The sequence below is a fragment of the Yokenella regensburgei genome (assembly GCF_051486985.1).
Taxonomy (GTDB): Bacteria; Pseudomonadota; Gammaproteobacteria; order Enterobacterales; family Enterobacteriaceae; genus CBFFRJ01.
Genome location: NZ_JAHVDV010000003.1, coordinates 1 through 113601 on the forward strand (window position 1 = coordinate 1; position 113601 = coordinate 113601).

107 protein-coding genes, 7 tRNA genes and 1 pseudogene (1 of these 115 only partly in view) are annotated in these 113601 nt (G+C 53.6%); 49 read left to right on the forward strand and 66 right to left on the reverse strand.

Annotated features, from left to right (window positions below; all coding sequences use genetic code 11):
• The 3 genes from KXR87_RS03150 to KXR87_RS03160 all read right to left on the reverse strand — a co-directional run.
• Nucleotides 1-204, reverse strand: a 204-nt coding sequence (locus KXR87_RS03150) for a hypothetical protein (RefSeq protein ID WP_437430822.1), incomplete at its 3' end; no start/stop codon positions are given.
• Between the two features lie 245 nt (nucleotides 205-449).
• Nucleotides 450-1301, reverse strand: a complete 852-nt coding sequence (locus tag KXR87_RS03155; RefSeq protein ID WP_437430823.1) for a Vmh family MBL fold metallo-hydrolase — start codon at nucleotides 1299-1301, stop codon at nucleotides 450-452.
• A gap of 8 nt (nucleotides 1302-1309) precedes the next feature.
• Nucleotides 1310-1960, reverse strand: a complete 651-nt coding sequence (locus KXR87_RS03160; RefSeq protein WP_437430824.1) for a DsbA family protein — start codon at nucleotides 1958-1960, stop codon at nucleotides 1310-1312.
• Nucleotides 1961-2070: 110 nt separating this feature from the next.
• On the opposite strand from KXR87_RS03160, the gene KXR87_RS03165 reads away from it, so the two are divergent.
• On the forward strand, nucleotides 2071-2955 hold the full coding sequence (locus KXR87_RS03165; RefSeq protein WP_437430825.1) for a LysR family transcriptional regulator: 885 nt from the start codon (nucleotides 2071-2073) through the stop codon (nucleotides 2953-2955).
• Here the strand turns inward: KXR87_RS03165 and KXR87_RS03170 are convergent.
• The gene (locus KXR87_RS03170; RefSeq protein WP_437430826.1) at nucleotides 2946-3875 is read right to left on the reverse strand and encodes a LysR family transcriptional regulator; all 930 of its coding nucleotides are present in this window, start codon (nucleotides 3873-3875) and stop codon (nucleotides 2946-2948) included. The genes KXR87_RS03165 and KXR87_RS03170 overlap by 10 nt on opposite strands.
• 288 nt (nucleotides 3876-4163) lie before the next feature.
• Between KXR87_RS03170 and KXR87_RS03175 the strand changes: the two genes are divergently transcribed.
• A complete protein-coding gene (locus KXR87_RS03175) occupies nucleotides 4164-5588 on the forward strand; it encodes a M20 family metallopeptidase (protein ID WP_437430827.1) in 1425 nt (474 codons plus the stop codon).
• Nucleotides 5585-6859 carry an MFS transporter gene (locus KXR87_RS03180; protein WP_437430828.1) on the forward strand — a complete coding sequence of 425 codons (1275 nt, stop codon included), beginning with the start codon at nucleotides 5585-5587 and terminating at the stop codon, nucleotides 6857-6859. Before KXR87_RS03175 ends, KXR87_RS03180 begins: the two co-directional genes overlap by 4 nt.
• A 32-nt stretch (nucleotides 6860-6891) precedes the next feature.
• On the opposite strand, the gene KXR87_RS03185 is transcribed toward KXR87_RS03180, so the two are convergent.
• Nucleotides 6892-7350, reverse strand: a complete 459-nt coding sequence (locus KXR87_RS03185) for a hypothetical protein (RefSeq protein ID WP_437430829.1) — start codon at nucleotides 7348-7350, stop codon at nucleotides 6892-6894.
• A 143-nt stretch (nucleotides 7351-7493) separates the two neighbouring features.
• Between KXR87_RS03185 and KXR87_RS03190 the strand changes: the two are divergent.
• The 4 genes and pseudogenes from KXR87_RS03190 to KXR87_RS03205 form a co-directional block, all read left to right on the forward strand.
• Nucleotides 7494-7796: pseudogene (locus KXR87_RS03190) on the forward strand (type II toxin-antitoxin system HipA family toxin); the annotation flags it as partial.
• A 39-nt stretch (nucleotides 7797-7835) separates the two neighbouring features.
• A complete protein-coding gene (locus tag KXR87_RS03195; RefSeq protein WP_437431024.1) occupies nucleotides 7836-8162 on the forward strand; it encodes an SdpI family protein in 327 nt (108 codons plus the stop codon).
• Between the two features lie 136 nt (nucleotides 8163-8298).
• Nucleotides 8299-8532, forward strand: coding sequence for a type II toxin-antitoxin system Phd/YefM family antitoxin (locus KXR87_RS03200; protein WP_437430830.1), 234 nt, complete (start codon nucleotides 8299-8301; stop codon nucleotides 8530-8532).
• A gap of 30 nt (nucleotides 8533-8562) precedes the next feature.
• On the forward strand, nucleotides 8563-8898 hold the full coding sequence (locus KXR87_RS03205; RefSeq protein WP_437430831.1) for a type II toxin-antitoxin system RelE/ParE family toxin: 336 nt from the start codon (nucleotides 8563-8565) through the stop codon (nucleotides 8896-8898).
• Between the two features lie 73 nt (nucleotides 8899-8971).
• On the opposite strand, the gene KXR87_RS03210 is transcribed toward KXR87_RS03205, so the two are convergent.
• The 4 genes from KXR87_RS03210 to KXR87_RS03225 form a co-directional block, all read right to left on the reverse strand.
• Nucleotides 8972-9535 carry a hypothetical protein gene (locus KXR87_RS03210; protein WP_437430832.1) on the reverse strand — a complete coding sequence of 188 codons (564 nt, stop codon included), beginning with the start codon at nucleotides 9533-9535 and terminating at the stop codon, nucleotides 8972-8974.
• Nucleotides 9536-9671: 136 nt separating this feature from the next.
• Nucleotides 9672-10214 carry a 1,2-dihydroxy-3-keto-5-methylthiopentene dioxygenase gene (locus KXR87_RS03215; protein ID WP_437430833.1) on the reverse strand — a complete coding sequence of 181 codons (543 nt, stop codon included), beginning with the start codon at nucleotides 10212-10214 and terminating at the stop codon, nucleotides 9672-9674.
• Complete coding sequence (gene mtnC / locus KXR87_RS03220) at nucleotides 10211-10900, reverse strand: acireductone synthase (protein ID WP_437431025.1); 690 nt, start codon at nucleotides 10898-10900, stop codon at nucleotides 10211-10213. The genes KXR87_RS03215 and mtnC overlap by 4 nt, the downstream gene beginning before the upstream one ends.
• Nucleotides 10900-11511 (reverse strand): methylthioribulose 1-phosphate dehydratase, encoded by a 612-nt coding sequence (locus tag KXR87_RS03225; RefSeq protein ID WP_437430834.1) that lies wholly within the window; start codon nucleotides 11509-11511, stop codon nucleotides 10900-10902. Before KXR87_RS03225 ends, mtnC begins: the two co-directional genes overlap by 1 nt.
• Nucleotides 11512-11649: 138 nt before the next feature.
• On the opposite strand from KXR87_RS03225, the gene KXR87_RS03230 reads away from it, so the two are divergent.
• A complete protein-coding gene (locus KXR87_RS03230; protein ID WP_437430835.1) occupies nucleotides 11650-12810 on the forward strand; it encodes a pyridoxal phosphate-dependent aminotransferase in 1161 nt (386 codons plus the stop codon).
• Here KXR87_RS03230 and KXR87_RS03235 read toward each other — a convergent pair whose 3' ends face one another.
• Together KXR87_RS03235 and KXR87_RS03240 are read right to left on the reverse strand one after the other, a co-directional pair.
• A complete protein-coding gene (locus KXR87_RS03235) occupies nucleotides 12811-13437 on the reverse strand; it encodes an IbrB-like domain-containing protein (protein WP_437430836.1) in 627 nt (208 codons plus the stop codon). It lies immediately after the preceding gene.
• Nucleotides 13422-14645, reverse strand: coding sequence for a phosphoadenosine phosphosulfate reductase (locus KXR87_RS03240; RefSeq protein WP_437431026.1), 1224 nt, complete (start codon nucleotides 14643-14645; stop codon nucleotides 13422-13424). Before KXR87_RS03240 ends, KXR87_RS03235 begins: the two co-directional genes overlap by 16 nt.
• 886 nt (nucleotides 14646-15531) lie before the next feature.
• On the opposite strand from KXR87_RS03240, the gene ahpC reads away from it, so the two are divergent.
• Nucleotides 15532-16095, forward strand: coding sequence for an alkyl hydroperoxide reductase subunit C (gene ahpC, locus KXR87_RS03245; protein WP_437430837.1), 564 nt, complete (start codon nucleotides 15532-15534; stop codon nucleotides 16093-16095).
• A gap of 246 nt (nucleotides 16096-16341) precedes the next feature.
• Entirely contained in the window at nucleotides 16342-17907 is a 1566-nt protein-coding gene (ahpF, locus tag KXR87_RS03250; protein ID WP_437430838.1) for an alkyl hydroperoxide reductase subunit F, read from the forward strand.
• A 60-nt stretch (nucleotides 17908-17967) separates the two neighbouring features.
• On the opposite strand, the gene uspG is transcribed toward ahpF, so the two are convergent.
• From uspG to dcuC, 4 genes are all read right to left on the reverse strand, one after another.
• A complete protein-coding gene (uspG, locus tag KXR87_RS03255; RefSeq protein WP_437430839.1) occupies nucleotides 17968-18396 on the reverse strand; it encodes a universal stress protein UspG in 429 nt (142 codons plus the stop codon).
• Between the two features lie 301 nt (nucleotides 18397-18697).
• The gene (gene rnk / locus KXR87_RS03260) at nucleotides 18698-19108 is read right to left on the reverse strand and encodes a nucleoside diphosphate kinase regulator (protein WP_437430840.1); all 411 of its coding nucleotides are present in this window, start codon (nucleotides 19106-19108) and stop codon (nucleotides 18698-18700) included.
• Between the two features lie 169 nt (nucleotides 19109-19277).
• Complete coding sequence (gene rna / locus KXR87_RS03265; RefSeq protein ID WP_437430841.1) at nucleotides 19278-20087, reverse strand: ribonuclease I; 810 nt, start codon at nucleotides 20085-20087, stop codon at nucleotides 19278-19280.
• 97 nt (nucleotides 20088-20184) lie between these two features.
• On the reverse strand, nucleotides 20185-21558 hold the full coding sequence (dcuC, locus tag KXR87_RS03270; protein ID WP_437430842.1) for an anaerobic C4-dicarboxylate transporter DcuC: 1374 nt from the start codon (nucleotides 21556-21558) through the stop codon (nucleotides 20185-20187).
• A 396-nt stretch (nucleotides 21559-21954) separates the two neighbouring features.
• Here dcuC and KXR87_RS03275 point away from each other — a divergent pair, with 396 nt between their 5' ends.
• The 6 genes from KXR87_RS03275 to cspE all read left to right on the forward strand — a co-directional run bounded on the left by KXR87_RS03275 (nucleotide 21955) and on the right by cspE (nucleotide 28970).
• On the forward strand, nucleotides 21955-22317 hold the full coding sequence (locus KXR87_RS03275) for a DUF2946 domain-containing protein (RefSeq protein ID WP_437430843.1): 363 nt from the start codon (nucleotides 21955-21957) through the stop codon (nucleotides 22315-22317).
• Nucleotides 22318-22371: 54 nt separating this feature from the next.
• A complete protein-coding gene (locus KXR87_RS03280; protein WP_437430844.1) occupies nucleotides 22372-22725 on the forward strand; it encodes a copper-binding protein in 354 nt (117 codons plus the stop codon).
• Between the two features lie 11 nt (nucleotides 22726-22736).
• Nucleotides 22737-23993, forward strand: coding sequence for a TolC family protein (locus KXR87_RS03285; RefSeq protein WP_437430845.1), 1257 nt, complete (start codon nucleotides 22737-22739; stop codon nucleotides 23991-23993).
• Nucleotides 23990-25438: an efflux RND transporter periplasmic adaptor subunit gene (locus KXR87_RS03290; protein ID WP_437430846.1), complete on the forward strand. Its 1449-nt coding sequence runs from the start codon at nucleotides 23990-23992 to the stop codon at nucleotides 25436-25438. Before KXR87_RS03285 ends, KXR87_RS03290 begins: the two co-directional genes overlap by 4 nt.
• The gene (locus KXR87_RS03295) at nucleotides 25435-28554 is read left to right on the forward strand and encodes an efflux RND transporter permease subunit (protein ID WP_437430847.1); all 3120 of its coding nucleotides are present in this window, start codon (nucleotides 25435-25437) and stop codon (nucleotides 28552-28554) included. The genes KXR87_RS03290 and KXR87_RS03295 overlap by 4 nt, the downstream gene beginning before the upstream one ends.
• Before the next feature lie 206 nt (nucleotides 28555-28760).
• A complete protein-coding gene (gene cspE, locus KXR87_RS03300) occupies nucleotides 28761-28970 on the forward strand; it encodes a transcription antiterminator/RNA stability regulator CspE (RefSeq protein WP_004100146.1) in 210 nt (69 codons plus the stop codon).
• 54 nt (nucleotides 28971-29024) lie between these two features.
• On the opposite strand, the gene crcB is transcribed toward cspE, so the two are convergent.
• The gene (crcB, locus tag KXR87_RS03305; protein WP_437430848.1) at nucleotides 29025-29408 is read right to left on the reverse strand and encodes a fluoride efflux transporter CrcB; all 384 of its coding nucleotides are present in this window, start codon (nucleotides 29406-29408) and stop codon (nucleotides 29025-29027) included.
• A gap of 90 nt (nucleotides 29409-29498) precedes the next feature.
• Between crcB and KXR87_RS03310 the strand changes: the two genes are divergently transcribed.
• Together KXR87_RS03310 and tatE are read left to right on the forward strand one after the other, a co-directional pair.
• On the forward strand, nucleotides 29499-30287 hold the full coding sequence (locus KXR87_RS03310; protein WP_437430849.1) for a deaminated glutathione amidase: 789 nt from the start codon (nucleotides 29499-29501) through the stop codon (nucleotides 30285-30287).
• Between the two features lie 125 nt (nucleotides 30288-30412).
• Complete coding sequence (tatE, locus tag KXR87_RS03315; RefSeq protein ID WP_437430850.1) at nucleotides 30413-30613, forward strand: twin-arginine translocase subunit TatE; 201 nt, start codon at nucleotides 30413-30415, stop codon at nucleotides 30611-30613.
• A gap of 73 nt (nucleotides 30614-30686) precedes the next feature.
• Here tatE and lipA read toward each other — a convergent pair whose 3' ends face one another.
• The 11 genes from lipA to KXR87_RS03370 all read right to left on the reverse strand — a co-directional run bounded on the left by lipA (nucleotide 30687) and on the right by KXR87_RS03370 (nucleotide 41454).
• Nucleotides 30687-31652 (reverse strand): lipoyl synthase, encoded by a 966-nt coding sequence (gene lipA / locus KXR87_RS03320; protein WP_437430851.1) that lies wholly within the window; start codon nucleotides 31650-31652, stop codon nucleotides 30687-30689.
• Between the two features lie 209 nt (nucleotides 31653-31861).
• Nucleotides 31862-32815, reverse strand: a complete 954-nt coding sequence (locus tag KXR87_RS03325) for a YbeF family transcriptional regulator (protein WP_437430852.1) — start codon at nucleotides 32813-32815, stop codon at nucleotides 31862-31864.
• 302 nt (nucleotides 32816-33117) lie between these two features.
• On the reverse strand, nucleotides 33118-33759 hold the full coding sequence (gene lipB / locus KXR87_RS03330) for a lipoyl(octanoyl) transferase LipB (protein WP_437430853.1): 642 nt from the start codon (nucleotides 33757-33759) through the stop codon (nucleotides 33118-33120).
• Between the two features lie 87 nt (nucleotides 33760-33846).
• Nucleotides 33847-34110: a DUF493 family protein YbeD gene (gene ybeD, locus KXR87_RS03335; protein WP_017455881.1), complete on the reverse strand. Its 264-nt coding sequence runs from the start codon at nucleotides 34108-34110 to the stop codon at nucleotides 33847-33849.
• Between the two features lie 102 nt (nucleotides 34111-34212).
• Nucleotides 34213-35424, reverse strand: coding sequence for a D-alanyl-D-alanine carboxypeptidase DacA (gene dacA, locus KXR87_RS03340; RefSeq protein ID WP_437431027.1), 1212 nt, complete (start codon nucleotides 35422-35424; stop codon nucleotides 34213-34215).
• A gap of 147 nt (nucleotides 35425-35571) precedes the next feature.
• Nucleotides 35572-36741 carry an endolytic peptidoglycan transglycosylase RlpA gene (rlpA, locus tag KXR87_RS03345; protein ID WP_437430854.1) on the reverse strand — a complete coding sequence of 390 codons (1170 nt, stop codon included), beginning with the start codon at nucleotides 36739-36741 and terminating at the stop codon, nucleotides 35572-35574.
• Nucleotides 36742-36751: 10 nt separating this feature from the next.
• The gene (gene mrdB / locus KXR87_RS03350) at nucleotides 36752-37864 is read right to left on the reverse strand and encodes a peptidoglycan glycosyltransferase MrdB (protein WP_437430855.1); all 1113 of its coding nucleotides are present in this window, start codon (nucleotides 37862-37864) and stop codon (nucleotides 36752-36754) included.
• A 2-nt stretch (nucleotides 37865-37866) separates the two neighbouring features.
• On the reverse strand, nucleotides 37867-39768 hold the full coding sequence (mrdA, locus tag KXR87_RS03355; protein ID WP_437430856.1) for a peptidoglycan DD-transpeptidase MrdA: 1902 nt from the start codon (nucleotides 39766-39768) through the stop codon (nucleotides 37867-37869).
• Between the two features lie 26 nt (nucleotides 39769-39794).
• Nucleotides 39795-40262, reverse strand: coding sequence for a 23S rRNA (pseudouridine(1915)-N(3))-methyltransferase RlmH (rlmH, locus tag KXR87_RS03360; protein WP_041852135.1), 468 nt, complete (start codon nucleotides 40260-40262; stop codon nucleotides 39795-39797).
• A 3-nt stretch (nucleotides 40263-40265) separates the two neighbouring features.
• Nucleotides 40266-40583: a ribosome silencing factor gene (gene rsfS, locus KXR87_RS03365; RefSeq protein ID WP_437430857.1), complete on the reverse strand. Its 318-nt coding sequence runs from the start codon at nucleotides 40581-40583 to the stop codon at nucleotides 40266-40268.
• A 259-nt stretch (nucleotides 40584-40842) separates the two neighbouring features.
• Nucleotides 40843-41454 carry an adenosylcobalamin/alpha-ribazole phosphatase gene (locus tag KXR87_RS03370; RefSeq protein ID WP_437430858.1) on the reverse strand — a complete coding sequence of 204 codons (612 nt, stop codon included), beginning with the start codon at nucleotides 41452-41454 and terminating at the stop codon, nucleotides 40843-40845.
• Nucleotides 41455-41557: 103 nt separating this feature from the next.
• On the opposite strand from KXR87_RS03370, the gene cobD reads away from it, so the two are divergent.
• Entirely contained in the window at nucleotides 41558-42652 is a 1095-nt protein-coding gene (cobD, locus tag KXR87_RS03375; RefSeq protein WP_437430859.1) for a threonine-phosphate decarboxylase CobD, read from the forward strand.
• On the opposite strand, the gene nadD is transcribed toward cobD, so the two are convergent.
• From nadD to leuS, 4 genes are read right to left on the reverse strand one after another with little or no spacing between them, the layout of a single operon-like run.
• Complete coding sequence (gene nadD, locus KXR87_RS03380; RefSeq protein ID WP_437431028.1) at nucleotides 42627-43268, reverse strand: nicotinate-nucleotide adenylyltransferase; 642 nt, start codon at nucleotides 43266-43268, stop codon at nucleotides 42627-42629. The two genes, cobD and nadD, sit on opposite strands and share 26 nt — an antisense overlap.
• A gap of 1 nt (nucleotide 43269) precedes the next feature.
• Entirely contained in the window at nucleotides 43270-44301 is a 1032-nt protein-coding gene (gene holA / locus KXR87_RS03385; RefSeq protein ID WP_437430860.1) for a DNA polymerase III subunit delta, read from the reverse strand.
• On the reverse strand, nucleotides 44301-44849 hold the full coding sequence (gene lptE / locus KXR87_RS03390; RefSeq protein ID WP_437430861.1) for an LPS assembly lipoprotein LptE: 549 nt from the start codon (nucleotides 44847-44849) through the stop codon (nucleotides 44301-44303). The genes holA and lptE overlap by 1 nt, the downstream gene beginning before the upstream one ends.
• 14 nt (nucleotides 44850-44863) lie before the next feature.
• On the reverse strand, nucleotides 44864-47446 hold the full coding sequence (gene leuS, locus KXR87_RS03395) for a leucine--tRNA ligase (protein ID WP_437430862.1): 2583 nt from the start codon (nucleotides 47444-47446) through the stop codon (nucleotides 44864-44866).
• 224 nt (nucleotides 47447-47670) lie between these two features.
• Between leuS and KXR87_RS03400 the strand changes: the two genes are divergently transcribed.
• A complete protein-coding gene (locus tag KXR87_RS03400; protein ID WP_437430863.1) occupies nucleotides 47671-48153 on the forward strand; it encodes a zinc ribbon-containing protein in 483 nt (160 codons plus the stop codon).
• Nucleotides 48154-48669: 516 nt separating this feature from the next.
• Here the strand turns inward: KXR87_RS03400 and rihA are convergent.
• The 10 genes from rihA to miaB form a co-directional block, all read right to left on the reverse strand.
• Complete coding sequence (gene rihA, locus KXR87_RS03405; RefSeq protein ID WP_437430864.1) at nucleotides 48670-49611, reverse strand: pyrimidine-specific ribonucleoside hydrolase RihA; 942 nt, start codon at nucleotides 49609-49611, stop codon at nucleotides 48670-48672.
• Between the two features lie 118 nt (nucleotides 49612-49729).
• Nucleotides 49730-50455: an amino acid ABC transporter ATP-binding protein gene (locus KXR87_RS03410; RefSeq protein WP_437430865.1), complete on the reverse strand. Its 726-nt coding sequence runs from the start codon at nucleotides 50453-50455 to the stop codon at nucleotides 49730-49732.
• The gene (gene gltK, locus KXR87_RS03415) at nucleotides 50452-51129 is read right to left on the reverse strand and encodes a glutamate/aspartate ABC transporter permease GltK (RefSeq protein WP_437430866.1); all 678 of its coding nucleotides are present in this window, start codon (nucleotides 51127-51129) and stop codon (nucleotides 50452-50454) included. The genes KXR87_RS03410 and gltK overlap by 4 nt, the downstream gene beginning before the upstream one ends.
• Complete coding sequence (gene gltJ, locus KXR87_RS03420) at nucleotides 51129-51869, reverse strand: glutamate/aspartate ABC transporter permease GltJ (protein WP_437430867.1); 741 nt, start codon at nucleotides 51867-51869, stop codon at nucleotides 51129-51131. Before gltJ ends, gltK begins: the two co-directional genes overlap by 1 nt.
• A 158-nt stretch (nucleotides 51870-52027) precedes the next feature.
• A complete protein-coding gene (locus tag KXR87_RS03425; protein WP_437430868.1) occupies nucleotides 52028-52963 on the reverse strand; it encodes an amino acid ABC transporter substrate-binding protein in 936 nt (311 codons plus the stop codon).
• 360 nt (nucleotides 52964-53323) lie between these two features.
• A complete protein-coding gene (gene lnt, locus KXR87_RS03430) occupies nucleotides 53324-54865 on the reverse strand; it encodes an apolipoprotein N-acyltransferase (protein WP_437430869.1) in 1542 nt (513 codons plus the stop codon).
• 5 nt (nucleotides 54866-54870) lie between these two features.
• On the reverse strand, nucleotides 54871-55749 hold the full coding sequence (gene corC, locus KXR87_RS03435; protein ID WP_437430870.1) for a CNNM family magnesium/cobalt transport protein CorC: 879 nt from the start codon (nucleotides 55747-55749) through the stop codon (nucleotides 54871-54873).
• Between the two features lie 102 nt (nucleotides 55750-55851).
• Entirely contained in the window at nucleotides 55852-56319 is a 468-nt protein-coding gene (gene ybeY, locus KXR87_RS03440) for an rRNA maturation RNase YbeY (protein ID WP_437430871.1), read from the reverse strand.
• The gene (locus tag KXR87_RS03445; RefSeq protein ID WP_437430872.1) at nucleotides 56316-57362 is read right to left on the reverse strand and encodes a PhoH family protein; all 1047 of its coding nucleotides are present in this window, start codon (nucleotides 57360-57362) and stop codon (nucleotides 56316-56318) included. Before KXR87_RS03445 ends, ybeY begins: the two co-directional genes overlap by 4 nt.
• A gap of 168 nt (nucleotides 57363-57530) precedes the next feature.
• On the reverse strand, nucleotides 57531-58955 hold the full coding sequence (miaB, locus tag KXR87_RS03450; protein WP_437430873.1) for a tRNA (N6-isopentenyl adenosine(37)-C2)-methylthiotransferase MiaB: 1425 nt from the start codon (nucleotides 58953-58955) through the stop codon (nucleotides 57531-57533).
• A gap of 207 nt (nucleotides 58956-59162) precedes the next feature.
• Here miaB and ubiF point away from each other — a divergent pair, with 207 nt between their 5' ends.
• Nucleotides 59163-60338 carry a 3-demethoxyubiquinol 3-hydroxylase gene (gene ubiF, locus KXR87_RS03455; protein ID WP_437430874.1) on the forward strand — a complete coding sequence of 392 codons (1176 nt, stop codon included), beginning with the start codon at nucleotides 59163-59165 and terminating at the stop codon, nucleotides 60336-60338.
• Between the two features lie 89 nt (nucleotides 60339-60427).
• Here the strand turns inward: ubiF and KXR87_RS03460 are convergent.
• From KXR87_RS03460 to asnB, 8 genes are all read right to left on the reverse strand, one after another.
• Nucleotides 60428-60501 (reverse strand) — tRNA-Gln (locus KXR87_RS03460).
• Between the two features lie 77 nt (nucleotides 60502-60578).
• A tRNA-Gln gene (locus KXR87_RS03465) sits at nucleotides 60579-60652 on the reverse strand.
• A 50-nt stretch (nucleotides 60653-60702) separates the two neighbouring features.
• Nucleotides 60703-60779: transfer RNA gene (locus KXR87_RS03470), tRNA-Met, on the reverse strand.
• Nucleotides 60780-60795: 16 nt separating this feature from the next.
• Nucleotides 60796-60870: transfer RNA gene (locus KXR87_RS03475), tRNA-Gln, on the reverse strand.
• Nucleotides 60871-60903: 33 nt separating this feature from the next.
• A tRNA-Gln gene (locus KXR87_RS03480) sits at nucleotides 60904-60978 on the reverse strand.
• A gap of 23 nt (nucleotides 60979-61001) precedes the next feature.
• Nucleotides 61002-61086: transfer RNA gene (locus KXR87_RS03485), tRNA-Leu, on the reverse strand.
• 8 nt (nucleotides 61087-61094) lie between these two features.
• Nucleotides 61095-61171, reverse strand: a tRNA-Met gene (locus KXR87_RS03490).
• Nucleotides 61172-61398: 227 nt separating this feature from the next.
• Complete coding sequence (gene asnB, locus KXR87_RS03495; RefSeq protein ID WP_437430875.1) at nucleotides 61399-63063, reverse strand: asparagine synthase B; 1665 nt, start codon at nucleotides 63061-63063, stop codon at nucleotides 61399-61401.
• A 39-nt stretch (nucleotides 63064-63102) separates the two neighbouring features.
• On the opposite strand from asnB, the gene KXR87_RS03500 reads away from it, so the two are divergent.
• Nucleotides 63103-63288, forward strand: coding sequence for a peroxiredoxin (locus tag KXR87_RS03500; protein ID WP_437430876.1), 186 nt, complete (start codon nucleotides 63103-63105; stop codon nucleotides 63286-63288).
• Nucleotides 63289-63346: 58 nt separating this feature from the next.
• Here KXR87_RS03500 and KXR87_RS03505 read toward each other — a convergent pair whose 3' ends face one another.
• The 4 genes from KXR87_RS03505 to nagB form a co-directional block, all read right to left on the reverse strand.
• Nucleotides 63347-64099 carry an HAD-IIA family hydrolase gene (locus tag KXR87_RS03505; protein WP_437430877.1) on the reverse strand — a complete coding sequence of 251 codons (753 nt, stop codon included), beginning with the start codon at nucleotides 64097-64099 and terminating at the stop codon, nucleotides 63347-63349.
• Between the two features lie 43 nt (nucleotides 64100-64142).
• A complete protein-coding gene (gene nagC, locus KXR87_RS03510; RefSeq protein ID WP_437430878.1) occupies nucleotides 64143-65363 on the reverse strand; it encodes a DNA-binding transcriptional regulator NagC in 1221 nt (406 codons plus the stop codon).
• A gap of 8 nt (nucleotides 65364-65371) precedes the next feature.
• Nucleotides 65372-66520: an N-acetylglucosamine-6-phosphate deacetylase gene (nagA, locus tag KXR87_RS03515; RefSeq protein ID WP_437430879.1), complete on the reverse strand. Its 1149-nt coding sequence runs from the start codon at nucleotides 66518-66520 to the stop codon at nucleotides 65372-65374.
• 64 nt (nucleotides 66521-66584) lie between these two features.
• Nucleotides 66585-67385 (reverse strand): glucosamine-6-phosphate deaminase, encoded by an 801-nt coding sequence (gene nagB / locus KXR87_RS03520; RefSeq protein WP_437430880.1) that lies wholly within the window; start codon nucleotides 67383-67385, stop codon nucleotides 66585-66587.
• Between the two features lie 320 nt (nucleotides 67386-67705).
• Here nagB and nagE point away from each other — a divergent pair, with 320 nt between their 5' ends.
• The 4 genes from nagE (at nucleotide 67706) to chiQ (ending at nucleotide 73708) form a co-directional block, all read left to right on the forward strand.
• Entirely contained in the window at nucleotides 67706-69721 is a 2016-nt protein-coding gene (gene nagE, locus KXR87_RS03525) for an N-acetylglucosamine-specific PTS transporter subunit IIBC (protein WP_437430881.1), read from the forward strand.
• A 176-nt stretch (nucleotides 69722-69897) separates the two neighbouring features.
• Complete coding sequence (gene glnS, locus KXR87_RS03530) at nucleotides 69898-71565, forward strand: glutamine--tRNA ligase (RefSeq protein WP_437430882.1); 1668 nt, start codon at nucleotides 69898-69900, stop codon at nucleotides 71563-71565.
• A 392-nt stretch (nucleotides 71566-71957) separates the two neighbouring features.
• Nucleotides 71958-73358 carry a chitoporin ChiP gene (gene chiP, locus KXR87_RS03535; RefSeq protein WP_437430883.1) on the forward strand — a complete coding sequence of 467 codons (1401 nt, stop codon included), beginning with the start codon at nucleotides 71958-71960 and terminating at the stop codon, nucleotides 73356-73358.
• Nucleotides 73359-73375: 17 nt separating this feature from the next.
• Nucleotides 73376-73708 carry a ChiQ/YbfN family lipoprotein gene (gene chiQ / locus KXR87_RS03540; RefSeq protein WP_437430884.1) on the forward strand — a complete coding sequence of 111 codons (333 nt, stop codon included), beginning with the start codon at nucleotides 73376-73378 and terminating at the stop codon, nucleotides 73706-73708.
• A 62-nt stretch (nucleotides 73709-73770) separates the two neighbouring features.
• On the opposite strand, the gene fur is transcribed toward chiQ, so the two are convergent.
• The 4 genes from fur to ybfF all read right to left on the reverse strand — a co-directional run bounded on the left by fur (nucleotide 73771) and on the right by ybfF (nucleotide 76385).
• Complete coding sequence (fur, locus tag KXR87_RS03545; RefSeq protein WP_437430885.1) at nucleotides 73771-74220, reverse strand: ferric iron uptake transcriptional regulator; 450 nt, start codon at nucleotides 74218-74220, stop codon at nucleotides 73771-73773.
• A gap of 286 nt (nucleotides 74221-74506) precedes the next feature.
• On the reverse strand, nucleotides 74507-75037 hold the full coding sequence (fldA, locus tag KXR87_RS03550; protein WP_437430886.1) for a flavodoxin FldA: 531 nt from the start codon (nucleotides 75035-75037) through the stop codon (nucleotides 74507-74509).
• Nucleotides 75038-75171: 134 nt separating this feature from the next.
• The gene (gene ybfE, locus KXR87_RS03555; protein WP_437430887.1) at nucleotides 75172-75480 is read right to left on the reverse strand and encodes a LexA regulated protein; all 309 of its coding nucleotides are present in this window, start codon (nucleotides 75478-75480) and stop codon (nucleotides 75172-75174) included.
• Nucleotides 75481-75611: 131 nt separating this feature from the next.
• A complete protein-coding gene (ybfF, locus tag KXR87_RS03560) occupies nucleotides 75612-76385 on the reverse strand; it encodes an esterase (protein WP_437430888.1) in 774 nt (257 codons plus the stop codon).
• Nucleotides 76386-76567: 182 nt separating this feature from the next.
• Between ybfF and seqA the strand changes: the two genes are divergently transcribed.
• Complete coding sequence (gene seqA / locus KXR87_RS03565) at nucleotides 76568-77119, forward strand: replication initiation negative regulator SeqA (RefSeq protein WP_437430889.1); 552 nt, start codon at nucleotides 76568-76570, stop codon at nucleotides 77117-77119.
• Between the two features lie 24 nt (nucleotides 77120-77143).
• Complete coding sequence (gene pgm, locus KXR87_RS03570; protein WP_437430890.1) at nucleotides 77144-78784, forward strand: phosphoglucomutase (alpha-D-glucose-1,6-bisphosphate-dependent); 1641 nt, start codon at nucleotides 77144-77146, stop codon at nucleotides 78782-78784.
• Nucleotides 78785-78841: 57 nt separating this feature from the next.
• Here pgm and kdpE read toward each other — a convergent pair whose 3' ends face one another.
• The 6 genes from kdpE to kdpF are packed head-to-tail and all read right to left on the reverse strand — an operon-like array spanning nucleotide 78842 to nucleotide 86630.
• Nucleotides 78842-79519, reverse strand: a complete 678-nt coding sequence (kdpE, locus tag KXR87_RS03575) for a two-component system response regulator KdpE (RefSeq protein ID WP_437430891.1) — start codon at nucleotides 79517-79519, stop codon at nucleotides 78842-78844.
• A complete protein-coding gene (gene kdpD, locus KXR87_RS03580) occupies nucleotides 79516-82203 on the reverse strand; it encodes a two-component system sensor histidine kinase KdpD (protein ID WP_437430892.1) in 2688 nt (895 codons plus the stop codon). Before kdpD ends, kdpE begins: the two co-directional genes overlap by 4 nt.
• Nucleotides 82204-82206: 3 nt before the next feature.
• The gene (kdpC, locus tag KXR87_RS03585) at nucleotides 82207-82782 is read right to left on the reverse strand and encodes a potassium-transporting ATPase subunit KdpC (RefSeq protein WP_437430893.1); all 576 of its coding nucleotides are present in this window, start codon (nucleotides 82780-82782) and stop codon (nucleotides 82207-82209) included.
• 12 nt (nucleotides 82783-82794) lie between these two features.
• On the reverse strand, nucleotides 82795-84843 hold the full coding sequence (kdpB, locus tag KXR87_RS03590; RefSeq protein ID WP_437430894.1) for a potassium-transporting ATPase subunit KdpB: 2049 nt from the start codon (nucleotides 84841-84843) through the stop codon (nucleotides 82795-82797).
• Nucleotides 84844-84861: 18 nt separating this feature from the next.
• Nucleotides 84862-86541: a potassium-transporting ATPase subunit KdpA gene (kdpA, locus tag KXR87_RS03595; protein WP_437430895.1), complete on the reverse strand. Its 1680-nt coding sequence runs from the start codon at nucleotides 86539-86541 to the stop codon at nucleotides 84862-84864.
• Entirely contained in the window at nucleotides 86541-86630 is a 90-nt protein-coding gene (gene kdpF / locus KXR87_RS03600) for a K(+)-transporting ATPase subunit F (protein ID WP_041852093.1), read from the reverse strand. Before kdpF ends, kdpA begins: the two co-directional genes overlap by 1 nt.
• 337 nt (nucleotides 86631-86967) lie before the next feature.
• Here kdpF and KXR87_RS03605 point away from each other — a divergent pair, with 337 nt between their 5' ends.
• The 9 genes from KXR87_RS03605 (at nucleotide 86968) to nei (ending at nucleotide 95331) form a co-directional block, all read left to right on the forward strand.
• Nucleotides 86968-87174, forward strand: a complete 207-nt coding sequence (locus KXR87_RS03605; protein WP_437430896.1) for a YbfA family protein — start codon at nucleotides 86968-86970, stop codon at nucleotides 87172-87174.
• Between the two features lie 621 nt (nucleotides 87175-87795).
• The gene (phrB, locus tag KXR87_RS03610) at nucleotides 87796-89214 is read left to right on the forward strand and encodes a deoxyribodipyrimidine photo-lyase (protein ID WP_437430897.1); all 1419 of its coding nucleotides are present in this window, start codon (nucleotides 87796-87798) and stop codon (nucleotides 89212-89214) included.
• 10 nt (nucleotides 89215-89224) lie between these two features.
• Nucleotides 89225-89974 (forward strand): type 2 GTP cyclohydrolase I, encoded by a 750-nt coding sequence (locus KXR87_RS03615; protein WP_437430898.1) that lies wholly within the window; start codon nucleotides 89225-89227, stop codon nucleotides 89972-89974.
• 243 nt (nucleotides 89975-90217) lie between these two features.
• Entirely contained in the window at nucleotides 90218-90931 is a 714-nt protein-coding gene (locus KXR87_RS03620) for a fimbrial biogenesis chaperone (protein ID WP_437430899.1), read from the forward strand.
• A gap of 29 nt (nucleotides 90932-90960) precedes the next feature.
• Entirely contained in the window at nucleotides 90961-92091 is a 1131-nt protein-coding gene (locus tag KXR87_RS03625; protein ID WP_437430900.1) for a fimbrial protein, read from the forward strand.
• Between the two features lie 124 nt (nucleotides 92092-92215).
• Nucleotides 92216-92872 (forward strand): 5-oxoprolinase subunit PxpB, encoded by a 657-nt coding sequence (gene pxpB / locus KXR87_RS03630; RefSeq protein WP_437430901.1) that lies wholly within the window; start codon nucleotides 92216-92218, stop codon nucleotides 92870-92872.
• Nucleotides 92866-93798 (forward strand): 5-oxoprolinase subunit PxpC, encoded by a 933-nt coding sequence (pxpC, locus tag KXR87_RS03635; RefSeq protein WP_437430902.1) that lies wholly within the window; start codon nucleotides 92866-92868, stop codon nucleotides 93796-93798. Before pxpB ends, pxpC begins: the two co-directional genes overlap by 7 nt.
• Entirely contained in the window at nucleotides 93788-94528 is a 741-nt protein-coding gene (gene pxpA / locus KXR87_RS03640; protein ID WP_437430903.1) for a 5-oxoprolinase subunit PxpA, read from the forward strand. Before pxpC ends, pxpA begins: the two co-directional genes overlap by 11 nt.
• 11 nt (nucleotides 94529-94539) lie before the next feature.
• Complete coding sequence (gene nei, locus KXR87_RS03645) at nucleotides 94540-95331, forward strand: endonuclease VIII (protein ID WP_437430904.1); 792 nt, start codon at nucleotides 94540-94542, stop codon at nucleotides 95329-95331.
• Nucleotides 95332-95373: 42 nt separating this feature from the next.
• On the opposite strand, the gene KXR87_RS03650 is transcribed toward nei, so the two are convergent.
• Nucleotides 95374-96657 (reverse strand): citrate synthase, encoded by a 1284-nt coding sequence (locus KXR87_RS03650; protein ID WP_437430905.1) that lies wholly within the window; start codon nucleotides 96655-96657, stop codon nucleotides 95374-95376.
• Between the two features lie 657 nt (nucleotides 96658-97314).
• On the opposite strand from KXR87_RS03650, the gene sdhC reads away from it, so the two are divergent.
• The 8 genes from sdhC (at nucleotide 97315) to sucD (ending at nucleotide 107066) form a co-directional block, all read left to right on the forward strand.
• A complete protein-coding gene (sdhC, locus tag KXR87_RS03655; RefSeq protein ID WP_437430906.1) occupies nucleotides 97315-97719 on the forward strand; it encodes a succinate dehydrogenase cytochrome b556 subunit in 405 nt (134 codons plus the stop codon).
• Entirely contained in the window at nucleotides 97713-98060 is a 348-nt protein-coding gene (gene sdhD, locus KXR87_RS03660; RefSeq protein ID WP_437430907.1) for a succinate dehydrogenase membrane anchor subunit, read from the forward strand. The genes sdhC and sdhD overlap by 7 nt, the downstream gene beginning before the upstream one ends.
• The gene (gene sdhA / locus KXR87_RS03665) at nucleotides 98060-99826 is read left to right on the forward strand and encodes a succinate dehydrogenase flavoprotein subunit (RefSeq protein WP_437430908.1); all 1767 of its coding nucleotides are present in this window, start codon (nucleotides 98060-98062) and stop codon (nucleotides 99824-99826) included. The genes sdhD and sdhA overlap by 1 nt, the downstream gene beginning before the upstream one ends.
• A 15-nt stretch (nucleotides 99827-99841) precedes the next feature.
• The gene (locus tag KXR87_RS03670) at nucleotides 99842-100558 is read left to right on the forward strand and encodes a succinate dehydrogenase iron-sulfur subunit (RefSeq protein WP_437430909.1); all 717 of its coding nucleotides are present in this window, start codon (nucleotides 99842-99844) and stop codon (nucleotides 100556-100558) included.
• A 276-nt stretch (nucleotides 100559-100834) separates the two neighbouring features.
• The gene (gene sucA / locus KXR87_RS03675) at nucleotides 100835-103642 is read left to right on the forward strand and encodes a 2-oxoglutarate dehydrogenase E1 component (protein ID WP_437430910.1); all 2808 of its coding nucleotides are present in this window, start codon (nucleotides 100835-100837) and stop codon (nucleotides 103640-103642) included.
• Between the two features lie 14 nt (nucleotides 103643-103656).
• Entirely contained in the window at nucleotides 103657-104883 is a 1227-nt protein-coding gene (odhB, locus tag KXR87_RS03680) for a 2-oxoglutarate dehydrogenase complex dihydrolipoyllysine-residue succinyltransferase (protein WP_437430911.1), read from the forward strand.
• A gap of 147 nt (nucleotides 104884-105030) precedes the next feature.
• Nucleotides 105031-106197, forward strand: a complete 1167-nt coding sequence (gene sucC / locus KXR87_RS03685) for an ADP-forming succinate--CoA ligase subunit beta (RefSeq protein WP_437430912.1) — start codon at nucleotides 105031-105033, stop codon at nucleotides 106195-106197.
• Complete coding sequence (sucD, locus tag KXR87_RS03690; protein WP_437430913.1) at nucleotides 106197-107066, forward strand: succinate--CoA ligase subunit alpha; 870 nt, start codon at nucleotides 106197-106199, stop codon at nucleotides 107064-107066. Before sucC ends, sucD begins: the two co-directional genes overlap by 1 nt.
• Before the next feature lie 72 nt (nucleotides 107067-107138).
• Here sucD and KXR87_RS03695 read toward each other — a convergent pair whose 3' ends face one another.
• On the reverse strand, nucleotides 107139-107600 hold the full coding sequence (locus tag KXR87_RS03695) for a winged helix-turn-helix transcriptional regulator (RefSeq protein ID WP_437430914.1): 462 nt from the start codon (nucleotides 107598-107600) through the stop codon (nucleotides 107139-107141).
• A gap of 90 nt (nucleotides 107601-107690) precedes the next feature.
• Here KXR87_RS03695 and KXR87_RS03700 point away from each other — a divergent pair, with 90 nt between their 5' ends.
• Both KXR87_RS03700 and KXR87_RS03705 read left to right on the forward strand, forming a co-directional pair.
• Nucleotides 107691-108902 carry an MFS transporter gene (locus KXR87_RS03700; protein ID WP_437430915.1) on the forward strand — a complete coding sequence of 404 codons (1212 nt, stop codon included), beginning with the start codon at nucleotides 107691-107693 and terminating at the stop codon, nucleotides 108900-108902.
• Between the two features lie 17 nt (nucleotides 108903-108919).
• Nucleotides 108920-110263 carry a pyridoxal phosphate-dependent decarboxylase family protein gene (locus tag KXR87_RS03705; protein WP_437430916.1) on the forward strand — a complete coding sequence of 448 codons (1344 nt, stop codon included), beginning with the start codon at nucleotides 108920-108922 and terminating at the stop codon, nucleotides 110261-110263.
• A 106-nt stretch (nucleotides 110264-110369) separates the two neighbouring features.
• Here the strand turns inward: KXR87_RS03705 and KXR87_RS03710 are convergent, their stop codons facing one another.
• Nucleotides 110370-110558 (reverse strand): hypothetical protein, encoded by a 189-nt coding sequence (locus KXR87_RS03710; protein ID WP_437430917.1) that lies wholly within the window; start codon nucleotides 110556-110558, stop codon nucleotides 110370-110372.
• 409 nt (nucleotides 110559-110967) lie between these two features.
• Between KXR87_RS03710 and cydA the strand changes: the two genes are divergently transcribed.
• Together cydA and cydB are read left to right on the forward strand one after the other, a co-directional pair.
• Nucleotides 110968-112536: a cytochrome ubiquinol oxidase subunit I gene (cydA, locus tag KXR87_RS03715; RefSeq protein ID WP_437430918.1), complete on the forward strand. Its 1569-nt coding sequence runs from the start codon at nucleotides 110968-110970 to the stop codon at nucleotides 112534-112536.
• A 15-nt stretch (nucleotides 112537-112551) separates the two neighbouring features.
• Nucleotides 112552-113601: the 5' portion of a cytochrome d ubiquinol oxidase subunit II gene (gene cydB / locus KXR87_RS03720; protein ID WP_437430919.1), read on the forward strand. It continues 90 nt past the right edge of the window; the window shows 1050 of its 1140 coding nt (coding positions 1-1050); it begins with the start codon at nucleotides 112552-112554; its stop codon lies beyond the right edge, outside the window.

Consider the following 113601-nt stretch of genomic DNA (forward strand, 5'->3'; position numbering starts at 1 on the left):
AGCGATTTTGAATAGCGCCTGCGCTAGCCCTGAAAGGGTGAGCCCCAGGGATGGGGCGAATAATGCCGCGAAGCGGCGATTTTCCTTGCCGGGAGCCCGGGTCGCCAGGGTGGTGGCGGTGAACCACCCTGGCACGTTCACGGGTTCTGACGCTAAAGAGAAGCAAGGAACATAAGGTGAACGGAATGACCACAGGAGCCGCATGTTTCCCCTCACCCTGACCCTCTCCCCAAAGGGGCGAGGGGACTGACCGAGCGGCCTGAGGTCTGTGTGCTTCCACCAAAGCGGCGAGGGAGTCGATCGAGCGGCCTGAAACCGTTGTGTCTCTCCCAAAGAGGTGTGGGAGCTGATGCAGCGTGCGGTGGCCTGCCTTTCTCCCTCTCCCTCAGGGAGAGGGCAGGGGTGAGGGTGGGGCAGACGGCGCTAAAGCGACAGCGCCCTCAACGGTCTTACCACTTCATCTCGCCGGTGTTCACTTTGGCACTCAGCTCCAGTGAACTCTCATCCGCCAGTTGTGGGTACGCCGCTTTCATGGTTTCAATGACCGCCGCCGAACTTTTCTTTTCAGCCAGCGCCTGCTCAAAGGTTTTCAGATAATCATAGGTAAAGGTAATCGCTGCGTCGCCTGCCAGGCGTTCACCCAGGTAGTGTCCCGGAATCACCTGCTGCGGTTTTAACGCCTGCATCTCACGCAGTACGTTCATCCAGCCCTGGCGGACTTCAGGCGTCTGCGTGTCAGCCGTCCAGACATGCATTCCCGACGCAATGGCCGTCCCGCCCAGAATCGCTTTGTTCGCCGGGATCCAGACATAAGCGGCATAATCACCCGCGTGTTTCAGCTCCAGCGCTTCGCCGTCGACGGTAAAGTGCGTCGTGGTGGCCACCTGTGGAACGATGATTTTGGACGGCGCACCCTCTTTCATCTGCGGACTCCAGAAAGCCAGTTTGGCCTCTTTAGTCGCCTTGATATGGTCGACAACGGCTGATGAGGCCACCACTTTTGCCTGCGGGAAGGCTTTGACCAGCGGCTCCAGGCCGAAATAGAAATCCGGGTCGCCGGAGGTAATCACAATCTCTTTGAGCGTCCTGCCACGCTTTTTGATGAGCTTCACCAGTTCCTCGCCATCTTTCACGCTGAACTGCGCATCAAACAACACGGCTTCTTTTGGCCCGGAAACCAGCGTAGAGGAGACCGGGAAAATCCCTTTATCTTGTGGGTTGTATACATCCAGTTGCAGCGGTGCGGCAAACGCCGGGGCAGCGGCCAGTGAGAGTATCAGGGCTGCGGATTTTACGTTCATGGTGTTCCTTAACGGCTAAGTGAAGAGAGAAGCGGTTTAACCAGGCCAAAGAAAGCCGCCGGTTGCCCGTAGTAGCGTGAAACAGGCAGGAGTCTGTGCTGCCCGTCATTATCAATAAATACGGCGGTGGGGAAGCCCTGTCCGCCCGTTTGCGCCATCAACATGCGGGCATGCTGAATGGCAGCCAGCGCTTCATTTTCCGGGATTTGCCCGAGTGCTGCCCCTGACGCAATAACCTGACTCATCACCCTATTAACCACATCAATGCGGGTGACATCCCGCCCATGTTCATACCACGCATGCTGGATGGCGTTCAGAAACACGAGGTCGCTACCGTCAGGCGCAAAACGCTGCACGGCGAGAAGCCCACGGGATGATGGCAGGGAATCCAGCACAATCTCGCTGTTTGCCAGCAATTGGGTGCGGTAATCGCTGCCAAAAGGCATGCCGGTGAGTGAGGCAATGCGCGCATCATGTTCATGAACGTGCGCGAGCCAGTTGTCATCGAGCTTTCTGCGCTGGCTGCCGACAAACAGTCCGCCTGGTAAGATGTGCTGTTGCGTGAAGTCCTGCGCCACCCGGTTGAGCAAAGGCAGTGCGCCGTAGCTCCAGCCGCAAAGCGGGTCGATTATCCAGTAAAGGCCGGGTTGCAATGCCATGATGAAACTCGTTGGGTTGTCAGGAATAACCATTCTACGGATTGATGCGTCTGCTACTATTCCTGAAACAATTCATGCTGTGTTTCATGAAACGATCAAATGGAGTAACAATGGACAGGGTCATGGCGGCACTCACCTACAATCGCATCTGCGAGCTGGGTAGCCTGAGTGCGGCGGCGCACTCGCTGGGTATCTCGCGTCCGATGGTCAGCCGCTATCTGGATGAAATGGAAAAGTGGGCGGGGGCACGGTTACTTCACCGCTCGACGCGCCGACTTACCCTCACCCCTGCCGGGGAGAAAATCCTTGAGAAAACGCGGCAGCTGGCCGTTCTGTCGCAGGATATCGAAGGCGATGCGACAAGCCAGACACCGTCAGGTACGCTGCGCATCGCCTGCGCGCATTTTACTGCGACGCATCTTCTGGGACCGCTTATCCCGCCTTTTTTGACGCGCTACCCGGCACTGCGCATTGAAGTGGATATCAATAATCAGCCGGTCAGCCTGGTAGGGGAGCGCATCGATCTGGCGATTCGCATCACTAACTCACCTGAGCCTGGGGTGATTGCCCGTCTGCTCGGGGAGTGTCAGTCGGTGCTGTGCGCTTCACCGGCTTATCTTGCGCAGATGGGGACGCCCGTTACCCTTACGGATCTGGCGCAGCATAATTGTCTGCATTACAGCCGATTTTCAGGGCAATCCTGGTCATTCCGCGATCCGCAAAAGGGCGCGGTCGCGGTGGCGGTAAGCGGGAATTTCAGCGCCGGGATTTCATCACTGCTTTGCGATATGGCAATGGCAGGCGTGGGACTGGCGATGGTGCCGGAAACAGAAGCGCGGCCAGGGCTTGAGAGTGGGCGCCTCGTCAGGGTGCTTGCGCAGCTGGAGCCGCAGCCGCTGGGAATTTATGGCCTGTATCAGTCACGTGACCACCAGCATGCGGCGCTGGGCCTGTTTCTGGATGCCATCAGACAGCACCTTGCGACTCAAACCTGATTCAGGTGGGCCATCCACTGTCGGTGCTCTTTCTCCAGCGCCTGCGCGGTAAGGTCGAGAAACGTCCTCACCGCGGCCGGGCGATGTTTACTGCCCGGAACCTGGATTTGCAACGTGCGCTGGCTGAGTGATGAGTTATTAATCGCGCTGAGGGCCATGCCATCCTGCCTGGCACGCCACAGCACGCTGAAATGACTGCAGACGGTCATGGCATGCGGGGTATGCCGGGTAAAACCATAGAGGGCGGCAAAATTATTGCTGCTGAATACCGGCTCCAGGAATGTACCTGCCATACGACACGAGAGATCAAACAGCTGGCGCAGGGTGGTGCCCGCCTCCGGTAATATCAGCGGGTAATGATGTAAATCTTCCATCACCACGGCTGATTGCTGCAACAGGGGATGGCTCTCTGCCAGCAACAACAGCACCGGCGCAGGCCAGGCAGCGATGATTTCCACATCCCGCTCGGGAGCGAGACTGAACTGGAAGGCGACGTCGCAATCGTTGCGCCGAATCCACTCCGCGACCTGCATGGCGGAGCCCACCTGCAGATCAAAACTCACGCCCGGTTGCGCCAGCCGAAATTGCGCCAGCAGGCCGGGAAGCAGATCGAAGGCCATACCGTCGGTACAGGCGATTCGCACCAGCGCTTTGCGCACGGCCGTCAGCCCCTGAATTTCTGCCAGGGCAAACTCCATGTCGCGCATACTTTTACGCACATGGTTAGCCAGAATTTGTCCGGCATCGGTCAGCACCATACCGCGCGCATGGCGCTCAAACAGCGTGACGCCCAGCCGGGTTTCGAGCTTCTGTATCTGTCGGCTGATGGCAGAACCGGCCACATAAAGCTGTTCGCTGGCGGTGCTGAGCGAGCCGGTGGTGGCGACTGCGAAAAAGTAGCGTAGTTCATTGCTCAACATAGAGGATTCCTCTGCGATGCCCTGAAACCGTGCAGTGTACCCTTATCAAAAAGGCAACGCCAAATTGCAATTATTATTATTGTGGCAAAGCTCTGTTCTGGTTTAGAACAAAAAGACAACAACAGCTATTTGCGCTACGGCAGCAAATGACCCCTAAATAATTCGAGTGGCGGCAAGGCGGCAACTAAGGGAATCCCGATGAGCTTACATCGGTAAGTGATTCGGGTGAACGAACGTAGCCAACGCGGCAGCGGCTCGACGTATGACGGGGAGGACAGGGTAAACAACATGACAACACAACAGATCGTTGACCAGGCGCTGGCGTGGTTCGACAGCGGCCATTTTAAAACAACGCTTGCCAGCCGGGTGGCTATCCCCAGCGAAAGCCAGCGTACCGACCGGGATGATCAGCTCAAACGTTATTACGACGAAGCCTTCATTCCTGCATTCCATGAGATGGGGTTCACTACAGAGGTTATTGCTAACCCGGTTAATCCGGCCCGGCCCTTCTTACTCGCCAGCCGCGAAGAAGACTCATCCCTGCCTACCGTGATGTGCTACGGACACGGCGACGTGGTGTTCGGCGACGACGCCCGCTGGGCTGAAGGGCTGTCGCCGTGGACGCTGGTGGAGCGTGAGGGAAACTGGTACGGACGCGGTACGGCGGACAATAAAGGCCAGCACTCGGTAAACCTTGCCGCGCTCGAACAGGTATTCCATGCGGGCAACGGACGCTTAGGTTTTAACTGCGTCTGGTTGTGCGAAATGGGCGAAGAGATGAGCTCACCGGGGCTGGCAGCGGTATGCGAGCAGCTTAAAGATCGCATCAATGCCGATCTCTTTATCGCCTCCGATGGTCCGCGCCTCAGCGCAGAACGTCCGACGCTGTTCCTCGGCTCGCGTGGCTGCGTCAACTTCCGCCTCACCATTGAGGCACGGGCCAAAGATTATCACTCCGGTAACTGGGGCGGGCTGTTAAGCAACCCTGGCACTCAACTGGCGAACGCCATTGCAAGCCTGGTGAACAGTCAGGGTGTCATCCAGGTTGCCGCTCTCAGGCCGCCGGCGTTAACCCCGGCACTGAAAGCGATTCTGTCGGACATTACTCCCGCGCGTGGGGAAAAGGATCCCGCCGCCGACCCGCACTGGGGAGAGCCTGGCCTGTCGGCAGCAGAAAAATTGTTTGGCTGGAACACGCTGGAAGTGCTTTCGTTCCTCACGGGCAACCCGGCTCAGCCGATGAACGCCATTCCGGGGCAGGCAACAGCGGTGTGCCAGCTACGCTTTGTGGTTGGCACCGACTGGGAGCAACTGGAACAGGCGGTTCGTGCTCACCTTGACGCCCAGGGTTTCACGATGGTCACCATCAGTGAGGTGCGCGGCACGCCTGCAACCCGCTTTGATCCCACCGATCCGCTGGTTAACTGGACGCTGGATGCGATGGCGGAAACCACCGGTAAAAAACCAGCTCTGTTGCCTAACCTGGGCGGTTCATTGCCTAACGATGTGTTCGCCGGGATTCTGGGCCTGCCGACGCTCTGGGTGCCGCATTCGTACCCCGCCTGCGGGCAACATGCGCCGGACGAGCATCTGCCGATTGAGATCGCGCGGGAAGGACTGGCTATCATGACCCGACTTTTCTGGGACCTGCATGAACGCGGTGCGGAGCTGCTGATAAGCCACCTTGAGCATCAGAAAGGAGGTGCAAAATGAGTACGCTCGCCCGTGAAGCAGAGCAGGGCGGCACACGCCCGAGCCTGGCAAAAACGCTTTTTGCGACCTGCATCGGTAATGCTTTAGAGTGGTTCGACATTGCGGTATACGGCTTCTTTGCCAGCTATATTGCGCAGGTCTTTTTCCCGACCACTAACCCGACCGTTTCGTTACTGCTGGCGTTTGGCAGCTTCGGGATCGCCTTTCTAATTCGCCCGCTGGGGGCGGTGGTACTAGGTGCGTATGCGGACAAGCACGGACGTAAGGCGTCGCTGCTGCTCTCCATCAACCTGATGATGCTGGGCGGGGCCATCATCACCTTTATGCCCGGCTATGCCACCCTCGGCGTGGCGGCACCGCTGCTGATCCTGCTGGCGCGCCTGATTCAGGGCTTTTCGGCAGGGGGAGAGTTCGGTAGCTCCACGGCGTTTCTGGTGGAACATTTCCCGGAGCGGAAAACCTTTATCGCCAGCTGGCAGTTTGCCACCCAGGGGGCCAGCACGCTGATGGCCTCGGCCTTTGGCCTGGGGCTGGCGCACTGGCTGACCCCGGAGCAGCTTCTGGACTGGGGCTGGCGTATCCCGTTTGCTTTCGGTTTGCTGATTGGTCCGGTGGGGCTGTGGATCCGCCGTCACGTCCACGAGCCGACGGCCTATGTGGAAGTTGAAAAACCGCGTCACCCGGTCAGGCTGCTGTTTGGCTCGCAGAAGCGTTTGATTGCGCTGGCAATAGGGCTGATGGTGGTCTCCACGGCAATTAACTATATGCTGAACTATGTGCCGACCTGGGCGACCAAAACCCTCGGTCTGCCGGCCTCTTCCGCCTACAGCGCGACGCTGATTGCCGGGATCATCCTCACGGTGGTGACGCCCATTGGCGGCCTGCTCGCGGAGCGTGTCGGACGTGAGCGCCTGCTCTGGACGGCGCTGGGACTGCTGGCGTTTACGCTGCTGCCGGCCTTCTGGCTGACCAGCCTGAACGTGACGCCGCTGTCGCTGTCGCTGCTGGTAGGCTGGATGGCGCTGCTGAAGTCGATTTACTTCTCAACCATTCCTTCCGTGATGGCGGATATCTTCCCGGTCTCAACGCGCGCCAGTGGGATGTCCATCAGTTATAACGTTGCTGTCACGGTGTTTGGTGGTTTCGCACCGTTCATCTGTACGCTGCTTATTAGCGCCACGGGCAGTCAGTTCGCACCGGGCTTCTACCTGATGGTCACCGTGTTCCTGAGCGTCGCCGCGCTCTGGCACACGCAAAAGCAACTGCGTTAACCTGCCTTCCCCTCTCTGCCCGGAGAGGGGATTTACCCCTGCGCACCCGGCCTGCGTAAGATCACCTGCGAACTGCCTTCTTCCCTTTCTGCTTCGGCCTCCGCTTGCGCGCTGTTTTTGCTGTTCGCGAGGCTATTTTCGTAGCGTGGTGGCGTAATGACCGGGTAGAGATAGCTGCCCTGCACCGTACATTGCGCAGGTTCGCTGGCCCCTGCATAAAAGAGATAGTACTGGCCGCTGTTGGGGAAGAACGTCAGCTCATCGCCATTGCCGAATTCTGTCGCCCAGAACGGCACGCCGCTTTTGGTGTGACTCTGTGTCTTACCGGACGCCACCTGGAAATGGTCACCCCACTTCATGGTGATGAGATAATAGTTAAAAAAGGAGACGGTCATCTCCCCGCGTGGCGGGCAGTTAAGCTTGATGGCGTTGTCGGCTTGTGCCGCTATGGCAGGCAAAGTGAGTAACAGTAAAAACAGGGAGTATTTCACGCATCCATTCTCGTGGGCATAACGTCAGGAACGTGGATCCTACGGCGTCTGCCCGCCGCCTGACCAGCAGCAAGCTGTTACATCTCCACATAAAGTTAATCAAAATATGACGTTAAAGTGATGTAACGGCGCTGCCTTTACCCCCTGTTCTGGGCGGCACCGGGTTGCACCTTCGCGATCTCACACTCGCCATGAGCCTGAAAGCCACGAAAGGTCGCAAAAGTGAAATTCATCAAATTCACCCCCGGCACTTTTTCGCCACGGCGAAAGAGGTGAATTTTGCCGATACGCAGATGCGAAATATTCTGGATGATTTTGCCCGGAATGTTCCGCGAGCTGTCGAAGACGTCGAACGCACGTTGCCGGGTGATTTTTCGGAACAGGTGGCGGAGTCTATTTTTAGCAACATGATGAAGCTGCATGCGAGGCTGATAGCCAGTCAGTAAGCGAATTTATTAAGAAAAGAAGGAGAGAGTGTGGTGGACATGAATTTCATCTGGCTGGGGATTGTCAGCCTGGTTCTGATGGCAATTGCCATTCCGCTGGTGCTGCAAAAAGTGAAGCCCAACCGCTGGTACGGCGTGCGAACCGCGCGAACGCGCAATGATGAAGGGCAGTGGTACCGGGTAAACCGCTTGTACGGCAAAGTGATGATTGTGGCGGGCGTGGCGTTTTTTGTGTTTTCAGCTCTGCTGGGAAACTGGCAGCCGGGTGAAGATAACCAGAAGATTAGCCTGGTGCTGTTTATGCTCGAAGTGCTGATCCCGGTGTTTTTTACTCAGGTCAGAGCGAGAGCCCTGGGGCGGAAATGATGCTCATGGTGGGTCCATTAAAGTGGAGAAGATGCGTAGCTAAGGGCTGAAAATTGATTCGTCCGGTAGCCAAAATGAATATTGTTATGAGTCTATATTTGGTCTAAATTAAGACCGATCAGAGCAAGGACAATATATGAAAATTGAAACGATAAGCTATATCAAGAAGAATGCTGCGACGCTTGAACTGGACGAGCCTATTCTGGTCACGCAAAACGGCGTACCTGCTTATGTCATTGAATCCTGGGAGCAAAGGCAAGACAGAGAAAATGCCATCGCACTTCTTAAATTGTTGACGCTATCCGAAAAAGAAAAATCCGAAGGTAAGGCAGTGAGTAAGGAACAACTCCTGGACGGCCTTGGTTTGTAAATCAGGGATCTTTGAGCAAAAGGAATTCAAATGGCAACGTCAATTGTGTCTTTCGAGTACACCCCAACAGTGGATATGTGCCTGAAGGAAATTATCAATCACCTTCGCCGCCACGACATTAATGCGGGTCCCGTCATCAAAGAGCTTCTTGAGGAATTTGAACGTAAGGTTCGTCAGTTCCCTCAAGGCTGCCATGTTTGCCCGGAACTTTTAAAGATTGGCTCTGGGAAATATCGGGAATGTAACACGAGCAGAGGCTATAGGATCCTGTATTCAGTCGATGCGGAAGTCATCACTGTCCATGCTGTTCTGGCCCAAAAACAGGATATAAAGCAACTGCTATTTAAGCGCCTCTTACTCATGTAAAGGCGCTCATCTGTGTGAGTAATCTATTACATCTGATTGCTCCACTATCCGCAAAAAATGGCAGAAGGTCCCCTTACACACATGGCCCGGTCGCACAGCCGTACATCATCACCAGCGGGAAAATAGGGATCATGAGCGGTGCCAGATAACTGACATTCTGCTCGGTCCTGTCGGTTATCATCACCGTCACGGGAGGTTCCAGTCTGGTCGCGTCAGTGGTGCGATAACGCAGAATCCCATCATAAGTGCCTCTCGCTTTAAAGACCGCCACCAGCGTTTTTCCGGACTCCATCACGTGGGCGTTATAGTGATATTTGAGTCTGTCAGCCTGAGCGGGAGTGAGCTGTGTTGCGTCGACAATTGCACGATACTCCGCCGTGACCTCTTTATCTTTCACCACAAAGTACACCGCCACACCGGGGCTTTTATCCCTGAACTCATCATAAAAGGCTTTATAGTCGTTATACACATCGCTCGTCTTATCGCGTTCAAAAACGTAGCCGTAGTTGTCCGACAGAACGGTGATGTAATGCTCCGTCACCCGCAGATAGGTGAGGGTATCCTCTTTCGGCATCGGCGTAGTGGTTGCGCAACCGGCCAGTAACATCATCATGAGCAGCAATACAATTTGCTTCATTGTCTCTTCCATGTGAATCGATCTTTATTGGGTGAGAAGTATAGTCCGTACAGAGTTGAGGGAAAGAGGCGCTACGGGAATGGGTAGGGAAAGGGAATCAAGCCCCCGCAAGGGTGGGCCTGATAAAACACTAAAATCACGCCAGGCGCGGATACCCGTCCGCAATCGCATCGCCGGTGAACTGGGCAATCCAGCCCTCCGGGTTGTCGAAAATGCGGATGGCGGTAAAGTTCGGCTCTGAGCCCATGTCAAACCAGTGCGGTGTGCCGGCGGGCACGGAGATCAGGTCGTTTTTCTCGCACAATACCTGATAGACCGCATCGTCGATGTGCAGGCAGAACAGCCCGGCACCTTCCACAAAAAAACGCACTTCATCTTCGCCGTGGGTATGTTCGTTGAGGAATTTGGCGCGTAGCGCCTCCTTTTGCGGATTGTCGGCGCGCAGGCTGATGACGTCCCAGCTCTGGTAGCCTTTTTCTGCAACCAGCTTATCAATGGCGTGCTGATAGGCGGTGATCACCGTTTCGGGCGACGGGTCAGCACCCAGGTCGCGATCCGCTTCCCAGCGCTCAAAGCGCACGGCTTTCGCGTTCAGTTTTTGCTGGATTTCGGTGGCGTCAGTGCTCTGCCAGAGGGGCTGGCTGGCGTCTTTGTCTGAATAAATAGTCAGTGCGCTCATGAAGGGATCTGCTCCGGCTTAATGTGGTCGAAAGAGGGGACCTGGTGATGATGGCTGGCGGCATCGTTGTCGCCTCGAATCAGCTGTAGGGTACGCAAACCGGCCTGTTCGGCAGCGTCCAGCTCCTGATGAATATCTGACAGGAACAAAATCTGCACCGCAGGAATGCCCAGTTGTTCAGCGATATTGCGGTAAGACTGCACCTCGCGCTTCGCCCCTACCCGCGTGTCGAAGTAACCGCTGAACAGATGAGTAATATCACCTTCGTCGCTGTAGCCAAATAACAGTTTCTGCGCCGCCACGGAGCCAGAGGAATAAACATACAAATCAATGCCTTCTGCTTTCCATTGCTCCAGTGCTGGCAGTACGTCCGGGTAGAGATGACCGGTGAAATCACCGTTGACGTAACCGTCGTGCCAGATAATTCCCTGCAGGGCTTTCAGTGCGGTGGATTTGCGGTCTTCGTCCATAAACGCCAGTAGGGTGGCGAGCAGGTCGGCGGTGGTGGCATCAGGCTCATCGATTTCTTCGCGCAGGTTGTCGAGGATGGTTTTCACCGGCTCCCCATATTGCTGTGTTGCGAGAAGCGCCGGCAGGCGTTCGCGGGCGTAAGGAAATAACACGTTGTGCACAAAGCGGATATCGCTGGTGGTGCCTTCAATGTCGGTTACAATCGCTCGGATCATCATTTCTCCAGCAGTCGTCGCTGCATGTCGCATTCAAACAGGAATTCCAGCCCTTCAAGATGCCGACGGGCCTCCGCCACATCACGCCCCCAGCAGGTCAGACCGTGTCCGCGCAGTAAAAAACCATAATTGAGCGGGCGGGCGCGAGCATACTGCTCAATCTGGCGGGCGAGGGCATCAATATCCTGGCTGTTGTCAAAAATTGCAATGGGCACGGTATCAAGATGGGTCGTCTGCCCGCGCAGGGATTTTTGCATTTCGTAGCCGCTCAGCAGAAGTTCAGGCGCAGGTTCCACGCGAGAGAGCACCGTCGCATTGACCGTGTGGACGTGCAGTACGGCCCCGGCATCGGGAAAAAGACGGTAAATCAGCGTATGCAGCCCGGTCTCGGCTGAGGGTCTGCGCCCGGACGGCGCATGATTGTCGGCAATGGACACCTGAAGGAAATCATCCGTGGTCAGGCTGCCCTTGTCTTTGCCGGACTCGCTCAACCAGCACCACTGCGCATCTTCTCGTACCGACATATTGCCGCCGGTGGCCGGGGACCAGCCTTTCTGGCCAATCCAGTGGCAGGCGCGAACAAGTTCTTGAAGTTGCAGGTTGTCTGTCATGGTCTTCCTTTATGTGCGCCATACGCTCGCGTCGGCAGGAATATTGTTATGGTTTAGACGTCTAAGCGTCTTGATTGCCAAATACTAACATCGTGTTATAGTGGCGGCAACATCAGTATCACAAGCAGGCACGCAACCATGAGCGACAACACACTGATTCCGCAAAGTAAACTTCCCGCCCTGAGCACCACCATTTTCACGCAAATGAGCGCGCTGGCGCAGCAGCATCAGGCCATTAACCTCTCGCAGGGGTTCCCGGATTTTGACGGCCCACGCTATTTGCAGGCGCGTCTGGCGCACCATGTGGCCGAAGGGGCGAACCAGTACGCACCGATGACGGGTGTGCAGGCGCTGCGCGATGCCATTGCCGACAAAACCGAAGCGCTCTATGGCTATAAACCGGATGCGGGCACCGACATCACCGTGACCGCTGGTGCGACCGAAGCGCTGTATGCGGCAATCACCGCGCTGGTGCGCAAGGGCGATGAAGTTATCTGCTTTGACCCAAGCTACGACAGCTACGCCCCGGCGGTGCAACTGTCTGGTGGTGTGCTGAAGCGGATTGCCCTGCAGCCGCCGCATTTTCGTGTCGACTGGCAGGCATTTGCCGGGCTGCTGAGTGATAAAACCCGTCTGGTTATCCTCAATACGCCACATAACCCGTCGGCGACGGTGTGGCGAAAAGAAGATTTTGCAGCGCTCTGGCAGGCAATTGGCGATAAAGAAATTTATGTGCTGAGCGATGAAGTTTACGAGCATATCTGTTTTGCAAAAGAGGGCCATGCCAGCGTGCTGGCACACCCGCAACTGCGTCAGCGGGCGATTGCCGTCTCATCCTTCGGTAAGACCTATCACATGACCGGCTGGAAAGTGGGTTACTGTGTGGCACCGGCGGCCATCAGTGCAGAATTACGCAAGGTGCACCAGTACCTCACCTTCTCGGTCAATACGCCTGCACAGCTGGCGCTGGCGGACATGCTGCGTGCCGAGCCGGAACATTATCGTGAATTACCGGAATTTTATCGCGCGCGGCGGGATCTACTGATCAATGCGCTCAGCAGCAGTCGTCTGGAAATTCTGCCCTGCGAAGGGACGTACTTCCTGCTGGCGGATTACAGCGCCATTTCCAGTCTTGATGATGTGAGTTTTTGCCAGTGGCTGACCAAAGAGGTGGGTGTGGCCGCGATCCCGCTCTCCGTGTTCTGCGCCGATCCCTTCCCGCATAAACTGATTCGTTTGTGCTTTGCGAAGCAGGAATCGACGCTGCTGGCCGCCGCTGAGCGGTTATGCCAGCTGTAGTTATTTCACCGTCCAGGCACGGGAGAACCGACGGCCGGCAAAGAGCTCTGTCAGGCCGTTGATCTGTTTCAGACGCAGCACTTCGTCACTGTCCATTCCCAGCTCTTTGCCGATTCGCTCATCATCCCAGCCGCTGCGCGCCAGCTCGCGAATGATTTCGGACATCTCACTGATCTGGTGACGCCCCCGCGCACGGTTGTGGCGGATGGTAGAGGCCATACGGTCGGATTTACTGGCGTGATCGCTGCTAAGGCAGGTCACCGGCAGATAGCCTCTGAGTTTTTTCTTCAGCGATGCCCGATTTTTCCCTAATTCGTGACGGTGAAAGCCATCGACGATTTCAAAATGGTCGGGCTTCGCCTCCTGCACCACAATGGGCTGGGTAAAGCCGTCCGCCTCAAGGGATTTGAGTAAAAGCCTTTTTTCCGGCGGGGCGACGTTATTGGGATTGTAGTCATTGGGTGAGATCTTACTGCTTTCAATCCACAGCACGCAGTCTACAGGCTGATCGTTAAAGGGGCTGTATTCATGAAGCAGGATACGAAACCGGTTGATGACATCAATGCGTTTCTCTGCGGGTAATGAAGCGAGTAACGTCCTCAGTTCTTGCATTAATTGCTGTTGCATAGGATGCCCCACTCTTTACGTTTGTTTTTGACACGGTCGTGATAACGCTTGTAATTGCTGGTCTTAGTCGGACTGAAAGAGAGCGCCCGGCACCAGTAATCATTGTTGAGCAGAACCTTGCAGATGCGCCGCCAGGAGGGAATGTCTTTCGCGCCGGCGTCACAGTTTTGATAATCAGGAATATGCGCCATACCCTGCTTTTCATACCAGTGTAAATAGACGGCAATTTTATTTCGGTAATGTTCTGCGGTTTGCTCTGGCATGCTGTCGAGCAGCAGTAGAGCGTACTCGCGCCAGCTCAGATGAGCCGGTTTGAGCAGTTTGCGGTGGCCATAGAACTGATTGTCCTGCCCGGCATAGACCCCGCCGCTGCTGACGCCGCTTACCCGTTCACACATCAGTGCCCACCGCTCTGGCTCCACAACGTGATAAAGCCACAGCCCCTGGCGTTGTTCCGGCCCAAAAGGCTCACAGATACGCATGTACCTGGCCGCGACGCCAGCCTGATACATCAGGTTGTAAAGCGGGTTGTAAGGCGCGCCGGTTTTCGCAAACCAGGTCCAGATATCCGCCGTTTTCCAGTCGTAAATGGGGTAAATATACCAGGCGTGTCCGCGAGGAGCGGCCGTTGTCCAGGGTTTATCATCGGCAAAACGCATTTTTCGTGCCGAGGCGATGGACATAAAACGGTTGTAAGACTCGTCCGCGCGAATACCAATCAGCATGGCGGCAGGACGGTTATTGGCAAACCAGTCCGCAAACTTGCCGACGAAAGCCTCAAAGGTCATGCCCTGCTCATAAAAGGGGAGCGTTTCAGGCCGGGTAATCGCATGTGCCGGAGGCTGGCGCACCCACTCAACGCCCGGCTCCCAGCACTGCCAGGTCGGTGCGTACTGAGATAATCCGTTTTGTGTGGTGAGAGGAAGCGCTACCCAGTAAAATTTGTCGATAACATCTTCATACTCCACCCGCATCTGCTCGACAAAATTAATGGTGTAAGTAAATTGCGCTTCCCAGTCGATAAATAACACGCTGATTTTCTTTTTAAACTTACGGGCAAGCTGAACGGTTAAATTCAGCATAATGCTTGAATCCTTGCCGCCGGAAAAAGAGAGGCAGACTTTTGGGAACGTCTCCAGTGTCCACGTAATCCTCTCTATGCTGGCTTCCAGGACATTCTGATCCAGCGTTCTTTTTTGAATATGCATCATCAATGATTCCTGAATGAACGCGTCAATAAGCGAGAGATGATAATAAAAATACGCGGCGGGGTAATCTTTAATTTTCTATAGATTTCAATGATATAACATTTTAAAATATCCTGTATTACTTATATTTAAACACTGTTGCGCTTTGTCGGTATTTACAAGCAAAGGGGAGTAAGTTTTTCCATGTGTAATTATGTGTAGGCTTTAGAGAATAATTCATTGGTCTGGTCTATGAGTGAATACGGGTTGCGTGGCAGGTTCCTGCCGTCATCTTTCCCTTTGACGCGCCCGGTTAAAGGGGGGCAGGAGCGATGAGTGATATGAAAAGTTTTAACTATTATTCATTGGATGAATATTTTTTATGGCAGTGATGGTTCAGGCGGCTATACATTTCTCGTTACTATTTACCAGAGCCTTTTTATTTCCCGGGTAAATAGCATTTCAGTTCATATCGCAGACATAACCTGCGGTGAAACGCAGAAAACCCTGACGATGACCCTCTGCGTGTGCAGGAGCTTTAATGGCGAAACCTATCACAATCATAGGCAGTATCAGACGGGTTTACATTGTTATACGCGCGCGAGAGTGTTCTAATCCCTAACGTCTGTGTGACAAACCATGCCGCTGTCACGCAGGCATTGCCAGCCTTACTGGCGCTGAAGCACCCACGGGTCTTTCAGGTATCAAGCCACCCGTGAGGTGGCTTTTTTGTTTCTGCCGGTGCGGCTGCGGTTTTGCAGCTTCATCGAATGTTCATGTACGGTTTATTAAACAGTTTCGTGCGGGTTGTTAGCTAACGCTTATTGATTTGATAATGCAAATGCATTAGCCGGGTCGAATAAATTTCGTTAACTTACATCCCAACGAAAACACGGAGGAAGTACAGATGTCTTTAATCAACACTAAAATCAAACCTTTTAAAAACCAGGCGTTCAAAAACGGTGAGTTCGTAGAAGTTACTGAGAAAGATACCGAAGGCCGCTGGAGCGTGTTCTTCTTCTACCCGGCTGACTTCACCTTCGTATGCCCGACTGAACTGGGTGACGTTGCTGACCATCATGACGAGCTGCAGAAACTGGGCGTAGACGTTTACTCTGTTTCTACCGATACCCACTTCACCCATAAAGCATGGCACGGTAGCTCTGAAACCATCGCTAAAATCAAATATGCGATGATCGGCGACCCGACTGGCGCCCTGACCCGTAACTTTGAAATCATGCGTGAAGACGAAGGCCTGGCTGACCGTGGTACTTTCATCGTTGACCCGCAGGGTATCATCCAGGCAATCGAAGTTACCGCTGAAGGTATCGGCCGTGATGCATCTGACCTGCTGCGTAAAATCAAAGCGGCACAGTATGTTGCTTCCCACCCAGGCGAAGTATGCCCGGCTAAGTGGAAAGAAGGCGATGCGACGCTGGCTCCATCCCTGGACCTGGTTGGCAAAATCTAAAATTTCCGTCGCCTTTCGCGCCATAGCGGCGTTGGCGTCACCTGCTCGCCCCGGTCACTTACTGATGTAAGCTCCCGGGGACTCGCAGGCTAGCCGCCTTGCTCTGACGCGAAATTCTCGGAAATTGCGTAGTACTATCAGGGCGCTTTTGCGCCCATTTTATTCCAGCATCATGATGCAAGTTGCGTACACGCAGCTCATATGTGGCAGCTTGCATGATGATGTTTTAAGCCCAGGAGATTAAAAATGCTCGACACAAACATGAAAACGCAGCTCAAGGCCTACCTTGAGAAACTGACTAAACCTGTTGAGCTGATTGCCACGCTGGATGACAGCGCCCGATCGGCAGAAATCAAGGAACTGTTGGCTGAGATTGCTGAACTGTCAGAGAAAGTCTCTTTCAGAGAAGACAACACCCTGGCGGTACGTAAGCCCTCGTTCCTGATTACTAACCCAGGTTCCGACCAGGGGCCGCGTTTTGCGGGGTCGCCGCTGGGCCATGAATTTACATCACTGGTACTGGCTCTGCTGTGGACCGGTGGTCATCCGTCGAAAGAAGCGCAATCTCTGCTTGCGCAGATTCGCGACATTGACGGTGATTTTGAGTTTGAAACCTACTACTCATTGACCTGCCACAACTGCCCGGACGTGGTGCAGGCATTTAACCTGATGGCGGTGCTGAACCCGCGTATTAAACATACGGCGATTGATGGTGGCACCTATCAGAACGAAATTACCGATCGCAACGTGATGGGCGTTCCGGCAGTATTCGTCAACGGTAAGGAGTTCGGTCAGGGGCGTATGACGCTCGCCGAAATCGTCGCCAAAATTGATACCGGTGCCGAGAAACGTGCCGCTGAAGAGCTGAACAAACGTGATGCTTATGATGTGCTGATTGTCGGCTCCGGCCCTTCCGGTGCGGCGGCGGCAGTTTACTCCGCCCGTAAAGGCATCCGTACCGGCCTGATGGGTGAACGTTTTGGTGGGCAGGTGCTCGACACCGTGGACATCGAAAACTACATCTCAGTACCGAAAACCGAAGGTCAGAAACTGGCGGGAGCGCTGAAAGCTCACGTATCAGAATATGACGTGGACGTGATTGATTCTCAAAGTGCGACCAGACTGACGCCGGCTGCGGTGGAAGGCGGTCTGCATCAGATCGAAACCGCGTCAGGTGCCGTGTTAAAAGCACGCAGCATTATCATTGCCACCGGCGCGAAATGGCGCAACATGAACGTGCCGGGTGAAGAGCAGTACCGTACCAAAGGGGTGACCTACTGCCCGCACTGCGATGGCCCACTGTTTAAAGGCAAACGCGTGGCGGTGATCGGTGGCGGTAACTCCGGTGTGGAAGCGGCAATCGATCTGGCGGGTATCGTGGAACACGTTACGCTGCTTGAGTTTGCACCAGAGATGAAAGCAGACCAGGTGTTACAGGATAAAGTGCGTAGCCTTGCCAATGTCGACATTATTCTCAATGCACAGACCACCGAAGTGAAAGGTGATGGCAGCAAACTGACCGGGCTGGAATACCGTGACCGCGTAAGCGGCGATGTGCACCATATTGCTCTGGCCGGTATCTTCGTACAGATTGGATTACTGCCGAATACCACCTGGCTGGAAGGTGCCATTGAGCGTAACCGCATGGGCGAAATCATCATTGATGCGAAATGTGAAACCAGCGTCAAAGGTGTGTTTGCGGCGGGCGACTGCACCACAGTGCCGTACAAACAAATCATTATCGCCACTGGCGAAGGTGCGAAAGCCTCTCTGAGTGCCTTCGACTACCTGATCCGCACCAAGAGTGCATAAAAAGAAAGTAAGACTACACCTGCAATAGCAAAGAGGCTGCCACTGGCAGCCTCTTTTTTTTCAGCGAACAACCAGCACCGGAACGCGCGCGTACCGCACCACACTTGAAGCATTCGACCCCAACAGATGGGTGGTAATGGACGGGTTGTGGGAACCAATCACCACCATGTCGGCCTTCAGCTCCCCGGCCATTTCATTGACCACATCCCTCACGCTGCCTAAGCGAACGTGAATATGGATACGCTCTGGACTCAGCGTGAAATGGCTGATCATGGTTTTCAGTCTTGACCTGGCTTCAACCTCCAGATGCTCTTCAAAACGGCGAATATCGGCGGCGAAGCGGTGCAGGCTTAAGCTGGCGGAGGAGGGCAGGACATGCAGCAGGTGAATGACCCCCGTCTCCTGTGCCAGAAACTCAGCGTGTCGGATGGCTTTGTCGCTCAACTCCATCTCAAATACATCGACTGGCATGATGATTGTCTGATACATAAACGCGTCTCCCTGTGGGTTATGTTGCACATATTGCAGCATAAACGGCAGGAAATTTTTGCCATACCGCTGGCAATTATTCACATTCCCGATGGATGACCCAAATACAGAATGGCGAGGGTAACGTACCGCAGCCACCATGATTGCTGGGTGAGAAGATAAAGAGCAGGCTCGCCCCTTTGCAGGCGTCGTTGCGCTAAAAATCAGAGTCGAACGCGCCGCGAAATGACGACATGTGGGAGGTCAGGGTCAGTCAGAGGATGCAGAACGCACCCTCTGTTATTACGCACAATGGCACCACTCAGAGCAGGTAGTCACCCGCCGCTTCTGGCTGGTAAACCAGCTCCAGCACTTCAAGGTCGGTTGAAGCTCCGCCGGGTAACTCCCAGTGAATGCTGTCACCCACGCGTAATCCCAGCAGCGCGGCACCGACGGGCGCCAGCACCGAAAGCTGGTTTGCGCTGTCGGTCATCCGGGTAGGGTAGACCAGGGTTCGGGTACGTGCTTCGCCACTTTTCAAATCGCGAAACGTGACGGTGCTGTTCATGGTGACAACATTAGCTGGCATAGCCTCAGGGCTACACATTTGGGCACGATCCAGCTCTGTGTTTAACGCCTGCGCAACCGGCAGGTTCGCGTAAGCCGGTTTCTCCAGCAAGCGGTCAATGCGCTCAGCATCGAGTTCGTTGATGATAATGGCAGGTCTGGACATCTCTTGCTCCATGTCTTGGGCGGTGCACCGCCTGGTTGATCCAAAGAAAAACCCTCGCCGACTGGCAGCGAGGGTTTAGCTGATCCGATGATACTGACACTGGCGACAAGTTTGAAGTGACCCGGCTCACATTTGCCGGGTTTATGATAAGTTTGTCGGCGATCCTGTCTCAGTAACCCTGAGGGTCGATGATAAAGCTCTCGCCGCAGTTGCCCGGATGGGGTTGTTGACGAAAAGATTGGGCGGTAAGCGGTTCGTTTATTGATTCAGCATCCAGAGTGAACTGCAGTTCGGTGAGATAGGCTGGCTTTCCGCTGCAGCTTAATTTAACCGACTTTATGCTGCCGTCACCCCAGGATTGCGCCATCGCCAGGTCAAGGTCCCGACGTGTTACGCGCTTACCATAATGCGTTGCGAGGAAAGTGCCCAGTGGACTCTGTCTTACCTCCTGATTCAGGCGAACCATCACGCCAGACCATGCATCTGGATCAAAACCAAAGCAGACGCCATGTTTGGCGTACTCATAGCGCTCCAGGCACGAATTGCCTCCGGCACCAGGCATGACCGCATTGAGTTTATCGGCCATCTCCAGCGACAAACCGGTTTCAGCGGCGGCACATTTTCGGCTGGCTTTGGCTTCCGGCATGTCAGGAATGGGGCGGCTGGCGCAACCGTAGCGCATCCAGCGATTATTATCGACCCCGCGGGCCGCGATAGATTTTGGCAGGCCCGGCCACAATCCATGCACGGTAAGGTAATCACGCTTTTGTGCTGGCTCTTTTTGCAGCCGACACTCGTCCGGCTCCCTGCTACCCCGATCATGCTGGCTCTGACAAAAACCAGTCTGCCAGGAGAGAGCCAGAACATAGCTGTCAAAATCCCCATACTTTTTAGCAACCAGCGGTTCGGCCCGAACTGGCGTGAGCGAGAGGATCGCCACAGCGACGCTAAGGCTGGCGACGAGACCCTTTCTTAACATTGATATTCCTGATACTGACGGTGAGATAATTTCTGGCAGTTATTAAAGCACAAAAAGCGCCGGGGAGGCGCTTTTTGCATATCGGGCAGGGTACGCGTTAGCGGATTGCCGCTCCTGGCACCAGCACTTCAGTGGCTATGATCACCACAATCAAACCCACCAGCACCGGCACTGATGTCCGTTTCACCACCTCGAAGGGCGAGATGTTTGCCATCCCTGCAACTGCCACCACCACGCCGGAAACGGGGGAAATAGTACGCCCCAGATTAGAAGCCTGCAGCATGGGAATGGAGAGGTAGGCCGGGTTGATGGCGGACTCATGCGCCAGTTTGGGGATCATCTCCACAAACGCATAGAAGGGAGCATTGCCCGAACCGGTGGTCATCGCCGCCAGCATGGTGAGGATAACCAGCACCAGCATCAGGATGATACTGGCTGACCCGAAGGAGGTGGCAATGGAGATAAGACTCTGGATAAAGCCGATGGTACTCAGCCCCTGTGCAAAGACCCCGGCGGCAACCAGCAGCATCACCACGCCCGCAAAGGCATCAGCCATGCCGCGATAAGCGACTTCAAGCCCTGAGAAGACGTTTTGCGTGTTGAAACCACGGAAGAATTCCAGCACCGCCGACAGCAGCATACAGATAACCAGAATAGTGATGATATGCAGTTCAGGACCCCATTTGCCGTCAAAAATCAGGACGCCAATAATGGGGGTAAACGGCAGAATGGCATAAAAAGCCGGGGCTTTGGTGGTGATGTCTTTCACGTCGAGAATTTCGGCGGTGATATTCTCTTTTTTATCTAAATAGCGCTGCCAGAAAAAGTGAGCAATTGCCATGGCGATAATGGCGGCAATGGAAATAGGCAGGGTGGTTTTAAAGGCGAAATCCACCAGCGGCATTTCTGCTGCTTTCGCTGCCAGCACCACGTCACCTGATGTGGGTGATAAAATAATCGCAGCCGGAGAGGCGCAAATTGCGGCCGCCGCACCGCGACTGATACCGACATTGACCATCACCGGGAAGAGTGTCGCCATTAATAATACGCCAAGTCCGGTGGCGGATGAGACGGCCAGTGACATCAGACAGGCGACAAAATAAGCCGCAATCATCAGCAGATAAGGCGAGTTAATAAAACGCAGTGGGCGGGAGGCCAGCTTCACAACCATGTCGTTAGCGCCGATGTGCGTCATATAGGCTGCAAATCCGCAGAGCATCATGATCATCATGCCAAGATCGCCGCCACGGCTCATCAGCAGAATTTTCACATACTCGACAATATCGGTGGCGGTGTAACCGGTGCTGGTGGCGCTGCCTGGCAGTACTTTATGGCCCATAATGGCACTGATAATGAGCAGGGTCAGGCCGCCGACAAAGAGTACGCCAGTCGCTGAGTATCCTTTAATGATATAGCGTGCGACGCCGACGATAACGGCCACGCCAATAAGAAGTTCGATAATCGTTAACATAGTGTTCTGGATCCCAGGGTGAAGGTCAGATAAAAACGGCTGCGGGAAAACGAAAAAATGCAATGTGCCGAAGAACGGTCAGGGAGTAGATGATTAAAATCAAGGAAGGATCGTTTTAAGAATATAATCGTGTAAATTTGTTCTCCGCACCGGCCTGCTTCTAACAGGAATTACCCGATACAGGTTGGAGGGCTGAAAACAGGTCGACGGAAAAGAAAATAAAAAGTTAATAATATTCGAGAGTTTGGTTACCCATTCATTCATCGCGTAAATTAATTAAAAAAGCCTTTAAAAATTAAAAATCGGGTGCTTATACTCACCCCTCTCTCTCCCTGCTCTCGGGTAAATATGCATACTGGCAGGCCAGGTCAACTGCGCGTCATAAAGCGACACCTTATGTTGTTGCTGATGGCCTTCGGCTGGCTGTTCATCCAGAGTCAGGTGGCAATTGCTGCACATGATTGTGACCTCAACGTGCAGGGTGCGACGGTCATGACGCAGCATTACGAACATGTAATGACCAGTCATGCACAAGAGCGTTTGCAACACGGGATGAAAGCCCCCTTGTGCGACAAACATTGTGTGCCTGACGTGGTGCAAAAAGAGACCGGCCATCAGCCGGTTGTGGCGTTGCCCGTCAGTATGACCCTTGCGGTTGCTAAACCGGTGAGTGTTGCACTCGTCGGGGAGGGATGGGCATTAACCCCACCGGCCGCTGGCCCGCCGGCCACTATCCGCTTTTGCCGATTCAGAGAGTAGAAACCTGTTAATTCGTTGAAATTTCTTTCTTTTACGATCAACAGGAGTTCTGATATGTATTCTTACCTTCGTTTTTCGCTGGCCTGTCTGCTGGCGCTGCTCTCCCTTTCTCTCTTTTCTGCCGTACAGGCTAATGACGCGACGGCTATGCAGCACGACATGTCGCAGCACGCGGCAGGGCATGCACCGGTTTACCGCTCGCTGGGCGTTATCAAAAAAGTGACCCCTGACACCGTTTCTATTGCTCACCAGGCCATCCCCGATCTCAACTGGCCGCCGATGACCATGCAGTTTGCTCTGCCGCAACGCGACGGTGCACTGGCAATGCAGGTGGGCGAAAAGGTCAGTTTTACCTTCAGCCAGAACGATAACGGCTATCAGTTGGTTTCCCTGACGCCACAACACTGATCGGGGACACTATGAAACGATTCTCACTGAGCCTGCGGCTGAGTGGGGTGGTGCTGGGTCTGATGTGCTCCGCCGCACAGGCGGAGTCATTCACGCTGGCACAAACCCTTTTCGCCACAGAACGCTACTCGGCACAGCTCTCTGCCAGTCGCAATGAAGTCCATGCGCTGGATGCCATGGCAACTTCCGCACGCCAGCTCCCCGACCCGAAGCTGAAATTTGGGATTGAAAACCTTCCCGTACAGGGCAGTAACGATCGCCGTCTTACCCGTGAAGGCATGACCATGCAGCGGGTTGGCGTAATGCAGCAATACGTCAGCGCAGAAAAGCGGGAGCGCAAAGCCGATACGCTGCTGGCAGAAGCGCAGAGCGCTAACGCCAGGTCCGCCGTGACCCGCGCGGCGCTTCAGCGTGATGCCGCTCAGGCCTGGCTTGATCTGGCGCTTTCGACACGCGCACTGGACATCACACGCAGGCTGCTCGCCGAAACCACGGCGCAACAGGGGGCGCAAAAAGCCAGCGTTGCCGCGGGCAATGCAACCCCTGACAGCGTCCTCGTCTTTCAGATTGGCCTCAGCGGGATGCAGGATAAAGTGACCCTCGCCGAACGTGATGTTGAGCTTGCTCAGGCTCGATTAAGGCAGCTCACCGGGCAACCGGTCACCGCTACCGGGGGAGCTCTGCCGCGCTATCAACGCTTGCCTGCTGATGAGCGCACCCTGGAGAGTGGGGTTGCCCGCCACCCGGAAATGGTGGCCGCGGTCAGTGACGCCAACAGCGCCAGAGCACGTTCAGCCCAGTCGGCGATTGCTGCCATCCCGGATGTGGAAGTCGAGGTCTGGTATGGCCGCCGCGCTGAGGGCTATGAAGACATGGCGGGCGTGATGGTGACCGTCGACCTGCCGCTGTTCACCTCAAGGCGTCAGGATAAAGACCACGCCGCAGACCTCTCCCGCACGATGCAGGCGAACGATCAGCTGGCCCTGATTGCGCGTGAACATCTGGCGCAGGTGCAATCGCTTGTTGCGCAGTACAACGCCGCGCGGACGCTCTGGTCCCGGCAGAAGGACAACGTGTTGCCACGGATTCGTCAGCGGGCATCCCTGATGGCAGCACAGTATCGCAGCGGGCAAAGTCAGTTGCCTGAGTTGCTGGAAGCGCGTCGGGCCGTACTCGATGGTGAACTGGCTCTGCTGTCGGCGGAAAAAGAGATGGCCCGCAGCTGGGCCGCCATTAACTGGTTGATTCCCGAGGCGCTGGCGCAATGAAAAAAACGCTTTTAGCGATATTAATGGCCGCCAGTCTGGCTGCAGGGGTGGGTTATGGCCCGGGACGTCAGCATTCGTCGACGACAGATGAACCCTCTTCTCCACCACCGGCCGGGCGTAAGGTGCTGTACTGGTACGATCCAATGGTGCCAGGGCAGCGTTTCGATAAGCCGGGGAAATCACCCTTTATGGATATGCCCCTGGTCGCCCGCTATGCCGACGAAGCGCAAGATAACGGAGGCGTCATCGTCAGCGCGCGCCAGCAACAGAACCTGGGGATGACCACTGCGAAGGTGGAAAAACGTATGCTGGCTCCGGCATTTTCAGCGTTTGCGACCGTCACCACCGATGAGCGCGGTCTTCAGACGGTGCCTTCTCCGGCGGCCGGAGTGGTGGAGAAGCTGTATGTGCGTGCAGCGCAGCAGTGGGTGGAAAAAGGGGAGCCGCTGGCACAACTGTGGATCCCGCAGTGGACGGCAGCCCAGCAGGAGTATCTGGCCGTTCGTCAGTTGGGCGACGAGGCGTTGACCCGTGCAGCCCGTGAGAGACTGGCCCTGCAGTTTATGCCCGCGTCGATTGTTCAGGCAGTGGAGCGCAGCGGTAAGCCACAGACCCGCCTGACTCTGCGCGCTGAACGGAACGGGTATGTGGTCAACCTTGATACCCGCGAGGGCGCGCAGGTCGCCGCCACGCAAACGCTGTTTGAACTGGCAAGCCTCGACCCGGTCTGGCTGGTGGTAGATTACCCACAAACCGAGGCCCGAGCCCTTACCCTGGGCGATGAGATTGTTGCGAGCGCGGCAAGCTGGCCGGGTGAACAGTTTCACGGGCGGGTGAGTGAGCTATTACCACAAATGGACACCACGACCCGGACGCTCAGGGCGCGAATTGTGCTCGAAAATCCCCGGCAAAAGCTGAAACCGGGCATGTTCCTGACCGTGTCTCAGCCGGAGAACGCCAGACAGCCTGCGGTACTGACCATTCCTGAAGAGGCCTTAATTGCCACCGGCACGGCAAACCGTGTGCTGCTGGCATCAGGTGAGGGGCAGTTCCGGGCGGTGGAGGTGACCATCGGCAGAACGTCGCGCGGCTGGAGCGAAGTGCTCTCCGGTCTGGCAGAGGGGGATGACGTGGTCACCTCCGGTCAATTCCTGATTGATTCCGAGGCCAGCCTGCGCAGCGCGCTGCCCGACACGCCGGTTGAGAAGAAGGCCCATGAGTATGAGAGCACCGGCGTGGTGGAAGCCATCGACAAGGGTTCAGTGACGCTGGCGCATCAGCCTGTTCCGGCGCTGAAGTGGGGTGCGATGACCATGGATTTCGTGCTCACAAAGCCACAGCCGGAGATTAAGGTCGGTCAGCCGGTAATGTTCAGCTTCACCCTTGATGATGAAAACGGTGCGGTGATCACCCATCTGATGGCAAATGAAGGGGAAATGAAATGATTGCCGACATTATTCGTGCCTCGTTGCGTAACCGTCTTCTCATCTTGCTCGCCGCGCTTGTGCTAACCGGGTGGGGTATCTGGTCGGTGCAACGCGCCCCGCTGGATGCGCTGCCGGATCTCTCTGACGTGCAGGTGATCGTTCGTGCCAGCTATCCGGGTAAAGCGCCGCAGCTTATCGAAAACCAGGTGACCTACCCTCTGACGACCGCGATGCTGTCAGTTCCGGGGGCGAAAACGGTGCGGGGCTACTCCATGTTTGGTGACGCCTACATTTATGTTCTGTTTGAGGATGATACCGATCTCTACTGGGCGCGCTCCCGGGTGCTTGAGAATCTCAGTCAAATCCAGTCAACCCTCCCGGCGGGGGTTAACGTCGCGCTGGGGCCGGATGCCACCGGTGTGGGGTGGATCTATGAATACGTGCTGGTTGACCGAAGCGGTAAACATAACCTTGCCGATCTGCGTGCGTTACAGGACTGGACGCTGAAGTTTGAACTTAAAACGGTACCGGATGTGGCGGAGGTGGCAAGCGTCGGCGGTATGGTGCGTCAGTACCAAATCATTCCCGATCCGGCAAAGATGCGGGCGCTGAATATCACCCATGAGCAGTTGATTACCGCCGTAAAGGCCGCCAATCAGGAGAGCGGCGGCGCGCTTATAGAGAGGGGAGAGGCGGAGTTCATGGTTCGTACCACGGGCTATCTCAGGTCGCTTGAAGATTTTCGCCAGGTGGTGATTACCAGTCGCAACGGCGTGCCGGTGATGCTTTCGGATGTCGCCAGCGTGCGTACTGGCCCTGAGCTGCGCCGTGGCGTGGCCGAATATAACGGAGAAGGGGAGGTGGCAGGGGGCATTATCGTCATGCGCTATGGCAAAAATGCGCTGAAGACTATCCACGCTGTAAAAGAGAAACTTCAGGCAGTAGAGAAAACGCTGCCAGCCGGGGTCGAGATTGTGCCGGTGTACGATCGGTCAACACTCATCGGGCATGCCGTTGAAACCCTTACGCACAAGCTGATTGAGGAGTTCATTGTGGTGGCTGTGGTGTGCAGCCTGTTTTTGTTCCACTTTCGCTCGGCGCTGGTGGCGATGGTCTCTCTGCCGCTTGGCATCCTGGGGGCGTTTATTGTGATGCATTACCAGGGGATCAACGCCAACATCATGTCACTGGGCGGGATCGCGATCGCAGTAGGCGCCATGGTCGATGCGGCAATCGTTATGATCGAAAACATGCACAAGGTGATTGAACAGTGGCGGCATGATAACCCTGACCGCGAACTGACCTCAGGTGACTACTGGCGCTTGTCCGAACAGGCGGCGGTGGAGGTTGGCCCGGCCCTGTTCTGTAGCCTGCTTATCATAACCCTGTCGTTTATTCCCGTGTTTTCGCTTCAGGCCCAGGAAGGACGAATGTTCTCTCCGCTGGCGTTTACCAAGACCTGGGCTATGGCCGTTGCGGCAGGGCTGGGTATTACGCTGGTGCCGGTACTGATGGGGGTGTTTATCCGGGGACAGATTCCTGATGAAAAAGCGAACCCGATTAATCGCTTTCTGATTCGTCTGTATGAACCTGCGCTGGAACGCGTGCTGCGCTGGCCGAAAGTGACACTGGCCCTCGCTCTGCTGTTGTTGCTGGCCACCTTATGGCCGCTGAGCCGTCTCGGCAGTGAGTTTATGCCGCCACTCAATGAAGGGGATCTGTTGTATATGCCCTCAACCCTGCCGGGTATTTCTGCGCGCGAAGCTGCGCGGCTGCTTCAGCAGACCGATCGTCTGATCAAAACCGTGCCGGAAGTGGAAAGCGTGTTTGGCAAAGCAGGAAGGGCGGAGAGTGCGACAGACCCTGCGCCGTTAACGATGCTCGAAACCACCATCAGGTTTAAGCCTCGTGACCAGTGGCGACCCGGTATGACCCCGGATAAGCTGGTGGATGAACTGGACAAAACCGTAAGTATTCCCGGTATTGCCAATGTCTGGGTGCCGCCAATCCGCAACCGGCTCGACATGCTGGCGACAGGCATCAAAAGCCCGGTCGGGATTAAAGTGAACGGGAGTAATATTGCGGACATCGAACGCGTGGCGCAGCAGATTGAACAGGTGGTGAAAAACGTACCCGGCGTCACCTCCGCACTGGCCGAGCGTCTTGCCGGAGGACGCTATATCGATATCATTATTGATCGTCAGCAGGCGGCGCGTTACGGGGTGTCGGTTAACGAGTTACAGTCGCTGGTGGCTACTCTGGTAGGCGGGGAAAATGTCGGAGAAGTATTGCAGGGGCGCGAGCGCTTCCCGATCAACATTCGCTACCCGCGAGAGCTGCGCGCAAACGTTGACGATCTGCGTGCGTTACCGGTGATCACCGAAAACGGCAGTCAGGTGGCGCTGGGCGACCTGGCGCAAGTGGTGGTCAACGAGGGGCCACCGATGCTGAAAAGCGAAAATGCCCGTTTATCAAACTGGATCTATGTGGATCTGCGTGGGCGGGATTTAAAATCCGCCGTGGATGACATGCAGCAGCGTGTGGCCAGAGAGGTGGCGCTGCCACCGGGGGTTACGCTCTCCTGGTCAGGCCAGTATGAGTATCTTGAGCGTGCAAGTGCAACGCTGAAGGTGGTAATACCTGTCACCCTGTTGATTATTTTTGTGTTGCTGTTCATCACCATCAGGCGAGTCTCTGACGCATTATTGATCATGGGGACGCTCCCTTTTGCGTTGATTGGGGGCGTGTGGCTGTTATGGTTTCTGGACTACAACTTATCGGTTGCAGGCGCGGTAGGATTTATTGCGCTTGCAGGCGTGGCGGCGGAATTTGGTGTCATTATGGTGCTCTATCTAAACCACGCGCTGGAGAAATACCGCCGCCAGGAGCCCGATGGCGGACACACCATGTTGCGTCGCGCGATCCATGAGGGGGCGGTGCTACGTGTGCGACCTAAAGTGATGACGGTGGCGACCATTATGGCCGGGCTGCTGCCCATCATGTGGGGGGGCGGTAGCGGCGCTGAAGTGATGAGTCGGATTGCTGCACCCATGATTGGTGGGATGATCACCGCACCGCTGCTCTCTTTATTTGTTATCCCGGCGGTCTATGAACTGATACATCGACGGGGCTAAAATCTGCCGCGTCCTGTTACCGGGCGCGGCGGTGAGTGCGAGCATTTATTGACCAACCGATAAAACACGGGACAAACAGCAGATTCGAATAAACTTCGCGACATTTATCACTTTTTGATGAATAACGACTGGACAAAAGTCTCTACAATTGTTGTACTGTTACTCGACACAGCATTTGTGTCGTTTTTCATGTAAAGGTAATATTGATGTCTAAGATTAAAGGTAACGTTAAGTGGTTTAATGAATCCAAAGGATTCGGTTTCATTACTCCGGAAGATGGCAGCAAAGACGTGTTCGTACACTTCTCTGCAATCCAGAGCAATGGTTTCAAAACTCTGGCTGAAGGTCAGCGTGTAGAGTTCGAAATCACTAACGGTGCCAAAGGTCCTTCTGCTGCTAACGTGATGCCTATCTAAGTTAGCAATAAGACAGAATTTCAAAACCCGCTGAGAAGCGGGTTTTTTTTGCCTTCAATTCGCGTTAGCGCTGGTGACAAGCCAGAACGCGAGGGCAGTCATTGCAAACGATCCTAACAGATTGACCGCAATGTTTAACAGCGCCCAGCCCGCACGACCTTCCTGTAGAAGAAAAACGACTTCGGCTGAAAAGGTCGAAAATGTCGTGAGTCCACCGCAAAACCCCGTTGTCAACAATAATTTCCATACGGGGTCGATTTGCGGCATTCGATTGAACCAGGCCAGCCCCAGGCCAATAATAAACGCGCCGACCAGATTTGCCGTCAGCGTGCCAATGGGAATGGCATGGTGCGCGGGATTTAGTTTCATGCTGAGTGCCCAGCGCGCGACGCTGCCTGTCCCACCACCAATAAAAACGGCCAAAAGGAGTTGTAACACCGGGAAATCCTGCTATTTGAATTAAGAGAGTGACGAGTGTAACGCCGAACCGGTTCTCTGACTATGTCGGCACCTTCAGGAGAAGAAAAGATGATTGTTGCTGCTGGTCAGTTTGTTGTAACCCCGGACTGGCGTGTTAACGCCAGCATCTGTGTAGAGATGATGGCGCGCGCCGCGCACCAGGATGCAGCCTTGCTGGTCTTGCCGGAGGCAGTACTGGCACGCGATGATAGCGATCCGTACCTGTCAGTGAAGTCGGCGCAGCCGCTGGATGGCGAGTTCATGCAACATCTTTTGCATGAGAGCCGCAGGAATACCCTGACGACTATTCTTACCATTCACGTCCCGTCAACTGAGGGGCGTGCAATCAATACCCTGGTGGTGCTTCGGGAAGGCAACATTATCGCCCAGTACGCCAAGCTGCACTTGTATGACGCGTTTAACATGCAGGAGTCCGCAAGAGTAGACGCCGGTGATGACATTGCTCCGCTTATTGACGTAGCCGGTATGAAAGTGGGGCTGATGACCTGCTATGATGTACGCTTTCCTGAGCTGGCAATGGCGCTGGCACTCCAGGGTGCAGAAATGCTGATATTGCCTGCGGCCTGGGTTCGTGGTCCGCTCAAAGAGCACCACTGGGCAACACTCCTGGCTGCGCGGGCGTTAGATACCACCAGTTATGTGGTGGCATCAGGTGAGTGCGGCAACAAAAACATTGGTCAGAGCCGGATTATCGATCCACTGGGTGTGACTTTAGCGGCGGCGGCAGAATTACCGCAGCTTATTTTTGCTGACGTAACCCAAACCCGCCTGACAGAGGTGCGTGACGCTCTGCCTGTTTTGCGCAACCGTCGTTTTACCATACCCGTTCTCAAGTGATGTTTTTTTAAACAATGCTTGATTCATCTCGTTACAGATTGCTATTGTGTGCGCGCGCCGGATGACCGTTAATAACGTCCGGGTATAATGGCGCTTTACGCTGTGTTATATGAAAGAAGGTATCTATGGGTGAAATTAGTATTACCAAGCTACTGGTCGTGGCCGCGCTGGTCATTCTGCTGTTTGGTACCAAAAAACTGCGTACGCTGGGTGGCGATCTGGGCACGGCCATCAAGGGCTTTAAAAAAGCGATGAACGATGATGACACCACTGCCAGGAAGAGCACGGATGACGTCACGGCGGAAAAGCTCTCTCATAAAGAGTGATGCTTCCCGACACGAAAAAAAACCGGCATACAGGCCGGTTTTTTTATCTCAAGTGTAATGGGATGTTACACCATTATTTTACTTCAATGCCTTTTGCCTGCAGGTCGGCATGATAAGAAGAGCGGACAAACGGACCACATGCAGCGTGGGTAAAGCCCATCGCCAGTGCTTCTTCTTTCATCTCATCAAACTCTTCCGGGCTGACGTAACGCTGCACGGGCAAATGGTGGCGGCTTGGCTGTAGATACTGGCCCAGCGTCAGCATGGTCACACCATGACGTCGCAGATCGCGCATGACGTCCACGATTTCCGCATTGGTTTCGCCTAAGCCTACCATCAGACCCGATTTGGTCGGAATGTGAGGATGGGCTTCTTTAAAGCGCTCAAGCAGCTTCAGTGACCAGTTGTAATCCGCCCCCGGTCGTACCTGACGATAGACACGCGGAACGTTTTCCAGATTGTGGTTAAACACGTCGGGCGGCGTTGCCGTAAGAATATCCAGCGCGCGATCCATACGACCACGGAAGTCAGGGACCAGCGTCTCGATTTTGATGGAAGGGGTTTTCTCACGAATCGCGGTAATACAATCGGCAAAATGCTGAGCGCCACCATCACGCAAATCATCGCGGTCAACGGAGGTGATGACCACATAGCGCAAAGCCATATCAGCGATAGTTTGCGCCAGTTTGCCAGGCTCGTTGGCATCCGGTGCCACGGGGCGGCCGTGTGCGACATCGCAGAACGGACAACGGCGCGTACAAATGGCACCCAGAATCATAAAGGTTGCCGTACCGTGGTTGAAACACTCAGCAAGGTTAGGGCAGGACGCCTCTTCGCAAACAGAATGCAGCCCGTTTTTACGCATGGCGGCTTTGATACCCTGAATACGGGAAGAGTCAGCCGGAAGTTTTATTTTCATCCATTCCGGTTTTCTCAACAGGGCTTCGCGCTCTGTTGCCACGTTTTTAACCGGGATAAGAGCCATTTTATCGGCATCGCGGTACTTAACACCGCGTTCCATCACAATGGGTTTACTCATAGCGTGCGTGTTCCAGTTGCGGATAACGAAGTAAGTGATTCAATTCAAGGGAACGTTGTATTTATCAACTATTTTTGAATTCACGGCGTGCAGTATATCATTGATGAGGGGCGGAAAGCAGCCTGACAACAGGGCAAATTGTAAAATAGTTGTTGTTTTGTGCCAAATGCCCAGTGAGCATTAGCCGTTTTGCCAGGCTGGATGGGTAATTAGAACGCGCGTCGAATAACGTTGATCACATTTTCCAGTACAGGGTCTCGTAAGCTCAACTTATTGTAATACAGTGAAATATCAAGTCTTTCATTGCTGACCGGTGGAAACTCGATTTCTGCTAAAGGCCAGCAAGCACTGAATAATTTAAACAGTCTGGTTGGCATTAACCCGAGCATATCACTGTTACCGATGAGTGCAGCAATAGTAAACATGTTGTAACTGCTAAAACTTACCTGGCGCTCAGGAAAAAGATCCTGCACCCGTTGACGTAAGCTACTCAGGTTTTGACCTTCCATCATTAAAAGCGTGTGGTCGTAATGCTGAAGCACATCTTCATTGATGGGCGCATGCAGGCAGGGATGACCTTGCCTGCATACCAGCATTAACCGGTCCGTGTAGAGCGCATGGTGGTTAAGCGTCCTGGTCGTGGGAATGTGCGTATCAATGATGAGATCGGTCTGAAACTGGCTTAGCTGATTTTCCGCATCGTGGATAGGAATATTGCGCATCAGTAAATGTGGCGCAGCTTCTTTAATGGCTTTCCAGATGACAGGAATGACAATAGCGCCGAGAGAGGGAGGTGTACCAATCGTAATGGTACGCTGTTTGTCATAACTGCCCGTTAAATCCAGTGCGCCGAGAATGGACTCCAGCCCCTGGCTAATATACTCATGCAGATGGGAGGCATAGGCGGTGGGTGTGACGCCCTGGCCCTTCCTGATAAATAGCGGATCCGGAAATATGGTCCGCAGTTTCTGAATGGACTGACTAATGGCAGAAGGTGTGAGGTTAAGCACTTTCGCTGCATTTACTATCCCTTTTTGCACATATACCGCCTCGAAAATAGTCAATAAATTGAGGTCGATATTGCGCAACGTTCGGAAGATTTGCGGCTTGTCTTCTTCGGGGCGTTCCGTTATTCGCTGTTCCGACGGGTTATTATAATCCACGCTTGTGCTCCGTAATCATTCCCATAACGAATGATAGTTGAATTTATTTTGTGGTGACGAATTTTGGAATGTGCCAGTCCATCGCATACCACCATTATGGATGTTTTTCAGGAAGATGCTCCATACACTGTCTAAATTTAATCTTATCAACGACGATTCGACGTAGCACAAATGTTCTTGTCCTAAGAAATATGCCAGACAGGATAAAGCAAATGAAAATAGAAAATATATTTTCAAAAGTAAAGATTAGACGTGTGAATAAATAGCGGCCTGACGGAATGCAGGCCGGGAAACATCATATATTAAGCGTCAGTATATATATGTGGTGGATAGTTTAGCAGGGCTAAAAGATTATCCAACAATACTGGCCTGATGCTATCCATGTTAACAGTTGGCTGATAATGGGTCACTTGCGTCATTTCCATTCCGGCATAACCACATGGGTTAATACGTAAGAAGGGGGCGAGATCCATGTCGATGTTGAGCGCCAGCCCGTGGAACGAGCAGCCTTTACGAATGCGTAAACCCAATGAACAAATCTTTTTACCCTGCACGTAAACGCCAGGTGCGTCGGCGCGCGGATAGGCTTCAATACCGACGCTGGCCAGAGTGTTAACGACGGTTTGTTCAAGTAAGGTCACTAAATCCCGAACCCCAAGTTTGCGACGCTTAAGATCAATCAGTACATACAGGATTTGCTGACCGGGCCCGTGATAGGTGACCTGCCCGCCACGATCGCTCTGTACAACCGGAATATCGCCGGCGGCCAGAACGTGTTCGGCTTTCCCCGCTTGCCCCTGGGTAAAAACAGGGTGATGTTCAACCAGCCAGATTTCATCCTGGGTTGTATCGGTGCGGGTATCGGTAAAGTCATGCATTGCCCGGGAAACGGGATCGTAGGGCTGCAGGCCCAGATTACGGATTAGGATTGTATCCTGAGACAAAACAACATCTCCGGGAGAAGAAAGGGTGCGGGGAGTATATCACAGAGAAAGGTGTTACCCAGCGCGAGCCGGATAACACCCTGGGCATTACAGAACCATACGAACGATTTCGATGTTACCAAGTTCTTCGTAAAGCGTTTCAACCTGTTCTATATGCGTTGCATTGATGGTGATGGATACCGAGTGGTAATTGCCTTTGCTGCTCGGTTTTACCTGTGGAGAGTAATCACCGGGCGCATGGCGCTGTACCACTTCGACCACCAGATCAACCAGCTCTGGTTTCGCCAGACCCATCACTTTGTAAGTAAAGGGCGTTGGGAATTCAAGCAGTTCTTTAAGATTGGTTTTCATGTCAGCTCCGGCGTAAAAATAATAACTCCTGCCAGCGGGGCAGGAGTTTTTTGAGATGCTAAGTATATGGGGACGAAGATCACACTTTCAAGTGGGCAATCTTTAGCCGAACCAGTGGTGGAACATCAGTTTGATGTAATCAATGATTTTACCAAAGAAATTACCTTCCTGAATCTCCTGCAACACCACCAGAGGGCGCTGCTCTACGGTTTTACCGTCCAACTGGAAGTTAATGGTACCGACGACCTGGTTTTTCTGCAGCGGCGCATGCAGCTCGCTGGTAGTCAGCACGTAGCTGGCTTTCAGGTCTTTCATGCGACCACGCGGGATGGTCAGGTACACATCTTTATCGACACCTAATGATGCGCGATCGCTGTCGCCAAACCAGGCTGGCTCAGAAGCAAACTCTTTACCGGCTTTGATAGGACTCACGGTTTCAAAGAAACGGAAGCCCCAGGTCAGCAGTTTTTTGCTCTCTGTCTCGCGGCCCTTAAAGGTTCTGCCACCCATCACCGCAGAGATCAGACGCATCTGACCTTCGGTTGCCGACGCAACCAGGTTGTAGCCTGCTTTATCGGTGTGACCGGTTTTGATGCCATCAACGTTCAGGCTGTTGTCCCAGAGCAGACCGTTACGGTTGGTCTGACGGATGCCGTTAAAGGTGAACTCTTTTTCTTTATAAATGGTGTATTCGTTCGGCACATCGCGAACCAGCGCCTGGCCAATCAGCGCCATGTCGCGAGCGGAGCTGTACTGACCTTCTGCATCCAGGCCGTGCACGGTCTGGAAGTGGGAATTTTTCAGACCCAGCGCATTCACGTAGTTATTCATCAGGCCAACAAACGCATCCTGACTTCCGGCAACATAGTCCGCCATGGCCACGCAGGCATCGTTACCCGATTGCAGGTTGATACCACGGATAAGCTGGGAAACTGGCACCTGCATGCCCGGCTTCAGGAACATCAGGGAAGAGCCACGGAAAACCGGGTTACCCGTTGCCCATGCGTCGTTGCCGATGGTCACCAGGTCTGTCTCTTTAAACTTACCCGCTTTCATTGCCTGACCGATAACGTAGCTGGTCATCATTTTAGTCAGGCTGGCCGGATCGCGACGGGCGTCGGCGTTCTGTTCTGCCAGCACCTTACCTGAGTTGTAATCAATAAGGATCCAGGATTCAGCGTCAATTTGCGGCGCACCGGGAATCATGGTTTTAATGTTCAGGTCGTCGGCATGTGCGGCCCCGAGAGTGGCGGCGGTCAGTGCCGTGGTGAGCGCCAGGCGCTGTACGAATCGAGCGGAGAAAGTGGTCTTCATGGTCTGAACAACGACATCCGTGATGGAGTTAAAAAAGTGCCTTACTATAGCAAAAGCTATAGGGGGAGGCATCCGACTTTCCGCATGATTTGTTAATGCGGTTTACGTATCTTGACAATGTCAAAAGCGTGTCGGATGCCGCTGCTATTACTGCGCGCCGGTCACAAAAGACTGTAATTGTGCTTCGCTTTGCAGACGTTGTTGCAAGCGACTGGCGTCCGCTTTACTGGTAAATGGCCCAAGCTGAATACGCCACACCGCGCCGTTTTGTACCACACGCCCGGGCACTGAGAACTGTTGCGCAAGGCGCTGTTGATACTGCTGAGCACGGGCCTGGTCACTGACCGCACCTACCTGAACCATATAGCTGCCGCTGTCGGCTGTCGCCGCGGGGGCCGGAGTCACAGGGGTCACGTGACCTTGGGTTGAGCCCGGAGCGGTGACGGGAGCCGGGCGGGTCACCGGAGCCGGTGCCGGTTGTACGCTGGTTGCCGGTGCAGCAGTCGCCGATGAGCCTTCACTCCCTTCAAGCACGCCTGAAGCCAGCGGCGCTGGCGCACCTAAAAAGCCACTGTTGCTGTTACCAGCGGGTGCAGCAGGCGGCGTGTCAGGCTGATCGGGCTGCGCGCCAGGTTGCGTGCTGTCATCCAGCGTTCTCACGGGCGCCTGGGGCTGAGGGGCCGGTGCAGGCGAAGAGGCACTGCCCATTCCACCACTCAAATCCGGGCGAGCCGGCAGGGCGTATGTCTGCTTCGCGACGGTGGTACAGGCCGTTCCCGGACCCGACATACTGCCATCCTGAGCGACAACGATAGGATCAATACGCACTTTGGTGTTGTTTGACGTATTCAGTCGATCTGCCACGGCGCGAGAAATCGAGATAACGCGATCGTTACCGTACGGGCCACGGTCGTTGATCCGCACCACGAGCATTCGCCCGTTAGCCAGGTTGGTGAGGCGCACATAGCTCGGGATGGGAAGTGTTGGATGCGCAGCGGTAAGTTGCATCGGATCGAAGGCTTCGCCACTGGCCGTTAAATTACTGCCTGGTTCAGCATCATAGATAGCGGCAAACCCGGCCTGGCTAAAGGTAGACGGGTCCTGCACAATCTTATAGCGCTTACCGTCGCGCTCATAATCCTGATTAACGGAGGGATTAAGCGTTTCGTAACGAGGTTCTGCACCGGTTATCTCAACGACCGGACCGTTACATACCGCAGGCTGCGGCGCAACAATCGTCTGTTGTTGCCCATCATCACTTGAACATGCCGCCAGTAACCCTGCCGCTATACAGACTCCAAGCCATTGCTTTCGCATTGCGAACCTCTTATACGCTTTTTGACAACATTTTCCTGTGGGTATGGATAGACATCACTATTCCAAACCCGGCCATCAGCACAATCAGCGCTGACCCTCCATAGCTCACCAGTGGCAGCGGAACGCCCACCACCGGTAAGATACCACTCACCATACCAATATTTACGAACACATAGACGAACAAAATCAACATCAAACCACCCGCCATAACGCGACCAAAGGTGGTCTGCGCACGGGCGGCAATCCATAATCCGCGCATGATCAGCAGGACATAAAGCCCAAGCAGGATAAGAATACCCACCAGACCCAGCTCTTCAGCAAGCACGGCGAAAATAAAGTCAGTGTGGCGTTCAGGCAAAAACTCCAGTTGCGACTGGGTGCCGTGCAGCCAGCCTTTCCCACTCAGCCCGCCTGAACCTATTGCAATTTTAGACTGAATAATATGATAGCCTGCCCCCAGCGGATCGGTTTCCGGATCGAGCAACATCATCACGCGCTGACGCTGATACTCATGCATCAGGAAGAACCACAGGATAGGAATAAACGCCGCAATCAGTACCACTGCCACGCCAATCAGACGCCAGCTCAGGCCGGATAAAAACAGCACAAAGAGACCAGAAAGCGCGACCAGAATCGAGGTGCCGAGGTCAGGTTGAGCCGCAACCAGTAACGTCGGCATAAAGATCAGGACCAGCGCGATAGCCGTATTTTTGAGCGATGGCGGGCAGACGTCACGGTTAATAAAACGGGCCACCATCAGCGGTACGGCGATTTTGGCAATTTCGGAGGGCTGAAAACGGACAATCCCCAAATCCAGCCAGCGTTGCGCCCCTTTGGAGATGGCCCCGAAGGCGTCCACGGCGACCAGCAGAATCACACAGATAACGTAAAGATAGGGTGCCCATCCCTCGTAAACACGGGGCGGAACCTGCGCCAGCACGACCATGGCAATCAGGCCCATGGCAATCTGCCCGACCTTACGCTCCGTCATGCCAATGTCCTGGCCGCTGGCGCTCCAGATAACAATGGCGCTGTAAAAGAGTAGAGCCAGAACGATCAGCAAAAATGCAGGATCGATGTGGATTTTATCCCAGAACGATTTCTTGTTCGGATTATCCGTCATGATTAATGGTCCTCTGCGGCGACCGACGCCGGGTTTTCAGTCGGCAATTCGGTGTTGTTATCGCCAAGCATGATATGGTCAAGGATCTGGCGCATGATGGTACCCACCGCAGGACCGGCCCCGCCGTTTTCCAGAATCATCGCCACAGCGACCTGGGGATGATCGTAAGGGGCAAATGCCGTCATCAGTTTGTGGTCACGTAAACGCTCCGCAATGCGGTGGGCGTTATAGGTTTCATTGGCTTTTAAGCCAAAGACCTGAGCGGTACCGGATTTAGCGGCAATTTTATAGGGGGCACCAGCAAAGTATTTGTGACCGGTGCCGTTGGCGCGGTTCGCAACGCCATACATACCGTCCTTGGCTATTTCCCAGTAACCGGAGTGAATATCGCCCACGGGTTTCTGCTCTTCCTGCTTCCACGGCACCTGTTTGCCATCCTGCAGCGTACTCATCAGCAGGTGAGGCACTTTGACGACCCCATCGTTAATCAGGATCATCATCGCTTTATTCATCTGCACCGGCGTTGCGGTCCAGTAACCCTGACCGATGCCTACAGGAATGGTATCCCCCTGATACCAGGGCTTTTTAAATCGCTTTAGCTTCCACTCACGGGTCGGCATATTGCCGGAACGCTCTTCCGCAAGGTCAATGCCGGTGTACTCACCGTAACCAAATTTGGTCAGCCACTCTGAAAGACGATCGATGCCCATGTCATAGGCAATCTGATAGAAGAAGGTATCCGCCGACTCTTCGAGCGACCTGGTGATATTCAGGCGGCCGTGGCCCCATTTTTTCCAGTCACGATAACGCTTTTCTGAACCAGGAAGCTGCCACCAGCCCGGGTCAAAGAGCGTGGTATTGCGGGTGATGACCCCGGTACTGAGCGCCGAGACGGCAACGTAGGGTTTAACCGTTGACGCTGGCGGATAGACCCCCTGCGTGGCGCGGTTAACCAGTGGCGTATTCGGATCGTTGAGCAGCGCCGAATAATCCTTACTGGAGATGCCGTCAACAAAGAGATTGGGGTCGTAGCTTGGCGTAGAGACCAGCGCCAGAATGCTGCCCGTGCGGGGATCGGTCACCACCACCGCAGCACGACTGCCTTGCAGCAGAGTTTCGATGTACTGCTGAAGTTTGAGGTCAATCGTCAGGTAGATATCGTTACCAGCCTGCGGCGGGACTTCTTTCAGTTGACGAATAACGCGCCCACGGTTGTTGACCTCGACCTCTTCGTATCCGGTCTGTCCGTGAAGCACATCTTCGTAATAACGTTCAATGCCCAGCTTGCCGATATCATGCGTGGCGGCGTAGTTGGCGAGCTTCCCGTCTTTATCGAGTCGTTCTACATCTTTATCATTAATTTTAGAAACGTAGCCGATGACATGGGTCAGTGCAGAGCCATAAGGGTAGAAGCGACGTTTGTAACCCTTCACTTCGACGCCAGGGAAGCGGTACTGGTTGACCGCAAAACGGGCGACCTGAATCTCGCTTAAGTTGGTCTTAACGGGGATAGAGGTGAAACGATGCGAGCGGGAACGCTCCTTTTTGAACGCAGCAATGTCATCGTCGGTTAAATCCACCACATCCCGCAGGGCATTCAGCGTTTGCTCAACGTTGTCTACCTTCTCCGGCATCATCTCAATCTGGTAAATAGTGCGATTAAGTGCCAGCGGGGTGCCGTTGCGGTCATAAATTATTCCGCGGCTTGGCGGAATCGGCACCAGCTTGATGCGGTTTTCATTGGAGCGCGTTTGATAGTCGGCGAAACGAACGATTTGCAGATTGTAGAGGTTAGCAATCAGCACGCCGGTCAGCAGCAAAATCCCCAAAAAAGCGACCACTGCCCGGCGCACAAACAGCGCAGACTCAGCCGAATAGTCGCGAAAAGAATTCTGTAATTTCATCCGCTGCTTAGTTTACCTGGTCTGTATTACTCACGATGATAAGGATGGTTGGTCGTGATACTCCATGCGCGGTAGAGACTTTCTGCAACCAGCACGCGCACCAGCGGGTGAGGAAGCGTTAACGCAGAGAGTGACCAGCTTTGTTCTGCCGCTGCTTTACAGGCGGGGGATAACCCCTCCGGGCCACCAATAAGCAGGCTAACGTCACGACCATCCTGCTTCCAGCGCTCCAGTTCATTCGCCAGCTGCGGCGTATCCCACGGTTTTCCGGGGATATCGAGGGTGACAATACGGTTTTTGCCTGCCGCAGCAAGCATCAACTCACCCTCTTTGTCGAGAATGCGTTTGATATCCGCATTTTTACCCCGTTTTCCTGCCGGGATTTCTACCAGCTCAAACGGCATATCCTTAGGAAAACGGCGTAAATACTCGGTAAAACCCGTCTGTACCCAGTCCGGCATCTTAGTGCCGACGGCGACCAGTTGCAGCTTCACGCATTAACCCCAGAGTTTTTCCAGCTCATACAGGCTACGGCTTTCCGCCTGCATCACATGAACAATGACATCGCCTAAGTCCACAACAATCCAGTCGGCGGCATTCTCGCCTTCCACACCGAGCGGCATCATGCCAGCGGCACGGGATTCCTGCACCACGTGGTCGGCGATAGACATAACATGGCGAGTGGAGGTACCGGTACAGATGATCATACAGTCGGTGATACTGGATTTACCGTGAACGTCGATCGCCACGATGTCCTGACCTTTCAGGTCATCAATTTTGTCGATTACAAAATCCTGGAGTGCTTTACCCTGCAAGTGTTCCCCCTGGGAGAAAAAGATGATGGTGTCAATAAATGGCCCGGCATTATACCTGAAGTGCAGCCATTTTCGGGACTAATGTCCGGCTCAGGTTACAAAAAGTGGGCTATCATCCCACCCCCGGCACGAGAATGCATCGCCATTTTTGTAAAACAATTTCTGGATGGCTACAAATGGCGGTGCGGAGAATAGCAGCCTGTTAGTCTGTGTCAATCACCCGCGTGCGCTGGCCGGGGCCTGGAAAAGAAAATAGCCGTTATTCCCCCTGCCGCCACGCCGCCCGGCTGTTCAGTACACGTAATGTGGCAAAGTCATCCTGAATATCCAGTGCGCTCCATGCGCCCTGATCTACGCGAAAATGCCAGAGTGATGAGGCGGGCATGTTGAGCAGTGTCGCTATCAGTAAACTGAGCACACCCTGGTGGCTGACGATGAGCACGTTTTGCGATTCAGCCCAGGTGGGTAATTGCGCAATAAAGTGCTGCACACGCGCCGAAAAAGCCTGAAAACCTTCACCGTTGGTCGGGACCGCATTTTGCCAGTCGGTGCACCAGGCGGCATAGCTTTCAGGATCTTCATGAGTGAGGTCGCGATGATGGCGCATCTCCCAGTCACCAAAGAACATCTCATTTAGCAACGGTGTTGTATGGGTTGGGATCGTCCGCTCATGCAGTACCAGTCGGGCAGTGTGCTGCGCACGTTCAAGTTCACTGCAAATTATCTGGTCGAAGGGAACATCAAGCAGCAGACGGTGCAGAGTCTGGGCCTGAGCAATTCCTTTTTCTGTTAATGGGGTTGGGGAATGGCCACTATAAAGGCCAGCAACATTTGCGTCGGTCTCCCCATGACGAATGAGCCAGAGTCGCATTTTTTTCTCCCATGCAGTTTTCTGGACAAAGTTTATCACCGCACCCCCATTCATGAGCTTTTTTTCGATTAAGATACCCCTTTTAAGCGGAGCAAAAGGGACAATGGCTTTATTTCATAGCGCACACGGGGGCAATGTTCGCGAAGCCGCCGCATTGTTGGGTATGTCTGCCGAGCGCTTGCTGGATTTTAGCGCGAACATTAACCCGGCCGGCTTGCCCGGCTCGCTGAAACGTGCCTTACAGGACAACCTGGCTATTGCAGAGCGTTACCCGGATCCTGACTATCATCACCTGCATCAGACGCTGGCGGCGCATCATCAGGTTCCTGAAAGCTGGGTTCTGGCAGGAAACGGCGAAACCGAGTCCATCTTCACGCTGGTAAACGGGCTTCAGCCCCGTCGTGCCATGCTGGTTACGCCAGGATTTGCGGAGTATCGCCGCGCACTGCAACTGACAGAGTGCGATATTGTGGATTATGCCCTGCAGGAAGAGGAGGGCTGGCAGCTCACCGGGTCGATTCTGGACGCTCTGACCAGCGGTATTGATTGCCTTTTTTTATGTACGCCGAACAATCCCACAGGATTATTGCCTGACGAGTCGCTATTGCACGCTATTGCTGCGCGTTGCAGGCAGTTGCATATCACGCTGGTGCTGGACGAAGCGTTTATGGATTTTCTCTGCGATCGCGAGGGTTTTATTCCTCACCTTGCGAACAATCCCCACATCTGGGTCCTGCGCTCTCTGACCAAATTTTACGCTATGCCTGGTTTGCGCCTGGGCTACCTGGTGAGCAGCGATGTGGCAAAGGTACGCCGTATGCGTGAACGGCAGATGCCGTGGTCAATCAATGCCTTTGCGGCGCTCGCCGGTGAGCTGGTGCTGCAGGACAGCGATTACCAGCAGGCGAGTTGGACGTGGTTGCGAATGGAAGGCCCTCGCTTATATCGTGCGCTGCAAAAGGTGAAGGGCGTGCATCTCTGGCCCGGCGTGGCCAATTATCTGTTTCTGCGTTGTGATGTAACAGGACTTGATCTGCAACGCGCGCTTCTGGAGAAACAGATACTTATCCGCAGTTGTGCTAATTATCCGGGTCTTGATGAACGCTATTATCGTGTGGCGGTACGGAGTGCGTCAGAAAATGATGCACTGATTACCGCGATGGAAAGTGTGTTTAGCGATATAAACCCTGGCACCTGATGTAGTCCAGAACCGAAGAGGGCAGCAGCTCATCGCAGGCCTCACCCTTTTCCAGCCTCTCGCGAATCACTGTCGCAGAAATGTTGAACCAGGGCGTTTGCGCCAGGTAAATTTTACCTGCAGGTTGCGTATGGAGGTCATCAGGATTCTGCGTCAGATGGGCCTCCAGCCACCGCTGATCTTTCTCCTCCGTCATGGTGAGTGGATAACCCGGACGGCGGCAGACAATCAGGTGGCTGTTATCAAGAATGGTCTCGTATTCATGCCAGGTCGGGAAAGTCAGTAAAGAATCCTGGCCGATGATGAAAGCCAGCGGCCGCGTCGGGCCTTTTTCTTCACGCCACTCCCGCAACGTTTGCGCAGTATATGAGGGCGATGAGCGCTTCAGTTCGCGTTCATCCAGGGTAAACAGGGGCTTATCATGAATCGCCAGGGCCACCATCGCTTTGCGCTGTTCGCTGGTGGCTTCGGGTTGAGGGCGGTGGGGAGGCACGTTATTGGGCATAATCACTACCCGCGACAGGCCGATATGCTCAGCCAGTGCTTCGACCGGTTTCAGGTGACCATAATGGATAGGATCAAACGTACCGCCAAACATAGCCTGCAACTGATTCATATCACCCATCAATAAAAATGTCCGCCAGTGCCTTATGACAGAGTAGCAGAGACAGACTTTCGAGCTCGGCCCAGACGGACTGACCAAAATCTTGTTTCACAATCAGCTCAATGCGGCTCAGCAGGTGGACAGCCTGGCGGAGTTGATCAAGGCTAAGGCGTTGCAGCGCGTCGCCGGTGATGCCGCGTCTGTTTTGCCAGATACGATGCTTATCAAACAGCGTGCGTAAGGGAACGCTGGCAGACTGGCGTTTCAGGTTCACCAACAGGAGTAATTCGCGCTGTATAGTGCGCAGCAAAATTACCGGCTCACAGGCCTCCAGCCGAAGCTGGTAGAGCACATGTAGTGCGCGCTTGCTTTTTCCGGCAAGCAGGGCATCGACCCAATGAAACGGGGTAAAATGTGCCGCATCGTTAACCGCCTGTTCGACCCGAGGCAGGGTCAGTTTGCCATCCGGGAACAGCAATGCCAGCCGTTCCAGCGCCTGTGAAGCGGCCAGTAAATTCCCTTCGTAGCAGTAACAAAGCAGCTGATTCGCGGCATCATCAAGTTCTAAATTGTTCTGTTTAGCCCGGGCGGCCACCCAGCGAGGCAGATTTGCCTGTTCAGGGGTCTGACAACTAACCGCAACGCTACGGTTTGCCAGTGCCGTATACCATGCAGCATTTTCCTGCGCCCTGGTAAGCTTGTTACCACGCACCACCAGAATGAGGTCGTCATGCAGCAGGCTTACCAGCATGGCCATGCGTTCATTGATTGCCGCGTTAGGGCCATTTTCCGGGAGTTGAAGGGTGAGGGTTTGTCGACTCGCGAACAGACTCAGCGCCTGACAAAGGGAGTAGATGGCATCCCAGTCGGTGCTCGCATCAATCGTAAAGGAGTGGTGTTCAGTAAAATCTGCTGCCGCTGCTGCATGGCGTACCTTATCCTGGCTTTCCTGCAGAAGAAGGGGATCATTACCGAGCAATAAATAGGCGGCGCGCAGCCCTTCTTTAAGCTGCGCGCCGAGTTGTTCCGGATACAGCCTGAGCATCAGCTACCCGGTGTCCTGGTCACATGTGTTGATGTCGTCTCTTTTTCGCTGTCAGCGGCATGGACGCTGGGCAGTTTACGAATCAGCTGTTCCGCCGCTTTATCGTACATTTCCTGCACGATAATGTCTTGTTCAGCATCTTTCGCCAGCGCCGTTTGCGGGTTGTCGAAGAACGAACGATACACTTTCGTATTAATAGGATAGATATCGTGACCCGGTATCAGCACGGTGGCATTAACCGTCAGTACCATCTGATACTCTGCGGTACGACCATCCTGGAAAATGGATGCGGTGTCACGAGCAAAAGTAACGGCACCCAGACGAAGTGACGGTATGTCCTTACGCAGCGATCCCTTCTCAACGACGTCGACGCCATTCAGGCGCAGCTGATTACGCAATGCACGACTGAGTGGTCCGTTAGGATCCCCTGAGTCAAATATCATTGTTTTCATCTCAGCGGGCACTTGTGTGCTGTCACGCAAGTGCCAGCCGCAACCGGCGGTGAGTAACACCGCCAGAGATAACAACCATGTTGCCAGATGTCGCACGCTTCCTCCCGCGCTTAGCCAACGACCAGATTAAGCAGTTTGCCCGGTACGTAGATAACTTTACGTAGGGTAACGCCATCAAGATATTTTGCGACCAGAGGTTCCTGGCCGGCACGTTCGCGAACCTGTTCTTCGGTTGCATCAACCGCAACAGTAATTTTACCACGCACTTTGCCATTTACCTGGACGACCACAAGCGTGGTGTCTTCCACCATAGCTGCATCGTCTGCAACAGGCCACGGCGCGTTGTCGATATCGCCTTCACCTTTCAGCTCCTGCCACAGCGTGAAGCAGACGTGCGGGGTGAACGGGTTAAGCATACGTACCACTGCCAGCAGCGCTTCCTGCAAGAGGGCGCGGTCTTGATCGCTGTCCTGCGGGGCTTTCGCCAGCTTATTCATCAGTTCCATGATCGCGGCAATCGCCGTGTTGAAGGTCTGACGGCGTCCGATATCATCGGTCACTTTCGCAATTGTTTTATGAACATCACGACGCAGGGCCTTCTGATCTTCCGTGAGTGCCGCGACATCCAGCGGTGCCGTTGCACCCTGTGAGCTGAGTTCGTAAACCAGTTTCCAGACGCGTTTAAGGAAGCGGTTCGCCCCTTCAACGCCTGACTCCTGCCATTCCAGCGTCATGTCAGCCGGAGAAGCGAACATCATAAACAGACGAACGGTATCCGCACCGTAACGTTCAACCATCTCCTGCGGGTCAATACCGTTATTTTTCGACTTGGACATTTTGCTCATGCCGGTATAGACCAGTTCATGGCCGGCAGCATCTTTCGCTTTAACGATGCGGCCTTTTTCGTCACGCTCGACAATAGCCTCTTTCGGGGAGACCCAGTTGCGCTCTCCGCCTTCGCCAACGTAATAGAAGGCGTCGGCCAGCACCATGCCCTGGCACAGCAGCTGTTTAGCCGGCTCGTCGGAGTTGACCAGACCCGCATCACGCATCAGTTTGTGGAAGAAGCGGAAGTAAAGCAGGTGCATGATGGCGTGTTCGATACCACCGATATAGATATCAACCGGTAACCAGTAGTTCGCGGCCTTAGAATCCAGCATGCCTTCCTGGTGCTGCGGACAGGTGTAGCGGGCATAGTACCAGGAGGATTCCATAAAGGTATCGAAGGTGTCGGTTTCACGCAGCGCAGGCTGACCATTAACCGTGGTTTTCGCCCACTCAGGATCGGCTTTAATCGGGCTGGTGATGCCATCCATCACTACATCTTCCGGGAGAATGACCGGCAGTTGATCTTCCGGTGTCGGCACCACGGTGCCGTCTTCGAGCGTTACCATCGGGATTGGCGCACCCCAGTAACGCTGACGGGAGACGCCCCAGTCACGCAGACGATAGTTCACTTTACGCTCGCCAACGCCTTGCTCTGCCAGTTTATCGGCAATCGCGTTGAAGCCCTCTTCAAAGCTCAGGCCGCTGAACTCACCGGAGTTAAACAGGGTGCCTTTATCCGTCAATGCCTGCTCAGACAGATCGGGTTCAGAACCGTCAGCTGCCAGGATAACGCCTTTGATTGGCAGGTTGTATTTGCTGGCAAATTCGTAGTCACGCTGATCGTGGCCAGGAACGGCCATGACGGCGCCTGTACCGTATTCCATCAACACGAAGTTAGCGGCCCAGACCGGAATCTCTTCACCGGTCAATGGATGAACGGCTTTAAAGCCGGTATCCACACCCTTTTTCTCCATGGTCGCCATATCGGCTTCGGCTACTTTGGTGTTGCGACATTCGTCGATAAAAGCAGCCAGTTCAGCATTGTTCGCGGCGGCTTGTTGCGCCAGCGGGTGACCGGCGGCAACGGCCAGGTAGGTCGCGCCCATAAAGGTGTCCGGGCGGGTAGTGTAAACGGTCAGCGTTTTATCATAGCCGGTAACGTTAAAGGTGATCTCGACACCCTCAGAGCGGCCAATCCAGTTACGCTGCATGGTTTTGACCGTGTCAGGCCACTGATCCATGCTATCGAGGTCGTTAAGGAGCTCTTCGGCATAGGCGGTGATTTTGATAAACCACTGCGGGATCTCTTTACGCTCAACTTTAGTATCACAGCGCCAGCAGCAGCCGTCGATAACCTGTTCGTTAGCAAGGACAGTCTGGTCGTTTGGGCACCAGTTAACCGCAGAGGTCTTTTTATATACCAGCCCTTTTTTGTAGAGCTCAGTGAAGAACTTCTGCTCCCAACGGTAATATTCTGGCGTACAGGTGGCCAGTTCGCGGCTCCAGTCATAACCAAAACCCAGCATTTTGAGCTGGTTTTTCATGTACGCGATGTTGTCGTAAGTCCACGGCGCCGGGGCGGTGTTATTTTTTACTGCTGCACCTTCAGCGGGCAGGCCGAACGCATCCCAGCCGATAGGCTGAAGTACATTTTTGCCGAGCATACGCTGATAGCGAGAGATAACGTCACCGATGGTGTAGTTACGCACGTGCCCCATGTGTAGTCGACCAGAAGGATAGGGAAGCATCGACAGGCAGTAATACTTCTCTTTGCTCTCGTCTTCAGTTACTTCGAAGGTGCGCTTCTCTTCCCAGTGAAGCTGTACTTTGGATTCTATCTCTTCCGGGCGATATTGCTCTTGCATGGCAGCCAGTGGTCCTGTTTTTGATACGGCTACAAATGTAGCGTTATTTCGTGGTTTTTCAGATCCGCATAGCATAGCCCAAACGCCCACGTCAAAACAGCCTTTCGCACATTAAGCCTGAGAAAAGCACTCGTCCGAATTTACGTACTCTGTGGGGTAATTGACAAAGCGAGAAGAAAATAAGGTCTATTATTAGAACAGGTTAACGACCCGGGAGAAAAGTGATGAACAAGGTTGCTCAATTTTACCGCGAACTGGTGACGACATTAACGGAACGCTTACGCAATGGTGACAGGGATATTGACGCACTGGTAGAGCAGGCAAGACTCAGGGTCAGCCAGACCGGGGAATTAACGCGCACCGAAATTGATGAGTTAACACGGGCTATCCGTCGCGATCTGGAGGAGTTCGCCCGTAGTTATGAAGAGAGCCAGGAGGAGGTCGTTGACAGCGTTTTCATGCGCGTCATTAAAGAGAGCCTCTGGCAGGAGCTGGCGGACATCACGGATAAAACCCAGCTTGAGTGGCGCGAAGTGTTTCAGGATCTCAACCATCACGGTGTATACCATAGCGGTGAAGTGGTAGGGCTTGGCAATCTGGTCTGTGAGAAATGCCATTTTCATCTGGCTATCTACACCCCGGATGTGCTGCCACTTTGCCCGAAATGTGGTCATGATCAGTTCCAGCGCAGGCCCTTTGAACCCTAGGAAAACGCAAAACGGCAACTTCAGTTGCCGTTTTGGTGTTTGCGCTCTCACCCATTGGGTTGAGGGAGCCTCAGTAATATTACGTTTTACAGCGATAACACTGCGTAATAAGAATAAAACAGTCACCGCGATGACAGGGTCCGGCTGAAAATCGACGAAGCGTATCCGCAAGGCCGGGGCGACGCGCAGGGATGCGCGGCGAGGGCGACTTTACAGGGACGTTACCTTCGCCCGTCCCCGATAAGCCTGAAGGATTAAGCGTAGTGGACCGCGAAGCGGCGATTTTCGTGGCCGGGAGCCCGGGTCGCCAGGGCGGTGGCGGTGAACCGCCCTGGCACGTTCACGAGTTCTGGCGTGACAGAAAAGCAAGGAACATAAGGTGAACGGAATGACCCTCAGAGCCGCATATTCCCCTCACCCTGGCCCTCTCCCCAAAGGGGAGAGGGGAGCGTTCGTGCTCGCATTTATTTGTGGGAATCCCTCTCAGACCGGTGAAAAATGGACTGAATGAGGGCATCATTTTGCACTGTAGAATGTCAAACGCTCCGCCAGTAAATCCACAAATCCTTGACGATCCACATCGACCATCACGGTTGCGTTTGGCCTGTTACCGGTAAGGAAATAGTAATCCACGACCGTCATTCCCTGGGTGTATTTCCCCTGCGTCTCCACCCCGACCCAGCGCTCAACAGTGGTGAAAATTTCCGGCTTCAGCAGCCAGGCAATGGTGCAGGGGTCATGTAACGGGGCGCCGACAAATCCCCATTTCTCCTGTTTATGGTACTCCATAAAAAAGTCGAGCAGCTCCGCCACGATGGTGGAGATGGGGTTACCCAGCGTACGAAAACGGCTGATATCCTCGGCATGGATCTGCGCCCGATGCGTGACATCCAGCCCGGCCATGACCACCGGAATGCCGGACTGGAAGACAATCTCCGCCGCTTCCGGGTCAACATAGATATTAAATTCCGCCGCCGGGGTCCAGTTACCCAGCGACATAGCCCCGCCCATAATCACAATGCGATTGATTTTGCCGTGCAGCTCAGGGTGGCTGTTGAGCAACAGCGCTACGTTGGTTTGGGGGCCGGTAGAGACTACCGTGACGGGGGTGGTAGATTCGCGTAATACCTTCGCCATCAGCTCCACTGCCGTACAGTTTTGGGGGCTGAAGGCAGGTTCGGGTAATTTCGGCCCATCCAGCCCGCTCTCGCCATGCACGTTATCAGCGATGATTAGCTCGCGCATCAGCGGCTTAACGGCTCCGCCCGCTACGGGTATATCGGTACGTTTTAGCAATGTCAGCATCCGCAACACATTATTGAGCGTCTTATCCGGGGTCTGGTTACCCGCCGACGAGGTAATGGCTTTTACGCTGAGTTCGGGGGAGGCAAGGGCAAGAACAATGGCGATTGCGTCATCATGGCCCGGATCGCAATCAAGAATAATGGGCTGAACCATAGCAACTCCTTGTTAGCATTAATATGCGATAAGGTTAAAGCGTTGCTGTAAAACAGACGAGAAGTGAAACGACAAAGCGTGATGAGACGCGCACTCCTGGGAGCACGCGTCGGAACGATTAATGCAGGATTTTGGCGAGGAAGTCTTTCGCGCGTTCGGACTTAGGATTAGCAAAGAACTCTTCTTTCGCTGAGTCTTCAACAATTTTACCCTCATCCATAAAGATAACGCGATGGGCCACTTTACGGGCAAAGCCCATTTCGTGGGTCACCACCATCATGGTCATCCCTTCATTCGCCAGCTCGACCATGACGTCCAGCACCTCGTTGATCATTTCCGGGTCAAGGGCCGAGGTCGGTTCATCAAAGAGCATGGCAACCGGATCCATACAGAGTGCGCGCGCAATCGCCACGCGCTGCTGTTGCCCACCCGACAGCTGGGCCGGGAATTTATTGGCATGGGCGGAGAGCCCCACGCGATCCAGTAATTTCAGCCCCTTCTCACGCGCAGCCGCCTTGTCGCGCTTGAGCACTTTCACCTGCGCCAGGGTCAGGTTCTCGATGATCGACAGGTGAGGGAATAACTCAAAATGCTGAAACACCATTCCCACCCGGGAGCGCAGTTTAGCCAGATCGGTTTTTTTATCGTTTACCGGCGTACCGTTAACTTCAATATTGCCTTTCTGTACCGGCTCAAGCCCATTGACGGTTTTAATCAGCGTGGATTTTCCCGAGCCGGATGGCCCACACACCACCACCACTTCACCTTTTTTCACTTCGGTGGAGCAGTCGGTCAGCACCTGAAAGTGACCATACCATTTAGAAACATTTTTCAGGGTAATCATTGAACTGTCCTTCTTTTCAGATAGCTGACCAACAACGAGGCACTCAGGCTAATAGCAAAATATACGGCACCGGCAAACAGGATCATCTCCACCTGGGTTCCGTCACGCTCACCAATGGTGGAGGCGGTACGGAAGAAGTCGGCAAGGCTTAATACATAAACCAGCGACGTATCCTGGAACAGCACGATCCCTTGCGTAAGCAGCAGGGGCACCATGGCACGAAACGCCTGCGGCAAAATAATGAGTTTCATGGATTGCCAGTGCGTCATCCCCAGAGCCAGGGCCGCACTCGACTGCCCACGGGAGATACTCTGGATGCCAGCACGAATAATTTCAGAATAGTACGCGGCCTCAAACATCGAGAACGCTACCATCGCGGAAATCAGGCGAATGTCTGATTTGGGTGATAGGCCCAACACGTTTTGCAGTAGTCCTGGCACAATCAAGTAAAACCACAACAGCACCATGACTAAGGGTATTGAGCGGAAAACGTTGACGTACGCTTTGGCAAACCAGGCGACGGGGGCAAAACTCGACAGTCGCATCACCGCCAGGATAGTTCCCCAGACAATACCCACAATAACGGCTGTCACGGTAATTTTAAGGGTGATAACCAGCCCGGCCATCAGATAAGGCAGGGAGGGAACAATAGAACTCCAGTCAAATTCGTACATTATTTGCCTCCCATATTGCCTGGCAGGCGAATTTTGCGTTCAACCAGGTTCATCACCACCATGATGACGGCGTTAATCAATACATAGGCGAGGGTAATGGCCGTAAAGGATTCCCAGGCATGCGCTGAGTAGTCCAGTAGTTTTCCGGCCTGGGCCGCCATGTCCACCAGACCGATAGTGGAGGCGATGGCCGAGTTTTTCACCAGGTTCATCATCTCTGAGGTCATGGGCGGCACGATAACGCGATAAGCGTTTGGCAGCAGCACATACCGGTAGGTTTGTGGCAGCGTCAATCCCATTGCCAGACCGGCATTCTTCTGACCACGCGGCAGCGACTGAATGGCGGCACGCACCTGCTCGCATACGCGCGCAGCGGTAAAAAGCCCGAGGCAAATCATTGATGAAAGGAAGAACTGAATATTGGGATCGAGCTCGGCCTTAAACCACATGCCAAGATCTTCCGGCAAGAGTTCAGGTACAACCAGATACCAGGTAAAGAACTGCACGATAAGCGGAACGTTACGAAACAGTTCCACGTAAAGCGTACCAATACCGGATAAAAAACGGTTAGGAACGGTGCGCAGGATGCCAAACAGTGAGCCAACCAGAAAAGCGATAATCCAGGCGGTGATCGACAGGGCGATCGTCACCTGAAAGCCGCTCCACAGCCAGCCAAGATAGGTGGTGTTGCCGAACGGGGCTTGTTGCAGGAAAATTCCCCAGTTCCAGTCTATTGACATAAATCTACTCCGGAAAAAAAGGGTAGCAGCGCTACCCTCGAAGATTGTGTGAAGAGCCTGAGTTCGCGCTGAATGGGGAACGACCATTCAGCGTATAGTCTGTCCGTGCTGCTTCGACAATCGAGAGGGCAGGGTAAACCCGCCCCTAATCGTTTTAATTAGTTCAGCGCTTTATCATTGGGTTCTTTGAACAGGGCTTTCATCTCGTCAGAGAGATCAAAGTTCAGGTTCAGGTTTTTCGGTGGGATGGGGTTTTTAAACCACTTATCAAACCATTTTTCCGCTTCGCCTGAGGTTTGTACCTGGGCGATAGTGTCATCCATCAGCTTCTTAAACTCGGTATCCCCTTTACGCAGCATACAGCCGTAGGCTTCCTGCGACTGTGGTTTACCCACGATGTCCCAGTTATCGGCTTTTTTAGCCTTCGCACGTTCACCTGCTAACAGAGCATCGTCCATCATGAACGCAACAGCACGACCGCTTTCCAGCGTACGGAAGGAATCACCGTGGTCTTTGGCACTGATGATTCGCATGTCCATTTTCTGCTCATCGTTCAGTTTATGCAGTAACACTTCGGAAGTGGTTCCTGACGTCACGACAACAGCTTTGCCCTTCAGATCCGGGAAATCTTTGATGTCGCCACCTTTTTTGGTCAGCAGGCGCGTACCAACCACGAAAATCGTGTCAGAGAAGGCGGCTTGCTTCTGGCGCTCGAGGTTGTTGGTGGTGGAACCACACTCGAAGTCAAAGGTACCGTTCTGCAGCAGCGGAATACGGTTTTGTGAGGTAATAGGGATCAGTTTGACCTGCAAATCCGGCTTGTTGAGCTTCTTCTTCACCGCTTCAACAATGGCGTTGGAGTAGTCCTGAGAATAACCCACGACTTTTTGTTCATTGTTGTAATAGGAGAACGGTACGGAGGATTCACGGTGTCCGACCACAATCACACCGTTTTTGGCAATTTTTTCCAGCGTCGCCCCTTGCGCTGCCGGCGTAGCTGCGGCATCGGCTGGTTTCGCTTCATCGGCGGCATGTGCGAGACCGGCAGACATTCCCATTACCAGCATTGCGGTGGCCAGTTTACGTAATTGCATATCCAACTCCTTTATCGTCGCGCCAGAGACGCATTGATACCCATTGTGAGTGTTGTGTTTGTTATATCCTGCTGCAAATGCGTGCAGTGTAGTCTGCGTTTGTTAGCATTTAGTTTGGCTTAATGTAAAGATTTTGCTGCGTTATTGTTTGTTTTTGCGAAGTGCACCGCACCGTTTAAAGGCAAAAATCTTCCATTGCACCGTTTTGGTGCTCATCATGATCCGTTATGGTGCGAGACAGTTGCGCATCCATAAAATTTCCCAGGGTCAGGATGAATAAAGCAATTGATGTGCCAGAAATGGATTCTGACGAGTCAGAGGCGGAGAAAGCCCTCATCATAAAGAGAGGGCTGAAGAGAATTATTTCGAGCGGCGTTGTCGCAGACTCATAATGAGCGCGCCAAAGCCCAGCAGCGCGGTGATTACCCACATCGGCCAGTTCCCCATGCGGGCATAGGGTGTCAGGCCTGAGGTAGGCGTCACGGTGGTAGTCAAAACCTGGCGGGTGAATTGCGGAAGCATCGCCTGAATCGCACCCGTGGGACCAATCACCGCCGTGATGCCGTTATTGGTACTGCGTAACAACGGGCGAGCCAGCTCCAGCGAGCGCATGCGTGCCATCTGGAAGTGTTGCCACGGGCCGATAGATTTACCGAACCAGGCGTCATTAGAAATAGTCAGCAGGAAATCCGTGTCAGGACGGAAGTTATCCCGCACCTGTTCGCCAAGGATAATCTCGTAGCAGATAGCCGGGGTCAGTTTAAAGCCATGTGCCATTAACTGGGGCTGAACATAGGGGCCACGGCTGAATGATGACATCGGCAGGTCAAAAAAGGGTGCCAGCGGGCGCAGGATGCTCTCAAGGGGCACAAATTCTCCAAAAGGCACAAGATGGTTCTTGTTGTAACGGTCGCTGGAGTTGTAGCTGTAAGGGTTGCCTTTGCCGAGCGTGATAATCGTATTATAGGTATCGTAACGGTTTTGCTGGTTAAGACGCGCATCAACAATGCCGGTGATGAGTGAACTGTTATTTGACTGCATCAGTCCGTCAATCATGCCCAGATAGCGCTGCTGGTTAATTTCCAGATCGGAAATCGCCGATTCCGGCCAGATGATCAACTGTGACTTACCCATCACGGATTCACTGGCGTTAAGGTAAATCTTTAATGTATCCAGCAGTTGTCTTTCATCCCACTTAACCGACTGGGGGATGTTGCCCTGTACCAGCGAGACCTGCGTTGCTCTCTCCGGCAGCAGTTGATACCACTGGATGTAACGCAACGGGAAGGGGAGCGCAAAAAGCACCAGTGCGGCAACCAGTGGACGCCAGGAACGCGTAGTGGCGGCCAGTACCAGCAATCCACTGACCACCATCAGTAAGAACGTAATCGCATCGACGCCCATTACCGGAGCAAGCCCCTTCAGTGGACCATCAATCTGGCTATAACCAAACTGGAGCCACGGGAAGCCCGTCAGTATCCAGCCGCGCAGAAACTCACTGAGCTGCCACACCACGGGCGCTGCAACAGCAAGCCGTATCCAGGTCGTTGCAGGCCATAGGCGCGACAGCACCCCCGCAAATAAGCCCGTGTACAGGGAGAGATAAGCGGCAAGCAACACGACGAGGAAGACGTTGACCGGACCCGGCATACCGCCAAACTGCGCAATGCTGACATAAACCCAATGTACCCCGGAACCAAAAAGGCCCATCCCCCAGGCGTAGCCAATTGCGGCGGCCTGAAGCGGGCGGCGGTTAAGGGTAAGGGCTTGCAGTCCCATCAGGGAGATCAGTGCGGCAGGCCAGATATCATAAGGAGAAAAAGCCAGCGTTCCGCTGGCTCCGAATAGCAGCGCCAGCAGCATTCTAACGCGCTGGCGTTCAAACAAGGGGGCAAATGCCATTTAGGTTATTCGTCCAGTTTCGGTTCGGGGGAATCGTCCGGTATTTTGACATGAACCTGAATAATACGTCGACTGTCGGCCATAGCGACCTTGAATTGGTAACCATCTATATCAATGGATTCGCCACGTGCAGGAAGATGACCAAACGCCTGCATCACCAGCCCACCGATGGTGTCAACTTCGTCATCGCTAAACTGGGTGCCGAAGGTTTCATTGAAATCTTCAATCGGCGCAAGCGCACGCACGGTCCAGGTATGACGGCTGAGTTGACGGAAATCGATATCCTCTTCTTCGTCGTACTCGTCTTCGATTTCACCGACGATAAGTTCCAGGATATCTTCAATAGTGACCAGGCCGGAAACGCCGCCAAACTCGTCAATCACAATCGCCATGTGGTAGCGCTGTGAGCGGAATTCTTTCAGCATCCGGTCAACGCGTTTGCTTTCAGGAACGACAACGGCCTGGCGCAGCACTTTTTCCATACTGAAGGCTTCGGCATCGCTGCGCATAAACGGCAGCAGATCTTTGGCCATCAGAATCCCTTCGATGTGATCTCTGTCTTCGCTGATGACCGGGAAACGCGAGTGCGCAGATTCGATGATGACATCAAGACATTCATCCAGGGTCTGGTTACGTTTCAGGGTGATCATTTGCGACCGGGGGATCATGATGTCACGCACGCGCTGGTCGGCGATGTCCATTACCCCTTCGAGCATTTCGCGCGTATCTTGATCGATTAGCTCGTTTTGCCCGGAATCACGGATGAGGGCCAGTAAATCCTCACGGTTTTTCGGTTCGCCGTGGAAAAGCTGGCTCAGTAAAAGAGAGAAAAATCCCTTTTTGTTGGTAAGTGTGTCACTACTGTGTGAGTTATCGTCGCTCATGGCGTCGTGTGGGTTCTCATGTTAGTTGAAATGTCGCCGTCACGCGTAAACTCAGCACCTGACGGCATAATGCTCCTGCGCACCAGTAAACTGGCGCCGGGGCTACTCCTTTTCGGCAATGTACGGATCCTCATAGCCCAGAGCAAGCATTATCTCTGTTTCGAGGCCTTCCATCTCTTCCGCTTCGTCATCCTCGATATGGTCATATCCCAGCAAATGTAAACTGCCGTGAATGACCATATGCGCCCAGTGTGCCTCAAGCGGCTTGCCTTGTTCTTTCGCTTCCTGCTCCACGACCTGACGGCAAATAATCAAATCACCCAGCAGCGGCAGTTCAATCCCCGGCGGGGCTTCAAACGGGAAAGAGAGCACGTTGGTGGATTTATCTTTCCCGCGGTAAGTCAGGTTTAAATCATGGCTTTCAGCCTCATCCACGATGCGGATGGTGACTTCTGCTTCTTCCTGAAACTGCGGGATAACCGCGTCCAGCCAGCCCTGGAACTGGGCCTCTTCCGGCAGACCGCTGTTATCCTCACATGCCAGTTGTAAATCGAGTATCACCTGACTCATTTTTGCTCATGCTCCTGGGCTTCGCGTTTACGCTCGGCGGCTTGCTCCGCGCGGCGTTTTTGATCGGCTTCTTCCCACGCTTCGTAAGCATTGACGATACGTGCGACAACAGGATGACGAACAACGTCCTCGCTGTGGAAAAAGTTAAAACTGATTTCGTCGACGTTTGCCAATACCTCAATAGCGTGGCGCAGGCCCGATTTCATGTTGCGTGGCAGGTCAATCTGCGTCACGTCGCCAGTGATGACCGCTTTGGAGTTAAAGCCAATACGGGTCAGGAACATTTTCATCTGTTCGATGGTCGTGTTCTGGCTCTCATCAAGAATAATAAAAGCATCGTTCAGTGTGCGACCACGCATGTAGGCCAGTGGTGCGACTTCAATGACGTTGCGTTCAATCAGCTTCTCGACCTTTTCAAAGCCCAGCATCTCAAACAGCGCGTCGTACAACGGGCGCAGGTAAGGGTCAACTTTCTGACTTAAATCGCCAGGCAAAAAGCCCAGCTTTTCGCCCGCTTCAACCGCCGGACGGGTCAGCAGAATGCGGCGGATCTCCTGGCGTTCAAGCGCATCCACCGCTGCGGCGACGGCCAGATAGGTTTTACCCGTACCAGCAGGGCCAACCCCAAACGTGATGTCATGATCAAGGATATTGGCAATGTACTGCGCCTGATTCGGCGTGCGCGGCTTAATTACGCCACGTTTAGTTTTGATATTTACGGCTTTACCAAACTCCGGCACGCTCTCGGCGCTTTGTTCAAGCACACGCGCTTCTTTGATGGCCAGATGGATTTGTTCAGGTTCAATATCCTGAATCTGACCGCGCATCGGTGCAGTATCAACGTACAGGCTCAGCAGAATATCGGCGGCCGCAGTGACGCAAATTGGGCGTCCGGTAAGTTTGAAATGGTTATCGCGACGGTTGATTTCGATGCCCAGTCGCCGCTCCAGTTGTTTGATGTTGTCATCAAACGGTCCACACAGGCTCAGCAGGCGAGCGTTGTCCGCTGGCTCAAGGGTGATGTCACGCGTATCTATATTCAAACTGTTCCTCTTATCTGTGAAATGCCGGGAAGGGCTGGCTTATCATCTCAGAGACCATAAGCCCTTAAAGAATTATTCACGCCACTTAATAAAGGCGCAAGCACTGAAGAAGAAATGGGGGCCGGTGACGGGAAAAACAAGGCCTGCCGCAGAGACAGGCCAACTGAATCAGGGCTGGTAAAAACCGACACCAGCCTCATTTTCTTTGCGGGTTCGGGCGATAACCGATGCCGGAGATTGCGCGACGCGAAGTCCCATCTCCGCTTCGGTACGGACTACTTTGCCGCGCAGGGAGTTGGTGTACACATCCGTTATCTCAACATCTACAAATTTGCCGACCATATCCGGACTACCTTCGAAGTTGACCACCCGGTTATTCTCCGTGCGGCCGGTGAGCTCCATCACGCTCTTGCGAGAGGTGCCCTCAACCAGGATACGCTGTGTGGTGCCCAGCATCCGACGGCTCCAGGCCATTGCCTGTTGGGTGATACGCTCCTGTAGGATATAGAGACGCTGCTTCTTCTCCTCCTCTGGCACATCATCCACCATATCCGCAGCCGGTGTACCCGGACGGGCAGAGAAAATAAAGCTATAGCTCACATCAAAATTCACCTCAGCGATAAGCTTCATGGTCTGCTCAAAGTCCTGCGTCGTTTCCCCAGGGAAACCCACAATAAAGTCAGAGCTGATTTGAATATCCGGGCTTACGGCGCGCAGTTTACGGATGATGGATTTGTATTCCAGTGCGGTATGGGTACGGCCCATCAGATTCAGTACGCGATCGGAACCACTTTGCACCGGCAGATGCAGGAAGTTCACCAGTTCCGGGGTGTCGCGGTAGACTTCGATGATGTCGTCGGTGAATTCAATCGGGTGGCTGGTGGTAAAACGGATACGATCGATGCCATCGATGGCCGCGACCAGACGCAACAAATCAGCAAAAGAGCCCGTGCTGCCATCGTAATTTTCACCACGCCATGCGTTTACGTTCTGACCCAGTAGATTCACTTCACGCACGCCCTGGGCGGCAAGTTGCGCTATCTCGAACAGAATGTCATCGCTCGGGCGGCTAACCTCTTCACCACGGGTATAGGGCACGACGCAGTAGGTGCAGTATTTATTACAGCCTTCCATTATGGAAACAAACGCCGTTGGGCCATCCGCGCGCGGTTCGGGAAGACGGTCAAACTTCTCGATCTCCGGGAAGCTGACGTCCACCACCGGGCTGCGGTCACCGCGCACAGAATTGATCATTTCCGGGAGGCGATGCAGCGTTTGTGGTCCAAAAATAATATCGACATAATGGGCGCGCTGACGGATGAGCTTCCCTTCCTGGGAGGCGACGCAGCCGCCAACACCAATGATCAGATCAGGATTTTTCTCTTTGAGTAACTTCCAGCGCCCCAATTGATGGAAGACTTTTTCCTGCGCTTTCTCGCGAATAGAGCAGGTATTAAGCAGCAGCACATCTGCCTCTTCCGCCACCTCGGTAAGCTGATAACCATGCGTGGCATCCAGCAGATCGGCCATCTTTGATGAATCATATTCATTCATCTGACAGCCCCAGGTTTTAATATGGAGTTTTTTTGTCATCGACTTGCTCATGCTTAAGTGGGTATACCCGCATTCTTATGATTAGTGCCAACGCACCTGCGATGCGAAGTATGACGGGTATAGCGTCAGAATTGCAGGGGGAATAGTGTAATGCTTTGGTTGCGCCCTGACCAGTATGACGCTTGTCAGCCTCAAGTTGTCAAAAATCCGGTAGACTTAAGGGATTCTCGTTAAAGGACAATGAGCATGATTAATCAATCCACTGAGGTTGCCGTTGTTGGCGGCGGTATGGTCGGCGGGGCGCTGGCGCTGGGGCTGGCGCAACATGGCTTTGCTGTCACGGTTATTGAGCATACTACTCCGCCTGTTTTCCGGGATGACGCGCAACCGGATGTTCGTATTTCCGCCATCAGCGCCTCGTCAGTGGCGTTGTTAAGGGGACTTGGCGTCTGGGAGCGTATTGAGGCGATGCGCTGCCACCCTTACCGGCGTCTGGAGACCTGGGAGTGGGAGAATGCCCACGTTGTCTTTGATGCGCATGAGCTGAAACTACCAGTGCTCGGTTATATGGTTGAGAATAACGTGCTGCAGCGCGCGTTATGGGAGGCGCTTGACGCCCATCCCGCTGTGACGCTTCGTGTTCCTGCATTGCTTAACACTATCGAGTTTCAACACGATAGCCATGAACTGCTGTTTGAAAACGGTAGTTCGCTGTCAGCCAGACTGGTGGTTGGTGCCGATGGCGCTAATTCCCGGGTCAGACAGGCTGCTGGTATTGGTATTCACGCCTGGCACTATCAACAATCCTGCATGCTTATCACCGTGCAGTGTGAACAGGCGCCAGGGGAAAGCACATGGCAGCATTTCACCCCCGCCGGGCCTCACGCTTTCTTACCGTTATTTGATAACTGGGCATCGCTGGTGTGGTATGACACTCCCGCCCGCATCCGTCAGCTACAGTCATTGAGCCTGCCGCAACTGCGAGAGGAAATTGAGCGGTGCTTCCCCTCGCGTTTAGGGCGCATCACACCGGTTGCTGCCGGGGCATTTCCGTTGACGCGTCGTCACGCGTTGCAATATGCCCGTCAGGGGCTGGCGCTGGTAGGCGATGCCGCACACACCATTCATCCACTGGCAGGGCAGGGCGTAAACCTGGGTTACCGGGATGTGGATTGCCTTCTGGATGTGTTAACCCGCGCGCGCAGTCATGGCGAGGCCTGGGACAGTCATCAGGTTCTCAAACGGTATCAGTCACGCCGGATGGCAGATAACTTCATTATGCAAAGCGGGATGGATCTGTTCTACGCCGGGTTCAGTAACGATCTCGGGCCGGTGCGTATTCTGCGCAATCTTGGGTTAATGGCGGCTGAACGCGCAGGGGTGCTGAAACGACAGGCACTGAAATATGCACTAGGACTGTAATGAATCAGGCCTCTCCTCGCATGAGAGGCTGAAATCATCCGCAGACAGAAAAGCAAAAAGCCCGCCGAAGCGAGCTTTTTGCATTTAAGTGGCTGGGGTACAAGGATTCGAACCTCGGATGGCGGAATCAGAATCCGCTGCCTTACCGCTTGGCGATACCCCAATAGCGTGAAATTTTACGCGATTATCATAAAACTTCAACTACTGTGCGCTAACCCGAAGGAAAACGACTTTTTAAATTGGCTGGGGTACAAGGATTCGAACCTCGGATGGCGGAATCAGAATCCGCTGCCTTACCGCTTGGCGATACCCCAATTTGTTTCTTTTCTACCGCCATGATGCCGGCGATAGGCTAAATCTTTAATGGTGGCTACGACGGGATTCGAACCTGTGACCCCATCATTATGAGTGATGTGCTCTAACCAACTGAGCTACGTAGCCAGACTGCATTCTTCGATGGCTGGGGTACCTGGATTCGAACCAGGGAATGCCGGTATCAAAAACCGGTGCCTTACCGCTTGGCGATACCCCAAAAACCGCGGAGAACCGCTTACTCGAAGAAATATGGCTGGGGTACCTGGATTCGAACCAGGGAATGCCGGTATCAAAAACCGGTGCCTTACCGCTTGGCGATACCCCATCCGTGCAACGCTTACTGGTGAATGGTGCGGGAGGCGAGACTTGAACTCGCACACCTTGCGGCGCCAGAACCTAAATCTGGTGCGTCTACCAATTTCGCCACTCCCGCAAAAAAGATGGTGGCTACGACGGGATTCGAACCTGTGACCCCATCATTATGAGTGATGTGCTCTAACCAACTGAGCTACGTAGCCATCTTTTTTCGCGTTACCTTATCGGCGTTGCGGGGCGCATTATGCGTATTGGGCCTGACAGCGTCAATACCTTTTTCATCGAAAATTGCCGTAATGTGATTGTTTGGTTAGGTTGCGAACAGCCTGACGCATAATTCGGCAATTATTGGTTATTTATCGCTTTTGTGCAGTAAATCCTTTGCAGAAACAAAAACAGGCCCCGAAGGGCCTGAATGGATAATAACCTGTTATTGATAAGCAGACTGGTGCACGCCAACTGCGCGACCTGATGGATCGTTCATAGCTTTGAAGGATTCATCCCACTCAATCGCTTTTGCCGACGAGCAGGCGACGGACGGGCCGCCAGGCACACACTCTGCAGCACTTGCCAGCGGGAACAACTCTTCAAAAATTTCGCGATACAGGTACGCTTCTTTCGAACCCGGCGTGTTGTACGGGAAACGGTAGCTGGCAGTGGCCAACTGCTGATCGCTGATCTGCTGTGCCGCCACCTCTTTGAGCGTATCAATCCAGCTGTAACCTACACCATCAGAGAACTGCTCTTTCTGTCGCCAGGCAACGCTTGCCGGCAGATAGGATTCAAAACACTCACGAAGCACATGTTTTTCCATTTTACCGTTTCCGCACATCTTATCCTGCGGGTTGATGCGCATCGCCACGTCGAGGAATTTTTTATCCAGGAACGGCACGCGCGCCTCAACTCCCCAGGCAGACATCGCTTTGTTAGCTCGCGCGCAGTCAAACATATGCAGCGCCTGCAATTTGCGAACCGTCTCTTCGTGCAGCTCTTTGGCATTCGGCGCTTTATGGAAATAGAGGTAGCCGCCAAAGACTTCATCCGAACCCTCTCCCGACAGCACCATCTTGATGCCCATAGCCTTGATCTTACGAGACATCAGGTACATTGGCGTGGAAGCGCGAATCGTGGTCACATCGTAGGTTTCAATGTGGTAAATCACATCGCGAATAGCATCAAGACCTTCCTGCACGGTGAAGTGAATTTCGTGATGCACGGTACCCAAATGGTTTGCTACTTCCTGCGCAGCTTTCAGATCCGGCGCACCTTTCAGGCCAACGGCGAAAGAGTGTAGCTGCGGCCACCAGGCCTCTGTACGCTCCTCATCTTCAACGCGACGAGCCGCAAATTTTTTGGTGATAGCGGAGATCACGGAGGAGTCCAGGCCGCCAGAGAGCAGCACACCATAGGGCACGTCGGACATCAGGTGGCTTTTTACAGAATCTTCCAGCGCCTGACGCAGCGCGTCTTTGTCCGTGACGTTGTCTTTAACTGCGTCGTAATCGAACCAGTCACGCTGATAATAAGAACGGATTTCGCCGTCTTTACTCCACAGATAGCTGCCTGCCGGGAACTCTTTAATGGTGCGACAGACAGGTACCAGTGCTTTCATTTCTGACGCAACGTACATATTGCCGTGCTCATCATGCCCCATATACAGCGGAATGATACCGATATGGTCACGGCCAATCAGGTAGGCGTCTTGTTCAATATCGTAAAGAATAAAAGCAAACATGCCCTGCAGATCATCAAGGAATTCCGGACCTTTCTCCTGATAGAGCGCCAGAATAACTTCACAATCGGAACCGGTCTGAAATGCGTAGCGGTCGCCATACTCAGCGCGCAGGGCCTGATGGTTATAGATTTCACCGTTGACGGCCAGCGCATGTGTTTTTTGTTCGTTGTAGAGCGGCTGAGCACCGGCGTTGACGTCGACAATCGACAGGCGTTCATGGGCAAGAATCGCTTTATCGCTTGCATATACCCCAGACCAGTCCGGGCCGCGATGGCGCATCAGGCGGGATAACTCCAGCGCTTTCTTACGCAATTCAACTGCGTCGGTTTTAATATCCAGTACGCCAAAAATAGAACACATAGACTTCTCCGTTACTGTCAGGCATTGCAGTGTTGTAGTGTGCAGACGCCGCGTCATCGCGTTGTCTTATTGCTTGTTAAAGAAAATGCCGTAAAGCGGGAGTGTCCGCAAGCCTTTTACGGGTGGAAAAGTAAAAAGCGCAATGGTGATTGCGGAATGCTGAAAAAAGCACAGGTAAAAGGCACCATTATTGATGAATTATCATTTTTGAGGGGGATTTATTAATGGTGATTGGCGAGGCGTGCAATAAAAATGCGAAACCACGTCCGGGACGTGGTTTTCGTTAAATTACGTCGATCTCAGCAACCGATGGATAAATCCAGGAAGGGCGGAAAGGCATCGTATCGATATCATCGAGGGTTGAAACCCCTGAAAGAACCAGGATGGTTTCCAGTCCGGCCTGAAAACCCGCCAGTATATCGGTACGAAGATTGTCGCCCACAATCACCGTTTGTTCAGAATGCGCCTGCATTTTGTTGAGCGCGGCGCGGATTATCCACGGGCTGGGTTTCCCTACATAAAACGGCTGACGACCAGAAATTTTTTCGATACCTGCGCATAATGCCCCGCAGCCCGGATAGTAGCCGCGGCCGTGAGTATCCGGGTTGGTCGCAATAAAGCGGGCGCCGTTAGCCACAAAAAATGCCGCCTTGTGCATCATTTCCCAGTTGTAAGAGCGGGTTTCACCCACAATCACGAAATCAGGATTGATGTCAGTAATGGTGAATCCCGCTTTGTACAGTTCGTGAATCAAAGCGCCTTCACCCACAACATAGGCTTTTTTTCCTTCCTGACGTTTAAGGAAGTCCGCTGTCGCCATGGCTGAGGTATAAAAGACCGAGGATGGCACATCAATGCCTGCCGAGGCGAAACGGTTGGCCAGGTCCTGCCCCGTCTGAGACGGATAGTTAGTCAGGACTACCAGCGGCATCCCTTTTTCAAGAAGCCGCGTGAGAAATTCAGCGGCTCCCGGCACCGCGACGTTATCGTGCATCAGCACGCCGTCAATGTCACAGATTACATTCTGAATGGTCATGGACTACCCAGTTTAAAAAGAGAAGCAGTAACTATAATCCCGGTTAGCTTTCCAGCAAACGTTGCAGCAGCAAACCGTTAAGCATGGCGCGTTTAACCAGGGCGAAAGCACCAATGGCGGAGCGGTGATCCAGCGTCGAGCGCACAACCGGGAGATTCCTGCGAAATGCTTTAAGCGATTGTGTATTTATGCAGCCTTCAATGGCGGGAAGCAACACTTTCTCAGCTTCAATAATCTCACCGGCAATCACCACCTTTTGGGGATTGAAGAGGTTAATGGCGATAGCAATGGTTTTGCCCAGATGACGGCCGACATGCTCAATAACTTCACAGGCAAGGGCATCACCTTTATTGGCCGCTTTGCAAATGGTTTTAATGGAGCAGTCATCGGACGTTAAACGGCTGTGATGTCCCTGCTGTAACAGATGGCGCACACGCTGCTCAATGGCCGCGTTAGCCGCAATGGTTTCGAGACAACCAAAGTTTCCGCAGTGACAACGCTCGCCAAGCGGTTCGACCTGAATGTGACCAATTTCACCCACGTTACCGTTACGACCAATAAAAATACGGCCATTCGAGATTATCCCCGCACCTGTTCCACGGTGAACGCGCACCAGGATGGAGTCTTCGCAGTCCTGGCTTGCCCCAAAGTAGTGCTCAGCAAGCGCCAGGCTGCGAATATCGTGACCCACGAAGCAGGTTAATTTAAACCGTTTTTCAAGCGCCTCTACCAGCCCCCAGTTCTCCACCGGTATATGCGGCATATAACGGATTACCCCGCTCTCCGGGTCAACGAGCCCTGGCAGGATCACGGAGATGGCGATCAATTCGCGAATTTTTCGCTGGCAGGATTCAATAAAGAGGCTGATGGTTCTGAGCAGGGCGTGTTCGAGGGTTTCCTGGGTGCGCTCAGGGAGCGGGTAATGCTCTTCAGCAAGGACTTTGCTGCTCAAATCATAAAGCGTAAGCGTGGTGTCGGTTCGCCCAAGGCGAACGCCGATGGCCTGAAAACTACGGGTTTCGGTGACAATTGAGATAGCGCGACGACCACCAGTTGAAGCCTGCTGGTCCACCTCTTTAATCAAACCGCGCTCAATAAGTTGTCGCGTAATTTTGGTTACGCTTGCTGGTGCAAGCTGGCTTTGTTCGGCAATTTGAATGCGCGAGATAGGGCCAAGCTGATCAATCAGGCGGTAAACTGCCGCACTATTTAGTTGTTTAACGAGGTCAACGTTACCAATTTGAGCTTGTCCGCCTGATGTCATACTTTTACTTACTCAGTGACGACCTCGTTACCATTAACGATGGTCTTGATGATTTTATAATCGCGCGTGAAAGCCGTCAGATTCGCGACTTTGCCCGCCGCAATGCTGCCGAGACTGTCCGCAACGCCTATCGCCCTGGCAGGATAAAGGGTCGCCATACGCAGTGCTTCGTCCAGCGCGATGCCGACATGCTCAACCAGATTATAAATCCCTTCGATCATCGTCAGGGCGGAACCGCTTAGCGTACCGTTTTCATCCACGCACAATCCATTACGGTAGTATATTGTTTTACCAGCAAAAATGAACTGGTCAATAGTAGCGCCCGCAGGAGCCGTTGCATCGGTTACCAGGCAAAGTTTGTCGCCTTTCAGACGTTTAGCGGTACGAATATTAACGTAATCGACATGCAGGCCGTCTGCAATAATGCCGCAATACACATCCGCATCATCGAGGATGGCTCCCGCAAGCCCAGGCTCGCGACCGGTAATATAAGGCATGGCGTTAAACAGATGTGTAGCGAAAGTGATACCAGCACGAAAACCAGCTTTCGCTTCTTTTAACGTGGCATTGGAGTGGCCCGCAGAGACCACGATGCCAGCGGCGGCCAGCTTCCCGATAACCTCTGCACCCACCATTTCCGGTGCAAGCGTAACTTTGGTAATCACGTCGGCATTTTTACACAGGAAGTCCACCAGTTCAGCGTCTGGTTTGCGTACATATTCTGGGTTATGCGTCCCTTTTTTTATAATATTCAACCAGGGGCCTTCCAGATGCAGACCGAGCGCCTGGTTAGGATGCGCTGCCAGGTATTCACGCATGACCTGAACACCCTGTTTCATCAGTTCATCACTGCTGGTTATCAGCGTCGGCAGAAAGCTGGTGCAGCCAGATTTTTCATTCGTACGCTGCATGATTTCCAGAGTCTTAACGCTGACAGCATCAGCCGTATCGTTAAACTGAACGCCACCACATCCATTTAACTGAACATCAATAAAACCGGGGGCAAGTATCGCGTTGTGCAGGCTTCGCTGCTCAATATCTGACGGCAACTCCGCCAGAGGACAGACGCGCTCAATCAGGCCATTCGCGACAATCAGCGCATGGTCATCCAGAATTTCATGGCCGGTAAAAATCCGGCATTGAGTTAAAGCATACATAACGACCCCCGGTTAACAAATCAGTACCGTTGCGCAATGTGGCTGTTGCGAAACGGAAATTCACTTACAGACCTTTAATATTTTCAGCTTCTAATTCATTGAAATATTTCAATGTCTTAACCTTAAGCTCCATCGTAGACGGATCGTCGCAGACCATGACAGCTTTTGGATGCAGTTGCAGGCAACTGATGGTCCACATATGGTTGACGTTTCCTTCAACGGCCGCCTGTAGCGCCAGTGCTTTCTGGTTACCCAGCACCAGAATCATGACTTCTTCAGCATCCAGCAGCGTACCCACACCCACGGTCAGGGCATATTTTGGCACAAGGCTGACATCGCCATCGAAGAAGCGCGAATTCGCCACACGCGTGTCATGAGTCAGGGTTTTAATACGAGTACGAGACGCCAGCGAAGACGCCGGTTCGTTAAAGGCAATATGACCATCGTTACCTACGCCGCCCATGAACAGGTGAATCTTGCCATAGGAGCGGATTTTTTCTTCATATTGACGACATTCTGCGTCAATATCCGGGGCGTTGCCATCCAACAGATTAATATTTTCTTTCAGAATATCAACGTGATCGAAGAAGTTACGATGCATAAAGCTATGGTAGCTTTCCGGATGCTCTTTTGGCAGCCCGACATACTCATCCATGTTGAAGGTGACCACGTGCTGGAAACTAACCTGGCCCGCTTTGTGCATTTCAACCAGAGCTTTATAAGCGGTTAATGGTGTGCCGCCTGTCGGTAAACCGAGAACGAAAGGGCGATCCGCGGTCGGTTTGAAGGCATTAATGCGATTAACAATATGACGGGCGGCCCATTTTCCGACTTGTTCAGCTGTTGCCAGGGGAATCAGTCTCATTATTCACCTCGATGTTGAGTTTAAAAGTTTGCGGATTGCAGGCCAGTGATAGTGTAAGCGTAATGCAGTTTTGCTTCGCAGGGAGCAATCCGTTTTGATTTTTTTAATCATAAAATAAGTTTTGCTTGTTAGCTAGCAAAGTGGAGGGTTAATAACGATATTTGGTGATTAAAATCACAAAAAGTGCGCTTTTAATTTGCGAGGCGAATTAATTTTTCACACACTTACACTGTCGTGAAAAAGGCCGTGCTTTCAGGTTAAGTAAGACAATAAAAAATACTGTTTCTATGCACCCGGTGTGGGGTCAGAGGGGGAATAACGTGAGTCTTTTAGGTTACTTGCAAAAGGTTGGCCGCGCACTGATGGTGCCGGTCGCCACGCTGCCCGCAGCAGCAATTCTTATGGGGGTCGGTTACTGGATCGATCCGGTAGGCTGGGGTGGGGATAATGCGCTGGCGGCGCTTTTTATCCAGTCTGGTTCTGCCATCATTGACAACATGGGTGTGCTGTTTGCAGTGGGTGTCGCCTACGGTATGTCCAAAGATAAAGACGGGGCTGCTGCTCTTGCAGGCTTCGTCGGATTCCTGGTATTAACGACGTTGTGTTCGCCAGCCGCCGTCGCCATGATTCAAAAAATCCCGGCCGATCAGGTGCCTGCCGCTTTCGGTAAGATTAAAAACCAATTCGTTGGGATCATGGTGGGTATTATCGCCGCCGAGCTATACAACCGCTTTAGCAGCGTTGAACTGCCAAAAGCGCTCTCCTTCTTTAGTGGTCGTCGTCTCGTACCGATCCTGACCTCGTTCATCATGATCGTTGTTGCCTTTATTCTGATGTATATCTGGCCTGTCGTGTTTAGCGGTCTGGTAGGCTTTGGTGAACATATTCAGAAACTAGGGTCGACGGGTGCGGGCATCTATGCCTTCTTTAACCGCCTGCTAATCCCTGTCGGTCTGCACCATGCGCTGAACTCCGTATTCTGGTTTGATGTTGCGGGTATTAACGATATTCCTAACTTCCTCGGCGGCGCGCAGTCCATTGCTGCAGGTAAAGCTGAAATTGGGATCACGGGTCGTTATCAGGCAGGCTTCTTCCCTATCATGATGTTCGGTCTGCCGGGTGCGGCACTGGCTATTTACCACAGTGCCCGTCCCGAAAACAAAGCCAAAGTGCTGGGTATCATGATGGCGGGTGCGTTTGCCGCCTTCTTCACCGGCATCACCGAACCGCTGGAATTCTCCTTCATGTTCGTGGCACCAGTGCTCTACTTCATCCACGCAGTGCTGACCGGCATTTCCGTATTTATTGCCGCGACCATGCAGTGGATTGCAGGGTTCGGCTTTAGTGCGGGTCTGGTGGATATGGTGCTTTCATCACGTAACCCACTGGCTGTTCACTGGTACATGCTGATTCTGCAAGGCCTGGTCTTCTTCGTTATTTATTATGTGGTGTTCCGTTTCACTATCCAGAAATTCAACCTGCTGACACCGGGCCGTGAACTGGCTGTTACTGGTGACGAAGCAGACGGTCAGGATGTGAATGTAAGCGCGAATGCTGACCAGGATGTTGCCGGTCTGGCTCGTCAGTACATTGCGGCTGTGGGGGGGTCCTCGAACCTGACTGGCATTGATGCCTGTATCACGCGTCTTCGTCTGAACGTTAAAGATTCTGCGTTAGTGGATGAAGCGATGGCGAAACGTCTCGGCGCTACCGGAATTATTCGTCTGAATAAAACCAGCGTGCAGATTATCGTAGGTTTCGTTGCTGAAAAAATTGCCAACGCCATGAAAACCACCGGCAATGTTCCAGCCGCTGACAACGTTGCACCTGCTGCTACAGTTGCACCGGTTAAACCTCAGGCTGTGCCGAATGCGTCCGTGATTGCTGAACTGGTCTCACCCATTACGGGTCAGGTTGTTTCTCTGGATGAAGTGCCAGATGAAGCGTTTGCCAGTAAAGCTGTTGGTGACGGAGTGGCTATCAAACCAACCGATAAAGTGGTGGTATCCCCGGCTGCCGGAACCATCGTAAAAATCTTCAACACTAACCACGCGTTCTGTCTCGAGACGGAGAAAGGAGCGGAGATTGTGGTTCACATGGGCATCGATACCGTAGCGCTGGCTGGACAGGGCTTCTCCCGTCTGGTCGAGGAGGGGGCACAGGTGGTGGCCGGGCAACCTGTCCTGGAAATGGATCTGGATTACCTGAACGCCACAGCACGTTCAATGATAAGTCCGGTGGTATGCAGCAATATTGATGACTTCTCCGGGCTGGTAATTAAAGCTCAGGGCGCCGTTGTTGCAGGTCAAACGCCGCTGTACGACATCAAAGGCTAATCGCGTTTCGTAGTGGTTTTGCCAAAAGCGGCAGAGGACATTTTCTCTGCCGCTTTTTTTTGCATTAACTTGCATAGTCCGTTTTGTATATATTTTCCGTAAACAAGGGTTGTCTGGAAGACCCGCTTATAAGATCATGTTCCGTTATACGTTGTTTACGCTTTGAGGAATCTACGATGAGTGAGGCTGAAGCCCGCCCGACTAATTTTATTCGTCAGATCATTGACGAAGATCTTGCTACCGGTAAGCACAATTCCGTTTGCACCCGTTTCCCGCCTGAACCGAACGGCTACCTGCATATCGGCCACGCGAAATCTATCTGCCTTAATTTTGGTATCGCGCAAGACTATAACGGGCAATGCAATCTGCGTTTCGATGACACGAACCCGGTGAAGGAAGATATCGAATACGTTGACTCCATCAAAAATGACGTAGAGTGGCTGGGTTTCCACTGGTCTGGTGATGTGCGTTACTCCTCGGACTACTTTGATCAACTGCATCAGTATGCGGTTGAGCTGATCACCAAAGGTCTTGCCTTTGTTGATGAACTCTCAGCAGACGAGATCCGCGAGTATCGCGGTTCGCTTACCGCGCCTGGCAAAAATAGTCCATTCCGCGACCGGAGTGTTGAAGAGAACCTTGCCCTGTTTGAAAAGATGCGGGCTGGTGGCTTTGAAGAAGGTAAAGCTTGCCTGCGCGCCAAAATTGATATGGCTTCCCCCTTTATTGTGTTGCGCGATCCGGTGCTGTACCGCATCAAATTTGCGGAACACCATCAGACAGGTAACAAGTGGTGCATATATCCGATGTACGACTTTACCCACTGCATCAGTGATGCGCTGGAAGGCATTACGCATTCTCTGTGCACGCTGGAATTCCAGGATAACCGTCGCTTGTACGACTGGGTGCTGGACAACATTTCTATTCCGGTTCACCCGCGCCAGTATGAATTTTCGCGCCTGAATCTGGAATACACCGTAATGTCAAAACGTAAGCTGAACCTGCTGGTGACGGACAAACATGTTGAAGGCTGGGATGACCCGCGTATGCCGACCATCTCCGGGCTGCGTCGCCGTGGTTACACCGCCGGATCCATCCGTGAATTCTGCAAACGTATTGGCGTGACGAAGCAGGACAACACCATTGAGATGGCTTCGCTGGAATCCTGCATCCGTGAAGATCTTAACGAAAACGCGCCGCGCGCGATGGCAGTAATCGATCCGGTTAAACTGGTTATCGAAAACTACCCGCAGGGTGGGAGCGAAATTGTCACCATGCTTAATCATCCGAACAAACCGGAAATGGGCAGTCGGGAAGTACCCTTCAGCGGTGAAATCTGGATCGATCGCGCCGATTTTCGCGAAGAAGCTAATAAACAGTACAAGCGACTGGTGATGGGCAAAGAAGTGCGTCTGCGCAACGCCTACGTGGTAAAAGCTGAACGCGTTGAGAAGGACGCCGAAGGCAATATCACCACTATTTTCTGCACCTATGATGCTGACACTCTGAGCAAAGATCCGGCAGATGGTCGCAAGGTAAAAGGCGTGGTTCACTGGGTCAGCGCTGCGCACGCGCTTCCGGTAGAAATTCGTCTGTATGACCGTTTATTCAGCGTCCCGAACCCGGGTGCTGCTGAAGACTTCCTGTCGGTGATGAATCCGGAATCCCTGGTCATTAAACAGGGTTATGCGGAGCCATCCCTGCAGGCCGCAGAAGCGGGTAAAGCTTATCAGTTCGAACGTGAAGGTTATTTCTGTCTCGATAACCGCTACGCCACGGCACAGAAACTGGTCTTTAACCGCACGGTTGGTCTTCGTGATACCTGGGCGAAAGTCGGCGAATAATTGCAGCTAATCTCATGAACGCCGCTTTGTGCGGCGTTTTTTTATTCTATAACGACGCTGTTATTACTGAACGTAAATAATGGTTTGTGGTTGACCTGAAAAATTGTTTTAATTTTATTATTTTCTATTTTCATTTTTAGCAATTTTTTTAGTGAGCCCTTTCTTCTCTCAATAATATTTCTAATCCTCTTCCTCTATTCAAGAAATATGTGTCCCTTGTCATATTCTTGGTTTTCTTTCTGGCAAATAACTTGATCCTGATAGTCGGTAAAAATAACCTTGATTCGTGGTGTGAAAGAAGTTTGCAGCCACACTTTGCCATTTTTTTATGCTTATTTTCTTGCTGCCTGCCTTTGCACAGCATTTTTGTATTTAGTCAAAGAGGAACAATTATGATCGCGTTTACCGCTAAACGTAAGGCGATAGCATTAGCTATTGTCGGTACAACAACACTATCAGCTTTAATAGCACCCCCGGTGGCCAGGGCCGCAGGGTTTGTTGAAGATTCTACACTTACTGGCGGTGTCTATTACTGGCAGCGTGAACGCGACCGTAAAGATGTCACTGATGGTAATAAATATAAAACCAATCTGGCGCATTCTACCTGGAATACCAATCTCGATTTCCAGTCTGGTTATGCAGCAGATATGTTTGGTTTCGACGTTGCGGCATTTGCAGCTATTGAAATGGCCGAATCTTCAGGTAGCGCACATCCTAATGAAATGGCGTTTTCTAACAGCCATAAGGTCTATGATGAAGACTGGGCTGGAGACCGAAGTGGGGCAAGTCTCTATACTGCTGCGGCAAAATTTAAGTACGGGCCGTTATGGGCCAGAGCGGGCTATATCCAGCCCACCGGTCAGACGCTACTGGCGTCCAACTGGAGTTTTATGCCGGGTACGTATCAAGGTACGGAAATTGGCGTAAATCTCGACTATGAAGATTGCGGTACCCTGAGTTTCTCCTATATGTGGGCCAATGAATATAAGGCCCCCTGGTATAACGAAACCGATAATTTTTACCAGAATGATGGCGTGAGTAAAATTGATTATGTCCACTCCATTGGCGCGCAATATGATTTTAAAAATGATTTCATTTTAGAAGCGGCATTTGGACAGGCACAGGGCTATGTAGATCAGTACTTCGCGAAAGCCAGTTATAAATTTGATATTGCTGGGAGTCCGCTGTCTACAAGCTATCAGTTCTACAGCTCACGTGATAAAGCATCTAATCACACTATCAATGATATTTATGATGGTACGGCCTGGTTACAGGCGCTGACCTTTAATTATGCCGCAGGGCCCGTTGATTTACGTCTGGAGGGCACATGGGTAAAAGCGGACGGCCGGCAGGGAAATTTCAACTCACGTATGACACCACTTTATGGCTCGTCAAATGGCCGACTGGATATCTGGTGGGATAATCGTTCTGACTTTAACGCCCATAATGAAAAAGCGGTATTTGTTGGCGCTATGTATGATTTGAAAGATTTAAATCTTCCGGGCTGGGCGGTAGGTGCCTCATATGTTTATGGCTGGGATGCCAAACCATCCAACGTTTCGTCTGGCGATAAATACTATAAGGCCGGCAATTCAATTAAGGAATCCGCTTACAGCCTGGATGTGGTTTATACCCTGCAGGACGGCATGGCGAAAGGCACATTATTTAAGCTGCACTTTACCCAGTTCGATAATCACTCCGATATTCCAAGCTGGGGTGGGGGTTACAACAACATCTTCCAGGATGAGCGCGACGTGAAATTTATCGTCATTGCACCTTTTACGATTTTCTGAGGCGAGGGTAGGGCAACATGAATAAAAGTATAATGACTCTGTTTATGGTTCTGGGGCTTACCGCCTGCGTACAGCAACCTCAGGCGCCGAAAGAAGATATGCGTTTGAGAGCGGCTTATAGTGCCTGTATTAATACTGCAGAAGGTTCATCGGAAAAACTTGAAGCCTGCCGTAGCGTGCTGGAAGTGCTGAAGTCAGAAAAGGCGCATCAACAATTTGCCCACGAAGAGTCGGTACGCACCCTGGATTATCAGCAGTGCCTTGAAGCCACCCATACGGGGAATGGTCAGGCGGTAAAAGCCAACTGCGATCGTATCTGGCAGGAAATTCGTAGCAACAATACGCAGTAGCCACCCAGGGTAAACCAATAAAAAAGCCAACCTTCAGGTTGGCTTTTTACGTTTACGGAAGATTACTTAGCAATCTCGTGGGCGTTTTCATCGCTGCGGCAGTCGCCTTCAGCGCAATGGCCGTAGAGGTACAGGCTATGGTTCGTCAGGCGAATGCCGTGTTGGGAGGCAATTTCACGCTGCCGGGCTTCAATGGAGTCATCACTGAATTCAATCACTTTGCCACAGTCGAGGCAAATCAGGTGGTCATGGTGATGCTGCTGAGTCAGTTCAAAGACAGATTTGCCGCCTTCGAAATTATGGCGGGTTACGATCCCGGCATCATCAAACTGGTTCAGTACACGGTAAACCGTTGCCAGCCCGATCTCTTCGCCCATATCGATAAGGCGCTTATATAAATCTTCCGCACTGACATGATGGTTGTCCGGCTCCTGAAGCACTTCCAGGATTTTCAAGCGAGGAAGCGTGACTTTCAGGCCGGCCTTCTTTAATGCGGTATTGTTGTCAGTCATGCGGAATCTGTCCTGTTGCTAAACGATTCGCTTCCGGGGAGGGAAGCTACAAGGAATGCTCTGGGAAATGCGTCTCATTATAGAACTGCCATGTCTAAATGAAAACTGCAAGTCCTCAAGTAAAGTAAGCGTATAAAACGTGGTAGCGCCAACAAAGTCATGCGGTATCCGTTTCAACCAGGCCATATTGTACAGTGCTGGCGGCAAAAGTTAAAAAAATGTAGCAATTATTTCCATTGGTTTTAACTATCAATAAGGCGCAACATGTAGATTGCGCCATATACTGTCAGGCATTAATAATTGCGGTAAGGTTCAGCTCTTCAGAAATCTGTTTCACCCATTTTTCGACGCGACCCGCGGTGAGCTCCGGTTGACGATCTTCATCAATAGCCAGACCTACAAAGTGATCATCGTCAGCAAGGCCTTTGGACGCTTCAAAATGGTAACCTTCTGTCGGCCAGTGACCAACGATGACCGCGCCGCGCGGTTCGATGATGTCACGGATAGTCCCCAGTGCATCACAGAAGTATTCGGCATAATCTTCCTGGTCACCGCAACCAAAAAGGGCAACCAGCTTTCCATTGAAATCAATCTCTTCCAGCGTCGGGAAAAAGTCGTCCCAGTCACACTGTGCTTCGCCGTAATACCAGGTTGGAATACCCAGCAACAGAATATCGTAACCTTCCAGATCTTCTTTGCTGCTCTTCGCAATATCGTGAACATCCGCAACATCTTTACCAAGCTGCGCCTGAATCATTTTTGCGATGTTTTCGGTATTACCGGTGTCGCTGCCGAAAAAAATGCCAGTGATTGCCATGAGTAAAATAACCTCTTGAAACTTAATGATATGGTGGTGGCGTTTAGCCCACGGATAAGGGCAATCATAGCAGATAGGAGAAGCGCGCGGAAACTGCAATCGCCTCGGACTGCACTCTCTGCTACATGAAAGCGTTAATCAGACGAAGATTCAGAGTAATCAATGCTGTTCAGCGCTTTGAGCTGTTCCAGCAACATCTCTTCAATGAGTTCACTGCGGCTCATTTGACGCGCGTCTGCCAGGGCATTCAGTGCGTCCACTGCCTCAGCATTTATTTTCAATTCGACGCGTTTAAGCCCACGAAATTTATCGCGTTTAAGCTGGTTACGCTTGTTAATGCGTAATTGCTCGTCGCGAGAGAGCGGATTGGTTTTGGGACGTCCCGGGCGACGCTCATTCGCGAACAGATCTAGTGTCGTGCGGTCCGTTTGTTCTTTAGCCATGGTTTAAGGATACTACGGGAAGTACAAGCAATCGGGTCATTGCCCGGGCTGATTAGCGCGCCATCATACATCAGCGATGCAGGGACGCCAACGCCCGGGCGCGTTATGGCGACCGGTCGCCGGGTTTTTAATCAGTTCGTCTTTTCAGAGAGATAACGGCGGATGGCGCGTAAAACGGCATCTGGCTTTTCTGCATGTACCCAGTGCCCCGCGCCCGCAATGACATGCGCCTTCGCCTGAGGAAACTGGCTGAGTAACGCCTGCCGGTACTGCTCAGTCACATAAGGGGAGTTACCGCCGGGAATGAAAAGAGCGGGGTGGTTCCAGGCCGGAACGGCTTCCCAACCCACAATATGCGGATACTCTTCCCATAATACGGGAACGTTAAATCGCCACTGGCCCTCACTAAAAGATTTCAGAAGAAACTGAATAACGCCCTCTTCATCAATTACCGTGCGCATCACGGCCGCTGCTTGCTGGCGCGTGGTGACCTTTGCATCCGTTACGGCATTGATGGCGGCGAAAATCTCGTCATGGCGACGTACAGCGTAATCGACAGGGGCAATATCAATAGCCACCAGCCCGTCAATACGTTCCGGCGCAATCGCCGTTAATGCCATCACCGCTTTGCCGCCCATGGAGTGGCCGATGAAGGTAGCGCGTTCGATACCCTGCGCGTCCAGTGTCTCGACCAGATCCTGCGCCATTGCCGGATAATTCATCGTGTCGGAACGGTCAGACTGCCCGTGATTACGCATATCCACTTGCAGAATATCATGATCAAGGACGAGGTCGCGGGCAAGGATACCCAGGTTGTCAAGGCTGCCAAACAGGCCATGAACCAGGACGATGGGAGAATTGTTGTGCGATTGTTGTGCAGTTTGCGCTCGGGTATTCAATTTCATGGCAAAGTTCTTTTTTTCGCTCTTTCGGATTAGGGTATTATGTTGAACATTCTGCCGCCCGGCTGCAAGGTTCAGAGGTAATCTAACTTAGCCGCCACTCAGGTTAAGCGCTATCCGCTGTTGAGATTTGACTCTATAATCTCAATAACTTGTATTCAGATAAGACACTGCACTGGATTAAAATGAAAACGATTGAAGTTGATGATGAACTCTACAGTTATATTGCCAGCCACACGAAGCATATTGGTGAGAGCGCATCCGACATTTTACGGCGCATGTTGAAATTTTCCGCCTCCTCTCAACCTGCTGCCACGCTGACCGCCGCTGCAAAAGAAACCCCTGTTACACCGAAGGTTGAAGAGACTAAACCGACGAACACCGCGAAGGACAGGGTGCGTGCCGTGCGCGAGCTTCTGCTTTCGGATGAATACGCTGAACAGAAAAAAGCGGTTAACCGTTTCATGCTGGTGCTGTCTACACTCTATTCTCTGGACAATAAAGCCTTTGCAGAATCCACTGAGTCTCTGCACGGGCGGACCCGCGTATACTTTGCGTCTGACGAACAAACCTTGTTGCAAAATGGCACGCAGACTAAGCCAAAACAGGTGCCAGACACGCCATACTGGGTCATCACCAACACTAATACGGGTCGTAAATGCAGCATGATCGAACACATCATGCAGTCAATGCAGTTCCCGGCGGAATTGATTGAAAAGGTTTGCGGCACAATTTAATCCTTGCATAAGAAGGACCAGGCAATGGCTAACCATGAACGTGCAGGTCAACCTGCGCAGCAGAGCGATTTGATCAACGTCGCCCAACTTACCGCCCAGTACTACGTGCTGAAGCCGGAAGTGGGTAACGCTGAACATGCGGTAAAATTTGGTACATCAGGCCACCGTGGCAGTGCGTGGCGCCACAGCTTTAACGAGCCTCATATTCTGGCGATTGCTCAGGCGATTGCTGAAGAGCGCGCTAAAAACGGCATCACCGGGCCATGCTACGTGGGTAAAGATACCCATGCTTTGTCTGAACCTGCGTTCATCTCCGTGCTTGAAGTGCTGGCAGCAAATGGCGTTGACCTCATTGTGCAGGAAAACAACGGCTTTACGCCTACGCCGGCCGTCTCAAACGCCATCCTGGTCCACAACAAAAACGGCGGCGCGCTGGCAGACGGTATTGTTATCACCCCCTCACACAACCCGCCGGAAGATGGTGGCATCAAATACAACCCACCTAACGGCGGCCCGGCAGATACAAACGTTACCAAAGTGGTAGAAGATCGTGCTAACGCGCTACTGGCTGACGGTCTGAAAGGCGTGAAACGCATTTCGCTGGATGCCGCGCTCGCTTCCGGTCATGTAAAAGAACAGGATCTGGTTCAGCCATTTATCGAAGGGCTGGCGGAGATCGTTGATATGGCGGCGATTCAGAAAGCCGGTCTGAAGCTGGGCGTTGATCCGCTTGGTGGCTCCGGTATCGAATACTGGAAACGCATCGCCGACTTCTACAAACTTGATCTGACCCTCGTGAACGATCAGGTTGATCAGACGTTCCGCTTTATGCACCTCGACAAAGACGGTGTGATCCGCATGGACTGCTCCTCTGAAAGTGCGATGGCGGGGCTTCTGGCGCTGCGCGACAAGTTTGACCTGGCCTTCGCCAACGACCCTGACTATGACCGCCACGGCATTGTTACCCCGGCTGGTCTGATGAACCCCAACCACTATCTGGCGGTGGCGATCAACTACCTGTTCCAGCATCGTCCGCAGTGGGGCAAAGAGGTGGCAGTAGGTAAAACGCTGGTCTCCTCGGCGATGATTGACCGTGTGGTCAACGACCTTGGCCGTAAGCTGGTGGAAGTGCCGGTGGGCTTTAAATGGTTCGTAGATGGTCTGTTTGACGGAAGCTTCGGCTTTGGCGGGGAAGAGAGCGCGGGGGCATCCTTCCTGCGCTTTGACGGCACGCCCTGGTCAACTGACAAAGACGGTATCATCATGTGCCTGCTGGCAGCAGAGATCACGGCCGTTACCGGCAAAAACCCACAGCAGCACTATGACGAACTGGCCGAGCGCTTCGGTGCGCCGAGTTACAATCGTCTGGGGGCCAGCGCCACTTCTGCACAGAAAGCCGCGCTGTCTAAGCTTTCTCCGGAGATGGTCAGCGCCAGCACGCTGGCAGGCGACCCAATCACCGCGCGCCTGACGGCGGCACCGGGCAATGGTGCTTCTATTGGGGGCCTGAAAGTGATGACCGACAACGGCTGGTTTGCGGCACGTCCGTCCGGTACGGAAGACGCCTATAAAATTTATTGCGAAAGCTTCCTCGGTGAGGAACACCGTAAGCTTATCGAGAAAGAAGCGGTTGAGATTGTCAGCGAAGTGCTGAAAAACGCCTGATGCTATAGTCTTGTCCGGCCCGGTCGCGTTCGCGTGACCGGGCTTTTTTATGCCCGCTCAGAGCATAAAGCGATAGCCAATGCCGGTTTCGGTTAACAAATGGCGTGGGCGCGCCGGATCCTCCTCAAGTTTTTGCCGAAGATGACCCATATAAATACGCAGATAATGGCTATGTTCCACAGCGTTTGGTCCCCAGACCTGGCTTAATAACTGGCGCTGGGTGAGAACTTTCCCATGATTATTCAGCAGCACGGCGAGCAGCCGGAATTCAATAGGCGTCAGGTGCAGCTCTTCACTGCCTCGCTGGATTCGCCGACTGGCAAGATCGACCTGAATATTCGAAAAGGTTACCACCGGATCGCTTTGCGGCGTACCAGCATGGCGGCGCAACGCCACTCTGAGACGCGCCTGCAACTCCCCGATGCCAAACGGCTTGCTGAGATAATCATCTGCACCCGCATCCAGCGCCGCGATTTTATCGCTCTCTTCGCTCCTGGCGGAAAGGACAATAACCGGCATCTGGCTCCACTGACGCAGGTCACGAATAAAATCAATGCCCTCTCCATCCGGCAAGCCCAAATCCAGGATGACCAGATCAGGCTTGCGCGTCGCGGCCTCAATCAAACCGCGTTGTAACGTCTCCGCTTCAAATACCCGCAGCCCTTCAGCTTCCAGCGCGGTGCGCAGAAAACGGCGAATAGCCTGCTCATCTTCAACAATAAGAACGTTAATCACAGATCCTCAGAAAGGTCATCCAGTTGCGGGGGCGTCTCCAGCGGGAGTGTAACATGAAAACAGGCTCCTCCCTCAGGACGGTTTGCCGCGCTGATGGTTCCCCCGTGAACATCGACAATCGCCTGACAGATAGCCAGACCAAGCCCTACGCCGGGGATGGCCGATTCTTTATTACCACGGGCAAATTTAGCAAAAATGGCATCTTCCTGCCCCTCAGGAATACCCGGCCCGGTATCCCAGACCTCCAGCGTTAAGCGAGAGGAGGAAGCGATGGCGCGAATGCCGATCTCCGCCCGAAAGCCTGCATATTTGACCGCATTTTCCAGTAGATTAATCAGCACGCGTTCAAATAAAGGCCCGTCCACGTGGACCAGCATTAACGGGTCAGGGAGATCCAGCGCAATACGCCGTCCGCCAAGACCAGGTTCCAGCGTCCGCAAGGCGCTGCCCACCACCTCTTCGAGCGTCAGCCACTCTTTTTTTAAATTAAAACCACCGGACTGAATACGCGCCATATCCAGCAGATTGTTCACCAGCCGCGTGGTGTTGAGCACATGCTGGCGTATTTCGCTGGCCTGAGGCGCATGTTTTGACCCCTCGCTGGCGAGATCGAGCGTCAGAATTTCTGCCTGACCAAACAGCACCGTCAGCGGTGTGCGCAGATCGTGAGAGAGAGCAGCCAGAAGAGCGTTTCGAATGCTCTCCCGTTCACTGGCAAAGCGGGCCTGCTCTTCACTGGTTATCAGCGCCTGGCGCTCCAGCGCACTGGCAACCAGCAGAGTAAAGGTTTCCAGCAACCGCTGCTGCTCCGGCACCATCAACAAGCGCAGGTTAGCCGGTTCGACCACCACCAGTCCGTGAGTTTGCTGCGCACTCTTCAGCGGTAAAATTTGATAAGGCACGCCGGGTAGCGTATCGGTACCGGCACCGGCTGGCTGACCTTTATCGAAGCTCCAGCGGGCAATGGCGTCATCCCAGGAGGTGATATTTTGCGTACGGGTGATAGCAATGAGTTTGCCTGATCTGTCGGGCATGAGCACCTGACTGCGGGCATTGAAGGTAGAGCGAATAAACGTCTCGCTGGTGGCGGCAATAGCTTCAACGCTCCGTCCCGCAGCCAGCGCTTTTGACATCTCGTACAAATGGCGGGTGCGCTGCTCACGATAGCGGGCTACGCGAGCCTGATAGCGCACCCCGGCGGTCAGATTGCCAATCACCAGCCCAACGGTCAGCATGACGCCAAAGGTCAACAGATACTGCACATCAGAAACGGCCAGCGTTCCTCGCGGCGCAATAAAAAAGAGATCGAAGCTGACCACGTTAATGACGGTGGCAAAGGCTGACGGCCAGCGGCCATACAGTAACGCGATAACCACCACACCCAGCAGATAGATCATCACCAGGTTAGCCGCATCAAATGCGACTAACCACTGCATCGCAATCAGCGTAATAGCCGCACATAAGGCCAGTGCGACAACACAGCCTTTCAACTGCACGCGCCAGCGCTCCATAAACGGACGGCTATCATTCGGGCGAAGGGGCAGGGGGGCAGGCGTATCGTCCGGCGCAATGATCACCAGGTCAAGGTCCGGAGCGCGTCGTGCCAGACGATCAGCAAACGACTCGCGGTTAAACCAGCCGCGTTTTGCGCGTCTGCCAATCAGAATTTTGCCGAGATTGTGCTCTCTTGCGTAGCGCAAAATGGCCTTGTCTTCAGCGGGGTCTGAGAGCGTGGCCGTTTCTGCGCCCAGCTCTTGCGCCAGATGCAGAGCGGCGAGAATCGCCCGTCGCTGCGGTTCCGGAAGTTTGTGCAGCGCCGGGGTTTCGACGTATACCGCATGCCAGACGCTGCCAAGTTTGGCGGCCAGACGAGCCGCAGTACGAATCAATTTTTCGTTACCGCTGCCGTGTCCTATGCAGAGCAGAATGGCATCACGCGTATGCCAGACTTTTTCATCCCCCAGGCGGTCACGCCAGGCCCGCATCTGGTCATCCACACGATCCGCAGTGCGACGCAGCGCCAGTTCACGCAGGGCGATGAGGTTTCCTTTACGGAAAAAGTGTTCAATGGCGCGTTCGGCCTGACCACCAATATAGACCTTTCCTTCGTGCAGGCGTTGTCGCAGATCGTCCGGGGGGAGATCCACCAGCACAATCTCGTCGGCCGCATCAAAAAAGGGATCGGGGACCGTTTCACGCACCTGAATACCGGTTACGCCGCTGACCACATCATTCAGGCTTTCCAGATGCTGAACATTCACCGTGGTCAGCACATTAATTCCTGCGTCCAGTAGCTCTTCGACATCCTGCCAGCGCTTCGGATGGCGGGTGCCCGGCGCATTGCTGTGCGCCAGCTCATCCATCAGTATTAACGCCGGACGCCGCGCAAGGGCGGCGTCAAGATCGAACTCCTGAATCAGTCGCCCGCGGTGGGCGACCCGTTTTGCAGGTAGTACCGCCAGCCCATTGAGCAGGGCCGCGGTCTCTTTACGTCCATGCGTCTCCACCACGCCAATCACAACATCCAGCCCCTGCGCCCGTTGCCGCTGGGCTTCCTGCAACATGGCAAAGGTTTTACCTACCCCGGCGCAGGCACCGAAAAAAATCTTCAGCGTTCCGCGATGGGCGGTTGCGGCGTGTTCCAGCAACCGGTCGGGGTCCGGGCGCAAAGGCTCGTCGGTCATGTCTTAGTTATCCTTACGTGCGTCCAGCGCCAGATTCAGTTCGACAATATTTACCACCGGCTGGCCCAGGAAATCTACCAGCGGTTTTTCAGTGTGTTCCGCCACAAGCTTAGTCACCTCCTCGCGGGAGAGTCCACGCGCCGCAGCCACGCGCGGGATTTGCCAGGCAGCAGCAGAAGGTGTCAGGTTGTTATCCAGCCCGCTTGCCGAGGCGGTGAGCAACTCAACGGGTATCAGCGCGTCGGCCTGAGGATTATGCGCACGCAGTTCGCTAACGCGAGCGCTGACCTGTTTATCCAGTTCCGGGTTGCTTGCCGCAAGATTGCTTCCGCCGGATGCCATTGGGTTATAGGGCGCATCAGCGGTGGCAGACGGACGCCCCTGAAAATAACCCGGTGCGGTAAAGTTTTGCCCTATCAGGCGAGAGCCACGTATTTCACCGGCATTCTCAATCAGCGAGCCGTTAGCCTGCGCCCTGAACCACCACTGACCCAGTGTCGTTGTCACCAGCGGATAAAGGCCACCGGTAATAAGCGTCAGTAAAATTAACAGCAGTAAAGCGGGACGAATCAAAGACATTGTATGTTCCTTTTACACCAGGCCGAACAGCGTCAGCAGCAGGTCAATCAGTTTGATGCCGATAAAGGGCACCACCAGGCCGCCAAGACCATATATCCACAGATTGCGACGTAACATGGCGGGCGCGCTCAACGGCTTGTAACTCACTCCTTTCAGGGCGAGTGGGATCAGAAAGACAATGATCAGGGCGTTGAAAATCACCGCGCTCAAAATCGCCGATGCGGGTGAATGCAGATGCATCACGTTCAGCGCGTTAAGCTGCGGATAGGTGGCGGCGAAGGCTGCCGGAATAATGGCAAAATACTTTGCCACGTCGTTGGCGATACTAAAGGTGGTCAGCGAACCACGGGTCATCAGCATCTGTTTACCAATGTGCACCACTTCGATGAGCTTGGTGGGGTTAGAGTCCAAATCCACCATGTTGCCCGCCTCTTTTGCAGCCTGGGTACCGGAGTTCATCGCAACGGCGACATCCGCCTGCGCCAGGGCAGGCGCATCGTTGGTGCCATCACCGGTCATCGCCACGAGGCGACCTTCTGCCTGATACTGGCGAATCAGTGCCAGTTTGGCTTCTGGCGTGGCCTCGGCAAGGAAATCGTCCACGCCAGCTTCGGCGGCAATCGCCGCAGCGGTCAGGCGATTGTCGCCGGTTATCATCACGGTTTTAATGCCCATTTTGCGCAACTGGGCGAAACGCTCTTTGATGCCGCCTTTCACCACATCCTTGAGCGAAATAACACCGAGCACGTGCGCCCCTTCTGCGACCACCAGCGGGGTGGCCCCCTGACGGGCGACCTGCTCGACCAGCGCATCGACGTCTGCCGGAAACAGCCCGTTGTTGGCGGCAATATGACGGCGAATGGCATCCACCGAACCTTTGCGAATCATGCGCTCACCCAGGTTGATCCCACTCATGCGGGTCTGCGCTGTAAAGGGCACAAAGGTGGCCTGCAGACTTTGTACATCCCGTTCGCGCAGATTAAAACGCTGTTTAGCCAGCACCACGATGCTGCGGCCTTCCGGTGTTTCATCCGCCAGTGAGGAGAGTTGTGCGGCATCGGCCAGCGTTTTTTCCTCTGTTCCCTGGGCCGGAAGGAAGGCTGAGGCCTGGCGGTTGCCAAGGGTGATGGTGCCGGTTTTATCCAGCAGCAGTACATCGACATCCCCGGCGGCTTCCACGGCGCGCCCGCTGGTGGCAATCACGTTTGCCCCCAGCATACGGCTCATTCCCGCCACCCCAATGGCTGAAAGCAGGCCGCCGATGGTGGTTGGGATAAGACAGACCAGCAGGGCCACCAGCACGGTGACGCTTACTGCGGTGCCGCCGTATACCGAGAATGGCCACAGCGTGGCCGTGGCCAGCAGAAAGACAATGGTCAGCGCGACCAGCAGGATGGTCAGCGCAATTTCGTTGGGGGTTTTACGCCGCTGCGCCCCTTCCACCATCGCTATCATCCTGTCGAGAAAAGTTTCACCAGGGTTGACGCTACACTGAATAACCAGCCAGTCGGACAGAATGCGCGTGCCCCCTGTTACAGAGGCGAAATCGCCGCCGGATTCACGGATAACCGGCGCAGACTCCCCTGTTATTGCACTCTCATCAACCGATGCTCCCCCTTCAATAACCTCGCCATCGCAGGGAATAATATCGCCCGCTTCGACCAGCACGATGTCGCCTTTTCGCAACGCTTCAGCCGGTACGTGGTCAACCTGCGCGTCATGCTGAGGGGCACGCAATTTACGGGCAAACGCCGTCTTTTTCACCCCTTTGAGACTGTTGGCCTGCGCTTTACTGCGTCCCTCTGCCAGCGCTTCTGCAACGTTGGCAAACAGCACCGTAAACCACAGCCAGAGGCTCACCGCACCGGTAAACCAGGCGCTGCCTTCAAGGTGTCCGGTCGCCATTGCCACCGCCAGCAGCGTGGTCAGCAGACTCCCCAGCCAGACGATGAACATGACCGGATTACGCCACTGTATATGCGGGCTTAATTTGGTGACGGAATCTATCAGCGCCTGACGAACTAAAGCGGGTTCGAGCAGCGTCATCTGTTTACGACTCATGAAAAATAATCCCCGAAATCAGCGTAAAGAAAGGTATTCCGCCACCGGGCCTAAGGCCAGCGCGGGAATAAAGGTCAACGCACCTACCAGCAATACGGTGCCAATCAGCAGGCCGACAAACAGCGCACCGTGCGTAGGTAAGGTGCCGGTACTCGCGGGTTGGCTCTTTTTGATAACCAGCGACCCGGCAATTGCCATCACCGGCACGATGACGCCAAAGCGACCAAAGAACATGCAAAAGGCCAGCAGACAGTTCCAGAAAGGGGTATTGGCGCTCAGACCAGCAAAGGCGCTGCCGTTGTTGTTGGCGGCTGACGAGACGGCATAAAGCACTTCACTAAAGCCGTGGATACCCGGATTGAACATGCCGCTGCGCCCGGCTTCGGTCATCATGGCAAGCGCCGTTCCCAGCAGCACCAGCGCAGGCGTAACCAGGATAGCGAGCGCGGTCATTTTCATTTCACGCACGTCGATTTTTTTACCCAGATATTCCGGCGTGCGGCCAATCATCAGCCCGGCGATAAACACCGCCAGCAGCACGAAGAGCAGCATGCCGTAGAGGCCTGAGCCCACGCCGCCAAAGACCACTTCACCGATTTGCATTAACCACATCGGCACCATGCCACCGAGTGCAGTAAAGGAGTCATGCATGGCATTGACCGCCCCGCAGGACGCTGCGGTGGTGACCACAGCAAACAGGCTGCTGGCAAGAATGCCAAAGCGGGTCTCTTTTCCTTCCATGTTGGCGGCGCTGTCGGCCCCGGCGGTGAGGAAATGTGGGTTGCCCTGCCACTCGGCCCACATCACTACCGCAACGCAAATCACGAAAATAACCGACATTGCCCACAGGATGGCATGCCCCTGACGGCGGTCACTGACGGCATCACCAAAGGCAAAGCACAGTGCCGTTGGGATCAAAAAGATGGCCAGCATTTGCAGGAAATTAGTCAGGGCAGTGGGGTTTTCGAAAGGATGCGAAGAGTTAGCATTAAAGAAGCCACCCCCGTCAGTGCCGAGCATTTTAATCGCTTCCTGCGAGGCCACCGGCCCCATCGGGAGCAGGTGCTCGACACCTTCGATCGTGGTAAACGGCTGGTAAGCGTGCAGGTTTTGCAGTGCCCCTTGCTGAATAAAGACAAGCGCGAGCACCAGCGACAGCGGCAGCAGGATCCACAAGGTGATACGCGTGATGTCGACCCAGGCGTTACCCAACGTATTCACGTTGTGACGGGCAAAGGCGCGTATAAGAGCGAAAATAACCGCAATGCCGGTGGCGGCGGAGAGGAAGTTTTGCACCGTCAGGCCGACCATCTGGCTGAAGTAGCTCATTGTGCTTTCGCCCGCATAGGACTGCCAGTTGGTATTCGCTACAAAGCTTACCGCAGTGTTCAGCGCCAGATGCCAGGAGAGTCCGGGGAGCTGCTGTGGATTCAGTGGCAACACACCCTGTAGCATTAGCAGGGTAAAGAGCAGGGCCAGCCCGAACAGGTTGAGAGATAAAATAGCCATCAGATAGCGGCGCCAGTCCATTTCCCGGCTATCAATACCCAATATGCGCCAGAGACCAGCCTCGATTCTGCCACTACCCGCAAGCGGGGTTCCTGCAATCAGTGTTGCCAGTACCGAACCCAGCGGGCGGGCGAGAATAAAAAGGACCAGCAGGAAGCTGGCAATCAGTAAAAATGCCTGGGCCGTCATCAGAAAGCCTCCGCATTTATCAAGGCATAAACCAGATAGCCCAACAACAGGAACACCAGCACGATACCGGTTACGACGCCTGCACTCACAGTCCACCTCCAGGTGTGTTCATTGATTACCGGGAGAGTAGGCATTCGTGTGCAAAGATTTCGCAAAAATCAGCAGGGCGGGTGTAAAAAAAGTATAAAAACGGCAAGACCCTAATTTAACTAATGATTAGTATTAATTTAACTTTTATGTAACTCAGTTACGGGATGAATGTAAATAAAGCTTAAATTGACAAAAAATAGTGGTCGGATGAGTAGTAAAATTACAAACAAAACGGTACTATTTTAATCAGATTCCAGTTGAGCCCTGAGATGAGAATGTCGTCAGGGTATCTATTTTCCGGTGAAGATTACCGGCCAAACAAAAGGGGAGAGTATTATGGCTATCTATAAAGCGTTTCCAGCTCATGTTGTGTTAATGCGTCGTACTTTCGCCGTTCTGGCGGGTCTTCTGGCATTACCGGTGATGATGTTCTGGAAAGATCGCGCCCGTTTTTACAGCTACCTGCATCGTGTCTGGGCGAAAACCAGCGACAAACCGGTGTGGATGGATCAGGCCGAAAAAGCGACCTGCGACTTTTATTGATCACTTGATTACACACAGCAATAAAAAAACCGCTACGTTTCTGCGTAGCGGTTTTTTTGTCCCTCAGGATTCGCGGTCCGTTGGGGGAAAGTCTCAAGCCCCATCCAGGGAAATCGATTCTTATACTCCTCGCAATCATCGTCAACCCATTGCCCTTAAACGTATTCCTAAACAACCTTCTGGCGCTGGCTCACTGATTTTTTTTCAATGATTATGCTTCGCCCCTTTCCGCTATCTCGCAAATGGGTATCGGCTGTAAGGAAGGTGTCCTTTCCATCGTAAAACGAACTCCATCCAGGGCTTGTGTCTACCGCAATGTCGCGGTGGCAATACGGTGGAGCGGTGTATACAGGGAATGTAAAAATGAATCGCTATCTTTGCATAGTATTCATTATCACCAGCGTGATGCTGGCAAAAAGCGATCGACCAGTGCGGTTGCTTGATACTGCCAGTGTTGCGTTAAGCAAGTAACGTTCAAAGGCCGCTACGTGCGGCCTTTTTTCCTTCCCCTGCTACCGTTAAACTTTTGAATGTCGCAACATACAACCTCTGCTTGCACTCATAACTTTCCTTTAACACACTACGCTACGTTTCGGACGGACATTTTTTATCAGGAGAGTTATGGCCACCCATCTGGTCTGGTTTCGTGCGGACTTACGCGTCCACGATAATTTTGCCCTTGCTGCGGCCTGCAGCAACCCCTCGGCCACCGTTAAAGCGCTATTCATCGCCACGCCTGGACAGTGGAAGTTGCATGCGATGGCTCCGCGTCAGGCGGCGTACATGAACGCCCATCTGAATTCGCTTCAACAGATGCTGGCTGAAAAAGGTATCCCGCTGATTTATCGGGAAGTGAAGGATTTTACCGCCAGCGTTGATGCGCTGGTGTCGGTGTGTGAAGAGGAGCAGGTCAGCCACCTCTTTTACAACTACCAGTATGAAATCAATGAGCGCTTGCGCGATGCTGCCGTCGAAAAGGCGTTGTCGAATGTGGCGTGTCAGGGATTCGATGACAGCGTCATGCTCCCACCGGGCAGTGTGATGACCGGCAATCAGGAGATGTATAAGGTCTTCACACCCTTCAAAAATGCTTATCTGCGCCGTTTAAAAGAGGATTTGCCTGAGTGCGTCGGTGCACCGCGCGTGCGGGAATCCGGGGCGCTGAATGGGCATTTATCCGTTCTACATTTTGACTATCCACAGCAGGAATTTGACCCGACGCTGTTCCCGGCTGATGAGAAAAGCGCCATCGGTCAGTTGCGTCATTTCTGCCAGCATCATGCAGGTGAATATGAAGAGCAGCGAGACTTCCCGGCAATTGAAGGCACCAGTCGTCTCTCAGCTTGTCTCGCTCTTGGCATACTCTCTCCGCGCCAGTGTTTGCGCCGCTTACTTGCAGAACACCCCGATGCCCTGAACGGCGGGAAGGGCGCTGTCTGGCTGAGTGAGTTGATCTGGCGTGAGTTCTACCGCCATTTAATAACCTACCACCCCTATTTATGTAAGCACCGTCCTTTCATTCCCTGGACAGATAAGGTGAAATGGAATGATACGCCCGATTTATTCCAGGCCTGGCAGCGAGGGGCAACCGGTTTTCCCATTGTGGATGCGGCAATGCGGCAATTGAACAGTACTGGCTGGATGCATAATCGCCTGCGCATGATTACCGCCAGCTTCCTGGTTAAAGATTTACTGATCGACTGGCGCCTCGGCGAGGACTATTTTATGTCGCAGTTGATTGACGGCTGTCTGGCCGCGAACAATGGGGGATGGCAGTGGGCGGCCTCAACCGGCACCGATGCAGCTCCCTATTTTCGTATCTTTAACCCCACCACGCAGGGCGAGCGCTTTGATGCCGAGGGCCATTTTATTCGCCAGTGGATCCCTGAACTGGCCAGTGTACCGGGGAAAGCCATCCACGATCCCTGGTCGTGGGCAGATAAACATGGCAGAAATCTGAACTATCCACGGCCCATTGTGGATCATAAACAGGCTCGTGCTGCCACGCTTGGGGCATATGAAGCCGCCCGTAAATCCTGAGAGAGTGACAATGAAAAATAGCGAACTGGAAACGCTGATTAACGAAAAACTAAACAGTGTGGCGTTCAGCGATTACGGCCCGAATGGCTTGCAGGTCGAGGGACGCGAAACGGTGCAGAAAATTATTACTGGCGTGACGGCAAGCCAGGCGTTGCTGGATGAGGCGGTGCGTCAGCAGGCCGATGCGATCATTGTGCATCATGGATATTTCTGGAAAAACGAACCGGCAATCATCCGTGGCATGAAGCGTCATCGCCTTAAGACGCTGCTGGCAAACGACATTAATCTTTATGGCTGGCACCTGCCGCTGGATGCGCATCCGGAGCTTGGGAATAATGTTCAGTTAGCATCGCTGCTGGGCATTACCGTCATGGGCACGGTGGGCGGTGAACAGCTTCTGCCGTGGGGCGAGCTGTCAATGCCGGTGCCGGGGCTGGAGCTGGCCTCATGGATTGAAGCACGTCTCGGTCGCCGACCCTTGTGGTGCGGCGATACCGGACCAGAGCTGGTAAAACGCGTTGCCTGGTGTACAGGCGGTGGACAAGGCTTTATCGATAACGCCGCGCGTTTTGGGGTAGATGCGTTTATTACCGGCGAGGTTTCTGAACAAACTATTCATTCTGCTCGCGAACAGGGGCTGCACTTCTATGCTGCGGGTCATCACGCCACCGAGCGCGGTGGTATTCGCGCGCTGAGCGAATGGCTGACCGCCAATACCGAGCTGGATGTCACTTTTATTGATATTCCAAATCCGGCGTAAATAATAAGACGCGATACGTCTGCGTATCGCGTCTTAGCAGAGGCTGAGCGTTCAGATGCCTACAAAATAATGAATATTTCCCGATTAAATATAATTCTGCTGAATATTATTTGTTAATAATCCGCTCTGTTAACATTTTTTATTACATTCGCATATTAATGATGCCGATAACGCTTTTTTTGCACCCTGTAATTGCTATTATTCATTCTTCCACTAACTCAGTTGTTCTTAATCATTCTGGTTATGGATTATCAGACGATGAAATTTTGCGGGTTAATAGTTGCTGCATCTTTAATGGTTGCTGCTCCCCTTCGTGCAGGCGTGGTGTTGAGTGAAACGCGGGTAATTTATCCCGCTGAAAAACATGAAGTCACGGTGGGGCTTAAAAACACGGGGTCACAGGCGGTTCTGGTGCAGAGTTGGCTCGATGCTGGCGATCCGCTGGCCGATCCGGGAAAGCGCTTCGTTCCCCTGGTGGTTATGCCACCTGTTCAGCGTATTGACGGCGGAAAAGGCCAGAGGTTAAGGATTACCTATATTGGCGGAACGTTGCCGGGCGATCGGGAGTCCGTATTCTGGTTAAATGTGCTTGCGGTTCCACCCAAGATTAAAGATGTTGAACATCAATACCTTAATATTGCTTATCAGACGCGAGTAAAACTCTTTTATCGTCCTGTAAACCTTAATATCAAAGCAGAAGAGGCCGTACAAAAACTGCAGTGGAATAAAACGGCGGGTGGGCTGACCGTTTCTAACCCGACTCCCTATTATATTTCTTTGCTTAACATTGACGTGCTGCCTGCCGGTCAAACGCTATCGGTCCGGGGTGAAATGGTCGCGCCTTATGGAAAATTGTTGCTCACAAATAATGTAAAAATGACAGACGTTAAAACAGTAAATTACACCGTTATTGATGATTCAGGCAGAGCCCGGAATTTTTCGGCTGCAGTAGATTAACAAGAACGTGTGAATAAAAGGAGGAAAGAGTGCGCTATTATCTTTTTTTATTGGTGCTCATGAGCATAACTAAGCCGTTATATGCCTCCTCCTGGGGAACAGATTGTAGTTACGATACGAAAATCATTAACATCGAGATACCCTCCGGAAAAAAAGTGACGCTCGATCCCAATGCACCTGTCGGCACGGTATTTTTCGAACATTTTGTGGCCGCTCAGGCTGGGCAAAATTTTAAATGCCAGACGGCAAACAGCTATTCCTTACAGGGCGGTTACCTCTATGGCTCAGGTGGCCAGACGGTTGCCATGAGTGGTGGTGGCTTAGTCAGTCAAAGCGGTTCCACTTACCCGGTATATAAAACCAACGTACCGGGTATTGGTCTGGTGGTGCGCTACAGCGGCAGTGCGTTTCCATACTGGTGGGGGACTTACTCTTATACCAACAGGGTGCTGGATTATACGGGTTCAATGACGCAGGTTTTTGATATCGATATTGTAAAATATGGCGATATTCCGGCGGGCTCACGAACAGTCGTTATTGATTCTACGGTCATTTCCAGCATCAATTCGGTTGTCCGAATCACTAACAGCGGCGATGCCTCACGCATGCCCAACGGCAATGTGCTGATGGCGCAATTTGTTCTGTCGCCTTCCACTTTTGATATTGTTTCCGGCACCTGTGATACCCCGGATATGACCATAAATCTGGGGTCTCATAGCCTTAAAAACCTCAGCAATCGGGAAGGAAATAAATTTGTCTCGCCCTGGACTGATGCCAGCATCCACCTCACTCACTGCCCGGTGTTTTACGGCACAGGCGAACGTAGCAGCAATAAGGATACGGTGCGCAACAATATGATGACCGTTACCCTGATACCGGGTAATGCGACCACCAGTAACCAGGGGATTATGCCTGTGGATAGCGGAGGCCTGGCAGCCACGGGGGTGGGGATCCAGTTAGCCTACGGCACTTCAGCGTCGCCTCAACTGGTTGATTTATCCACGGGCAAAGGCACTAAAACCTATACCATGTCTTCAACTCAGGGCCCCACTTATACGATCCCTCTGGTAGCCCGCTATATTCAAACGGCAGGCGCGTTCGCTGATATTGTGCCCGGAAAAGCCAACGGCAAAGTCACTTACCTGATTAATTATTATTAATCTTCTTACCTTGCCTAAGGGCGGAACGGCTATTCACTAAAGATATGCCTGTCGACGGAAGCCACTGTGCACGTTATCTTATTTTACGTATCGATGACGGACCTGTGGCGAAAGGAGCGGGAGAGTGCAAAGAGCACGTTGTTATCTGTTAGGGGAAACGGCAGTGGTACTGGAGCTGGAACCTCCGGTAACCCTGGCGACCCAAAAAAGGATATGGCGCTTAACCCAGCGCGTAGCTGAGGTGCCGGAGGTGGTGGAAGCCATTCCTGGCATGAATAACATCACCGTGGTGCTGCGGGATCCGCAGACGCAGGCGCTGGATGCCATTGAGCGTCTTCAGCGCTGGTGGGAGGAGAGCGAGGCGCTTGAGCCTGACTCCCGCACGATAACGATCCCGGTGCTGTACGGCGGTGAGGCCGGGCCGGACCTGGCGCTGGTAGCCCGTCACGCGAATCTCTCCGAAAAACAGGTGGTCGAACTGCATGCCTCTGTGGATTACGTGGTCTGGTTTTTAGGTTTTCAGCCGGGGTTCCCTTACCTGGGGGGATTGCCTGATGTACTTGCGACACCACGCCGAGCGGAACCTCGTGTCAGCGTACCGGCAGGTTCAGTCGGTATTGGCGGCAGCCAGACGGGAATCTATCCCCTACAAACGCCGGGCGGCTGGAACCTGATTGGCCGCACGGATTTGCCCCTTTTTAATCCTGCATTACCCGAACCGGTGCGACTTCGCCCCGGTGACACCCTCAGGTTTATTCCTCGCAAGGAAGGCATATGCTGACAATCATTCATGCCGGGATCCATACCAGCGTGCAGGGCGGTAAGCGCATCGGGCTGCGTCAGTCGGGCGTCAGTTACTGTGGTGCGCTTGACGGCCCGGCGTTATCTATTGCTAACGCGCTGGTAGGCAACGCGCTCGATGCGCCGGGTCTTGAAATCACTCTGGGGCAGTGTGAAATTGAATTTGGTCGTGACGGCTGGTTTGCGCTGACCGGGGCAGGGTGCGAGGCCAGACTGGAGGGTAAAGCCGTCTGGACCGGTTGGCGCACGGCGGTAAAGGCCGGGCAGCGGCTGGTCCTTAAGCGTCCACAACATGGTATGCGCAGCTATCTGGCGGTGGCGGGCGGGCTGGATGTGCCTGAAGTCATGGGGTCGTACAGCACCGACCTGAAAATCGGCGTTGGCGGGCTGGAAGGGCGTCTGCTGCGTGATGGCGATGTGCTCACCCTGAAGCCACCCGCGAAAACATTCCGTGGGCCACAAGGGGTTAAGCAGCTCCTCTGGGGTAACCGTATTCGGGCGCTGCCAGGCCCGGAATATCAGGAGTTCGCCAAAACCTCTCAGGAGTCCTTCTGGCGTCTTCCCTGGCAACTGAATCCACAAAGCAACCGTATGGGCTACCGCCTGCAGGGGCAGCCGCTTGTGCGAACCTCGGATCGTGAACTCGTTTCACATGGCCTACTGCCAGGCGTCGTACAGGTGCCGTCCAGTGGTCAGCCCATCGTGCTCATGAACGATGCGCAGACCACCGGCGGTTATCCGCGCATCGCCTGCATCATTGAGGCCGATATGTACCATCTGGCGCAGATCCCGCTGGGACAGCCTATCCATTTTGTTCCCTGCACTCTGGAAGAGGCGCTGGTGGCCCGTCGCGAACAGTCACGTTTTCTGGAGCAGTTAGCCTGGCGCATTCTTCATGAAGATTGATCTTAACGCCGACCTTGGTGAGGGCGGTGCGTATGACGCCGCCCTTATGACGCTCATCTCCTCGGCCAATATTGCCTGCGGTTTTCATGCCGGGGATGCGCACACCATGTTGCTCTCAGTCCGCGAGGCCCGCAAAAACGGCGTGGCGATTGGCGCACACCCCAGTTTTCCCGATCGGGCGAATTTTGGCCGCACAGCGATGCAACTTCCGCCGGAGGTGGTTTATGCCCAGGTGCTGTACCAGACAGGCGCGCTGGCAGCCATCGTCAGGGCTGAAGGGGAACGGCTTCGCCATGTGAAGCCCCACGGTATGCTCTATAATCAGGCCGCTGTCGATCCCGGCCTTGCGGACGCGATAGCCCGCGCGGTGCATGACACTGACCCCGCACTCATTCTGGTGGGGCTTGCCGATAGCGAACTGATTCGTGCCGGCGCGCGCTACCGGCTGATTACGCGTCAGGAAGTCTTTGCCGACCGTGGCTACCAGGATGATGCCAGCCTGGTGCCACGAACACAGCCTGGCGCGCTGATTACTGATGAAGAGCAGGCGCTGTCACAAACGCTTGCGATGGTGCAGCAGGGCAGGGTGACCAGCATCAGTGGCCAGCAGGTGTGCGTCACGGCGCAGACCGTCTGTTTGCATGGAGACACAGACCATGCGCTGGCGTTCGCCCGTCGCCTTCGACGCGCCTTTGAGCAGCAGAATATTACCGTGAGTGCAGAGATTTAGCAGGAGAGGCCATGCCAGAAGGACCAGAAATTCGCCGCGCGGCAGATAACCTGGAAGCGGCGATTGTCGGCAAACCGTTAACAGCTGTCTGGTTTGCCTTCCCCCGGTTACAACCTTTCGCCGCCGGGCTGACAGGTTGTCGCGTTGAAAAGATTGAAACCCGTGGTAAGGCCCTGTTAACCCACTTCTCCAGTGGCCTGACGATGTACAGTCATAACCAGTTGTATGGCGTCTGGCGGGTTACAGAGGCAGGAAAAACGGTGGAAACGACGCGCATTTTGCGCGTGCGCCTTGAGACGGCAGACAAAGCCATTTTACTTTACAGCGCTTCCGATATTGACATTCTTACTGCGGAGGAACTGGCGGCGCATCCTTTCTTACAGCGCGTGGGCCCGGATGTGCTGGATATGACGCTCACGGCCGGGGCGGTAAAAGCGCGTCTGCTCTCCCCGCGCTTCGCAAGGCGCCAGTTTTCAGGACTACTGCTCGATCAGGCTTTTCTGGCAGGGCTGGGCAACTACCTGCGGGTGGAGATCCTCTGGTCTGCGGCCCTGTCGCCCCGGCACCGGGCCTGCGATCTCAGTGACGCGCAGCTAACCCAGCTTTCACAGGCGATGCTGGATATTCCCCGTCTCTCTTACCAGACCCGGGGCAGGGTGGATGAAAACCGACATCATGGTGCGCTGTTCAGCTTTAAGGTTTTTCACCGTGCCGGTAAGAAATGCGCGCGTTGCGGTACCCTGATTGAGAAAACCACGCTCTCCTCCCGACCCTTTTACTGGTGCCCTGGCTGTCAGCAATAAAAAAACCCGCTCACTGAGCGGGTTTTTATTAACAGGCGATCGTTATTTTTTAAGATCGGAACTGAAATCGCGCTTGTCATAGCCGGTGTAAAGCTGACGCGGACGGGCAATTTTCAGGCCATCGTCGTGCATCTCATTCCAGTGTGCAATCCAGCCCACGGTACGCGCCATCGCGAAGATAACGGTAAACATGGAGGAAGGAATGCCCATCGCTTTCAGGATGATACCGGAGTAAAAGTCTACGTTCGGGTAGAGTTTACGCTCGATGAAGTAGGGGTCATTCAGCGCGATGTGCTCAAGCTCCATCGCCACTTCCAGCAGATCGTCCTTGGTGCCCAGCTCTTTAAGAACCGCATGGCAGGTTTCACGCATCACGGTCGCACGCGGATCATAGTTTTTGTAAACGCGGTGACCGAAGCCCATCAGACGGAACGAATCGTTCTTATCTTTAGCGCGACGCAGGAATTCCGGAATGTGTTTGACCGTGCTTATCTCTTCCAGCATTTTCAGCGCTGCTTCGTTGGCGCCGCCGTGAGCAGGTCCCCACAGGGAGGCGATACCGGCGGCGATGCAGGCAAACGGGTTGGCACCTGAAGAACCAGCAGTACGCACGGTAGAGGTTGAGGCATTTTGCTCATGGTCAGCATGCAGGATCAGAATACGGTCCATCGCACGTTCCAGCACCGGGTTAACCTCGTAAGGTTCACATGGGGTGGCGAACATCATGTGCAGGAAATTGCCGGCGTAAGAGAGATCGTTACGAGGATAAACGAAAGGCTGACCGATGGAGTATTTGTAACACATTGCCGCAACCGTCGGCATTTTGGACAACAAGCGGAAAGCAGCGATTTCACGGTGGCGTGAATTATTCACATCCAGGGAGTCATGATAGAACGCCGCCAGCGCGCCGGTCACGCCGCACAGTACGGCCATTGGATGCGAGTCGCGACGGAAACCGTGGAACAGACGGGTAATCTGTTCGTGAATCATGGTATGGCGGGTAACGGTCAGTTTGAACTCGTCATACTGCTCCTGCGTCGGTTTTTCACCGTAAAGCAGAATGTAAGAGACTTCGAGATAACTAGAGTCGGTAGCCAACTGGTCAATCGGGAACCCACGGTGCAGCAGAATACCTTCATCACCATCAATAAAAGTAATTTTTGATTCGCAGGATGCGGTAGAGGTGAAACCAGGATCAAAAGTAAAAACTCCTTTTGAACCGAGACTACGGATATCAATAACATCCTCACCGAGTGTGCCTTTTAGCACATCCAGTTCAATAGCAGCGTCACCATTATAGGTGAGATTTGCTTTTTTATCAGCCATTTACGGTCTCCTTAGCGCCTTATTGCTTAAGACTACCTGTTACCGGATTTGCATTCAAACTGTCTTCAACGCTACCAGATTATAATGTGGCTCGCTGCTCTGTTGAGAGGAGATACCAGGGTACAGAGCGATGGGCGCATGCAGGTCAGCATCTAAAGTTCAGTTGAAACAACAACAAATCAGGGAGTCGGCAGTCCGAAATTTACAAAACTGGTTATCACTAATAACTGTCCTGATTAATTCGGTCAACACCATCACACTGTTGCATAACTTATTTGTAGTTGCATAACTTATTTGCAGGTGAAAGATAGACCCCATAACTTTTGCGAATTATATCTCTCTTCTGGTGAAGTTTGTAACAATAATGTTTAATATTTGTCAAATCCGATGGTTAAAATTTAAAAAAATGTTGTTATCGTGACGCCAGTCACTGTTCTGCATAAAACCCGACAAACTATATGTAGGTTAATTGTAATGATTTTGTGAACGACCTATACTGCCGCCAGGTCTCCGGAATACCCTGCAATCCCGAGCCACCCAGCGTTGTAACCTGGCGTTTAGCATCTGGAAGCTCATTTTTTGCATGACGCGCAGTTATAGAAAAGGACGCTGTCTGACCCGCACGCAGACCGGAGGAAGGAAACTAATAAGAACAGCATGTGGGCGTTATTCATGATAAAAAATGTGAAAAAACAAAGACCTGTCAATCTGGATCTCACAACTATCCGGTTTCCTGTCACGGCTATAGCCTCCATTCTCCACCGTGTTTCCGGCGTTATCACCTTTATCGCTGTTGGCATTCTGTTGTGGTTACTGGGCCTATCGCTATCGTCTGAAGAAGGCTTCCAGGCTGCTGCTGCCATCATGAATGGTTTTTTTGTTAAATTCATTATGTGGGGCATTCTGACTGCACTGGCGTACCACGCCGTGGGCGGTATTCGGCACATGCTGATGGATTTCGGCTGGCTGGATGAAACTTTTGAGGCAGGAAAACGTTCCGCTAATATCTCTTTTGCAATAACTGTCGTGCTTTCACTTCTCGCAGGAGTCCTCGTATGGTAAGCAATGCCTCCGCACTAGGACGTAACGGCGTACATGACTTCATTCTGGTCCGTGCAACCGCCATCGTCCTGACGCTTTACATCATCTATATGGTGGGCTTCTTCGCTATTAACGGTGATATCACCTGGCAAGTCTGGTCAGGCTTTTTCTCCTCCGCCTTTACCAAAGTTTTCACCCTGCTGGCGCTATTCTCAATATTAATCCATGCCTGGATTGGCATGTGGCAGGTGTTGACCGACTACGTTAAATCCGTGGCTTTACGCCTGATGCTGCAACTGGTGATTGTGGTTGCGCTTGCGATTTACGTTATTTATGGATTCGTTGTGGTGTGGGGTGTGTAATGAAACTGCCAGTCAGAGAATTTGATGCTGTTGTTATTGGCGCAGGCGGCGCAGGTATGCGCGCGGCGCTACAAATTTCCCAGAGCGGCCAGACCTGTGCGCTGCTCTCGAAAGTCTTTCCAACCCGTTCGCACACCGTTTCTGCGCAAGGTGGTATCACCGTTGCGTTGGGTAATACCCACGAAGATAACTGGGAATGGCACATGTACGACACCGTAAAAGGGTCGGATTACATTGGTGACCAGGACGCGATCGAATACATGTGTAAAACCGGCCCGGAGGCGATTCTGGAGCTGGAGCATATGGGCCTGCCGTTCTCTCGTCTGGATGATGGCAAAATTTATCAACGTCCTTTCGGCGGGCAGTCAAAAAATTTCGGCGGTGAGCAGGCAGCACGTACGGCGGCGGCGGCGGACCGTACCGGCCACGCACTGTTGCATACGCTTTATCAGCAAAACCTTAAAAATCATACTACTATTTTTTCGGAGTGGTATGCGCTCGATCTGGTGAAAAACCAGGACGGCGCTATCGTCGGTTGTACGGCGCTGAGCATTGAAAGTGGTGAAGTGGTCTACTTTAAAGCGCGTGCCACCGTACTGGCGACCGGTGGCGCAGGCCGCATCTATCAGTCCACGACCAACGCCCATATTAATACGGGTGACGGCGTCGGGATGGCACTGCGCGCTGGTGTGCCGGTGCAGGACATGGAGATGTGGCAGTTCCACCCGACAGGCATCGCCGGGGCGGGGGTGCTGGTGACTGAAGGCTGCCGTGGTGAAGGCGGCTACCTGTTAAATAAACACGGTGAGCGTTTTATGGAGCGCTATGCGCCTAACGCGAAAGACCTGGCGGGTCGTGATGTGGTGGCGCGTTCCATCATGATCGAAATCCGCGAAGGTCGCGGCTGCGATGGCCCGTGGGGTCCGCATGCCAAACTGAAACTCGATCACCTCGGCAAAGAGGTGCTCGAGTCGCGTTTGCCTGGCATTCTGGAACTCTCCCGTACCTTTGCGCACGTCGATCCGGTGAAAGAGCCGATCCCGGTGATCCCAACCTGCCACTACATGATGGGCGGGATCCCGACCAAAGTGACCGGTCAGGCGCTGACCGTGAACGAGCAGGGCGAAGATGTGGTCATTCCTGGTCTGTTCGCCGTGGGCGAAATCGCCTGTGTCTCCGTACACGGTGCGAACCGTCTGGGCGGCAACTCACTGCTGGACCTGGTGGTGTTTGGTCGTGCGGCGGGTCTGCATCTGCAGGAATCCATCGCTGAACAGGGCGATCTGTGCGATGCGACCGACGATGAGATTGAAGCCTCGCTGGCACGTCTGAATCGCTGGAACGGTAATCGTGATGGCGAAGATCCGGTGGTGATTCGCAAAGCGCTGCAGGAGTGTATGCAGCATAACTTCTCGGTGTTCCGTGAAGGTGATGCGATGGCTAAAGGGCTTGAAGAGCTGAAAGCGATTCGCGAGCGTCTGAAAAACGCCCGTCTGGATGATACCTCCAGTGAGTTCAACACCCAGCGCGTTGAGTGCCTGGAGCTGGATAACCTGATGGAAACCGCTTATGCAACGGCGGTATCGGCTAACTTCCGTACCGAGAGCCGTGGTGCCCATAGCCGCTTCGACTTCCCGGAGCGTGATGATGAAAACTGGCTGTGCCATTCCCTGTACCTGCCAGAGACGGAATCCATGACACGCCGCAGCGTCAATATGGAACCGAAACTGCGTCCGGCATTCCCGCCGAAGATTCGTACTTATTAATGCGGAGACAGGAAAATGAAATTCGAGTTTTCAATTTATCGCTATAACCCGGATGTTGATGACGCTCCGCGCATGCAGGATTACACCCTGGAAGGTGAAGAGGGGCGTGACATGATGCTGCTGGACGCCCTGATGCTGATTAAAGAGCAGGATCCAGGTTTGTCGTTTCGCCGCTCCTGCCGTGAAGGGGTCTGTGGCTCCGACGGCGTGAACATGAACGGCAAGAACGGTCTGGCCTGTATCACCCCGCTCTCAGCGCTCGGAAACGGCAAGCAGAAGATTGTGATTCGTCCGCTACCTGGGCTGCCGGTCATCCGCGATTTGGTGGTGGACATGGGGCAATTCTATGCTCAATATGAGAAGATTAAACCTTACTTATTGAATAATGGACAAAATCCACCCGCTCGTGAGCATCTGCAGATGCCGGAACAGCGCGAGAAACTCGACGGATTGTATGAGTGTATTTTGTGCGCCTGCTGCTCTACATCCTGCCCGTCGTTCTGGTGGAATCCGGATAAATTCATCGGCCCGGCCGGTCTGCTGGCGGCTTACCGCTTCCTGATCGACAGCCGCGACACCGAAACCGATAACCGCCTGGAAGGCCTGAGTGATGCTTTCAGTGTATTCCGCTGCCATAGCATCATGAACTGCGTCAGTGTGTGTCCGAAAGGGTTAAACCCGACGCGCGCCATTGGGCATATCAAGTCGATGTTGTTACAACGCAGTGCGTAAGAAAAATGAAGGGAGCGCTGTTCCCTTCACCCTGACCCTCTCCCCCGTGGGGAGAGGGGAATAAAGCAGGAAACCTTTAAAAACTGCCGCACGTTCTTCCCCCTCTCCCTCCGGGAGAGGGCAGGGGTGAGGGAAAATATTCAGACAGTTTTTAAAGGTTCCTTCGCGAGCCAGGTAGAGAGAAGAGCTCGCAAGTGAACCCCGGGACGTGCGCGTTGCTGCGCGCGTCGTAGTTATCCACGGCGATGTAAGCATAACAATGCTTAAGGGATCACGATGCAGAACAGCGCTTTGAAAGCCTGGCTGGACTCTTCTTACCTCTCTGGCTCTAACCAGAGCTGGATAGAACAGCTCTATGAAGACTTCTTAACCGATCCTGACTCGGTTGATTCAAACTGGCGTGCCATGTTTGAAGAGCTACCGGGCACCGGAGTGAAACCGGATCAATTCCATTCCAAAACACGTGACTATTTCCGTCGTTTAGCGAAGGACGCCTCACGTTATTCCTCTTCCGTTTCCGACCCAGATACTAACGCTCGTCAGGTTAAAGTCCTGCAGTTGATCAACGCCTACCGTTTTCGTGGTCATCAACAGGCTAAACTGGATCCGCTGGGACTCTGGCAGCAGGAGCGTGTTGCCGACCTTGATCCCTCTTTCCATGATTTAACCGAGGCTGACCTCCAGGAAACCTTCAACGTCGGCTCCTTTGCTATCGGCAAAGATACGATGAAGCTCGGCGATCTGATTGAGGCGCTCAAACAGACCTATTGCGGCTCTATCGGTGCAGAATACATGCACATTACCAGTACCGAAGAGAAGCGCTGGATCCAGCAGCGCATCGAGTCGGTCGTGGGTCACGCCTCTTTCAGTAAAGAAGAGAAGAAACGTTTCCTGAGCGAGCTCACCGCCGCAGAAGGGATGGAGCGCTATCTCGGTGCGAAATTCCCCGGCGCGAAACGCTTCTCGCTGGAAGGTGGCGACGCGCTGGTGCCGATGCTCAAAGAGATGATTCGTCACGCCGGTAAAAACGGTACCCGCGAAGTGGTACTGGGCATGGCACACCGTGGTCGTCTCAACGTGCTGATTAACGTACTGGGTAAAAAACCGCAGGATCTGTTTGACGAGTTCGCGGGGAAACACAAAGAGCATCTCGGCACCGGCGACGTGAAGTACCACATGGGCTTCTCGTCTGACATGGAAACCGAAGGTGGCCTGGTGCATCTGGCGCTGGCATTTAACCCCTCGCACCTGGAGATTGTCAGCCCGGTGGTGATGGGTTCCGTTCGCGCCCGTCTCGACCGTCTTGACGAACCTGGCAGCAACAAAGTGCTGCCGATTACCATTCACGGCGATGCGGCAGTAGCCGGGCAGGGTGTGGTTCAGGAAACCCTGAACATGTCCAAAGCGCGTGGTTATGAAGTGGGCGGTACCGTGCGTATCGTCATCAATAACCAGGTGGGCTTTACCACCTCTAACCCGCTCGATGCGCGCTCTACGCCTTACTGTACCGACATCGGTAAAATGGTGATGGCACCCATCTTCCACGTTAATGCGGATGACCCTGAAGCGGTCGCTTTTGTTACCCGCCTTGCGCTGGATTTCCGTAATACCTTCAAACGTGATGTCTTTATCGACCTGGTTTGCTACCGCCGTCACGGCCATAACGAAGCCGATGAACCGAGCGCAACCCAGCCGCTGATGTACCAGAAAATCAAAAAGCATCCGACCCCACGCAAACTCTACGCGGACAAGCTGGAGCAGGAAGGCGTTGCGACTCTGGAAGATGCAACAGAACTGGTCAATCTCTACCGTGACGCGCTGGATGCCGGTGAGTGTGTGGTAGAAGAGTTCCGACCGATGAACATGCACTCCTTTACCTGGTCGCCGTACCTCAACCATGAGTGGGATGAGAGCTACCCGAACAAGGTAGAAATGAAGCGCGTGCAGGAGCTGGCAAAACGCATCAGTACCGTGCCGGAAGCTATTGAAATGCAGGCGCGCGTGGCCAAGATCTACAACGATCGCCAGGCGATGGCCGCCGGTGAGAAGCTGTTTGACTGGGGTGGGGCGGAAAACCTGGCCTACGCGACGCTTGTCGACGAAGGCATCTCGGTGCGTCTTTCTGGTGAAGACTCCGGCCGTGGCACCTTCTTCCATCGTCACGCGGTGATTCACAACCAGGCGAACGGCTCAACCTACACGCCACTGCACCATGTGCACAACAGCCAGGGGCCTTTCAGAGTCTGGGACTCTGTCCTCTCTGAGGAGGCAGTGCTGGCGTTTGAATACGGTTATGCCACCGCTGAACCGCGTACCCTGACTATCTGGGAAGCCCAGTTTGGTGACTTCGCCAACGGCGCGCAGGTGGTTATCGACCAGTTCATCTCCTCCGGTGAACAGAAATGGGGCCGGATGTGTGGTCTGGTGATGCTGCTGCCACACGGTTACGAAGGTCAGGGACCGGAGCACTCCTCCGCGCGCCTGGAGCGTTATCTGCAGCTTTGCGCAGAGCAGAACATGCAGGTCTGTGTGCCGTCCACCCCGGCTCAGGTTTACCACATGCTGCGTCGTCAGGCGCTGCGCGGTATGCGCCGTCCGCTCATCGTAATGTCACCGAAGTCTCTGCTGCGCCATCCGCAGGCGGTCTCTTCGCTGGATGAACTGGCAAATGGCACCTTTATGCCTGCCATTGGTGAAGTGGATGAACTGGATCCGCAAGGCGTTAAGCGCGTGGTGATGTGTTCTGGTAAGGTTTATTACGACCTCCTTGATCAGCGTCGTAAGAACGATCAGAAAGATGTCGCCATTGTTCGTATTGAGCAGCTTTATCCGTTCCCGCATCAGTCGGTTCAGGATGTGCTCAAGCAGTATGCTCATGTGAAAGATTTTGTCTGGTGCCAGGAAGAGCCGCTCAACCAGGGCGCATGGTACTGCAGTCAGCATCATTTCAATGAAGTGATTCCATTTGGAGCGTCACTGCGTTACGCAGGTCGCCCGGCCTCCGCGTCGCCTGCGGTAGGTTATCTGTCCGTTCACCAGAAACAGCAACAAGATCTGGTCAATGACGCGCTGAACGTCGATTAAATAAAGGATAAACAATGAGTAGCGTAGATATTCTTGTACCCGACCTGCCTGAGTCCGTTGCTGATGCGACCGTTGCGACCTGGCACAAAAAACCGGGCGATAGCGTCCAACGCGATGAAGTGCTGGTAGAAATCGAAACTGACAAAGTGGTACTGGAAGTACCGGCGTCGGCGGATGGCATCCTGGATGCCGTGCTGGAAGATGAAGGCACCACCGTCACTTCTCGCCAGATTCTGGGTCGCCTGCGTGAAGGCAACAGTGGCGGAAAAGAGAGCAGCGCCAAATCGGATGCCAAAGAATCTACTCCAGCGCAGCGCCAGCAGGCCTCGCTGGAAGAGCAAAACAACGATGCACTCAGCCCGGCGATCCGTCGCCTGCTGGCTGAGCACAACCTCGACGCCAGCGACATCAAAGGCTCGGGTGTGGGTGGACGTCTGACCCGCGAAGATGTTGAAAAACATCTGGCGAAAGCCCCGGCTAAGCAAGAAGAGAGCAAACCGGCGGCCCCTGCTGCAGCCCCGGCGACGCCACAACTGGCGGGGCGCGCTGAGAAACGCGTGCCAATGACTCGCCTGCGTAAGCGCGTTGCTGAGCGTCTGCTGGAAGCGAAAAACTCCACCGCGATGCTGACCACTTTCAACGAAGTGAACATGAAGCCCATCATGGACCTGCGCAAGCAGTACGGTGACGCTTTTGAAAAACGTCACGGTATCCGTCTGGGCTTTATGTCTTTCTACGTGAAAGCAGTGGTTGAAGCGCTGAAACGTTACCCGGAAGTGAACGCGTCTATTGATGGCGATGATGTGGTGTACCACAACTATTTCGACGTGAGCATGGCCGTGTCCACTCCGCGCGGCCTGGTAACGCCGGTGCTGCGTGATGTGGATACCCTGGGCATGGCTGACATTGAAAAACGTATCAAAGATCTGGCGATTAAAGGTCGTGACGGCAAGCTGACGGTAGAAGATCTGACCGGCGGTAACTTCACTATCACCAATGGCGGTGTCTTCGGTTCACTGATGTCTACCCCAATCATCAACCCGCCGCAGAGCGCAATCCTCGGCATGCATGCTATCAAAGACCGCCCAATGGCGGTGGACGGTAAAGTGGAGATCCTGCCGATGATGTATCTGGCGCTCTCCTACGATCACCGTCTGATTGATGGTCGCGAGTCCGTTGGTTTCCTGGTGGCTATTAAAGAGCTGCTGGAAGATCCGACGCGTCTGCTGCTGGACGTGTAGCACCTGAGAATATCCCCTGCCTCGCAGGCCGGGTAAGACGTACACACCGCCATCCGGTGCTGGTGCGTTGCCTGATGGCAATGCTTTTGCGACTTATCGGGCCTGCGGGTTCAAAGATAATGATGACCTGAAGGATGGACAGAATAGATGAACTTACATGAATACCAGGCAAAACAGCTTTTTGCCCGTTACGGTCTGCCTGCGCCAGTAGGCTATGCGTGCTCAACGCCGCGCGAAGCTGAAGAAGCGGCGTCTAAAATTGGTGCGGGTCCGTGGGTAGTAAAATGCCAGGTTCACGCGGGCGGCCGTGGTAAAGCGGGCGGTGTGAAGGTTGTAAAAAGCAAAGAAGAGATCCGTGCCTTTGCTGAGCACTGGTTGGGTAAACGTCTGGTCACCTACCAAACGGACGCCAACGGCCAGCCGGTAAACCAGATCCTGGTTGAAGCGGCGACCGATATCGATAAAGAGCTGTATCTGGGTGCGGTGGTTGACCGTAGCTCCCGTCGCGTGGTGTTCATGGCCTCTACCGAAGGTGGCGTGGAAATCGAAAAAGTGGCTGAAGAGACGCCACACCTGATCCACAAAATCGCCCTCGATCCGCTGGCAGGTCCGATGCCTTATCAGGGTCGTGAGCTGGCGTTCAAACTGGGTCTGGAAGGCAAGCAGGTTCAGCAGTTCACTAAAATTTTCATGGGCCTTGCGACCATTTTCCTGGAGCGCGATCTGGCTCTGATCGAAATTAACCCGCTGGTTATTACCAAACAGGGCGATCTGATCTGCCTTGATGGCAAACTGGGTGCGGATGGCAATGCCCTGTTCCGTCAGCCGGATCTGCGTGAAATGCGCGACCAGTCTCAGGAAGATCCGCGTGAAGCGCAGGCAGCACAGTGGGAACTGAACTATGTTGCGCTGGACGGCAACATCGGCTGCATGGTTAACGGCGCAGGTCTGGCGATGGGCACCATGGACATCGTAAAACTGCACGGCGGCGAACCGGCAAACTTCCTCGATGTGGGCGGTGGTGCGACCAAAGAGCGCGTAACCGAAGCGTTCAAAATCATTCTCTCTGATGACAATGTTAAAGCCGTTCTGGTAAACATTTTCGGCGGCATCGTGCGTTGCGACCTGATCGCTGACGGCATCATTGGTGCCGTAGAAGAAGTAGGCGTTAACGTGCCTGTTGTGGTACGTCTGGAAGGCAACAACGCGGAGCTGGGCGCGAAGCGTCTGGCTGACAGCGGCCTGAATATTATTGCAGCGAAAAGTCTGACGGATGCAGCACAGCAGGTTGTTGCCGCAGTGGAGGGTAAATAATGTCTGTTTTAATCAATAAAGATACCAAGGTTATCTGCCAGGGGTTCACCGGTAGCCAGGGCACTTTCCACTCTGAACAAGCGATTGCTTACGGTACGCAGATGGTTGGCGGCGTTACGCCCGGCAAAGGCGGCACCACGCATCTGGGTCTGCCGGTGTTCAACACCGTGCGTGAAGCAGTAGAAGCAACGGGTGCTACCGCCACCGTGATTTACGTTCCGGCACCGTTCTGCAAAGACTCCATCCTGGAAGCCATCGATGCTGGCATCAAACTGATTATCACCATCACCGAAGGCATCCCGACTCTGGATATGCTGACCGTGAAGGTGAAACTGGATGAAGCAGGCGTTCGCATGATCGGGCCGAACTGCCCGGGCGTGATTACCCCAGGCGAGTGCAAAATCGGCATTATGCCGGGCCACATTCACCAGCCGGGTAAAGTGGGCATTGTCTCCCGTTCCGGGACCCTGACCTATGAAGCGGTTAAGCAGACCACCGACTACGGTTTCGGCCAGTCCACCTGCGTGGGCATTGGTGGCGACCCGATCCCGGGCTCTAACTTCATCGATATCCTGAAACTGTTCCAGGAAGATCCGCAGACCGAAGCGATTGTGATGATTGGTGAAATCGGCGGCAGCGCAGAAGAAGAAGCGGCGGCTTACATCAAAGATCACGTGACCAAACCTGTTGTTGGCTACATCGCCGGTGTGACGGCGCCGAAAGGCAAGCGTATGGGTCACGCGGGTGCCATCATCGCAGGCGGTAAAGGCACGGCGGATGAGAAATTCGCAGCGCTGGAAGCAGCAGGCGTGAAAACGGTTCGCAGCCTGGCCGATATCGGTGAAGCGCTGAAATCCATTATCAAATAAGATGCATGCCCCTTTGTAAAAGGGGCGGTATGATGTTCGACATGGTTGGCCGCTCTGTATGAGCGGCCTTTTTTATTGCGGTTTTAACGCATCAAGCTTTTGTACCCGCGTATGGTCCGCCGTCAGCGCGCGGCCATCTTCAGCACAGGGCTGCATCGGGGCGACCGGTTTTCCTGTATGGGTATCAATCAGTACCGAGTGAGGTTCGTCCGGGGTAAAAAGATGACCCTCACCCCACTGACGCAACGCGACGATAACCGGAAATAACGATTTGCCTTTCATCGTGAGTACATACTCCTGGTAGGCGCTACCGTCCGATGCTGGCCGGGTCTCCAGTATCTCTGCGTCAACCAGTTTGCGTAACCGGTCGGTAAGAATGTTACGCGCCATCCCCAGTCCGCGCTGAAAATCGCCAAACCGTCGTGCACCATCAAAGGCATCACGGATAATCAGAAGCGCCCACCGGTCACCCATTACCTCAACAGCACGTGCGACAGGGCAGGGTTGGTAAGAGGGGGAAAGGGGAGTAGACATCGGCAGGCCTCATGCAAAAATATTCTGGTTGCATTTTAAAACTGGAGTCTTTAGGCTGCAACTAGTTTCAATTCGCAACCAGGTTTGCAGATGAAGATATGGGCAAAGGAGCCGCTGGCACCTGTTTACACACTGCCAGGCGGGCTGGTGATGCTGTTTGCGGTTTCCAGCGGGATGAGCGTCGCCAATGTGTATTATGCGCAGCCGCTGCTCGACGCGCTGGCGCACGATTTCTCAATAAGTTATGCCGCCGTGGGAGGCATTGTGACCGCCACTCAGGTGGGGTGCGCGTTGGCGCTGCTACTGCTGGTGCCGCTGGGCGACATCGTAGCGCGGCGCACATTGATGCTGTTACAGCTTGTGGCGCTGGTTATCGCGCTCGGGGTTGTGGCTTTAGCCGCGTCAACGCCGATGCTCCTTGCGGGGATGCTGGCGGTGGGTTTACTGGGGACGGCGATGACCCAGGGACTCATTGCCTGCGCGGCCAGCGCCTCAGCACCGCACGAACGGGGCAGGGTTGTCGGGGCGGCGCAAGGGGGGGTGTTTACAGGGTTGTTGTTGGCCCGAGTTTTCTCCGGCGCGGTAAGCGATCTGGCTGGCTGGCGGGCGGTGTACGGACTCTCGGCACTCCTGATGCTGTTATTACTCCCTCTTTTGTGGCGGCGTCTGCCGCAGGGCGAGGTGGCGGGTGAAAGAACAGGGTGGCCACGGCTGATTCTGTCGATGCTGCATCTGCTGTTTACTGACCGCGTGCTGCAGATACGGGGCACGCTGGCGTTACTGATGTTTGCCGCCTTTACCATCTTCTGGAGTGCGATGGTATTACCGCTCAGTGCTCCTCCCTATAACTTCTCTCATACCGTGATTGGTTTATTTGCGCTGGCGGGTGCGGCAGGTGCGCTTGTCGCCGCGAGGGCAGGGCAGGCCGCCGATCGGGGCCAGGCTCAGCGTACCAGTCTTATTGCCCTGCTACTTTTAGTGCTGGCGTGGTGGCCGCTTTCACAGCTTGAGTATTCCATTACGTGGTTGCTGCTGGGGATTGTGCTGCTGGACTTCGGTGGACAGGCGCTGCACGTCACAAATCAAAGCCTGATTTTACGTGCGTCGCCCGATAAGCATGGTCGGCTGGTGGCGCTCTATATGCTGTTTTATGCCACCGGTAGCGGCGCAGGTGCGATAGCCACCACGGCGGTCTATTCAGGGTCGGGCTGGCAGGGCGTCTGTGGGCTTGGTGCCCTGGTCAGTTTACTGGCACTGATAATATGGGCATTGACCCGGCATCTGATGCCAGAACACAAATAAAAACGCAGAGGAACAAGATGGAAGAGCAAAAATTACTGACAGAAGCACATCGGCGTGGTTTGCGTTATCTGGAGGGAATTGAGGCACGCCCTGTTTTCCCCTCCCCGGAAGCGATAGCGGCGCTGTCGGCCTTTGATGAACCGCTTCCCCAGGCTGGCATGCCCGCAGAATCTACTCTGTCTATGCTGGATGAGCTGGGTTCACCCGCGACAACAGCATCAAACGGCCCGGGCTATTTTGGTTTTGTGGTGGGGGGAACGCTTCCCGCCGCCTCGGCAGCAGAGCATCTACTCACGACCTGGGATCAGTGCGCCTCATCGTTTCTCAACTCACCGGTTGCCGATTACGTCGAGCGCATAGCCGGGAAATGGGTACTGGAGGCGCTGGATCTGCCCCGCCAGAGCGCCGTGGGCTTTGGTACCAGCGCGACGGCCTGTACGCTGGCCGCGCTGTCGGCCGCACGGCGTGAACTGCTGGCGCGCCAGGGCTGGGACATTGACAATGATGGGTTACAGGGCGCTCCGGACATCACCGTCGTGGTATCCGAGCTTGTGCACATTACGGTAAAAAAAGCGCTGCGGATTTTAGGGTTTGGTCTTTCCCGACTGAGGATCGCCCCGGTTGACCCGTTCGGGCGAATAGATGTCGCACAACTTCCACAGCTGGATAATCGGACTTTACTCTGTTTACAGGCCGGAGAGGTGAATACCGGTGAGTGCGATCCCTTCGCTGAGATCATTCCGCTTGCCCATAAGGCAGGTGCCTGGGTTCATGTGGACGCTGCCTTTGGCCTGTGGGCAAGAGCCTCAGCGCAGGCCTCGCTTACTGAGGGTATCGATCTTGCAGACAGCTGGACGACGGACGCCCATAAGTGGCTGAACACCCCTTATGATTGCGCAATGGTAATTTGCCGTGAGCCTCAACTGCTGGCCGGTGCAATGAACAGTGATGCGGTCTACACGACAGCCAGCGCCGATGCGCAAAAAAATCTGACGCTGGAGTTTTCCCGCCGTCCTCGCGGCATCCCCGTCTGGGCCGCATTGCGCGTTCTTGGACGAGACGGGTTACAGACGATGATTGACCAGCATTGTGCAATGGCACGCAGAATCAGCGAAGGATTAACGACGCAGGGATTTGAAGTGCTGAATCGGGTGGTGCTCAACCAGGTTCTCTTCCGCTGCGCCACTGAAGAAGAGACGGCAACCCTCCTCGCGGCGGCGCAAGCATCGGGACGCATCTGGTTTGGCAGTACGCGGTGGCAGGGGCGTTTGGCCCTGCGAATTAGCGTCTCGTCCTGGCGTACCCGGCAGGTGCATGTCGATATGCTACTTGAAACCCTTAAGTCACTTTGCGTAAAGTAATAAATCTATAACCGCCAGGAATGGGATCTATTTTTTCTGCCGAGAGCAAATGTTAATAAAGCCATAGATTAACGTCGTGGCTTTTTTTAATAATCACCTTGAGGTGTTAAATACTGGATTCTCTAAAGTGAAATAATTGTAAAATAATGAAGTCAGCCTCTTCGTAACCGTGTTTGTTAGCATGCGTAATAATGGGCAAAGGGAAAAAGCCAGCCAGAACCAAACGAGAAATATACCCGCCAGTTTGTCCTTTTTCTTGCCGATTGATAACCATATCACAGGTTAAAATATACATATCGTTAACATGGTTTTCACTATGTGGATACGATAGCTACAAAATTAACACCTCTGAACTAAATTGATTTAAATCAATATTTAAAAGCTTGGAAAAAGCACTAAAAATCGATAAATTGTCGCCGATCAAATTGGCTTAAAGCGAGCAAATTAGGTATAAATTGATCACTGTCGAAAAACGTAAAACAAACCCAATAAAAACCTTTTTATTGTAAGGGTTTTGCGGAGTAATATATTCGAGAGATCAATTTGGGTTTTTTATTAACGTAGTTGTAACTTTTTTGAATCAACATCAATTTTATTCATGATAATGATTTTAAAGTGCAACAACTTTGTATTGGGGCATGCGTGTAAACCTTCACTAACAGGGTTTACTCTCGGAGTCTTCATGCGATGAGCAAGGAGTCAAGATGTTAGATATTGTCGAACTGTCACGCTTACAGTTTGCCTTGACCGCGATGTACCACTTCCTTTTTGTGCCACTGACGCTGGGTATGGCGTTCCTGCTGGCCATTATGGAAACGGTCTACGTCCTTTCCGGCAAACAGATTTATAAAGATATGACCAAGTTCTGGGGCAAGTTGTTTGGTATTAACTTTGCACTGGGCGTGGCAACCGGTTTGACCATGGAGTTCCAGTTCGGGACTAACTGGTCTTACTATTCTCACTATGTTGGGGATATCTTCGGTGCGCCGCTGGCCATTGAAGGTCTGATGGCCTTCTTCCTCGAGTCGACTTTTGTAGGTCTGTTTTTCTTCGGTTGGGATCGTCTGGGTAAAGTGCAGCATATGGCCGTGACCTGGCTGGTGGCGCTTGGCTCTAACTTGTCTGCCTTGTGGATCCTTGTTGCAAACGGCTGGATGCAAAACCCGGTAGCAGCAGACTTCAACTTCGAAACCATGCGCATGGAAATGGTGAGTTTCGCCGAACTGGTGCTCAACCCGGTAGCCCAGGTGAAATTCGTCCACACCGTCGCCTCTGGCTATACCTGCGGCGCTATCTTCGTGCTGGGGATTAGCTCTTACTATCTGCTGCGTGGTCGCGATCTCGCTTTTGCCAAGCGTTCTTTTGCAATCGCGGCGAGTTTCGGTATGGCTGCCATTATCTCTGTTATCGTACTGGGTGATGAGTCCGGTTACGAAATGGGTGACGTACAGAAAACCAAACTGGCAGCTATCGAAGCTGAGTGGGAAACCCAGCCGGCACCGGCAGCCTTTACCCTGTTTGGTATTCCGGATCAGGACGGGCAGAAAAACAACTTCTCCATCCAGATCCCTTATGCGCTGGGCATCATTGCTACCCGTTCTGTCGACACGCCAGTGGTGGGTCTGAAGGACCTGATGGTGCAGCATGAAGAGCGTATTCGTAACGGGATGAAAGCATATCATCTGCTGGAGCAGTTACGTTCAGGCTCGGCCGACCCTTCAGTGCGTGATGCCTTCAACAACGTGAAAAAAGATCTGGGCTACGGGCTGTTGCTCAAACGCTATACCCCGAACGTCTCTGACGCGACGGAAGAGCAAATCAAGCTGGCAACGCAGGACTCCATCCCACGTGTCGCACCGCTTTACTTCGCCTTCCGCCTTATGGTGGCGTCTGGCGTGCTGATGCTCTTGATCATTGGCGTGGCGTTCTGGACCGTTTGTCGTAACCGTATCGGCGAGAAAAAATGGCTGCTGCGCGCTGCCCTGTATGGCATTCCGCTGCCGTGGATTGCTATCGAATCCGGCTGGTTTGTTGCTGAATATGGTCGTCAGCCGTGGGCCGTGGGCGAAATGCTGCCAACAGCAGTGGCAAACTCTACCCTGACCGCAGGCGACCTTATCTTCTCGATGGTGCTCATTTGCGGCCTCTATACCCTGTTCCTGGTGGCTGAGATGTTCTTGATGTTCAAATTTGCACGCCTGGGTCCAAGCAGCCTGAAAACCGGTCGCTACCACTACGAGCAGTCCACCGTGGCTTCTCAGCCGGCACGCTAAGACAGGAGTCGTCAAATGATCGATTATGAAGTATTGCGTTTTATCTGGTGGCTGTTGGTTGGCATTCTGCTGATCGGGTTTGCTGTCACCGATGGTTTCGACATGGGGGTCGGCATGCTGACCCGTTTCCTGGGGCGGAGCGATACCGAGCGCCGTGTGATGATTAACTCCATCGCACCGCACTGGGACGGTAACCAGGTATGGCTTATCACTGCAGGTGGCGCACTCTTTGCGGCGTGGCCGATGGTTTATGCGGCGGCCTTCTCCGGCTTTTATATGGCGATGATCCTGGTGCTGGCTTCGCTCTTCTTCCGTCCGGTCGGGTTTGATTACCGCTCCAAGATTGAAGATAACCGCTGGCGTAACATGTGGGACTGGGGCATCTTCATCGGCAGTTTTGTACCGCCGCTGGTGATTGGCGTTGCCTTTGGTAACCTGCTGCAGGGCGTACCTTTTAATGTGGATGAGTATCTGCGTCTGGCCTACACCGGCAACTTCTTCCAGCTGCTGAACCCGTTTGGCCTGCTGGCCGGGGTGGTGAGCGTTGCGATGATCATCACTCAGGGCGCCACCTACCTGCAAATGCGCACGGTTGGGGAACTGCATCTGCGTTCCCGCGTCACGGCGCAAATTGCCGCACTGGTGACGTTGGTCTGCTTCGCGCTGGCAGGTGTTTGGGTGATGTACGGCATTGATGGTTATGTTGTGACCTCTACGCTGGATCACCATGCCGCGTCTAACCCGCTCAACAAAGAAGTTGTGCGTCAGGCGGGTGCCTGGTTTACCAACTTTAATAATGCACCGATTCTGTGGCTGGTTCCGGCACTGGGTGTGCTGCTGCCGCTGTTGACCGTGCTGACGTCACGACTGGAGAAAGGTGCCTGGGCATTTGTTTCCTCCTCCCTGACGCTTGCATGCATTATTTTGACCGCGGGTATTGCGATGTTCCCGTTCGTGATGCCATCCAGCATCATGATGAATGCGAGTCTGACCATGTGGGATGCGACATCCAGTCAGATGACGCTGAATCTGATGACCTTTGTGGCGTTGGTGTTTGTCCCGCTG

What these genes read in the sequence shown, in the direction of transcription:
- KXR87_RS03705 (WP_437430916.1), top strand. Translation starts at nt 108,920, where the DNA reads ATGGAAGAGCAAAAATTACTGACAGAAGCACATCGGCGTGGTTTGCGT.
- KXR87_RS03400 (WP_437430863.1), top strand. Translation starts at nt 47,671, where the DNA reads ATGAACAAGGTTGCTCAATTTTACCGCGAACTGGTGACGACATTAACG.
- sdhD (WP_437430907.1), top strand. Translation starts at nt 97,713, where the DNA reads ATGGTAAGCAATGCCTCCGCACTAGGACGTAACGGCGTACATGACTTC.
- pxpC (WP_437430902.1), top strand. Translation starts at nt 92,866, where the DNA reads ATGCTGACAATCATTCATGCCGGGATCCATACCAGCGTGCAGGGCGGT.
- KXR87_RS03170 (WP_437430826.1), bottom strand. Translation starts at nt 3,875, where the DNA reads ATGTTGAGCAATGAACTACGCTACTTTTTCGCAGTCGCCACCACCGGC.
- KXR87_RS03180 (WP_437430828.1), top strand. Translation starts at nt 5,585, where the DNA reads ATGAGTACGCTCGCCCGTGAAGCAGAGCAGGGCGGCACACGCCCGAGC.
- nagA (WP_437430879.1), bottom strand. Translation starts at nt 66,520, where the DNA reads ATGTATGCTTTAACTCAATGCCGGATTTTTACCGGCCATGAAATTCTG.
- KXR87_RS03235 (WP_437430836.1), bottom strand. Translation starts at nt 13,437, where the DNA reads ATGCAACAGCAATTAATGCAAGAACTGAGGACGTTACTCGCTTCATTA.
- KXR87_RS03240 (WP_437431026.1), bottom strand. Translation starts at nt 14,645, where the DNA reads ATGCATATTCAAAAAAGAACGCTGGATCAGAATGTCCTGGAAGCCAGC.
- kdpD (WP_437430892.1), bottom strand. Translation starts at nt 82,203, where the DNA reads ATGACCGACGAGCCTTTGCGCCCGGACCCCGACCGGTTGCTGGAACAC.
- lipA (WP_437430851.1), bottom strand. Translation starts at nt 31,652, where the DNA reads ATGAGTAAACCCATTGTGATGGAACGCGGTGTTAAGTACCGCGATGCC.
- sdhA (WP_437430908.1), top strand. Translation starts at nt 98,060, where the DNA reads ATGAAACTGCCAGTCAGAGAATTTGATGCTGTTGTTATTGGCGCAGGC.
- rlpA (WP_437430854.1), bottom strand. Translation starts at nt 36,741, where the DNA reads ATGCGAAAGCAATGGCTTGGAGTCTGTATAGCGGCAGGGTTACTGGCG.
- fldA (WP_437430886.1), bottom strand. Translation starts at nt 75,037, where the DNA reads ATGGCAATCACTGGCATTTTTTTCGGCAGCGACACCGGTAATACCGAA.
- sdhC (WP_437430906.1), top strand. Translation starts at nt 97,315, where the DNA reads ATGTGGGCGTTATTCATGATAAAAAATGTGAAAAAACAAAGACCTGTC.
- KXR87_RS03695 (WP_437430914.1), bottom strand. Translation starts at nt 107,600, where the DNA reads ATGTCTACTCCCCTTTCCCCCTCTTACCAACCCTGCCCTGTCGCACGT.
- chiP (WP_437430883.1), top strand. Translation starts at nt 71,958, where the DNA reads ATGATCGCGTTTACCGCTAAACGTAAGGCGATAGCATTAGCTATTGTC.
- KXR87_RS03370 (WP_437430858.1), bottom strand. Translation starts at nt 41,454, where the DNA reads ATGCGACTCTGGCTCATTCGTCATGGGGAGACCGACGCAAATGTTGCT.
- corC (WP_437430870.1), bottom strand. Translation starts at nt 55,749, where the DNA reads ATGAGCGACGATAACTCACACAGTAGTGACACACTTACCAACAAAAAG.
- gltJ (WP_437430867.1), bottom strand. Translation starts at nt 51,869, where the DNA reads ATGTCAATAGACTGGAACTGGGGAATTTTCCTGCAACAAGCCCCGTTC.
- KXR87_RS03605 (WP_437430896.1), top strand. Translation starts at nt 86,968, where the DNA reads ATGGCTATCTATAAAGCGTTTCCAGCTCATGTTGTGTTAATGCGTCGT.
- KXR87_RS03160 (WP_437430824.1), bottom strand. Translation starts at nt 1,960, where the DNA reads ATGGCATTGCAACCCGGCCTTTACTGGATAATCGACCCGCTTTGCGGC.
- KXR87_RS03650 (WP_437430905.1), bottom strand. Translation starts at nt 96,657, where the DNA reads ATGGCTGATAAAAAAGCAAATCTCACCTATAATGGTGACGCTGCTATT.
- KXR87_RS03295 (WP_437430847.1), top strand. Translation starts at nt 25,435, where the DNA reads ATGATTGCCGACATTATTCGTGCCTCGTTGCGTAACCGTCTTCTCATC.
- kdpB (WP_437430894.1), bottom strand. Translation starts at nt 84,843, where the DNA reads ATGAGTCGTAAACAGATGACGCTGCTCGAACCCGCTTTAGTTCGTCAG.
- KXR87_RS03205 (WP_437430831.1), top strand. Translation starts at nt 8,563, where the DNA reads ATGGCAACGTCAATTGTGTCTTTCGAGTACACCCCAACAGTGGATATG.
- leuS (WP_437430862.1), bottom strand. Translation starts at nt 47,446, where the DNA reads ATGCAAGAGCAATATCGCCCGGAAGAGATAGAATCCAAAGTACAGCTT.
- ubiF (WP_437430874.1), top strand. Translation starts at nt 59,163, where the DNA reads ATGATTAATCAATCCACTGAGGTTGCCGTTGTTGGCGGCGGTATGGTC.
- uspG (WP_437430839.1), bottom strand. Translation starts at nt 18,396, where the DNA reads ATGTATCAGACAATCATCATGCCAGTCGATGTATTTGAGATGGAGTTG.
- cobD (WP_437430859.1), top strand. Translation starts at nt 41,558, where the DNA reads ATGGCTTTATTTCATAGCGCACACGGGGGCAATGTTCGCGAAGCCGCC.
- asnB (WP_437430875.1), bottom strand. Translation starts at nt 63,063, where the DNA reads ATGTGTTCTATTTTTGGCGTACTGGATATTAAAACCGACGCAGTTGAA.
- rna (WP_437430841.1), bottom strand. Translation starts at nt 20,087, where the DNA reads ATGTTAAGAAAGGGTCTCGTCGCCAGCCTTAGCGTCGCTGTGGCGATC.
- ybfF (WP_437430888.1), bottom strand. Translation starts at nt 76,385, where the DNA reads ATGAAATTGAATACCCGAGCGCAAACTGCACAACAATCGCACAACAAT.
- KXR87_RS03155 (WP_437430823.1), bottom strand. Translation starts at nt 1,301, where the DNA reads ATGAACGTAAAATCCGCAGCCCTGATACTCTCACTGGCCGCTGCCCCG.
- KXR87_RS03310 (WP_437430849.1), top strand. Translation starts at nt 29,499, where the DNA reads ATGATTGTTGCTGCTGGTCAGTTTGTTGTAACCCCGGACTGGCGTGTT.
- ahpF (WP_437430838.1), top strand. Translation starts at nt 16,342, where the DNA reads ATGCTCGACACAAACATGAAAACGCAGCTCAAGGCCTACCTTGAGAAA.
- KXR87_RS03165 (WP_437430825.1), top strand. Translation starts at nt 2,071, where the DNA reads ATGGACAGGGTCATGGCGGCACTCACCTACAATCGCATCTGCGAGCTG.
- nei (WP_437430904.1), top strand. Translation starts at nt 94,540, where the DNA reads ATGCCAGAAGGACCAGAAATTCGCCGCGCGGCAGATAACCTGGAAGCG.
- rnk (WP_437430840.1), bottom strand. Translation starts at nt 19,108, where the DNA reads ATGTCCAGACCTGCCATTATCATCAACGAACTCGATGCTGAGCGCATT.
- mrdB (WP_437430855.1), bottom strand. Translation starts at nt 37,864, where the DNA reads ATGACGGATAATCCGAACAAGAAATCGTTCTGGGATAAAATCCACATC.
- dacA (WP_437431027.1), bottom strand. Translation starts at nt 35,424, where the DNA reads ATGAAGACCACTTTCTCCGCTCGATTCGTACAGCGCCTGGCGCTCACC.
- phrB (WP_437430897.1), top strand. Translation starts at nt 87,796, where the DNA reads ATGGCCACCCATCTGGTCTGGTTTCGTGCGGACTTACGCGTCCACGAT.
- KXR87_RS03175 (WP_437430827.1), top strand. Translation starts at nt 4,164, where the DNA reads ATGACAACACAACAGATCGTTGACCAGGCGCTGGCGTGGTTCGACAGC.
- KXR87_RS03225 (WP_437430834.1), bottom strand. Translation starts at nt 11,511, where the DNA reads ATGACAGACAACCTGCAACTTCAAGAACTTGTTCGCGCCTGCCACTGG.
- fur (WP_437430885.1), bottom strand. Translation starts at nt 74,220, where the DNA reads ATGACTGACAACAATACCGCATTAAAGAAGGCCGGCCTGAAAGTCACG.
- KXR87_RS03700 (WP_437430915.1), top strand. Translation starts at nt 107,691, where the DNA reads ATGAAGATATGGGCAAAGGAGCCGCTGGCACCTGTTTACACACTGCCA.
- nadD (WP_437431028.1), bottom strand. Translation starts at nt 43,268, where the DNA reads ATGAATCAGTTGCAGGCTATGTTTGGCGGTACGTTTGATCCTATCCAT.
- KXR87_RS03280 (WP_437430844.1), top strand. Translation starts at nt 22,372, where the DNA reads ATGTATTCTTACCTTCGTTTTTCGCTGGCCTGTCTGCTGGCGCTGCTC.
- pgm (WP_437430890.1), top strand. Translation starts at nt 77,144, where the DNA reads ATGGCTAACCATGAACGTGCAGGTCAACCTGCGCAGCAGAGCGATTTG.
- dcuC (WP_437430842.1), bottom strand. Translation starts at nt 21,558, where the DNA reads ATGTTAACGATTATCGAACTTCTTATTGGCGTGGCCGTTATCGTCGGC.
- nagB (WP_437430880.1), bottom strand. Translation starts at nt 67,385, where the DNA reads ATGAGACTGATTCCCCTGGCAACAGCTGAACAAGTCGGAAAATGGGCC.
- nagC (WP_437430878.1), bottom strand. Translation starts at nt 65,363, where the DNA reads ATGACATCAGGCGGACAAGCTCAAATTGGTAACGTTGACCTCGTTAAA.
- rihA (WP_437430864.1), bottom strand. Translation starts at nt 49,611, where the DNA reads ATGGTTCAGCCCATTATTCTTGATTGCGATCCGGGCCATGATGACGCA.
- KXR87_RS03615 (WP_437430898.1), top strand. Translation starts at nt 89,225, where the DNA reads ATGAAAAATAGCGAACTGGAAACGCTGATTAACGAAAAACTAAACAGT.
- ahpC (WP_437430837.1), top strand. Translation starts at nt 15,532, where the DNA reads ATGTCTTTAATCAACACTAAAATCAAACCTTTTAAAAACCAGGCGTTC.
- lnt (WP_437430869.1), bottom strand. Translation starts at nt 54,865, where the DNA reads ATGGCATTTGCCCCCTTGTTTGAACGCCAGCGCGTTAGAATGCTGCTG.
- pxpA (WP_437430903.1), top strand. Translation starts at nt 93,788, where the DNA reads ATGAAGATTGATCTTAACGCCGACCTTGGTGAGGGCGGTGCGTATGAC.
- KXR87_RS03230 (WP_437430835.1), top strand. Translation starts at nt 11,650, where the DNA reads ATGAGCGACAACACACTGATTCCGCAAAGTAAACTTCCCGCCCTGAGC.
- mrdA (WP_437430856.1), bottom strand. Translation starts at nt 39,768, where the DNA reads ATGAAATTACAGAATTCTTTTCGCGACTATTCGGCTGAGTCTGCGCTG.
- KXR87_RS03710 (WP_437430917.1), bottom strand. Translation starts at nt 110,558, where the DNA reads ATGTATATTTTAACCTGTGATATGGTTATCAATCGGCAAGAAAAAGGA.
- glnS (WP_437430882.1), top strand. Translation starts at nt 69,898, where the DNA reads ATGAGTGAGGCTGAAGCCCGCCCGACTAATTTTATTCGTCAGATCATT.
- KXR87_RS03215 (WP_437430833.1), bottom strand. Translation starts at nt 10,214, where the DNA reads ATGAGCGCACTGACTATTTATTCAGACAAAGACGCCAGCCAGCCCCTC.
- KXR87_RS03285 (WP_437430845.1), top strand. Translation starts at nt 22,737, where the DNA reads ATGAAACGATTCTCACTGAGCCTGCGGCTGAGTGGGGTGGTGCTGGGT.
- KXR87_RS03275 (WP_437430843.1), top strand. Translation starts at nt 21,955, where the DNA reads ATGTTGTTGCTGATGGCCTTCGGCTGGCTGTTCATCCAGAGTCAGGTG.
- seqA (WP_437430889.1), top strand. Translation starts at nt 76,568, where the DNA reads ATGAAAACGATTGAAGTTGATGATGAACTCTACAGTTATATTGCCAGC.
- KXR87_RS03670 (WP_437430909.1), top strand. Translation starts at nt 99,842, where the DNA reads ATGAAATTCGAGTTTTCAATTTATCGCTATAACCCGGATGTTGATGAC.
- holA (WP_437430860.1), bottom strand. Translation starts at nt 44,301, where the DNA reads ATGCTCAGGCTGTATCCGGAACAACTCGGCGCGCAGCTTAAAGAAGGG.
- ybeD (WP_017455881.1), bottom strand. Translation starts at nt 34,110, where the DNA reads ATGAAAACCAATCTTAAAGAACTGCTTGAATTCCCAACGCCCTTTACT.
- chiQ (WP_437430884.1), top strand. Translation starts at nt 73,376, where the DNA reads ATGAATAAAAGTATAATGACTCTGTTTATGGTTCTGGGGCTTACCGCC.
- KXR87_RS03505 (WP_437430877.1), bottom strand. Translation starts at nt 64,099, where the DNA reads ATGACCATTCAGAATGTAATCTGTGACATTGACGGCGTGCTGATGCAC.
- KXR87_RS03620 (WP_437430899.1), top strand. Translation starts at nt 90,218, where the DNA reads ATGGATTATCAGACGATGAAATTTTGCGGGTTAATAGTTGCTGCATCT.
- ybeY (WP_437430871.1), bottom strand. Translation starts at nt 56,319, where the DNA reads ATGAGTCAGGTGATACTCGATTTACAACTGGCATGTGAGGATAACAGC.
- kdpA (WP_437430895.1), bottom strand. Translation starts at nt 86,541, where the DNA reads ATGACGGCCCAGGCATTTTTACTGATTGCCAGCTTCCTGCTGGTCCTT.
- cspE (WP_004100146.1), top strand. Translation starts at nt 28,761, where the DNA reads ATGTCTAAGATTAAAGGTAACGTTAAGTGGTTTAATGAATCCAAAGGA.
- KXR87_RS03200 (WP_437430830.1), top strand. Translation starts at nt 8,299, where the DNA reads ATGAAAATTGAAACGATAAGCTATATCAAGAAGAATGCTGCGACGCTT.
- KXR87_RS03410 (WP_437430865.1), bottom strand. Translation starts at nt 50,455, where the DNA reads ATGATTACCCTGAAAAATGTTTCTAAATGGTATGGTCACTTTCAGGTG.
- odhB (WP_437430911.1), top strand. Translation starts at nt 103,657, where the DNA reads ATGAGTAGCGTAGATATTCTTGTACCCGACCTGCCTGAGTCCGTTGCT.
- cydA (WP_437430918.1), top strand. Translation starts at nt 110,968, where the DNA reads ATGTTAGATATTGTCGAACTGTCACGCTTACAGTTTGCCTTGACCGCG.
- mtnC (WP_437431025.1), bottom strand. Translation starts at nt 10,900, where the DNA reads ATGATCCGAGCGATTGTAACCGACATTGAAGGCACCACCAGCGATATC.
- gltK (WP_437430866.1), bottom strand. Translation starts at nt 51,129, where the DNA reads ATGTACGAATTTGACTGGAGTTCTATTGTTCCCTCCCTGCCTTATCTG.
- KXR87_RS03195 (WP_437431024.1), top strand. Translation starts at nt 7,836, where the DNA reads ATGAATTTCATCTGGCTGGGGATTGTCAGCCTGGTTCTGATGGCAATT.
- sucA (WP_437430910.1), top strand. Translation starts at nt 100,835, where the DNA reads ATGCAGAACAGCGCTTTGAAAGCCTGGCTGGACTCTTCTTACCTCTCT.
- KXR87_RS03290 (WP_437430846.1), top strand. Translation starts at nt 23,990, where the DNA reads ATGAAAAAAACGCTTTTAGCGATATTAATGGCCGCCAGTCTGGCTGCA.
- miaB (WP_437430873.1), bottom strand. Translation starts at nt 58,955, where the DNA reads ATGACAAAAAAACTCCATATTAAAACCTGGGGCTGTCAGATGAATGAA.
- sucC (WP_437430912.1), top strand. Translation starts at nt 105,031, where the DNA reads ATGAACTTACATGAATACCAGGCAAAACAGCTTTTTGCCCGTTACGGT.
- ybfE (WP_437430887.1), bottom strand. Translation starts at nt 75,480, where the DNA reads ATGGCTAAAGAACAAACGGACCGCACGACACTAGATCTGTTCGCGAAT.
- tatE (WP_437430850.1), top strand. Translation starts at nt 30,413, where the DNA reads ATGGGTGAAATTAGTATTACCAAGCTACTGGTCGTGGCCGCGCTGGTC.
- sucD (WP_437430913.1), top strand. Translation starts at nt 106,197, where the DNA reads ATGTCTGTTTTAATCAATAAAGATACCAAGGTTATCTGCCAGGGGTTC.
- KXR87_RS03425 (WP_437430868.1), bottom strand. Translation starts at nt 52,963, where the DNA reads ATGCAATTACGTAAACTGGCCACCGCAATGCTGGTAATGGGAATGTCT.
- KXR87_RS03210 (WP_437430832.1), bottom strand. Translation starts at nt 9,535, where the DNA reads ATGAAGCAAATTGTATTGCTGCTCATGATGATGTTACTGGCCGGTTGC.
- kdpC (WP_437430893.1), bottom strand. Translation starts at nt 82,782, where the DNA reads ATGTCTTTGATTCGTCCCGCTTTACTGCTGTTAATTTTACTGACGCTT.